This is a genomic window from Roseburia faecis, assembly GCF_001406815.1.
Classification (GTDB): Bacteria; Bacillota; Clostridia; order Lachnospirales; family Lachnospiraceae; genus Roseburia; species Roseburia faecis.
Map to the genome: position 1 here is coordinate 1 of NZ_CVRR01000019.1, position 115343 is coordinate 115343.

The window sequence follows — 115343 nt, forward strand, 5'->3', positions numbered from 1 at the left end:
TTGTGATTGAGACTACCACAGTAATATTTACATTCTGTATAAATATGCTCAATCATTCCATATTAAATCTAGTAGTCTGGGGAGTTTTGACGGGGATTATAGCATATGTTCTGTATTATGAGGATATAGATAAACCCTTAAGACGTATTATTGAATGTGAAGCATTAGTATTTTGTATGTCTGTCTGTGAATCATTAGGAGTTATTCTTTTACAATGTATTTTACAAGCCGCAGATATAAAAAATGTGAATGAAACTATGCTTTATTGCCTTGAGGTAACATTTTCAAAGGTGATACTTATTTTTTTGTATTACACATTCATAAACAGGTTTGTGAAAAAAAGTGATGTCCCTTATTCAAATACACGGTACATCATGTATGGAATTATACTTCTATACAGTCTGATTAACATGAGTGTAATTGTAGAGAATTTTAAAAATGGAGAAGAAAATTATTTGTGTGCAGTCAACATGGGATGTATTGTTCTGGCAGATTTATACCTTTTATATTTTGTAAAAATGGCAGATGAAAAGAACTATTACGAAAAGCAGTTGATCGCATTAGAGCAGCAGGCAAAGGTACAATACGAATACTATTTGACCCAGGCAAAAAAGTATGATCAAACCATTCAGATATTACATGATGTAAATAAGCATATTAAAGCAATCGAAGGGTTATATGGTGCAGAGCAGGAAAAAACGGCAGGAGAATATGCAACAAAGATCAGAGAGTTGTTGAAGCCGCTCATTCCGGTTCAATACACAGAAAATCCGATCTTGAATATACTTCTTACTGATAAAGAATCTGTTATGAGAGAAAAGGGGATTTCAGTAACAATAAAGATAGATAATGTGAATTTGAATTTCATTGAACCAATCGACATTACAACTATTTTTGGAAATTTATTAGATAATGCGATTGAAGCAACAGAAAAGCTGAAAGGCGAGAAATATATTTGCATTAAGATTGGCTCATATCATAAGATGATAGTTGTCAGCATTGAAAATAATTGTAATGAAGTAAAGTGGAAAAATGGTTTTCCAGTATCAAATAAAGGAAAAAATGGTGGAATAGGACTGCTGAATGTTCAGAGCAGTATAAAAAAATATGATGGAGATTTAACATTGAAGAATGATGGAAATAAATTTGCTGCTGAGTTATTCCTTAATTCATAAAAGAGCATTTTTGGCTATTTTTTTGTAAAAAGTCTTACTTCGTGCAAAAAAATCGTACTTGGTGCAGAAAAGGTAAAATATCAGAAGGGGTGTGTCGATAGAAAAAAATAAAGTGGATGATACATATAAAAAATTTAATGATGGGAGGTTTCGCTTATGTCAAGAATTACGGACTACGGTTTACACACTTGACAATATTCCTTTGAGGCGAACAATGATCCGAATGTTGCTGCAAAGGGAAGATAAAATAGCAGAAAATTGTAATGGATAAAAAAGGACACCTATAAAAATGGAGGAAAAATACATGAAGAAAATATTTAAAATAATATCATTAGTTATGATGATGGTAATGTGCTTTTCAGTAACGGCATTTGCCGCAGAAACAGATGAAACAAGTAATTTAAAGGTTTCTTTTACGGATGAAGGAATGATAAATACAGTTGATGAAGATGTGACACCTGGAATTTCAGTTCGAGCTCCTGCACCAGCAGTGTCGAGCGTAAAGGTAGTTGCAGCGCAAATAAAAAGTGATGGATATGTGTATGTTACAGTGCAGGTAGCTGGATATGGGAAAAATATTTATGCGACATATGATGGATCGCAATGCTATGTATCTTCAACAACTTCTGTTGGAAAGCCGATTGTGACAGGATATCTATATGAAGTAAAATGTGCTAAGGCAGTTGTTGGTTCACATAATTTTACATTTAGAATTACATCTGTAAACTCACCGTGGAATACAATGTCTACAAGTTCAATAATAACAGTAAAATAAAAAACGAAAGTGTGTATAATAGGTGTCCTTTTATAAAAAGCAATAAATCACTTGGACCGTTATGGAGAGTGAGTAGATTCCGAATGACAGAGGAATGAAAATAATTGGAGGAAACGAAAATGAGTATAGCAGGAATTAACGGTTATAATTATTCAAATTATTATACAGGAACAAAAAGAAACACTGCGAAAGCGAACGGTATGAATTCCGGTTTGTTATCAAATGTAAGCAGTACATCTTCTAATATTACATTACATATGTCGGGAACAGAAGATAGTGGAAATGCATTAACAGCAGTAGGATTTCCGGATGGCAGTAGTGCATCTGTATATAAATCAGATGCATATGATTCGGCAAACCCAGAATACAGGGTAAGATATTGGGACAAAGAAGGAAATTACACAGATACAAATGTACAGATAAATGATGTTGATCCAAGAAATGCAAGTTATTTGGAAATGCTTGCATATACAACATATAGTGATGTAGAAGGCTTTACGAAAAATGCTTTTGGAGATTTCATGAATGCGGCTGGTGGTGTGAATGGCAACATCACTTATGATTCTGACAGCATAAATGAAAAGAAAGACTATATGAGCATGATTAAAGAATTTATGCAGTTACAATATGATTCGAACAACTTATCAGGTTATCTGTCATATAAGGAATTGTATGATTACATAAATGACAGAACAGAGAGGTGATTCAATTAAATGGAAATATCAAATAATTATAGCACAGCAAAAGTGTGGAACACATCGAATAAAAATGTTTCTAAATCTTCTAAAAAAAACAAATGGAAATTAACGGATTCTTTAAAAGAGAAGATTGTTGATCTGGCAAAAAAAGATGCACAGGACAATGTATATATGGGAAATGCATTTATGAATTTGAGAAAGACGGAAGTAAGCAAAGTAGCCCCGAATAGAGCTGCTTTAATTGGAAAGTTTAGTCAATCAATGAATTCAGGTAATATGTCAGCAGTGAAAGAAGTTGAGGAAGCAGACAAAAAATGGCTCTGTATGCTGTTTGGAATACCTTATGAGGCAAAATATCAGGGAACAGGGACAGGCTCGGCAATTCATGTATACAATGAAGAGGGCGAAGAAGTTTTGACCTATACAGGGGGAGTAGGCTGGCAGGAAAAAGAAACAAAAGCAGAGTCACAGGTTCATTCAGCATTAAAAATGACATATTATGAGGCATTTAGTGAGGCGAGAAAAGCATTAAATAGTGAAGAAAAGACTGGTAGTGTAGGTGAAAACATAATATTGCAAGATAATTTTGATATGAAGGCATGAAGTATGCAATTAAAATAAGGTCTATAATTTGGAGGAAAATATCTATGTTTAATTTAAGCAAAAAGAAAATAAATAAAATAATGGCATTTGCTATAGCATTTACGATGCTGTTTGCATCTCAGGTAACAGCTTTTGCAGCAACTACATCATCAAAAACTGTTACATCATCAAAGGCAATGTCTGTTGCATTGTTACCAGGAGTTACTGGAAATTCTAATACCATCACATTTAATTTTAACAGCTTACCAGATAAAGCGATAGTAAAAGAAGTTGAAATTGACTGTTCAAATGCATCTGTTATTGGAGGAAAAGGAGCAATATTGGCAAAGAGCCTTACAATTACAAGTCCTAGTGGTGAAACACATACAGTTAGTTGGGGAAAAGGAAATGTAACGACAACCAACTTGTTCATTGCAGAAAAAGCAGCAGGTACATGGTCTGTGTATATGACGGGAACTAATATTGCGTCGCCAAATCTTGGCTCGGCATTTATTGGAGGTACAAAATATTCATCTGTAAAAATGAAAGTATCTTATATTTTAGAAGATTAAAATTATAAAGTACATTGGATATTTATAAGTTGCTTATGGAGAATACCAAATAATGTAAAAATATTGGATTCCAGAATATGTTTGACATTGTGACAGGGAGATTAGGAGTTGTTCTGATTTCCCTGTTATTTTATGTCTTGCTGAGAAATTGTAATAAAAAAATTCGTAGTAAGTGCAAAATTGTTGTTTTATTAAGTTAAATGGAATTTTTGTTTATTCTGTTTTGTATATGAGTTGTGAGTTTGTAATGAATATATTTAAAAAAGTAGAAAAAACTGGTATAATATAATAAAAAATTGGTTGTTGTTGAATGAAATCTCAGAATTTAAAAAAGTAGGCAGTGTTGTATTATGGTAATAATTATAGTAGTCTGCTGTACTAAATAAAACGCAAAGGGGGAAAAGTTATGTTTAAGAAGATGCCGGTATGTAGATTAATGATTTCCTGTCCTTCCGATGTGAAAACAGAGATAGAGATTATCAACAGAGTTGTGGATAATATAAATGATTCCATTGGTTTTTCTATGAATATTTTTGTTAAGACATTGTATTGGTCAAAGAATGTTATGCCAGAAGCAGGAGAGTATCCACAAAGCATTATTAATAAACAGATTTTAGATAAATCGGATGCAATTATTGCTATATTTGGTAATAGAATAGGAAGTCCTACACAACATTATGAATCAGGGACAATAGAAGAAATTGAATTGATGATACAGAAGGGAAAACAGGTATTTGTATATTTTTCTGATAAGCCAGTACGAAAAAGTGAAATTGATATGGAAGCGGAGACAAAGATACAGGCATTTAAGGAGAAATACAAGGACAGAGGAATATATGTTGTTTATGCTTCTGATGAGGAATTTAATGATTATGTCAGTATGCACCTTACACGCTATCTTACAACGGAACTTGCAAATGAAGTAAATCGTGTGAATGAGCATACAAGATTTGACGATTCTATATCACAGAGAAAAGAAGTTGATTTAATTTACGATTATACTAAGTTTTATGATATAAAACAGGTTAGTTCTTATACTGATTCAAATATTATGAAAATAAGAACACATAAAGATAGTTTTGAAATGGATATTGACATAATCAATGTAAATAAAATAGAAAATAAGGAATTTGCAATGGCATTATTTGAATATGCTCCATGTGATAACTGGTCAGCTTTTTTTGAAGCAGGATATTTTTTTGAATTTGATGCGGCAAGTAGTGGCGATATAAGAGCTTTTCAATTGGAAATAAAAGATGATATACGAAATAAGGTAATTGATAGAACATTACAGGTTAGCTGCGAGGAAGAACATTTCCGAATATGGATTCCTTCTACAACAAGAGATTCAACTGCGTGGAAAAAAATATCGCAGGTTTGTTTTGTTGTATTTTTCAATAGTACATATATTGATGGAGAAAAAGGTCTGTTGACAATCAGAAATCTTAAAATGGTGCCCCGATAGGATAATACTTTGAAAGTATGCAGAAAAGTCTGAAAGATATCGAGGAAAATCATGTAAGAGGTAATGATAGACTTATTTAGGTAGGTAAGCAATTTTCGGATTTAAAGCAGTAACAGAAAATTAAAATTGTAGATAAGCAAATAAAATAATAGAAAAAATTATATGCATCTAATCCATTTGTGGTTTAGGTGCTATTTTTTTGACAATATGAATGCGATCGCTCGTAATATCAATATGTTTATCAATAAAAATATATGAAGTAACAAAACAGATGATATTATATTCATCAGCATTTTGGCTTTTTAATAAGTGAAAAGTCTTACTTCGTGCAAAAAAATCGTACTTGGTGCAAAAAAGGTAAAATTTTATAAGATGCTTGTCGATAGAAAAAGAAAAAATAAGGAGGTTTTCAAGCATGAAAAAACTTAATGATGTAGCATTGAAATTACTTGCAAAAGCAGCATATGCAAACGCAGAGAAAGAGGCAAATTCAGCGTGCCTGTTTATTGGCTATCAGCCTAAAATGCCACAGAAAGTAAAAGAACTGAAAGAAAGAAAATAATATTTTCCTATGGACAAATTGCTGAAAAATGTTCTATCTTGCATGAGGACAAAAGGACTTCTGGATGAAAATGAGGAAGATGTATATCGCTTTGGCTTAGAATGCTTATTGTTAGAGGTGGTACATTACTTGTCATACATAGTAATTGGTTTTGCTATGCGAATGATAATGCCCATGATTGTAACTGCAATGGTGTTAATACCATTGCGTAGAAAATCGGGTGGCTTTCATGCGAGAACAAGGAGTGGATGCTATTTATTTTCATGTTCCATAGTTGTTGCGGTATGTTTATTGGATAAAATCATTTTTCCACTATGGTTATGTACTATAACTACATTTGGGGCAAATGCAATTATATTTGCATTTGCTCCAATAGAAAATGAAAATCGAACATTAGATCAAGAGGAACAGAAAAAATTTAGAAAACAGGCGTTAATAATTTTAGTATTGGCAGATATGGCAATTATTATATCACACAAAATTCATATTGAAGTATGCCAGTGGTTATTAAACGGTATGATAGTTGCTGCACTACTGAATTTGTGTGGAAAAATTCAGACAAAATGCAAATTAGAAAAAATATGGTAGGAACTATTGCTAAAGAGTGGAAAAAGGTAACAAAAAATTGTTTCCAATAAAAAATTATCGTTGTGTTGGAACAAACATACTTGTATAGACGAGAAGTTTTGAAATCGCTTTACAGGAGGGGCATAATACTTGGTTGTGTTATGTTAGAGACAGATAGGGTTTACATTAGTTACATGGCAATAGCTGTTATATTATGTGCAGCTTTGCTGTGTATAGCAAAAATTTTTAAACAGGAGGTGAGAGAGAATGAAGCAGGTTAATAAGAAAGTGTTGAAGGTTGTAGAACGTGTCATGAGAAAAGAAGCTGTATATGGGATAGATGGATTTCCACCTGCGTGTTTAGGAATATGGCATCAGCCGAAACGTCCGAACATTAAAAAAAGGTAAAAGGTTATTGAAAATAATGTTCAAATTGTTGTACAAAATAAGCTTAGAAAGGCGGGAATTGATATGAAAAATAAATTTATAACAACAGTGGTTGCGACAGCATTGGCATTAACAATGACATTTTCATTGGCTAATGGAATGGATGTTAAAGCAGCAGAAATCACAGAGGATTCTTTAGTCGCAGCAGAAGATACTAATGTTGGAAATGAATCGGTGGATATCCAGCAACAGGAACCTGTAGAAATTTCAGAATTGGAAACAACCGAAAATAATGACTTATCGAAATCGTCAGAAAGTATTACAGTAGATGAAAGTATTGCAGAGGATATTTTGGCTACACAAGCTGATACTGCGGTTGTAGTCGGTACGGTTAGTGACTATTTGACAGCAAAGGGCGATGCAAAACTTTATAATATTAATTTGCCAGCAGGGGTATATTTGCAAGCACAGTTAACAACGCCTGCTAATGCAGATTTGGATTACGATTTGTATTTATTGGATGCAGAAGGCAATATTTTAACGGGCTCAGATTATTATACTTATATTAATGGCACCGCAGGTACATTGCCGGAAGCGTTAGGCTATATAACATCAGGTGATACAGCAACATATTATTTGTATGTATTAGCATCTGAGGGCGGAAGTGTAAGTGAATCATTCACATTGGATTATTCAGTAAGTACAGCGTGTGATTCTTATGAGATTGACGAGTCTGTAAGACAGGCATTAGCATTTACATATGGAGCAGGAGGGGCTTATATTGAATCAAGAAATTTAAGTTCTCCGATTGATAATGATTGGTATGTAATTACAGTGCCAAGCAGTAGAATTTATGACAAATTAAAAATTTCTGCTACTACAGCTTCAACAAATACCTGTTCTGTAGAAGTATATCAGAATGTTGCATCAGAAGGGTATCAAATGAAACGAGTAGGCAGCGGAAACACTATTTCTGTTTCGTCAGGAAAATATTATATTAGAGTTTCCAATGCAAAAACTATGGAGAATTTTGATGATTTGGACATTCAGAATTATAAATTGTCTATTACTCCTATTTTGAAGGCTACAGGTATTGTTATAACTGATCTTAAAGGTTCAGAAGGGTTAAATAAGGTTGTTAATTATCCTGGATATGGAGCACATTTCAGAACGCAGGGATCTGGAACATTAACTGTTTATGGAGTGCTGACAGCAACAGACAGTTCGACGGGTGTAACGTATGCAGTTGGGGGAGAGCAGATTAACGGATTATATTATAGTCCGGCATGGGAGGCTAATAATACCTCTGCGAATGCAATAAGGCGAGGTACAGGTACTACAGACTCAAGTGGTAAATTTGAAATTGATATTTCTTTACCACCTGGAATTGGTGTATATTCGTATTATGGTTCAACATCCACTCATTATTTTGATATATGTGGAGTTTCTGTATCGCCAAGTGATGATAGTAGCATAAGTGCTTCAGAGACTATTTTCCATTTGGCATATACTATGTATCATCCGTTTTAATGTGTAAATTGTAACTAAGAAAATATAAAAATAGGTTGTCACACGATTTGGTGTGTCAACCTATTATGCAAAATACAGGAGGGTTAAAATGAAGATAGCTACCCAACATTATCAGGACAGCGTGATCACTCCGTATGGTAATAATCACTGGAATGGAAAAGAGAAAATTGATATTTCTAAGGAAAAAGATGATGCGGTTATTCTGGAAATAAGTGCAAAAGGTAAAAGAGCAATACAGCTAAAAGAGAAAAACGAATTTGAGCAGAATATTGTTCAAGTGGATAAAAGTGCAGATGATTTACCAGCATATTCAGGAATGTATGATGTTGACAAGACGATATCGTCTTCTCTTGAAAATTGTAGCAAAGAGGAACAGGGATTTGTATATGATATTATCCGCGAAAATTTTCTTATTGGAAATGGCAGCTCTGTGAGTGAGGAGGAGCGTCAGGCTAATATATCATTAGGAATGAAAAAAGCGGAATATGCTGCAAATAATTTTATATCAGAAGATAAAAAAAGTTCCTTTTTGGATGCAATGGAATCTATAGCAAAGCTGGCAAGTGCCGGAAAGATGAATGCAGATGGAAATATGGATTACGGGGTAAAAAAAGGAAATTATTTAGGACATGGTAGTAATCTTGTTTACACTACAGATGGTCTTGATATGATGAGGTCAATGGATTCAGGTGCATATGATGAATATCAAAGGATCAGTAGAGAAAGTAGTAATTCTGATAGACAGCTTAACACTTTAAAATACTTGACAAATTGGTATTCTAATGCTGTAACGAAAAATCCGCATATGGTAGAGAAATATGAAGCTAAATCGGATGAGTATATTGAAAAAAATGTAAAAAATCAAAAAGTAGATTCAATTTTTTCGGATTTGAAAACAGAAAGTAAGTCTGCTTTTATTGAAAGTTTGAAAGCATTTCAAGCACAGAATCCTAATTTCTTATCCAATATCGTTAATAAGGAATTGTCAAGAAAGTATTGGGCATATGGTATTATCGCCTAAGGGTGAGGATAAATATGAGATGAAGTATGTTCCGGAAGATTTTGACAGGTATGATCAAGGATTTTTTGGAAGAGCGAAACCAGAATATATTATTGTTAAGGGAGAGTGTTTGGAAAAATTAAAACAGCAAGGGTATGAAATGGACTGTTGGCAAAAAGGTATTCCGTTGGCGATAAATAATAAACATCCTGATAGCATAAAATTAAAGGGATTTTGACAGAATATGCAAAGTATTACATGAAAATGTCAAAGGATTACAGTTTCCTAAAACCCATAATAATTTCTGATATAATGCGATAAGTCAGAAAGGATGATGGGGCTATGGGGAAAAGAGAGCACATATACAAAATTATTGCAGAGAATATCAGAAAAGAACGAAGAAGGCTTGGAATTACGCAGGCAGAGCTTGCAGAACGGGCGGATGTATCATTGGATACTATCAAAAGTGTTGAAAATGGCAGAAGGGCAATGAGTCTTGATACATATTTGAATATTGTTCATGCATTGGAGTCATCGCCTACGGTTCTGATGAGCCAGCAGCACCCAGAAAAACACATTGAGCGTTTTGCATTTATGATGAATCAGTGTGACGAAAGAGAAATAGAATTTGCATTACATATGATTGAACAAATATTAAGAGGACAGGAAGATTATCTGAGTGAATAGACGGGTAGTTATCCTGTCCTTTGTCTATGACTCTTTTGCAAATTTTTCAGCGAGATGGTATATGATTTCTTCAATGGTGGGAGTTTCATTTTCACATGGAAAGTCTGTCCAGAAGCGTTGCATTTGTGGATCAGGGCTTTTTAAAGCAATAGAAACTGCCCACCCAATTTCCTGTTGGACTTCTTCTTTTGTGATTCCTTCTTTTTCGGCAATGATTTTCAAATATTTATCAACAGAGTATGTGTTTTTATCATTCATAGTGTTGTTGTGAATCCTTTCTGAAAAGGGTATCTGCGGGCAAATTGTCAGGTGATTGAATTGTCCCGGTTGAATACCATAAAAGTAAAACAGATAATCCGTTCTATATTACATAATAACCTTGAGAGCTGTTTTCTATGCAGATTATGGCTATTTTCTATTCTATCATATACATACAGTATGGTGCATACACACACCATATCATTATAGGACACTCTTGCGTAGAATACAAGGAGGAGGTCTTTGTAATGATAGTATATGACAGGTTATGGATTACACTCAAGAAGAAAAATATTAGCCAGTATGCACTAATTAAAGATTATGGAATAGATAAAGCACAGTTACAGCGATTGCGAAAGAATATGGTCGTAAAAACGGTAATCCTAAACAGATTATGTTCCATACTTGATTGTAAGATAGAGGACATCATGGAGTTTGTGCCGGATGAGGATATTAAGTAAAGAGATATTTCCAAAATGTAATGGTTTGGAAATATCTCTTTTTTTAATCCGCAAATATTTATATTCTTGGTATTAAGGTGTACAATATTCCACCTGAAATAGCTGGTTTAGTCACTCTTACAAAAGATTCGCTTACGGTACAATGAATACAGCTTAAGCAAATATATAAGGTGCCGGAAAAGAGTGGAAGGTGTACTACGATATTGTTAATAGTGGAGAAAGAATAAAAGAGTTGCGTGCGGCAAGAAGAATGACAAGACAGCAGCTTGCCGAGCAGATTGGATTGTCAGTGGATGCTCTGCGGAAAATTGAAGCTGGTGTAAATGGAGCAAAAATAGATACGCTGATTAGTATTGCTGAATTGTTTCATATAACGTTGGATTATCTTGTGTGTGGGTGTGAAAGAAAGGCAGAAGTCGATGATCTGCTGGTTGGTCTGAAGGAGAAGGAAGTACAGTTTATCCGGAATATGGTATTAAATGCCGTTGACAATATGAAACTTCTGACAGAATAAAAAAGTCGGATTGCATTTTGGATGATGCAGTCCGGCTTTTTTTATAAGGATTTGGAACAGGTGGGAGTGTTACTCTTAGTTCAAAAGAGTGTCGGTTACTGTAGAAGATGCGTGGTGTCAGTTATACTCTGTTCAGGTTCTGAGAAAAGAACCGTTGAATATTGAAAACAGAATAGGACACGCATATCCCACGAGCTTATATCGCCTTGTCTATGACAGGGTGGCAGAATCCCATTTCGTGCGATGACTATCCTCAGAGCTGTAGCCGATTATGAGAAACGTAACAGCAGGAGCCTTTAAGGATAAGAGCAGAGGGTTGTGCCTACCGGGTTAGCAGCCGGAGGTAATGAGATAATAAGTGCACCTGAATTTCAGCAAAACGCATTTTCAGAGAGTGGCTACTTTCGTAAGTCCAGATGGGCAGGAAACTACGAAGTGTTTGTGGCTGGCAAAGGATATGTTACCCGATACGGGGATGGTTAAGAAACCGGGAAGATAGTATTTTATCTTCCCACACAAACTGATTTATGGTCACCGACAGAAAAGAAATGTTTAGGTGTGATGGTGTGGAGAGTACAGATAAGTCAGCTTATGTGAGGAGATAAAGTGCGCACAGTATCAAATCAATATTATTTATAAGGAGATTTTAAGATGGAAAGAGCAATTATATATTATGCAAAAACAGGATTAGAGGCTACAGATCATTTTGTGCCGAAGTTGCTTGAAAAGTATTGTCAGGATAATGGCTATGAAATTGTAGCTATGCTTTCAGAGCCTGCTTCTACAGAAGGAGTTTCATTTCCGATGAAATATGCCATTATTGGTTTAAATATGGAAGAAGATGTTAATACAATCATAACACTTTCAAAGGATATGATTGGTGCAACAGATGAGACCGTTATTGATACACTTGGAAAACTCAGCGAATATGATATCTATGTGGAGGATATTAATGGAGAACTTGAAGAGTGTTATGAGATGATGTACAAAGAGCCTGTTCAGGAAAGTGATATAAGAGGGCTGGTGCTTGATACGGTATCAAAGTTCTATCATAACATCAGGGACGGCAGATAGGAGGCAATATGCAGGATTCCAAAGAAAAGCAGTGTCTGATATTTGTAAGGAATAATGCAAATGATACAGCTGACCGTATCGAGGCATATGCAAAAAAGTCCGGCATGGAAGTTGTTGAGACAGTTTTCAATACAGATAAAAAAGCGGTTGAACGATTAAGATATTATATTGAAAGAGATGCCATTATCTGTGTGCTAGTAAGAGATGTGGTAGACATTTCAATGGAACTTAATGAGATTAAAGCTGTAATGACACTTGCAGCGGAACATGGAATCAGTATTAATGCAGAGAGCAGGGGCTATGAACCTGCTCTCATTTCTTTTGAATGATATGACAGAAGAAAATAGAAAATTAAAACTGATTATATTTCCGGGCGAAACAGTAGTGATTGATGAATATGGGAAACGGATTGTTGCCTGTCCGACAGAGGATGAGGCAGAAGAATATATCAGGGAACAGGAGGAATGACATAGATGAAACTGAACAGGGGCGATATTGTTATTGCAAATCTGGAGTCAGTAAGTAAAGGGAGCATTCAGAAGTATACAAGACCTTATATTATTATCTCAAATAACAAGGCAAATCAGTATTCACCGGTTGTCACAGCAGTAGCCATGTCCACAAAAACATGGAAAAAGAAATATCTGCCAACCCACTGTCCAATACCGGCTGCAAAGGTAAAGGTTACTGACACAGATTTTGAGGTATTTGACAGTATGGCATTATGTGAGCAGATTGTATCCATTGATGTAAATGTCCAGATTGAGAGGGTAGTTGCTTCAATTTCAGATACGGAACTACTTGATAAGATTACTGAATGTGTAAAAATCCAGATTGGGGCATATGAAAAGTACAATTAAATATTTCCGGGGCATTTGCTCCGGGTTACATAGCCACCTGTATTTTATGGGTGGCATTTTTACTGAAAGGGGGATAGATTTTATGACAGCAGAAGAATACAGAGCATTGCTTGATACTGATTTTAGTGATGTCAAGATTAATGAAATGCCCGATATGGCATCTTATCATGCTGATCTGAATGATACGATTGAAAAGAGACAGCAGAAGTTTATAAGAAAAGTTGGAAATCCCTATATGATGAGAGTGGGGAAGATGAAAGTTAAAGTAAGCTTTGCCAATAATGGAGTTTCCATAGAAGAAGCTTTCAAGAATATGCTGCTTACAGTTTAGAATCTTTTTTCAGAATCATATGGAAAATGAAAGGGAGTTGTGCTATGATATGTTCAAGGACTAAATGAATATGGCATAACTTCCTTTGATATTTTAGTTGGGTACATCTGACGTAGAATATTTAAAGGAGTGTTGCGATATGAGTAAACAAATCTCAAAAATCTATCATGCAGCCATCTACGTTAGATTATCTAAGGAGGATGGCGATGTTTCTACCAGCGCAAAAGCTGAGAGTAATAGTATTTCAAATCAAAAGGATTTCATCCGAAATTTCCTTGCAGACAAAAAAGACATTAGAATAGTTAAAGAATATGTGGATGATGGTTATTCCGGCTCTAATTTTGACCGTCCGTCTTTTCAGACGATGATGGAAGATATTAAGCGAGGAGTAATTGATTGTGTGGTGGTAAAGGATCTTTCACGTTTTGGACGTGAGTATATTGATTCAGGTCGATACATCGAAAGATTATTTCCGGCTCTTGGTGTAAGGTTTATTGCAATCAATGATAACTATGACAGTGTGACTGGAAAGTCACAGGGTGATGAGATTATTATTCCGTTTAAAAACCTGATCAATGATGCATATTGCAGGGATATCAGTATAAAGATACGAAGCCATTTGGATGTAAAGAGAAAAAATGGTGAGTATATCGGTGCATTTGTTCCCTATGGGTATGAAAAATCGGATGATGATAAACATAAGCTGGTTATTGATATTTATGCAGCCGGTATTGTGAAGGAAATTTTTCGGCTAAAGCTTCACGGAATGAGTCAGGATGCAATAGCAACACAGTTGAATAATGAGGGTGTGCTTGCACCTATGGAATATAAGCAGAGCACAGGGAGCGGTTATCAGACCGGATTTTTACAGAATGAAAAATCGGTATGGAGTTCAGTCACGGTCCGCAGGATTCTTGAAAATGAGATTTACATTGGAAATCTTGTTCAAGGCAAAAGAACGACACCAAATCATAAAGTGAAGCAGGAGGTTGTTAAGCCGGAATCTGACTGGATAAGAATCGAAAAAAATCATGAGCCGATTATTAGTGACAGGGATTTTGAGATTGTTCAAAGGTTGTTGGGAATGGATACGAGAATATCTCCGGATTCAGATATGGTCTATAATCTTTCAGGTATTGCAGTATGTGCAGACTGTGGTTCACCAATGACAAGAAAAATTACAACAGCAGGTGATAAGAAATACGCTTACTATATCTGCTCTAATCATAAATTGACAAAGCAGTGTTCACAGCACTCAATATCAGTATCGTTATTAGAGGATACGGTGCTTGAAATGTTAAAGCTTCATATCAAAAACGTAATGAATCTGGAAGAAATACTTGATTATATTGGAACAATTCCTTTCCAGCAGCTTGATGTAAAAAGTCTTGAAGCAAGAAAACAGAAAAAACTTGAGGAAGTTGAGAAGTGTAAAAGACTGAAAACTTCACTGTATGAAGATATGAAGGACGGAATTCTTACTAAAGAAGAATATCTTGAACTTCATGAGGCATATCTGAAAAAAGCAAAAGAGGGAGAAGAAATAATTCGCCAGATTGAGAGAGACATTGCTTTAATTTTTGAGGAGAAGGATGATAAGCATCTCTGGATGAATTATTTTACCGAATACAAGGATATTAAGGAACTGACCAGGGACGTGGTTGTAAAACTGATTTCTGAGGTAAGGGTTTCAGAGAATAAAGAGATTGAAATCGTATTTGACTTTGATGATTGTTATAAGAAGTTATTAGAATCAGTCGAAAAACTTGGTTATCAAGTAGATAAAGAACCGGGTGGACAATTAAATATCAGCAGAAGGGAGGCTGTGTAATATGGCAAGAAAAAGCAGAAAAAATATGATGCTACAGGAAAACACAGCCTTACCGGATAAAGAGAAGAAGGTACTTTTTAAGGCTGGATTATATGCAAGACTGTCCCATGAAAAGGAAGAGAACATTGAGAGAGGGACAATCGAAACACAGATGGAACTTATGAAGAATTATGTCAAAGATCACGAAGATATTGTAATTGAAGAGGAATATTATGATGCTTCCTTTACCGGTACTAATTTTGAAAGACCGGATTTTAAGCGAATGCTTGAGGATGCAAAAACAGGAAGAATTAACTGTATTATTGTTAAGGATTTATCGAGACTTGGAAGAAATTATGTGGAGATGGGGAACTACATTGAAAGAGTGTTTCCTTTTCTCAATGTAAGATTCATTGCTGTTACGGATGATTTTGACTCGTTCAGACCGGTCACAGACCTTATGATGCCTTTGAAAAATATCGTAAATGAGTTTTATACAAAGGATATTTCCAAGAAAGTTTCAACTGCACATCGTAGAAAATGGACTACTGATGAATATATGTGCGGTTTTGCTCCATATGGATATCTGAAATCCAAGACGGAGAAGAACAGAATTGTTGTGGATGAAGCAACTGCTGGAAATGTCAGGCTTATTTATAAATTGTTTTTAGATGGCAAAGGTTACACACCAATTGCAAAATATCTGAATGAGCAGGGAATAATGTCACCATTGATGTATTTAAAATCTCTTGGTTATCAGCAGAATGTAAGAACCAATGGTGTATGGACCAAAACAACAGTCAAGTCAATACTGACAAATCAGGCTTATATTGGTTCGGCGGTGCATGGGAAAGTAGTAATTGAGAAATACAATAATATTCCACTCCATGCAACAGATCCAAGTGAATGGGTCGTTGTTGAAAATACGCATGAGCCGCTTATCGACAAAAAGACATTTGAAAAGGCACAGGAAAGAGTAAAGGAAATCTCGGATGCTTATTTTGCAAAAGAGTTTACAAAACACCCACCTAATGAAATGAATCTGCTAAAGGGAAAAATCGTATGCGGAGACTGTGGCAAGGGAATGAGACTTTCTCCAAGAACAACAAAATCGTATGTATATTTTTGTGGAACTTTTTCAGATGGTATTAATCCGGCATGTTCAAGACACAAAATTGATCAGGAGGAAGTCAACAAAGCTGTCTTTGCTCAGATTTCAAATCATATGCGTTGCTGTATTGACGCATTAAAAGTGATACGGGAATTAAATGCAAGAAGCAGCGGACTGAAAAAATACGATGTGTATGAAAAAGCCATTACCAGACAGCGCAGGGAACTGGAGAAAGTAAACCGCAAGTTCTCTGAGTTATATGGAGATTACTCAGAACATTTGATTAATGAGAGCGAATATCTGACATTAAAACAGCAGTATCTTCTAAAAAGCGAAGCTTTGAAGAAGGAGATTGATAATCTTTTAGTATCTCAGAACTTGTATTCAAAGAATTATAAGATTGATGCGGACTGGGAAAATCTTATCAATAAATATCTGAAATGCAGAAAACTCAACAAAGAGCTGGCAGATGCATTTGTTGACAAGGTACAGGTGTTTGAAGGTGGCAGAATTTCCGTAAATCTGGTTTATGATGATTGTCTGGAAGAACTGTTACAGGTAAAAAATAAGAGAGAAGGTGATTTGAATGAGTAAGATAACTGCTATGTATATTCGCCTTTCTATGGAAGATGAAGATGTATCATTAAATCGGAAAGAGGAGAGTAACAGTATATCCAGCCAGCGGGAATTGTTAAAAGCATATATTGAAAATCATTCGGAGCTTAAGGATACGAAGGTACAGGAATACTGTGATGATGGATTTACCGGAACAAAATTTGAAAGACCAGGCTATATGAAGCTTATGGAGGATATCCGGGCTGAAAAAATATCATGCATTGTTGTAAAGGATTTATCCAGACTCGGAAGGGATTATATTGAAGTTGGAAGTCTTTTGGAGCAGATACTTCCACTTTATCAGGTGCGGGTTATTGCAGTTAATGACAATTATGACAGCGATAACTATGATGGTTCCACCGGTGGTATGAATATTGCGTTTAAGAATTTAATCTATATGCTTTATAGCAGGGACTTGTCCAATAAAATATGTTCTGCAAAGCACACAAGGATACTGAAGGGGGAGAACATTAGTGGTCAGTTAAGGTATGGATATGTCAAAGATCCAAATGATAAGCATAAGATTATTGTAGATCCGGAAGCAGCAGAAGTGGTTAAGCTGATATTTGAACTGACCGCACAGGGCAAAAGAAAAACGGAAGTGGCAAATTACTTAAATGCTCACGGTATTGATACACCATCCGCATATAAGAAGAGAAAAGGAAGCAAAAATTTTTTCCATGCAGTTGAAGTGAAAAGCTTGTGGAGTACTTCTTCTATCCACGATATATTAAACGATGAAGTTTATCTTGGAAAACTGATATGGAATAAAACAAAGAAGAGGGTAGGCAGCAATAACACTTCAACCTATGTGCCTAAAGACGAATGGATTGTGATAGAGAATTGTCATGAACCTATTATTACTCAGAAATTATTTGATACGGCACATGCTAATTCAAAAAAATATATTCGTCCAAAGCGTGGTAAGAGAAACTATAATCCGTTTTATTATTGTGGGGTATGTGGCAGAGCCTTGGTACCCAGCAAAAGGGTAAAAGGTGACATTCTTCTTTGTTCCTCGTCCAGAATTGAGGAAAATTCTCCATGCAAAAGCAACAGGGTGGAAATTGCCAAGGTCGAAGATACAATCATGAAAATTGTAAATATGTATGCAACAGCTTATCTGGATGAGAAAGGAATAAAGAAAGCTGGTAAATCGAAAGAAGTATCTCCGGAAGAAAAGATTGCAACACTTGAAAAGAAGGTGAAGAGCCTCAGCAGTAAAAAGATGATGTTGTATTCTGATTATAAGGATGACAAGCTCTCAAGAGAAGAGTATGTCAAGCGTTCAAAGGCGATGGTGGAGCAGATTGATGAATTGCATCAGGAAATCGAACAGCTTAAAACAGAAATACCGCCAGAAGATAATTCTTCTAGTAAGTTTGAGACACAGTTAGAAAGTATCATCAATATGGAATCTTTTGACAGAGAGAAAATCCAGAAGATAATCAAAAAAGTGATTATCAATGGAGAGGACAATATAGAGATTGTATGGAATACAGATGATCCATTTTTCAAGTAAGATGGATGGTTACAGAGTTTGGAGTGCCGAGAAAATGTGGCACTCCTTTCTTCTGCAAGCATAAATATTGCTTTCAATATACTGCAATAGCAGGTATAATGGGAAGTGATATTTGAGGGTACAAAAAAATCAATTTTTTTTTGGTCTGGGGTTGACACGAGCAGGGCAGCCGTTATGGGTTGCAGTTTTTACAAGGGGAATATCCGTCTTTGATCAATTTCTTGCGGAGCCCCTTGTATTTTTTTCGGTTTTTACTGCTCATCTGCTTTACCGAATAACAGTCCGGTTTGTGGAATTTTTTGGTGTTAGTATTTAAAATATAGACCGCGGATGCGTGTTCCTTTGCAGAACTATTATGGGAATTCTGGTCATTTTTTCCATTCAGATGACTGTCACCGGTGGCATAATCTATGGCAACACCCGGCTGTACATTGTAGCAGTAGGTACAAAAACAAATGCCCTTTCCCTGATCCTCCACAGAATAAGCTTCCATCAGGACACCGGAAGCGACCAGGTTACTGCCCTCAAAAACCGGTGTCACGCGGTATAAGACATGGTTATTGGTTTTGTCTATATATCGTGCGGTTTTTTCCTCAAAAGGAAGCATACCTTCATTGTTCATGTAGCGGGTGCCGGTGATCAGGTTCTTTTTATTGGCATTTTCCGCAGTAAGGCAGTAGGCGATGAGGTGGCAGCGGTTATACAGATAGTTGCCGTCCACGACACCGGTGTATTTGACGGTGTGCCAGCCGGATGGCCGGATCTGACCGATTTCCCCGCGCGCTTCGGTTGGCATGGTGTCTTTGCTCACATTGGCATAGGCCACACCGCATCGTCCGAGCTTGTCGAGTTTGTGGTAGGATTCAAAAGTATTGGTGTTTTTCTTTTCCCGGCTGGTGAAATATGGTTTATTTCCATGTACAGCCACAGAAGATTTTCCATTGTATTTTGGAATTTCTTTGATGGAAAAACGGTCTTTTGTGTTCTTTTGGGCAGCCTGTGCAGTCGTGATAAGCGCAGCAGAATCGGAACTTGTATCAGAAATGGGTGGTACAGGTACGAAAGCTACGGAAAAGGCAAGTAAAACAGCAAGCAAAGAAGTCCTGCATTTTGTGAAGTGTAATCGTTTCATGGGATTTCCTCCTTATTCCGTTATGATTTGTTTCCTATAGTATAACATAAAGTAAAGAATTTTTGGAAAAAAAGGAAAAAATCCCATAGATTGGAAACGTCAGTTTCGTATATTCTGATGTTGTAAGCGGAACTGTTTCGGTGTCATCTGATAGCGTTTTTTAAAGGTACGGATCAGATGGCTGCAATCGGCAAAGCCTGTTTCTCCCGCAATATAACTTAAATCATGCCCGGTAAATAAAAGGAGATTTTCCACTTTGCTCAGCCGCACAAATTCGATATACTGCTTGCAGCTTTGTCCATAGTATTTACGGAACTGCCGGGCAAAGTAAGAATAACTCATATGATATGTGCGCGCCAGAGATTCAATATTGATATTTTCCTGGGAATGATCATCGATATACATCAAAACATTCTGCATCGCTTCTTCCTCCACTTTCGGGATCTGATCCGTATCAAAAGAAATTCCCTGTTCCAGCCAGAAACGCAGCAGCTGTACGATCAGCCGGGCGAACTGGGCATAAACACAGGCATCATATCCGTAGCGTTTTTCCTGAACCTCTTTTAAGATATCCGTGAAAAACAGTTCAGCAGGAAAATCGGGCAGGTTGTCCGAATCAAAAACCAGCGGAGGGTTTGTGCTGTTTAAAATCTGGTGAAAGGCAAAGTTTAAATTTGGAAGATAATTCTCGGAAAGTTTTATGCGGTTGAGATTGAATTTACAGCAGATGTAAACATAGGGCTTATCATCGGTATGATAGATGGAGTGCATTGCCTGCGGAGGAAATACAATAAAGGCTCCTTTTTTCAGGAGACAGGTATTGTCATTACAGCTGACCGTTACAGATCCTTCCTGCACATAGACAAGTTCCAGAAAATAGTGCCAGTGGGAGGAAACGGGACCTTCCCAGTATCCGGTGCCACAGCAAAAAGCTTCAATAGGAGAGCGCAGCATATCACTGTATTCAAATAAATTTTCGTTCATATGACCCCCTGGTACTAAGACAAAAATCATAAAAATAGAATAGATTTGTTCTATTTTTATGTGATTGTATTATATCATAATTCAAAAATAATTGATACAATAACAGAAATTTGACAAGAAAGACAGTGGGGGCTTGTGATGAAAGTGAAAAAAGAAACATTGTTTCCAAAGACAAAAATACAGTGGCTGTGGGAAAATATGAAAGGCAGACGTGTATTATATGTGATCGGCATGCTGGGAACCGTTGTCTATAATATATTGCAACTGACGGTTCCGTATTATTCCGGAAGAATTGTGGATCTGTTTTTAAGTGGGGCAGATGCGTGGAAAAATATGAGAACGAATAGCGGTTTGTTCTATCATCTGCTCATCCTGATGATTGTATTTACCGTACTTCGCGGTGTGATTGTCTATGGAGACTGCATGATTTACGAGCATGTGTCACAGACGGTACTGTACCGTGTGCGCAATTTTTTGTATGACAAAATCCAGAGGCAGGATATGACCTTTTACAGCACATATCGTACCGGCGATCTGATGACGCGTGTTACGGGCGATCTGGATGCGGTGCGCCACATGGTTGCATGGGTGATCCGCATGGTGATCGAATCATTTTCCCTGTTTGGTGTGGTGGCAATATACTTCTTTTATATGAACTGGAAAATGGCTCTGAGCCTGTTAATTATTTCGCCGTTTGTGTTTTTTATCATTTATCTGTTCAAAAACAAGGTGGCACCGATGCATGCGAAACTGCGTGAAAAACTGGCACAGATGAACACCTATGCGCAGGAAAATATTTCCGGAAACCGTGTGGTAAAAGCGTTTGCCAGGGAAGCGTATGAAATTGAAAAATTTGACCGGGCAAACAAAGATTATGCAGAGACGAACAAAGAAACCAGCATGGTATGGCTGAAATTTTTCCCATATGTGGAAAGCATTGCAAACCTTATGCCGGTAGTGATGCTGGCCGTGGGCGGTGTCTTTTTGATCCGGGGCGAACTGACGATGGGAGATTATGTGGCATTTTCCGGACTGATCTGGGCAATTGCCAACCCAATGCGCCAGATGGGAAATATCATGAATGAATTTCAGCGGTTCTCGGCCGCATCCAAAAAGGTGATGGAGATCTATTATTCCGAACCACAGATCAAAGATGCTTTGGATGCAGCTGCACACCCGAACCGCTTTGACGGGAAAATCGAATTCCGGGAGGTATCCTTTCAGTATGAAGATGGGGATCTTCCGGTGCTGCATGATATCTCTTTTACCGTAAAACCGGGGGAGACCATTGCAATCATGGGAGAAACCGGCTGCGGAAAGACTTCCCTGATCAACCTGATCCCGCGGTTTTATGAGCCGACGAAAGGGGAAGTGCGGATCGATGATATACCGGTGCAGAATTTCAGACTGTCCGACCTGCGCAAACAGATCGGACTTGCCACACAGGATGTGCTGTTGTATTCCGATACGATCGAGGGAAACATTGCCTACGGAGACAGCAGCATTGATCTCGAAGAAGTGGAAAAATTTGCAAAATATTCTGCGGCATCTGATTTTATCTCAAAGATGCCGGAAGGATATGATACAGTGGTCGGAGAGCGTGGCGCAGGCCTTTCCGGCGGACAGAAACAGCGAATTTCCCTGGCAAGAGCACTGGCGGTGCGGCCTTCGATTCTGATTCTGGACGATACGACCTCTGCGGTGGATATGGAAACGGAAAAACAGATTCAGGAAGCACTGCGGCATCTGGATTTTTCGTGTACGAAGGTAATTATCGCACAGCGGATTTCCACTACGATGATGGCGGATAAGATTCTGGTGATGCAGCATGGACGGATCACGGAGATGGGAAATCATGAGGAACTTATGGCAAAAAAAGGATATTATTACGAACTGGTACAGCTGCAGACCGGCGAAGACCTGGTATAGGGGGTGAGACAATGGCAAAGAATACATATAAGCAGGATGAAATCTTGGAAGAACCGTTTGATATCCGGCATCTGCTCCGGGCGTCATCCTATATCAAAAAATATCGCAGGGGTATGATCCTTGCGATCGTCCTCAGCGGAATCGGAGGAGCGTTCGGGTACGTGGCACCGATGATTATTCAGCGGGCACTTGATATTGCGGTGCCTGATAAAAATATGAGACTGTTATTTTCCCTGGTGGCGGCGCTGATTGCCATCTATGTGGTCAGCGTGATTTTTACCACGATCCGCAGTCGCATCATGGTGGATGTCAGTCAGAATATTATTTATGATATCCGCAAGGACCTGTTTGAACATCTGCAGGAACTTCCGTTTCAGTATTACGACGACAGACCGCATGGAAAGATTCTGATCCGGGTGGTCAATTATGTCAATTCGGTATCGGATATGTTGTCAAACGGACTGATCAATATCGTGCTGGAAGCATTTAATCTGCTGTTTATTATTATTTTTATGTTTATGGTAGATGTGCAGATGGCACTGGTCGTGTTGTGTGGAGTTCCCGTGCTTGCCGTCTTTATGTTCTGGATCAAAAATAAGCAGAGAAAGGCGTGGCAGGCCGTATCCAACAAGAACTCAAACTTAAATGCGTATCTGCAGGAAAATATTGTAGGTGCCCGGATTACACAGATTTTTGCACGTGAGGATGAAAATGCAAAAATCTTTAATGGACTTTCCAAAGAATGCAGACGGACCTGGAATACCGCTGTGCGCTACTCAAACCTTGTATGGCCGGGCATTGATACCATTTCGGTGTTTGTCCGTGCTGCCATCTTTTTGTTTGGCCTTGTCATTTTCGGGCAGGAAAATAAGTCGCTGGGAACGATCGTGGCGATTTCCAGTTATGCTTCGTATTTCTGGCAGCCGATCATGAACCTTGGAAATATATTCAACAATTTTATCAATAATATCGCTTATCTGGAACGGATCTTTGAAACCATCGATGAGCCGGTTACCGTAAAAGATGCAGAGCATGCGATCAAGATGCCAAAGATCCGGGGGAAAGTTACGTTTGACCATGTGACCTTTGCATATGATGAGACAAAAACGATATTAAAAGACGTATCCTTTACGGTAAATCCCGGGGAGAGTGTTGCACTTGTAGGACCGACCGGGGCCGGAAAGAGTACCATCGTCAATCTGATTTCACGGTTCTACAATGTCAATGACGGAAAGGTACTGATCGATGATCAGGATATCGCAGATGTGACCATTCATTCTCTCCGTGCGCAGATGGGGATTATGATGCAGGACAGTTTTATTTTTTCGGGAACAATTGCAGATAATATCCGGTACGGAAAATTGGATGCCACACAGGAGGAAATTGAAAAAGCGGGAAAAATTGTCTGTGCCGATCCGTTTATCCGGGAAATGTCGAAAGGATATGAAACACAGGTGCGCGAGCGTGGGTCCATGCTTTCCCAGGGACAGAAACAGCTGATTTCTTTTGCGAGAACACTGCTTTGTGACCCGGCAATTCTGATTTTGGATGAGGCAACTTCCAGCATTGATGTGCAGACGGAAAAAGCATTACAGACCGGATTAAACCGTATGCTTAAGGGCAGGACGTCCTTTATTATTGCGCACCGGCTCTCCACGATCCGTGGCTGTGACAAGATCATGTATATTGATGACGGAGGAATCGCAGAGGCGGGAACGCATGAAGAACTGATGAAAAAGAAAGGCAGATATTACAAACTGTATACGGCACAGAAATCTTTGCACTAAAATAAACGAAAAGAGCCAAAAGTACTAGGAATTATCCCCCTTTTATGTTACCATAATAAGTGTAATTATTATGAACAGAAGGGGGATACTTATATGGCAAAAGAACTAGTTGCGATGTTGCTTGCCGGAGGCCAGGGGTCCAGATTATATGCACTGACACAGAAGCTTGCAAAGCCTGCAGTTCCGTTTGGGGGAAAGTACCGTATCATTGATTTTCCACTGTCGAACTGCGTAAATTCAGGAATTGATACGGTGGGGATTCTGACCCAGTATCAGCCGTTTGTATTAAACGAGTATATTGGAAATGGCCAGCCGTGGGATCTGGATCGTCTTTACGGAGGCGTGCATGTACTTCCACCGTACCAGAAAGCATCGGGGTCTGACTGGTATAAGGGTACGGCAAATGCCATTTATCAGAATATTGCTTTTATTGAGCGCTATGATCCGCAGTATGTGATTATTCTTTCCGGAGACCAGATCTGCAAACAGGATTACAGTGATTTTCTTGAGTTCCACAAGCAGAAGGGGGCAGAATTTTCTGTCGCAGTCATGGAAGTGCCGTGGGAGGATGCTTCCCGTTTCGGCCTGATGGTAGCAGACGAGGATGACAAGATTACCGAGTTCCAGGAGAAGCCAAAGGAACCGAAGTCCAATCTTGCATCCATGGGAATTTACATATTTAACTGGGATATTTTAAAGAAATATCTGATCGAGGATGAGGCTGACCCGACTTCCGAGAATGATTTTGGAAACAATATCATTCCAAATCTTCTGCGTGACGGAAGAAAGATGTATGCCTATCATTTCAACGGATACTGGAAGGATGTAGGAACGATTCCGTCTCTGTGGGAAGCAAACATGGAAGTGCTTGATCCGGAACATAGCGGCATCAACCTGTTTGATGAAAACTGGAAAATTTACAGTAGAAACAGTGGTATGACCGGTCACCGGATCGGAGAGAATGCCGTGCTGGATAACTGTCTGATTACCGATGGATGTAACATCAAGGGTACCGTCAGACATTCCATCCTGTTTTCTGGTGTCACGGTGGAAGAAGGCGCCATTGTAGAAGATGCCGTTGTCATGGGACACTCCATGATCAAGGCAGGTGCGGTTGTCAGACACTGTATCATTGCAGAAAATGCGACCATCGAAGAAGATGCGGTTGTGGGAGCAAAACCAAAAGGGGAAGGAATTGGAGAAGTTGCCACAATTGCAGCGGATGTAACGATCGGAAAAGGAGCAAAAATTGGTCCGAGCGCTATGATTTATGAAGATGTGAAGGAGGGTGAGGAGCAATGTTAAATTCAAAGACAGAGGCATTGGGAATTATTTTCCCGAACAGCTATGATGCAATGGTGCCGGATCTGGTTTCGGAGCGCCTCATGGCATCCATTCCATTTGCCAGCAGATATCGCATGTGCGATTTTATTCTTTCCAGCATGGTACATAGCGGAATTGACAATATTTCCATTATCGTAAGAAAAAATTACCATTCCCTGCTGGATCATCTCGGCGCCGGCCGTGAGTGGGATCTGGTCCGCAAAAACGGAGGCCTGAATATTGTTCCTCCGTTCGCACAGAAACAGGTAAAGGTATTCGAGGGACGCATCGAGGCACTTGAGAGTCTGCGCGGATATCTGTTAAAGCAGCCACAGAAATATGTCATTATGACCGATGCAAATATTGCCATCAATTTTGATTTTAATGAACTTTTAGATGCGCATATCAAGAGTGGTGCGGATGTGACCATGATGTACCGCAAGCAGGAAATTCCGAAGGCATTTATCCGTCAGAGCAGGGACCGCATGGATCTGTACTATGCACTCGGCATGAACGGAGACCGCGTCAGCAAGATTTACATCAACCCGACCGAAGAGGGGGAGATGAATTTCAGCATGAATATTTATGTGGTAGAACGCGAGTTTTTGATCCATATGATAGATGATGCGTATGTACATGGGCATACTTACTTTGTACGTGATCTTTTGGACAAGCAGATTGACCGGCTGGATATCCGCGGGTTCTGCTACGATGGCTATGTGGTCAATATCCATGATACCCAGAGTTATTTTGAAGAAAATATGCGTCTGTTACAGGAAGAAAACTTAAATGCACTGTTTTCTCCAAATCAGATTTACACCAAGATCCGTGACGATAACCCGACCCGTTATATCAACGGTTCCAAAGCAAAGAATGTTATGGTTGCCGATGGCTGTGTGATCGAGGGAGAAGTCGAAAACAGCGTCCTGTTTCGAGGCGTTCACGTCGGAAAAGGCGCAAAAGTGAAAAACTGTGTGCTGATGCAGGATACCGTAGTGGAAGATAATGCAAGCGTGGAATACGTGATTACCGACAAGAATGTACGTGTCACAGAGGGCAAGTCACTGACCGGAAATGAGTCGTATCAGGTATATGTATCCAAGGGGCAGGTTGTATAATTTTATGCTTTCCAAATAATACAGAGTCTGTTATAATAAGCAAAGATAAAATACTGAGGAGGCAATTGTATTATGGCTGATAGCAGAAAAACAGTTCAGATAAAATCAGATCCTGTCGGGGATGTCCGTATCGCAGATGAAGTCGTTGCGATCATTGCAGGACTTGCAGCAACAGAAGTAGATGGTGTCAGTTCCATGGCGGGAAACATCACAAACGAAATTGTCAGCAAGCTCGGCATGAAGAACCTTTCTAAGGGAATCATGATTGAAATTATAGACAACGAAGTAAAGGTTGATGTTGCCATCAACATTGCATATGGTTACAGCATTCCGGAAGTCTCTGCCAAGGTACAGGATAAAGTAAAGGCTGCCATTGAGAATATGACAGGCCTGACAGTCGCTGTTGTCAATGTCCGTATCGCAAGTGTTGATATGGGAACTGATAATTAAATCTTTGTATTCGAAACAGAATATGGTATAATAAAGGATGTCTGAACGAAAGACATCCTTTATTTTTGAGCGAGGAGAGAAGATGACAAGAAGAGAGTTAAGAGAAAATGTATTTAAGATGCTTTTCCGCGTAGAATTTTTTGATGCGGGAGAATTGTCAGAACAGCTGGTATTGTTTGGAGAGGAAGTCGATCATGTAACGGATCAGGATTTCAAATATATCGCTGATCGTTATCGTGATATCTACAATCATCTGACGGAAATCGATGGGGCAATCAACGAAGTCGCAAAAGGCTGGAAGACAACCCGTATGGGCAAAGTAGATCTGGCACTGATCCGTCTGGCGGTATATGAGATCCGCTACGATGATGAGATTCCGTTTAAGGTTGCGGTCAATGAGGCTGTGGAACTGGCAAAACAATACGGAACCAATGATTCACCGGCATTTGTCAATGGAATTCTTGCAAAGTTTGCAGAATGATGAAACATGTATATTCGGTAGGGCAGGTAAATAAATACATTAAAAATATGTTCGCTCAGGACTTTATGCTGCACCATATCAGCATCAAGGGAGAGGTATCTAACTGTAAGTATCACTCCAGCGGGCATATTTATTTTACAATGAAAGATGCAGACGGAACGGTAAACGCGATCATGTTTGCGGGAAACCGCAGGGAAGGATTAAAATTCCAGATGAAAGAGGGCGACCGCGTGGTTGTGACCGGTTCCGTGGAAGTGTATGAAAGAGATGGCAGATACCAGATCTATGCACGGACGATTGAACGGGACGGAGAGGGAAATCTGTATCTGAAATTTGAAGCGTTAAAGCGGGAGCTTGAAGAGATGGGAATGTTTGCGGAGGAATACAAACAGCCCATTCCTACCTATGCAAAAACCGTGGGGATTGTTACGGCAGAGACCGGGGCAGCGATTCAGGATATCCGCAATATTGCAGGGCGCAGGAACCCGTATGTGCAGCTGATTCTCTGCCCGGCCCTGGTGCAGGGAGAGGGTGCGGCAGCATCAATTGTCCATGGAATTCATGCACTTGAACAGATCGGCGTGGATGTAATCATTGTCGGACGGGGCGGTGGATCTATAGAGGATCTGTGGGCATTTAACGAAGAAATGGTGGCACGGGCCATTTTTGACTGCCGGATTCCGGTGATCTCCGCTGTCGGTCATCAGACGGACTTTACGATTGCAGATTATGTCGCAGACCTGCGGGCACCGACCCCGTCTGCGGCAGCGGAGCTGGCGGTGTTTGATTACCGGCAGGCAATGCAGGAACTGCTTGGCATGCGGCAGCAGATGGACAAAGAACTCCAAAGGAAAGTAACCGTGGCAAGAAACCATCTGGAGCACCAGAGGATGCGCCTGCACTATCTCAGCCCACAGCAGCGGATGAATGAAAACCGGCGAAGAGTGGCAGAGTATGAAGAGAAACTGACCGGACGCATGGAGGAACTGCTGCGTGAGCGCAGACACCGCCTGGCACTTCTGGCAGGCACGCTGGAGAGTTATTCCCCAGTAAAGAAACTCAGTGGCGGGTATGCATTCGTGGAGGATGGGAATCATCAGGCACTGCGGAGCATCCACCAGATCAGGGAAAAAGATACCGTGCAGATCCATTTGCTGGATGGCACACTGACGGCAGCAGTGACAGAAATTCAGGCAGCCGAAGGAGTAAAAAATGAGTGATGAATTAGAAAAAAAAGAACCGGGACTGGAGGAACGGTTTGCAAAGATCGATGCCATACTTGATGCGATGGAAGACGAAAACGTAACGTTAGACCGTTCGTTTGCCCTATACAAAGAGGGACTGGAACAGATCAAAGCAGCCGGCCAGTCTTTGGATACGATAGAAAAGGCAATGCTTGTACTGAACCAGGATGGAAAATTGGAGGAATTCTGATGGAGATCAGACAGGAAATAAAACGCAGGGCGGCAGACATTGAAGCACGGATCGCACCGTTTCTGCCACAGGAAAAGGGGTTTCAGCAGACCGTGCTCGATGCCATGGAATACAGTGTTTTTGCAGGCGGAAAGCGTCTGCGGCCGATGCTGATGGAAGCATCTTACCAGATGTTTGACGGAACGAATCCGGCAATTGATGATTTTATGGCGGCGATTGAGATGATCCACACCTATTCACTGATCCATGATGATCTCCCGGCGATGGATAACGACGAATACCGGCGTGGGAAAAAGACAACCCACGCGGTATACGGGGAAGCAATGGCAATCCTTGCGGGGGATGCGCTTTTAAATTATGCGTTTGAGACCGTGGCAGCAGCACTGACCAGAAACGAAGGAGACTGGAGAATTGTCAGGGCTTTTTCCGTGCTGGCACAAAAAGCGGGTATATACGGAATGATCGGCGGCCAGGTGGTGGATGTGGAGAGCGAGAAAACCGGACAGACCATTGACCGCAACCGGCTGGACTTTATCTACCGGTTAAAAACCGGAGCGCTGATTGAAGCATCGCTTATGATCGGAGCCATTTTGGCAGGCGCGGATGAAGTGTCGGTTGCGCGTATGCAGGAAGCCGGAGCAAAGCTGGGACTTGCCTTTCAGATTCAGGATGATATTCTCGATGTCACGGGATCTTTTGAAAAACTCGGTAAACCGATCGGCAGTGATGCGGAAAATGAGAAGGCAACCTATGTGACATTTGAGGGGCTGGAGCAGGCAAAAAAGGATGTAGAGCGGCTTTCCGGGGAAGCAATAAAGATACTGGATGAATTTGAAGGAGAGCATACGTTTCTGCATGACCTGTTTTTCTATTTGATCAACAGGGATCATTAATTTTTCGAGGGCAACATGGTTTTAGATCGGATAAAAAAAGTAAATGATATCAAACAACTAAACGAGGAAGAACTGGAGGAGCTACAGGAAGAAATCCGTGATTTTCTGGTGGAAAATATTGCAAAAACCGGAGGACATCTGGCATCGAATCTGGGTGTGATTGAACTGACGATGGCGCTTCATCTGTCATTTGACCTGACGAGAGACCGGATTATCTGGGATGTCGGACATCAGTCCTACACGCACAAGATTTTAACCGGGCGTAAGTTGGGGTTTGTCACTTTACGGCAGTATGGCGGGATGAGCGGATTCCCAAAGACGCAGGAAGACCCGGCGGATGCATTCAATACCGGGCACAGCTCCACTTCCATTTCCGCAGGACTTGGCATGGCGCAGGCGAGGGAACTGACCGGTGACAATTATTATGTGGTCTCTGTGATCGGAGACGGGGCACTGACCGGCGGTATGGCATACGAAGCAATGAACAATGCCTCCCGCATGAAAACCAATTTTATTATTGTGTTAAATGATAACCAGATGTCGATCTCCGAAAATGTGGGAGGAATGAACCAGTATCTGAATTCCTTCCGCACCTCGGATGCCTATCTGGATTTAAAAGACGGTGTGACCAATTCCCTAAACCGGATTCCGGTTGTGGGGGAACGGATGGTCAAACGGATCCGGAACGCCAAAAGCGGTATCAAACAGCTGTTTGTTCCGGGAATGTTTTTTGAAAATATGGGTATCACCTATTTAGGACCGGTGGATGGCACCAACATAAAAGAAATCCGAAAAGTGCTTGCGGAGGCAAAGCGTGTGCGCGGTCCGGTGCTGGTTCATGTACGCACGATCAAGGGAGAGGGATATCTTCCTGCCGAGCGTCATCCGGCGCGCTTCCATGGAACGGGACCGTTTGACATTGACACCGGTGTTCCGCTGTATCATCAGGAAAAAGCGCATTACACGGATGTGTTTTCCACCGTCATGCGCAAAATGGGGGAGCGGGAGCCGAAGGTGGTTGCGATTACCGCAGCGATGGCAGACGGAACCGGTTTAAAGAGATTTAAAAATCTTTTCCCGGAACGTTTTTTTGATGTGGGAATTGCAGAGGAGCATGCAGTGACGTTTGCGGCCGGTATGGCAAAGGCGGGACTCAAACCGGTATTTGCGGTGTATTCTTCCTTTTTACAGCGTGCCTATGACCAGGTATTACATGATGTGTGTGCACAGAATCTCCCGGTTGTGTTTGCCGTAGACCGTGCAGGATTAGTCGGAAAGGATGGCGCCACGCATCAGGGAATTTTTGACCTGTCGTATCTGTCAAGTATTCCGAACCTGACGGTTATGGCTCCGAAAAACAAATGGGAGCTTTCCGATATGCTCAAGTTTGCGATTGCTGCAGAGGAACCGGTGGCGATCCGTTATCCGCGCGGAGAAGCCTGCGATCTCTGGAAAGATCAGCGGGCACCGATTCAAAAAGGCTGTGCGGAAGTACTCGCCGAGGGTACATACGCTGCACTTTTTGCAATCGGTTCGATGGTGGAAACCGCCTGGCAGGTAAGAAAAAAACTGGCAGAAAAAGGAATCCCGACAACGGTGGTAAATGCAAGATTTGCCATGCCACTGGATAAAAACTGCCTGCGGAAACTGGCAGAATCCCATCCGCTTCTTGTGACGATGGAAGAGAACGTGGCAAGCGGGGGATTTGGAGAGCATGTGGCTGCATTTCTGGAGGAAGAAGCACTGCATACAAAGGTCCTCAGGATTGCAATTCCTGACTGCTTTGTGGAACATGGAAGTGTTGGCGAATTAAAAAAAGCACTGGGACTGGATGCAGATTCCGTGACGGAAAAAATATTAGCAGAATTACCGGAGGAATTATGAAAGAACGATTGGATGTACTTCTTGTAAAACGTGGTCTGGCACCATCGCGGGAAAAGGCAAAGACCATGATTATGGAAGGCAATGTATTTGTCAACAATAACCGGGAGGATAAGGCGGGAAGCACTTTTGCAGAGGATGCTCCGATTGAGATCCACGGAAATACATTGAAATATGTCAGCCGCGGCGGTCTGAAACTGGAAAAAGCGATGACACATTTTTCCATTTCCTTAGATGGCATGGTGTGCATGGACATCGGTGCTTCGACGGGCGGGTTTACCGACTGCATGCTGCAGAACGGGGCAAAGAAAGTGTATTCCGTCGATGTGGGATATGGTCAGTTTGCATGGAAACTGCGCCAGGACCCAAGGGTTGTCTGTATGGAAAAAACAAACATCCGCTATGTCACACCGGAAGATATCGATGATGTGCTCGATTTTGCTTCGGTGGATGTCTCATTTATTTCCCTGACCAAAGTGCTCCCGGCGGCATATGCACTGTTAAAGGACGGCGGACAGATGGTGTGTCTGATCAAACCACAGTTTGAAGCCGGACGGGAAAAAGTGGGAAAGAAAGGCGTGGTACGTGATAAGGCCGTTCACGAGGAAGTGATCGAGAGGATCATTACCTTTGCACTGGAAAACGGATTTTCGGTACACCATCTGGAATACTCACCGATCAAGGGACCGGAGGGAAACATCGAGTATCTCGTGCATATTGAAAAATCGGACGAAGCAATAAAGGAGGAATCCGTGGATATTCACGCAGTTGTGGAAGCAGCACACGGAGAATTGGATAAGTAGATGCGTAAATTTATGCTGATCACGAACCGGTACAAAGATCGTGATCTGACACTCTCAAACGAAATTGTCTCGTACATACAACAAAAGGGCGGCAGTGCTGCAATCTGTGTCAGCAATGTGGAGGATGATAACCAGAAAGATTTTGCACTTTCCGAGATTCCGGCAGACACGGAATGTATCCTTGTTCTCGGCGGAGACGGCACGTTAATCCGCGCAGCAACCAAGGTGGAGGCGCTGCAGATTCCGCTGATCGGTGTCAACCTTGGGACACTGGGGTATCTGTGTGAGCTTGAGGAAGCTACCGTATTTCATGCCATCGACTGTCTGATGCAGGATGATTGCATCATGGAAGAGCGGATTGTTCTGACCGGCGAAAAAATTGGCGGAAACGGCGCACATATGGCATTGAATGATGTCGTGATCCACTGGTCCGGGGATCTGTCCATGCTGCTTTTAAATGTGTATGTCAATGGGGAATATCTGACAACTTACCACGCAGATGGCGTGATTGTTGCGACACCGACCGGTTCCACGGGGTATAATCTTTCCACCGGAGGTCCGATCGTGGACCCGAAAGCAAGGGTACTTCTTCTGACACCGATCAATGCACATGACTTAAACTCCAAAAGCATTGTGTTTGGAGCGGAGGATGTTGTGGAGATTAAGATGGGAAGCAGACGGTTTCAAAAGGACGAGACGGCATGTGTCAGCTTTGACGGGGACACACCGGAGCATCTGCACGTGGGAGACCGTGTGCGGATTGCACAGGCACAAAGTACCATCTGGATCTGCAAAATCAGTAACCAGAGTTTCCTGGAAATACTGAGGAAAAAGATGAGACCGTAGGACGCAAAGGAGGACATATGAAAACAACACGACAGGCAAAGATACTCGAATTGATTCAGAAAAAAGATGTGGAAACACAGGAAGAATTGTCCGCATATCTCGAAAAAGAAGGGTTTCAGGTTACCCAGGCAACCGTATCCCGTGATATCCGTGAACTGAAGCTGACAAAGATTTCGACCGACAACGGCAGACAAAAATATGCGGTGATTACGGACGCGGATTCCAATATGATGGAAAAATATGCAAGGGTTCTCAGGGAAGGATTTTTGTCCGTGGATGCTGCGGAAAATATTGTTGTGATCAAAACCGTGTCCGGTATGGCGGGAGCCGTTGCGGCTGCAGTAGATGCCATGCGTATGCAGGAGATTGTCGGCTCACTTGCGGGAGATGACACGATTCTGTGTGTGATCCGTACGTCCGATGACGCGGTGCACATCATGAAAAAGCTTCGGAAAATTGTAGAACAGTAATAAAAATGCTTCGGAAAAGTAGAAGGAGAATGTATGTTACAAAATCTACATGTGAAGAACCTTGCCCTTATCACAGAGACAGAGGTAGAATTTAAAGAAGGACTTAATATTTTGACAGGAGAGACCGGTGCCGGTAAATCCATCATCATTGGTTCGGTTGCACTGGCACTCGGAGAGAAGGTTCCAAAGGAACTGCTCCGGGATAACGAAGAGACCGCACTTGTGGAGCTGGTCTTTTCAGTTGAAAACCCAAAGGTTCTGGATGCGATCCGGCAACTGGGCATAGAAACAGAGGATGAAACAGTAATATTAAGTCGTAAGATAACTTCCGGAAGGGCAATTGCGCGGATCAATGGAGAAGCAGTGTCTGCTTCCCGGTTAAAAGAGGTGGCGTCTCTGCTCATCGATATTCACGGACAGCATGAGCACCAGTCCCTTCTTTCCAAAAAGAAACATCTGGAAATCCTCGATGCCTATGCAAAAGACGCGCTGGGAGAAAAAAAAGAGCGTCTTGCCGCCTGTTATCAGGAATACCGGAAACTGAAAAAAGAGTGGGAGTCCTCGTCTTTGGATACCGAGGAGCGCGCCAGAGAGTTGTCGTTTCTTGCGTATGAAGTAAAGGAAATCGAAGAGGCACAGCTTTCCGTCGGGGAGGATACCCGGCTGGAAGAACAGTATCGCAGATTTGCAAATGCAAAAAAGATCATGGATGCCATATCGGCTGCCGGTGCAGCTACCGGGGGAGACGGCGGTACCGGAGAGAATGCATCGGAACTTATCAGCCGTGCCCTGCGGGAAGTCAGTTCGGTTTCGGCATATGAGGAGCGCATTGCGCAGATGGAACAGATGCTTACCGATATTGATAATCTGCTGAGCGATTTCAATCATGAGATTTCTTCCTACCTGTCGGGGGAGGAATTTGATGACGAAGTCTTTTATCAGACCGAAAAGAGGCTTGATGAGATCAATCACCTGAAATCCAAGTATGGAAATACGATGGAAGAGATTCTGCAGTCAGCGGAAGAAAAAACAAAGCGTATTGCCGTATTACAGGATTATGATAAATACTTAAATGATCTTTTAACTTCCATGAACCGGAAGAAAGAAGAATTGGACGGGCTGTGTGCAGAGGTTTCCGGAATCCGGAAGAAAGCGGCAAAGGGATTGACGAAAGCGATTGCACAGGCACTTGAAGATCTGAATTTTTTAGATGTGCAGTTTACGATGGAATTCCGGAAGACGGAGTACAGTGCCGGAGGCTGGGATGAGGCAGAATTTATGATCTCCACCAATCCGGGAGAACCGTTAAAGCCTCTGGGAAAGGTCGCTTCCGGCGGAGAACTTTCCCGTATTGCGCTCGCGGTCAAGACCGTCATGGCGGATACGGATGAGATTCCGACGTTGATCTTTGATGAGATTGACAGTGGAATCAGCGGGCGTACGGCACAGATGGTATCGCAGAAGATGAAACTGCTGGCAAAGACGCACCAGATCATCTGCATCACTCATCTGCCGCAGATTGCTGCCATGGCAGATGCCCATTTCCTGATTGAAAAATCGGTGGAGCATGCGTCCACGGTTTCCCGGATTCATCCGCTGCGGGAAGAGGAAAGTATCGAGGAACTGGCGCGGATGCTTGGCGGCGTGGAGATCACGGATACGGTTTTACAAAACGCACGCGAGATGAAACGTCTGGCAGAAAAATACGAATAGATAAAACCAAAGTCCGCATACTAAAGGTATCCGAGAAGATAGGAGAACCTTTGGCATGCGGTCTTTTTATATGCGTATATTCAAAAATATTATCTGTATTTATGTTCTGGCGCTGTGCTGCTTTGCCTATGCCACCATGATACATGCCATTCCCGATCATGTATACGTGCAGGAGGGGCAGAAACTGGAACTGGACAAAAAAATTCCGGTCACACTGGCAATGTCCACAAAACCGCAATCCGTTATGGCACAGATCGGGGAGCGGACGTTTCAGGCAATGAAGCAGGAACGGGCAGTGGAAACGTGCAGCCAGCTGAAGCAGGGGGAATATACACTGACCTGCTATCTGTTTGGCATCCTTCCCATGAAAGAGGTGCAGGTTTCCGTGGTGAACGGAAAATCTTTATACGTGAGCGGACAGGTGGTGGGCATTTACGGGGCTGCCCAGGGAGTACTGGTGCTGGGATCCGGCCCGGTGGAAACTGTGGACGGAAGCAGCCGGCAGCCGGCAGAACACATTGTATTTCCGGGGGATTATATTACTGCTGTAAATGGAAAAGCGGTCACGAAAAAAGAAGAACTGATGGAGCGGATCAATCAGTACGGGGAACAACCGGTGGTGCTGACCCTGTGGCGCGGAGCCGAGCAGATTCAGGTATCGGTGGAGCCGGTTGAGGCAGCAGAACACAAAGGCTATCGTCTGGGACTCTGGGTGAAAGATGACATGGCAGGAATCGGCACGCTGACCTATTTTGATCAGGACGGAAACTTCGGGGCACTGGGACACGGAATCGGAAACGGACAGACCAAAGACCTGCTCCGTCTGTCAGACGGCCGGCTGTACAAAGCACAGGTGCTCGGTATCAAAAAAGGTGTCCGGGGAACACCGGGAGAGCTGGAGGGAGTTGTCTATTATGGGAAAGACAACCAGATCGGAGAAGTGTCCAGCAATACACAAATCGGTATCTATGGCACGTTGACGAAAAACTTCCGGGAAGAAAAGAAAAACGAAAGTCTGTTGTGTCCGGTCGGTTACAAACAGGAGATTCAGACAAAGGATGCGGTAATTCTGTCGGATGCGTCCGGGGAACTGCAGTCATATCGCATCGTAATTGATGATCTTGATTATACACCGGGAGATAAAAATAAGGGAATCCGTTTTCATGTGGAGGATGAGAACCTGCTGAAGCTGACCGGCGGAATCGTGCAGGGACTGTCCGGAAGCCCGATCCTGCAGGATGGAAAACTGATCGGTGCCGTGACCCATGTGCTTGTTAACGATCCAACGAAAGGATATGGCATTTTTGTGGAGGAAATGACGGCAAATAAAATAGGACAAAAGACCTAGATGTGAAATTTGCACAAAAAAAGAAACGGTAAAATGCAATAAAGTTATATTTTATACATGAAAAAGGATTGCAATAGAGAACAAAAAAGGTTATAATAATCATTAATTGCTCGAAATTATTCGAAAATAATAAATGTTTAACGTAGTGGGAGTATTACATGGATAAGTTGGTAGGGTTTGCCCGGAAGAAGCGACTGGGCGATCTGCTTGTGGATGCAGGAGTCATTTCGCAGGATCAGCTGGTAAAAGCGTTACAGGTCCAGAAAACAGAAAAACAGGGAGAGCGTCTCGGAGTGGTACTGATAGATCTGGGGTTTACAGACGAAAAACAGATCGTAGAGGCACTGAAGGCACAGCTGAAAATACAGAGTGTCGATCTGTCAACCCTGCGCATCCCGGAGGAAATCATCCGGCTTTTGGACGAGGCAGTGCTGCGGAAGTATAATCTGATTCCGTTTAAGTTCAATGAGAAAAATCCCAATCTTTTGTGCGTGGCAATGAGCGATCCGCTGGATATCCGGGCGATGGACGATGTTTCCATCATTACCGGGTGTCAGGTGGAGCGTTTTGCTGCAACCCCGAGTGATATTGCGGCAGCCATCGACCGCTACTATGGAAATGCAGAAGCCCTGCGTGTGGCAGAACAGTATACAAGGGAAAAGCAGGAACAGGCAAAAGCCAGGGCGGCCTTAGAAACCGGGAGTGGAAACGATGAGAACAATGTCCAGCAGGCACCGATTGTCAAACTGTTAGGACAGATCATCGAGCAGGCGGTCCACAGGAGAGCCAGCGATATCCATATCGAGCCGATGGAAAACCAGGTGCGGATCCGGTTCCGTGTGGATGGCGTGCTGCACGAAGCCATGCGGCACGACATCAGCCTGCATGCCGCACTGATCGCAAGAATTAAAATTGTCAGCGGACTTGACATTTCCGAAAAGCGCCGCCCGCAGGACGGTCGTGCGACCAGCATTGTGGACCGGCAGGAATACGACATCCGTGTGTCCGTGCTTCCGACCGTCTATGGGGAAAAGGTCGTTATGCGTCTCGCACAGAAAAAAGCACTGACATTGGACAAGCGGGATCTGGGATTCCCGGAGGACGAATTAAAAAAGTTTGACCACATCCTAAGCCATCCGAACGGGCTTATTCTCGTCACGGGACCAACCGGAAGCGGTAAGTCCACGACATTATATACCGCATTAAATGAATTAAACGTAGAAGGCGTCAATATCATCACGGTAGAAGATCCGGTTGAGGCGAACTTAAACGGGGTCAACCAGGTACAGGTAAACGAAAAGGCGGGACTTACCTTTTCCTCGGCACTGCGTTCCATCCTGCGTCAGGACCCGGACATCATCATGATCGGGGAGATCCGTGACCAGGAGACCGCAGAGATTGCGGTAAAGGCATCCATCACCGGACATCTGGTGGTCAGCACCTTACATACAAACAGTTCGGCAAATACCATCACCCGTCTGGCAGATATGGGAGTGGAAAACTACCTGATTGCGGATTCCGTGGTCGGAGTAATCGCCCAGCGTCTGGTGCGCCGGGTCTGTCCGGCATGCGGAATTGTCCGGGAGGCAACCGCAGGGGAGAAAAAAATACTCGGCATAAAGGATCCCGCCAGACGGATCAATGTCCGCACACCGGGGCACAAAGAATGTGTCCGCTGCGGCGGAACCGGATACTATGGAAGAATCGGTATTTATGAGATCATGCCGGTCACGGCAGACCTGCGGCAGGCGATCAACCGCGGGGAGAATGCGGATGTGCTTGAGGAGATCGCACTCACACATGGCATGAAAACGCTTCGCATGAGTGCCATTGATTACGCACTGCGCGGAATCACCACCGTCGAGGAAGTGCAGCGTGTGGCATACGATGACGAAGAGGATTAAATAAAACAGGGAAGGGAAGGCAGCAAAACAGATGGAATTGTCAATGTATACGCTTCTTTCGATAGCAAAAGCGCATCATGCGTCCGACTTACATATTACAGTTGGGGTTCGCCCAAAATGCCGTATTAGCGGAACACTTTACGAGATGGATGGTTTTGATAAGCTGACACCTGCGATGACAAAAGAATTGGTGGAATCTATGTTTGGACCGAAACAGAAGGCAACCATGGAGGCCACAGGGGAAGTGGATTTTGCCTACACGGATACGCGTGTGGGACGGTTCCGTGTCAACGCTTTCCACCAGAGAGGTTCCTATGCGGCTGTACTGCGTATCGTGGCAAGCGATATCCCGACACCGGAGGACCTCGGGGTGCCGGAAGCTGTCCTTGGGCTGACAAAGAAAAAGCGTGGGCTTGTCCTTGTCACGGGACCGACCGGAAGCGGTAAATCCACCACACTGGCATCTTTGATCGATGTCATCAATAAAGAACGGAACGAACATATCATTACACTCGAAGATCCGATCGAGTATTTACATAAGCATAACCGGTCCATCGTAAACCAAAGGGAGATCGGGCTGGATACCGATTCCTATGGAAATGCGCTCCGTGCGGCGCTCCGTGAGGATCCGGACATCATCCTTGTGGGGGAGATGCGTGACTTTGATACGATTTCCACTGCCATCACAGCAGCAGAAACCGGGCATCTGGTATTCTCCACCCTGCATACCATCGGTGCGGCACCTACCATTGAGCGTATTATCGATGTGTTCCCACCGCACCAGCAGAACCAGATCCGCTCGCAGCTGGCATCGGTTCTTGAGGCGGTAATTTCCCAGCAGCTTCTGCCGACGATCGACGGAAAATCCCGTGTGGCGGCATTTGAAGTCATGCTCGGTACCCCGGCGATCAAAAACCTGATCCGGGAGGATAAGGCACACCAGATTCCATCCATCATGCAGACAAGTAAGAAGATTGGCATGCAGACGATGGATGATTCCTTATTCAGCCTGTATCTGAAACACAAAATCGATGCGGCAAATGCCGTAGAGTATGCACAGGATACAGGAAACATGCAGCAGAAGCTGTTTTAAAAAGGAGTTAAGACATGGCAAGTTATAAATACGAAGTGGTCGGGGCCGATGGAAAACCAAAAACCGGCACCATCGAGGCCATGAACATGGAAGTCGCTTCGGCAGAACTCAAATCCGGCGGCAACACCATCGTTTCCATCACAAGAGCCAACGCATTTAACAAAGATCTCGAAATCCATATCGGAAAAGCCGTCAGCGTCCGCGAAATGAGCGTATTCTGCCGCCAGTTTGAGAGCGTATTAAATGCCGGCGTGACCGTTGTCGAGGCACTCGACATGCTATCCGAGCAGACCGAGAACAAACCGTTTGCCAACGCAATCGCAGAAGTGCGGGATTCCGTACAGCGTGGGGAGACCCTCGCCGTTGCGATGGCGGAGCACCCGAAGATTTTTCCAAACCTCATGGTGCAGATGGTTGCCGCCGGGGAATCCTCCGGTGGTCTGGATAAAGCATTCAGCCGTGTGGGAAGCCAGTTTGAAAAAGAAGCCCACCTGAAGGGGCTGATCATCAAGTCGGCGATTTATCCGGTCATCCTGATTCTTGTTATTATCGTTGTTGTAGCCATCATGATGATTAAGATTGTGCCTACCTTTACTGCCCAGTTTGACGAAGTCGGCGGAAAACTGCCGGGCATCACGCTTGCAGTCATGGCAGTCAGTGATTTCTTTGTGCACAGCTGGTATTTTATTGTTGCCATCATCGCAGGGATTGCTATATTTATCCATGCGTGGAAAAAGACAGAGGGTGGGGCACATATGTTGGGAAAATTTATTCTAAAGGTACCGCTGGTCGGTCCGCTCAGCATTAAGACGGCATCCTCGCGCATGACGCGAACCCTGTCCACACTGATGGGCTCCGGTGTCCAGCTGGTGGATGCACTCGGGCTTGTGACAGAGATGATGGGGAATGCCGTGGTTAAGCAGGCATTAAAAGATGCGACCGAAGAGGTCAGCCGTGGAATCCCGCTCTCGAAGCCACTGGCAGATTCCGGGGTCTTCCCACCGATGGTCTACCACATGATAGAGATCGGGGAGGAAACCGGTAATATGGAAGACATGCTCGACAAAGTCGCAGCATATTATGATGAAGAGGTGGAGTCGGCGACCGAGGCACTGCTTGCCGCAATGGAACCGCTCATCATCATCGTGATGGCAGTTATTGTGGTGCCGATCGTCCTTGCGATCATGATGCCGATGTACAGTCTGTACGACAGCATCGGAGCCTGACCGCAGGCAGAAGAAGGGTTGTTACATGTCTGCCATGAGACATGTGATGATAGATACATAAAAATATATTTAAAAAAGGAGAACAAAGGGTATGAAGAAAATTATGGAACTGCTTCAGAACATGAAAGCAAAGAATGAAAAGAAGGATAACAAAGGTTTCTCTCTCGTAGAGTTGATTATCGTTATCGCTATTATGGCAATTTTGGTAGGTATTGTTGGTACACAGGTAATTCCGTATATTAGCAAATCAAAAGTCGCAAAAGATCAGCAGGTATTAAATAGTATTTCAACAGCAGCAGTTACAGCATATTCAGAAAATGGTGCAACAGCTGATATGACAATTGATGTATTTGGTGCAGTGCCAGCGGCTGATATCGAGAAACAGATTCAGGCTGATATTCAATCAATATCGAATTTTAAGGATTTGGGCACATTCAAAAAGGCACTTACTTCAGATGCAGGCTCAAAAGTAAAAGCTGTAAAAGTAGAGTTTAATGCTTCTACTCATAAAGCAGTAACAAAAGTAGAGTATGATGGTGATGACCCAACATATAAAATTAAAGATGTTGAAGCAACATTATAGTTCTTAATATTTATAAATAGGAGAAACAAATGCTAACCCAACTTACGATTTTTCTTTATATTGTTATATTTTTATACGGAATCGTCATTGGCAGTTTCTTAAATGTGCTGATCTTCCGTATCCCGAAAAAAGAGAATATCGTGCAGTCCTCGCACTGTATGAACTGCGGGCGTAAGCTGGGCTGGCGGGACATGGTTCCTGTATTTTCCTACATAATTCTTCGGGGCAGATGCCGGCAATGTGGTGCTAGAATTTCCATACAGTACCCATTAATCGAGGCTTTAAATGGTGTGCTGTATGTGGTCGTTTTCATGGCGGGCGGTTTCACGTTCAGCAGTGTGCTGTATTGTCTCATGACATCTGCCCTGATTGTCATTGCGGTCATCGATGAGAGAACCTATCAGATACCGGTTTCCCAGAACCTGTTTCTGGGACTGCTCGGTATCATCATGACCGTGTATGATTTCCGGCATATCCTGTCCCATATCATCGGGGCAGTCATTGTCAGCCTGTTTTTGTATGGCCTGTATTATTTCTCCTCCGGCAAAGCAATCGGTGGGGGAGACATCAAACTCATGGCATATGCAGGCCTGCTTTTAGGCGCAAAAAACATTATTTTTGCATTTATTCTTGCATGCATTCTTGGCTCCGTCATCCATACCATCCGTATGAAAGTAAGCAAGCGAAACAACCTGCTTGCACTCGGTCCGTACCTTTCGGCAGGCATATTCATCGCCGCACTCTGGGGCAGCCGTTTCTGGACCTGGTATCTCGGCATGATGGGCATTTATTAAAACATGGCATGAACTGCTACGTATGGCATAATTAAAAAAAGTAAAGTTTTTCTTATTCCTGTGGCGAATTTTAAACATCTGTCATTTTCACCGCACAATTTTTTATGCCACAACGTTACGATGGAAAATGTAGAAAAATAATTAGGATTTGTGATTTTTCAGAGAACATGAACAAAGCATAATTATTTTTGTACATTTTCCAATGAAAACCTTTCGGAAAATATAAAGGAGAAAATGAAAATGGTCAAAAGAGTAGTAAGTATTGAGGCCGGTGTATGGTGGACAAAAGTCGCACTGGCCGATTACCGCAAGAAAAATCCGCCAGTACATAAAGCCTTTGCGTTCCGCACCCCGGAACATGCGGTGGAAGATGGCTATATCCGTGACAAGGAAGCTTTTGCGTCTGCACTGAAAGTCGAACTCAGCAAGCGCGATATCCATGAGAAAGAAGTCGTATTTACCCTTTCTTCCTCAAAAGTCGTGACCCGTGAAGTCATGATCCCATTTGTCAAAGACAATAAGATCATGGGAATCATTGAATCCCAGATCCGTGATTATTTCCCGATGGATGTGAGCAATTACACCATCAGCTACAGCAAGATGGATGTGGAGGAAGAAGATGGGAAGAAAATGCTCAAGCTGCTTTTAGTGGCAATTCCCGATAATCTTCTGAATAACTATGTGACGTTCTCAGAACTGGCAGGACTGAAGGTAGAAACGTTTGATTATATCGGAAACGGAACGGTACAGCTTCTGTGTGACAGTTTTCTGGAAAATGCTGTGGTTGTGCAGCTGGAAGAGCAGGCAACGGTGATCAGTATTCTGGAAAATAAAAAACTGGTCTTTCAGCGTGTGACACCGTACGGCTATGGCGCTACGATTACGGCGGTGATTGACCATCCGGTGCTTGGGATTGATGATGAGGAGAAAGCACTTGATTTTCTTTTAGACCACAATGTCATATACAATCGCCCGACCGTTCCGGAGATGGGAAACCAGGAGGAGATGAAGCGTCAGCAGGCTCTGGCAGAAGAGGCATATGAGGATCTGGCGGAGTCCCTGCGGTATCATCTGCGCATTGCAAACACGGCGGTTGAGTATTATCAGAACCAGGTCAAACAGGAATTTGTCGGGAATGTCTATCTGGTTGGCGATGGTTCCCGTTTTGCAGGCATGCACAAACTGTTTGCACAGGAACTTCCGCTTCCGCTGCAGGAAATTGATTTCACGAAGGTCATCGATTTACGGAGCGGAAAAAACAAGGCGGCTGAGGGGACGGTAACACTGGATGCGGCATCTTCCGGGACGAGACCGAAGGCGGCAACGGCTGTCGGTTTCCTTTCGGTCATCGGTGCGGCGGTGCATCCGATTGATGCCAAACCGAAGGACATGCTTGTGGCAGATTCCAAAAAGAATGACCTTCACACGGCTTATGTCATTTTTGTGGGAGCGGTATTAGTCAGTGTATTGTTGATTCTTGGATCGAGTGTGCGTCAGCTGGTGGCATATACGCAGCATCGCAATTTGACGAAACGGATCAATGATCTTTCGTATGTGCAGGAAACCTATGATGATTATGCGCGGGTACAGGCAGAGGAACAGGTATATGAGAAGCTGGATCTTGCCACCGTTACGAAAAATGAGCAGTTGTATCCGCTGATTGAGCAGCTGGAAAATGCGCTGCCAAACGATGTCAAGGTAGAGAGTATTCAGACAGATGCAGACTTAGTCAGTATCAATCTGAAAACAGATAAAGAAATTGCCGTTGGACAGATGCTTTTGAATTTTGCGGATGTGACCCTGCTTCAGGATCTTTCCATTCCATCCATGTCGGAGGAAAAAGACGACGAAAGCGGTGTGAGCACATGGACATACACGTTAAATGGCTATTACACCCAGGCAGATATCGGTGAGGACGGACATCTGATCGAGGAGGCGGTTCCGACATCGGAGGACACAGACACGGATACCAATAACGCAGAGGGAGAGGAGCAGACAAATGAATAAATTAAAAATTTCAGATTCAGATAAGCGGCTGTTGCTCATTTTCTTTGCAATTGTGATTGTAGCATGTTCCTATTTCTTTATTTTTAATAAGGGAATGAGCAAGGCGGCGAAGATCGAAGAGCAGAATACGACCGACCGGGCGAAAGTGCAGCAGATGGAACAGATGGAGGCCGGACTTCCAAAAGTAAAAGAAAATATCCAGACGATGCAGAAAAAGCAAAAGGATATTATTGCGGCTTATCCGGCAGATATGAAAACCGAAAAAGTAATTGAAACTTTGCAGGAGTTCGAGGATAAGAGCAGCAATTTTCATATTACAGATGTGACATTTGCCATGAATATGCCGATTGGGGCAGATAACAGTACAGCCGCTGCAGACGGAAGTGCTGCTGCATCTACGGATACTACGGAAGATACAACGACAACACAGGAAACACAGACCACGGAGTCTGCGGATACACAGAGCACAGAGAGTACTGAAAGCACACCGGAAAACACGACAGGTCCGACCGGAAATGTGGAAGGGTATTATGCATCGATTGGCATCCGCTATGAGGCAAGTTATGAAGGATTAAAGGATATGATTGCCTATGTCAACAAGTTTAAGGATCGTACAACGATTGCCCAGTTTTCCGCCAGCTTCGACAATTCTACGGGAAAATTAACGGGCGATATGACACTCAATATGTATTATCTTGAAAACACCGGAAAAGATTATGTTCCTCCGGTATTTGAGAATATGCCAAAAGGGGTAAACAATATTTTTGGCGGTTCTTCTTCTGGAACCGCAGAGCAATAGAAAAAGCTGACATGGGGAAGGAGGCTTCCGGATGAAAAAACAACAGAATAATGGAGGATTTTCTTTGCTGGAAGTGATTCTTGCCATGGCGATTCTGGCGATTCTTTCCATTCCGCTGTTGTCGTATTTTACGCAGTCGATGAAATACAATGCAATGATGGCAGATAAACAGCATGCGACCAATCTGGCGCAGGAAGTGATGGAGGACTTAAAAAAACAGCCGCAACTGGTGGAGCCTGTGTCAGCTGGGGGATTTACCGTGCCGTATCTGACCGGTTATGTGCAGACGGGATATACCCCTGCAGCTGCGGGAGGAAGTACGACCGCCGGAGAAGTATCTTATTACGGTGCGGCAGATGCGATTGGTCAAAAATATGATGTTGAAGTAAAAGTCAGCACGGATGTGCCGGAAAATACAGCGCTGATGCCTCAAATGGATGGAATTGATGACACAAAAGATGTTGTGGCGGCAGAAGGTGGACAGTTACAGGAAGCACTTACTTATTTTTCCGCAGAAAATGCACAGTATGCAGGTGCAAACAATGTCCCGGCACAGAGTGAAAGTGAAATAGAAAAAAATTTAAAGCGGACGATTTCCATTACGGTGGAACCTACGCATGTGCTTGTCGCATGCAGTTACGCCTGTGAAAATATCGATGGAGTGGACCCGGCAGAAGTCTATACCTGTAATGATTTTGCAGAGGAGGACATGCAGAATATTGAACACATTTATCTGATGTACAATGTCAAGCAGGACAGGGATGCACTTGAAATCCGTTGTGCGGCTGGAGTGGCGGTTCCGAAACTGATCGTTGTCTGTCAGAATATCAGTGAGGTCAACGCAAAGCATCTCTCTTATCAGCTGGTGGTGTCACCGAAAGACGGCTGTAAGATGCCGGCGGTTGCGTCCAATCTTGGCAACAAATCGTACCCGGATGACCCGGCGGCAACAACCAATGCGGGAAACATCTATCAGGATAGCTATTTGCTGAGTGTCGCACCTTTGGTGGAGAGCAAAGAAGGTGTCCGGAAGGTGAATCTGCAGGTTAGTGTATACAAAAAGGGAAAAGGCAACAGCTCCGATAAGGAAACGTATCGGTATATTACGGTGAATTCGGCGAAAGGAGAGTAGCGATGAAAAAGATTTCTTTGAAACGGGATAATCGCGGAGCCTCTCTGCTTGCCGTTTTGATTCTGATGGTGGTTGTGAGTGCGATCGCGGTTGTGATTACAAAAATCACGATTGTCAATATCCAGATGAAAGAAGTGGAGCGCGGTACGAAGAAAAATTTCTACAGTGCAGATGCAGTTATGGATGATCTGCGTACCGGTGCAAGAGAACTTGCAGAAAAATCGCTCGAGAAAGCATATACGGATGTCCTTGAAAATTATCTGACGTATACCGCATCGGGAGCAAATGCACAGGATGTTTTTTCCCGAAAATATATGGAAGATCTGGAGGGACAGTTTGCAAAGGCATCTGCGGGAAAGACAAATACGACAGATGCATCCGGCAATGTCGTGTATACGGTTTCGGATTATAACACCGATACAGTCAAAGGATGTATCAAAGAAACTGCCGAACAGGGATGTTATGTTGCTGCAGCGGATCCGAAGTATGAACTGGATTACGGTGCGGGTACCTTTACATTAAAAGGGGTGCAGGTGAAATATAAGGATGCGCAGGATTATGAGACAAAGATCACAACGGATCTTATTTTTTCTACTCCGCAGATGAATTTTTCCGGGCAGGGACAGATCCAGGAGTTTATGAAATATGCTCTGATTGCGGACCGGCAGATTCATGTAAATGCATCGAATGTGCAGGTGGATGGAAGTGTGTACGCCGGAGCGGATGGTATTTTGGCCGACAGCAGCGGAAGCGGAACTTTAAAGGGAAAGTCGATTCTCACACGCGGCGATATCGTGACGGACAGTGGCTCTACGCTTACGGTCGGAAACGGAAATTCTTCGATCTGGGCGGAAAATATAAAGACCTCGGGAAGTGGATCTTCCACGATGGAGATCAACGGAAATACGTATGTGGCAGATGATCTTGAGTTACGTGGAGTTGGAAGTAAGGTGACTTTGAAAGGAAATTATTATGGTTATAATTTCCAGAAAAATTACGGAACTTCCGATAAGGTATCTTCGGATGCGGATTTCAGCAGTGCTATGATGGTAAACGGCAGAACGTGTAATTTGAATCTCAAAGATTTAAATTATCTGATGCTGGCGGGACGTACATTTATTTCCCGCAAGACAGGTGTTGCAAAAAATCAGGATGTTCTGATGGGAGAATCCATCTCTGCGAGAACCAATCAGCTGGCTTATTATGTGCCGGCAGAGTATGTCAAAAATGGAACGTTTGACAGAAGTGGGTATGCTGCGCATATTGGTATTTCTGACGATACGTTACAAGGGTATCTAAACAGCAGTCAGCCGCTTGTGGCATACTATTTCCCGGAGGGAATGTATTATTACCTGAATTTTAAGACGGAACAGGATGCAAATGATTTCTTTGCAAATTATTACAATAACAATCAGGGAAAGGTAGCACAGTATGCCAATCTCTATCTGGATGAAAATGCTTTGATTATTGACAAGAAAACCATTATGACGTTGAAGGGAGATATTCTTTCGCGTGCTTCTGCTTCGGATGCCCTGAATGTCAAGAAGGTGACGATTCAGCCGGATAACTGGAAAGACGCTAACGGTCTGTTTTGGGATTATTGTTCTAAGTTGGCGGTCCGCTATAAGTCTTTAGAACTGGGACTTACCGATTCCGGGCAGGGTGTGACGCCGGATCAGGTGCGTCTGACAAGTACAGATGCCAGTGGTCATGAAGTGATTGATAAAACGGTCAATCCGCTGTTTGACAAACTGATTGACCGGAAAGCATTCGAACAGGAACTGGAAAAACATAAAACATCGACTACCGAAAGTGTGACCGTTTATTCACCAACCACAGATGTGTATCTGGTGAAAAATACCGGGACCTATGCGCTTCCAAATACGGTTACGCGGGGACTTGTGGTTGCAACCGGGGATGTCAAAGTGTCCGGTGATTTTGAGGGACTGATTATTTCTGGCGGAGTGATTTCGTTTGATTCGAATGCAGGCGCTGCGGGAACCGGTCATATAAAGGGAAATAAACTTCTGGTATCGCAATTGTTCGCGGAAGACCAGAAACGGGATACGCCTTTGTTTTCGCAGTTTTTCCGTGACTGTTCTTCAACGGCGGTATCGAATATTTCCGGAAATCTGGATCTGGATTCGTATCTGAATTACGATAACTGGAAAAAGAATTAAGAGGTGTGCCAATGAAAAAACGAAAACATCTGGGACAAAACGGAATTACATTGGTAGAAATCATTATTGTCATTGCAATTATGGGAATTCTGGCGAGTACATCGGTGATGATGATCGGGCATCTGCATTATGCCAACACGCAGAAGGTGGTAAAGACCCTTGATTCTTCGCTCAGTGCGCTTCAGGTGAAAACGATGAGCAAAACCGGTGATTACTATATGTATGTTTATAAACTGGACAATGGCTATTATATGCGGATTCTTCCGGATAATTTAAGCAGTTTTGATGATACGAAGCTGACGGATGACGGTACGCGGTTGTGTAACAATACCATCAAAATCCGGATGGACAGCAGCACGGGCAATGAGGTGACGGAAAAAGGTGCCGGTGGAAATTATATCAAGATTGCTTACACGAAAACGGCGTGCTTTGATACGGCAAATACGAATGTAAGTGCCATCTATATTGATGGAGTACCGGCATATACGGTAAAGCTGGTAAGTGATACCGGAAAACATTTTATTGAGAAATAACTTTGGAAAGGAGTGGCAGTGTGCGAAAAGATCATAGTGGAATTACGTTTGTGGAGCTGATTATTGCGATTGCAATTTCAACGATTATTTTTGGCGCTGCAATTCTTTTTCTGGGGATGGCGCACAAAAATTATAACCATGCATCCGCACAGATTGATTTACAGTCGGAGTCACAGATTCTGATGGAACAGATTGGTATGTGGGTGATGGAGGGAAACCGGGTGGAAAAGCTTGATCCTTCGGTATCCGGTGTAGAAGGAATCGTCATATATAAGATTCCGGGGACACCTTCGATAACAAATCCGGCAGGTGCCGCAGCCCCGGAGGCTGCAAGCAAGCGGGTGATCTGGATCTCTGCAGGTGGAAAGAAATTATATACAAAGAAAATGGCTGTGGCAGATCCAAAAACCGATACAACGGTGATTTCCGCAGCTACGGATGAGGTGCAGGAACATCTGATCGGCGAATATGTTACGGCATTTGCCGGCACGGTAAATGCTTCCGCGGAAAAGGCATCCGTTTCGGTTTCTTTTGATATGCAATATCTGGAACAGAAGTATACGATACAAAATGAATTCAAGCTGAGAAATGTACTCAGGTAAGGAAGGGGCGTTCGTATTGAAGATGGTAAGATGGCATCGGCAGAAAAAAAATAACGGAAACAGGAAAAAGAGAATTGCATCCGCAGTCTGTATGCTGGGGGTGCTTGTTGTCTGTCTTGGGGTTGTCGGGTACCGGAATAAATTAAAGGCGGATGAGAAACTTCCGGTGATGACAAGAGGGGTCGTTGACCAGATAGAGCAGATTCCGGAGTCGAAGCGCAACATTTACGATGCGAATGCCGCAGCGGCAAAGCTTGGAACCAGGGAAAATCCGTTTCTGATTCTTGAAATTGTGCCTTATGAAGAATACGCAGAGTTTGGATACCAGATCAGTGGATGTGAACCGGTAAATGTCGAAGATATGCGTTATGGAAATGCTGATATTAATACGGTTAAAACAATAACCGGTGCAAAATGTGAAATGGAAACGGCTTATTTTTTCCCGGATGAGCCAGAAGGGGACATTTCAAAATATTCTGGAAATATGCGTGTCTGTGAGGATGGCATGAAAGATGCAGAATATACCGGATACTATGAGCGCGTCAAAGATGGAGAAGGAACGTTTGTCCAAAAAATTGTAAAAGGGGAAGACGGAAATGAAAGCTTATCGTTTGTCAGACAGGATCATGGAAATATTATCTGGCATACAGTAAATGATTTCGAAAAATCGGATTATAAAGATCAGACATTTGATGAAAGGACGGATCGTGAACTTACCAATGAGGGCGACCGGATTTATACAAAAAGAAAAAGTACCGGTGATAAATCAAAGGATAATATCAATGTAACAGAGAATTACTATCTATATAAAAACAATGATTATTTTTTAAAGGACAGTATCGGCTGTAAAACACAGGAGGAAGCAGACAATTATTCGGTGATTATTAAAACGATTACACCGGAAGAGCTGAATGCACAGCCGAAATGGGCAGATTATGCGGATCTGTATGTGGTTTCCCCAAAGGTACATTCTGGGGGTGATAATATCAGAGAGATCTGGAAAAAACACAACAGGTACGGAAAGCATTCGTCTGTTTCTTCGTATACGGATGGATTTAATGGATCGAAAGATATCAGCTGGGATGTTGTCAAGAAAATGTATAAGAAGATCAATCAGGAGGAGAACTATGCCCCGATTTTTATGGATTCCGGGGTGTATATAGCTACACAGGGATCTTTAAGTGGGGGAAAATCGGTTACGTTTCATATTTTGGACTGGAATATGAATCCAACCATTTATACTTATACCGATACGGGCTATAACAATAATATGTATAAACTGGCAGTCATGCTGTTTTCCATGGATTCTGAACTGTTTCAGCGGTTGTATCTGGATGGAGAAGATGCCTTGATTCAAAAGAAAGAAATTAATGGAGTTGAGACTGGTGTGTTTACTGCACAGACGGGCGATGCGCAGACATACTGGTCTATGTTTACATTTCTTCCGTCCGATGTGGATGGACGTGTGATCGGCGAGAACTGGTACCATTACTGGACGAAGCAGGATAAATGGGAGAAGTATATGACTGCCGGAAATATTTCTACCGATGAAAATCAGGGATATTTAAATGGCAGACTGTTTGTGTTTAAAGGGGATACAACTTCCACACAGGCATTTGGCACGGGGACGGTTCCAGCATCGGATCCGAATTCTAAGTTTACGGATTTTAAGGAATTTACGGGAAATGATCCCAAAGCGACACCGGCAGATGCAGTCCGTTATATTCTCGGATATAAAACATCAAAGGATCATGTGGATGGAGAACTGCGGATATTGGATATTGAGCCATGCTATGACCGAAAGAACGGATACTCTCTGAAAAAGAGTTATATCCAGCTTATGATTCCGAATTTTATCGGGGATATTAAGATTACCCATATGACTACGGCAGAGTTTATTGGTTCCACGGAGGATCTAAACAGCAAGTACAACATGATTTATCTTGGGCTGGATCAGGGCGCTTACAATCTGGTAGAAAAGGATGTAACCTATAAAGATGCAGATGGCAACGTGAAATGGATCAAAGAGAATCAGACGGTGTGGAATGATACTTCCATGAATGGAAAAATATATTTCCATACCGGAGATAAAATGACCAGTGCAGAGTATAGCAGGTCAGACGGCATAAGCCGTTCGGTCAAGTTCCTGTGGGCTGGAAGCGGAAATAATGTTATAGAGGATACGACACTCCGTTTCCCGGGAAATGACATTACAAAGATTAAGAAAGCGGAACTGGAGAACTTTTTACATGCCGGTTATCCGGTTGTTGCGGTTGATGACCTTTATCGCCTGTCCGATAAAATAGATGCCGGTTCAAACCTTGCAGATCTGGTCAGGGAGAGTAAGAAGGAAAAGAAAACCATTTACCAGACGTCAGATAGCAATGGGCTGATTGCAAAGGTAAAAGAGGTCTGTCCGAAAATTACGTTTACAAAACTGCCAAATGAATATCAGGGAACGACTTCGTCTGAGGGGAAAAATGATACGTCTGTTTCCGTAGATGACAGTCAGGCAAATTATCTGGATGTGGACGGTTTTGGCAGATCAAAACTTGATTTTGGTTTTCAGGTGACGGATGTGCCATCCGCACAGTATCAGTGTAAAGTTTATATTGACCAGAATCAGGATGGTAAATTTGAAGAGGGGCTGGCAGATGTGGATGGCTCCGGGGATGCGGATGATTCGGATGATACAGGGGAAGTTTATTATGAGGGAGATGTTTTTACGGCAGGAGACGGGGAACAGAACATTACACCGGTAAAACTTTCCAAACTGTACTTCGGGCTGATCCAGTGGAAGATTGTTGTATACCGCAAGGATAATCCGGACATTCATTTTACACGTACCGGCTGCTCGGTTGCAAAAAACCAGACCGGACAGAAACGGGAGATTAAGGTGCTTCAGATTATGCCGGATACGCATACTGAAAATAAGGGGTATCTGAATCTGGAAGAAAATACGCTGTTTACGAAATATTATAATGCATTGAATGATTATAAAATTTCCGTGGTAACGACTACGGTTTCTGATTTTCAGAAGAATTATTTCGGGGAGAAATTTGTGTATGATTATTCCAGGGATATTTCAGCCCAAAAAGGAAACGAAAATCCAGCTAAAATGTCAAAAAAACAAAAGGAACTGTATAATACGTACAATATGTTTATTCTGGGATTTGGCGATACGTTCCATAAGGTAAATATGTCGAATAAAAACGGTGCGATTGATTTCCTGAAATATTTTATCGCCTCTGGAAAAAGTGTTTTGTTTACGCATGATTTTACTTCTATGCATAATGTGAACAGTGGGGATTTCGGATATTCTGCCAATACATATCTGCGTGATGTCATGGGAATGAACCGGTATAAAGCTGTGAGTGGGAAGCTGACCGAGAGCGAACGAAAGGAACTGCTGGCTTATCAGGCGAAACATAAGTATGATACAATGACCCAGACAACAGTTGGCAGCGACGGTACACTTTCTACAACGGCACTTGGTAATACCCAGGGATTTACTTACTATGCCATGAAACGTCTGGGATGGGAAAAGAAAAATACGGATCAAATAATTCCATACCGGTATATGATCAGAAGTTATAAAAATGATGAATATATCTGTGGCGTGAATAACAATAACGTGAAATTGACAGGATTTAACAATAATAATGACCTGACAACGCGTGCAACGAAGACAAATACGGGACAGATTACGGAATATCCGTTTAAAATTGACGAAACACTTAAAATTGCATCAACGCATGGGCAGTGGTATCAGCTGGACATGGAAGATCCGGAAGTTACGGTCTGGTACTGTCTTTCGGATAATGAGAACGGAGATCCATGTGCATGGGCGGGTACGGCTTCAAACGGAGATGGAACCGGTGCCACCTATGGGGCTTCCCCGAATGATGCCGCCAATAATTACTATATTTACAGTAAGGGAAATGTTTTTTATTCCGGAGTAGGTCATTCTACGGTAGATGGAGATATGGAGGCAAAACTTTTCATTAATACGATGATTGCCGCATACCGTACCACATATGAGCCACCAATGGTCGAGATCCTGAATGAAGAGGCGGAGCTTTTAAAAGAGGAGTCCGGAAATGGAAGTGATCCGAATCTGGTGTATAAGATGAACTGGATGAAAGAATATGGAAATAACCTTGACGGCACTAAGGAAAAAATTCGCTTCAGCCCGGTCGAACTGAATACCGTCAGAACGAAGCTGACCTGTTCGATCCAATACAAAGATGGAACTTACGTAGATAAAATTTACAAAAAAGACGGAACGTTGATTGAGGGAAAAGCAACGAAGGAGAATCCTAAAAAATATGTGTTTGAAAACCTGAAAAATATGGGTGAGTATTATTTTATTTATGATACGACAGGGGAAAACAAAAAGAAGGAAGGGGATATTGTTTTTGAAATTTATAACAATAAGTCCAAAAATCCGGATGGAACACCAAGGGTGGGAAAAACTACTGTGAAAATGGAATCTCAGAATTTGTTTTTGCTTGATTAGTATGGGGATTTAAGAAAAGACACACAATGTGAGAGAGTATCGCATTGTGTGTCTTTTTTATGATGGTCATAGGTAGAATACATTTTGCAATTACATATATGCAGTATACGTAAAGTTTTCCTTGCCAGGAAGGTGGGGGATATGCTATGGTAAACATATCTTTTTTCAGTGGCAGTTCCTGCCAGAAATCCCATTTGTTTTGTTGTATAAGTGAAAGATGTGAACTTTAATGTGCCTTTGACGGTCAGGTTTTGACAGTCAGGTTTTGACGGTCTGAGTTTGACGGTCAGGGTTTAACAGTCTGCAATTTTTGTGCGTTGAAATAAAAGCAAAAACCACATATAATATAAGGAGAACATTTGGAAAAAGAACAAACGAAAAATCAACAGGAGAAGAATCAACAGGAGAATCAGAAAAAGTCCCAAAAGCTGCAGTGGCATCCGGCATTCTGTTCAGCCTTGCGCCTGGAACTGCTGGAGGATGCAGAAAATCTGGAATTTACCGATGAGTTCCAGCTTACGGAGAAACCTTTGCAGATTGACTGTACGGTTGTAAAAGTAAAGAAGGACTGCAAAATAAAAAATGAAATTGGGAAGATCTTCCGGAAACACAACATTTTTGAATATAAATCCCCGAAGGATGAGCTGAACATTGATACTTTTTACAAGGCGGTTGCGTATGCATGCCTGTATAAAGTATTACCAAATCATGTGGATGAGATTCCGGCAGAGGAGATTACCATTACACTGATTCGAGACCGCAAGCCAGTGAAGCTTCTTCAGAAATTAAGTAGTGATGGGTATGAATGCAGGAAAGAAACAGCCGGAATCTATTATGTCAGTGGTGTGATGTTCCCGGTGCAGATCATTGCATCATCGGAACTGGATATGGATTTGCATGTACAGCTCAAGGCACTGACTGACAATTTGGATGAACCGCTGATGTGGAAGTATCTGCAGGAAGTTAGCGTTTTTACAGAGAGGGAAAAGAATCTTGCGGATGTTGTGCTTCAGGTTATTGTAAACAGTAACATGGAGAAAGTGCAAAAATGGAAAGGAAGTGAACAGACAATGTGTGAGGCATTACGTGTTTTAATGGCAGATGAATTGAATGAAGAACGCGTGGAAGGTCAGCGTGAAGGCCAGATTCGTGCATATGCAACTTTGGTAAAGGATGGAATCATTACAGTGGAAGTTGGTGCAGAAAAAGCAGGAATGTCTGTCGATGATTTTACAAGAGAAATGAAACAGGCTGGTTATGTAATCCCTGCGGTATAAAATCATTTTGTAAAGCCATGTAGTATGTATGGGTAAAAACATCTATAATTTCAATTATTCTGCGGATTCTTGAGAAACAGAGTCTTTCTTTTTCCTGGATTTTGCAGAAAGCATTTTATGACCAGAGTAGATAGCCATAATCATGCAGAGAAGAGAACTGCAGGCAAAATATTTGTGAGCTGATTTCATATTTTTATAGCCGGTATAGATAGTTCCGATCATGGTTGCCAATGCACCAAGGGACCAATATTTATGTGCTTTCATTTGAATACCTCCTGTGTTTTTCTATATAATACCTCTTTTTGGAGAGTATGCAAACAGGAAATTTTATTTTATTTGCTCTGAACTGTTTTTCTGATGAGGCAATATTTGTTAGAGGTCGGTGCATTTGCAGAGAGGGAAAAGGATCTTGCGGATGTTGTGTTGCAGGTTATTGTAAACAGTAACATGGAGAAAGTGCAAAAATGGAAAGGAAGTGAAAGGATTATGTGTGAGGCATTACGCGTTTTGATGGCAGATGAATTGAATGAGGAACGTATGGAAGGGCAGCGAGAGGGCAGAATTGAAGGCCAGCGAGAAGGAAGAATCGAAGGGCAGCGAGAGGGCAGAATCGAAGGCCAGCGAGAAGGCCAGATTCGTGCATATGCATCTCTGGTGCAGGATGGGATCATCACCGTGGAAACGGGTGCAGAAAAAACGGGAATGTCTGTCGGAGATTTCACAAAGGAAATGAAGCAGGCAGGTTATGTAATCCCTGCGGTATAAAATTAATTTTGTAAAGCCATGCAGTATTGGATTTTTCATTGCATGGCTTTTTGTTTTCCTACTTGAAATGTTTTTTCTTGTAGCGGGCATACACATATGATATAGTAATCATATCTTTTTTCAGAGGCAGTTTCTGCCAGAAATTCCATTTGTTTAAATTTTATGAGTTTATTAATACGTGATTTTTGTGCGTTGAAAAGAGTATAACAGTTTTGTATAATAAAAGGAGAACAATTGAAAAATAAAAAAGAAAAACAAAAGAAGCTACAGTGGCATCCGGCATTCTGTTCAGCCTTGCGCCTGGAACTGCTGGAGGATGCAGAAAATCTGGAATTTACCGATGAGTTCCAGCTTACGGAGAAACCCTTGCAGATTGACTGTACGGTTGTAAAAGTAAAGAAGAACTGCAAAATAAAAAATGAAATCGGGAAGATCTTCCGGAAACACAACATTTTTGAATATAAATCCCCGAAGGATGAGCTGAACATTGATACTTTTTACAAGGCGGTTGCGTATGCATGCCTGTATAAAGTATTACCAAATCATGTGGATGAGATTCTGGCAGAGGAGATTACCATTACACTGATTCGAGACCGCAAGCCGGTGAAGCTGCTGGGGGAACTGGAAAAATCTGGGTATGAATGCCAAAAAGAAACAGCCGGGATTTACTATGTCTATGATGTGATGTTTCCGGTGCAGATCATTGCATCATCGGAACTGGACACGGATATGCATGTACAGCTAAAAGCATTGACGAATCATCTGGAGGAATCGTTGATGCGTCAGTATTTATTGCAGGTGAGTACCTTTGAGGGAAGGGAGAAGAATCTTGCAGATATCGTGCTGCAGGTCATTGTAAACAGTAACATGGAGAAAGTACTGGAATGGAAAGGAAGTGAAAGGATCATGTGTGAGGCATTACGTGTTTTGATGGCAGATGAATTGAATGAGGAGCGTATGGAAGGTCAGCGCGAAGGAAGAGTGGAAGGTCAGCGCGAAGGACAGATTCGTGCATATGCATCTCTGGTGCAGGATGGGATCATCACCGTGGAAACAGGTGCAGAAAAAGCGGGAATGTCTGTCGATGATTTCACAAAGGAAATGAAGCTGGCAGGTTATGTAATCCCTGCGGTATAAAATTAATTTTGTAAAGCCATGCAGTATTGGATTTTTCCATTGCATGGCTTTTTGTTTTTCCTATTGTTTTTCCAGCTCGGGATGTTTTTTCTTGCAGCGGTCATAAACATATGGTATAGTAATCATATCTTTTTTCAGTGGCAGTTTCTGCCAGAAATCCCATTTGTTTTGTTGTATAAGTGAAAGATGTGAACTTTAATGTGCCTTTGACGGTCGGGTTTTGACAGTCAGGTTTTGACGGTCTGAGTTTGACGGTCAGGGTTTAACAGTCTGCAATTTTTATGCGTTGAAATAAAAGCAAAAACCACATATAATATAAGGAGAACATTTGGAAAAAGAACAAACGAAAAATCAACAGGAGAAGAATCAACAGGAGAATCAGAAAAAGTCCCAAAAGCTGCAGTGGCATCCGGCATTCTGTTCAGCCTTGCGCCTGGAACTATTGGAGGATGCAGAAAATTTGGAATTTACCGATGAGTTCCAGCTTACGGAGAAACCTTTGCAGATTGACTGTACGGTTGTAAAAGTAAAGAGGGACTGCAAAATAAAAAATGAAATCGGGAAGATTTTCCGGAAACACAATATTTTTGAATATAAATCCCCGATGGATGAGTTGAACATTGATACTTTTTACAAGGCGGTTGCGTATGCGTGCCTGTATAAAGTATTGCCAAATCATGTAAATGAGATTCCGGCAGAGGAGATTACCATTACACTGATTCGAGACCGCAAGCCGGTGAAGCTGCTGGGGGAACTGGAAAAATCCGGGTATGGATATAAAAAAGAAGCAGCAGGAATCTACTATGTCAATGGCGCGATGTTCCCGATGCAGATCATAGAGTCATCGGAACTGGATGTGGATATGCATGTACAGCTAAAAGCATTGACGAATCATCTGGAGGAATCGTTGATGCGTCAGTATTTATTGCAGGTGAGTACCTTTGAGGGAAGGGAGAAGAATCTTGCAGATATCGTGCTGCAGGTCATTGTAAACAGTAACATGGAGAAAGTACGGGAATGGAAAGGAAGTGAACAGACAATGTGTGAAGCATTAAGAGTACTGATGAAAGAGGAACTGAAAGAGGAGCGAGTGGCGGGCTTGCGCGAGGGTCGTCTTGAAGGTCAGCGCGAAGGTCAGCGAGAAGGACAGATTCGTGCATATGCATCCCTGGTGCAAGATGGGATCATCCCCGTGGAAATAGGTGCGGAAAAAGCGGGAATGTCTGTCGATGATTTTACAAAAGAAATGAAGCTGGCAGGTTATGTAACCCCTGCGGTATAAAATCAGAACATAAAATGTGTGGTGCCCGTGGTTGCACCACACATTTCATTTTAATTTAAGAAAAGTTTTATATAATAGGAATTGTTCTGGAAATCAGTTCGTGATAGTATAAAAGCTATGCATATGAAAAGGAGTTAAATCATGGGAAAAATATTTAAAAACATGCTCCCATACTGGAAATGGATTCTGGTTATTGTGGCTTTTCTTGTGATGCAGGCATTTTGTGATCTGTCCCTGCCACAGTATACATCAGATATTATCGATGTCGGAATCATGAGCAGCGGAGTGGAGCATATTCTTCCGGAAGAAATGACACAGGAAGATTTTGTGTCAGCACAGCTTTTTATGACCAGCAGGGAAAAGAAAACATTTGCCGCCTGTTATAAGGAGCCGAAAAAAGATGGAAACTATGTGAGAAATTGTGAAGAGGATACGCTTGACGATATGGATGAGTCTCTGTTGGAGCCGATCGTCATGGTATATCAGATGTCCCAGATGAAGGAGTCCGATATTGACGAGAAGGCTCTCACGGGGAAAATGGGAACGGATGGGACGCAGGTAGATATGAAGCAGCTGATGCAGGCACTGGCAGCCGGCCAGGTACCGGATCAGCAGATTCTTGAGATGCGAAAGCAGGTGTCCGGACAGATTGATGCGATCGGATCTTCTACATTGAAATCCATGGGTGTGACCTATGCGATCTCCTGTGATAAAAATGCAGGTGTGGATGTAGATGCCATTCAGAAACATTACTTATGGACCACCGGAGCCAAGATGCTTGGTTTTGCGCTGCTGATGGTTATGGCGGCAGTGGTTGTCGGATATTGTGCTTCCCGTGTGGGAGCATCCATCGGACGAGATCTGCGTGATAAGACATTCCGCAATGTCGTACAGTACTCCAATGCAGAGATGGATCATTTTTCAACGGCATCCCTGATTACGAGAAGTACCAATGATGTACAGCAGATTCAGATGGTGACTGCAGTATTTCTGCGAATGATTCTTTATGCTCCGATCATTGGAATCGGTGGTGTGATTAAGGTTGCACAGACCCATGCAGGAATGGAATGGGCGATCGCGCTTGCGGTGCTTGTTATTCTTGGGTTTGTAATGCTTCTTACCTCCCTTGCCATGCCAAAGTTTAAGATTATGCAGAATCTCGTGGACCGGCTGAATCTGGTTTCGAGAGAGATTCTGACAGGATTAAATGTCATTCGTGCATTTGGACGGGAAAAACGGGAAGAAGAGCGGTTTGATGAGGCCAACCGCAATCTGACAAAGACGCAGTTGTTTACCAACCGTGTTATGACATTTATGATGCCGGGAATGATGATGATCATGTACTGCATCACGCTTCTGATCGTGTGGGTTGCCGCAAAACGGATCGATGGCGGATATATGCAGGTAGGTTCCATGACGGCATTTATTACTTATACAATGATGATCGTTATGGCATTTCTGATGCTGACCATGATGTCTATCATGATGCCGAGAGCCGGTGTAGCTGCAGAGCGTATAGATGAGGTTGTAGGCACAAAAAGTACGATTACAGATCCGAAAGAGCCGGTTGCCATGGAACAGTGTGAGGGTGTGATTGCCTTTCATCATGTAAATTTCCGGTATCCGGGAGCCACGGAAGATGTGCTTTCGGATATTGATTTTGTTGCAGAGCCGGGAAAGACCACTGCAATTATCGGAAGTACCGGATGTGGTAAATCTACGCTGGTCAACCTGCTTCCGCGTTTTTATGATGTGACAGGTGGAGAGATCACGCTTGACGGAACGGATATCCGCAAGTATACATTGCAGGATCTGCGGGAACATATCGGATTTGTACCACAGAAGGGAGTTCTTTTCTCTGGTACAATTGCAAGCAATCTGCGCTTCGGGGCAGAGGATGCGTCAGATGAGCAGATCCGGGAAGCAGCGGAGATTGCGCAGGCAACAGAGTTTATTGACAGCAAACAGGATGGGTATGAGAGTGCGATTGCACAGGGCGGAAGCAATGTTTCCGGCGGACAGAAGCAGCGGCTTGCCATTGCCAGAGCAATTGCAAAAAATCCAAAGATTTATGTGTTTGATGACAGTTTTTCCGCTCTGGATATGAAGACCGATGCGGCACTCCGCAGAGCACTTGAGACAAAGACGGAACATACGACCGTGATCATTGTCGCACAGCGAATCAGTACAATTCTGCATGCGGACCAGATACTGGTACTCGACGATGGAAAGATTGTCGGAAAAGGCACGCATGAGGAATTACTGCACAATTGCGAAGTTTACGAGCAGATTGCCAGAAGTCAGCTGTCTGCCAAAGAACTGGGACTTTCTGAGGAGGTGAAATAAGATGGCAGAACAACGTACAAAAAGACCTCGCGGTCCGATGGGAGGTCCGGGCAGAGGAATGATGCCGGGAGAAAAGCCGAAAGATTTCAAAAACTCTATCGGAAAACTGGTTCGTTATCTCGGAAGATACTGGTATGCGATTGTTGCCGTTATGATTTTTGCAGCGGTGTCTACCGTCTTTTCCGTTGCCGGACCAAAGGTTATGGCACGTGCAACGAATGCATTGGTGGAAGGTCTCGGAAAAAAGATCGCGGGAACCGGATCTATTGATTTTACCTATATTGCCAAAGTGTTATTGTTTACACTTGGCCTGTATATCTGTTCTGCAGTATTCAGTTTTATACAGGGAATGATCATGACAGGAATCACGCAGAAAACCTGTTACCGCATGCGTAAGGAAATTTCAGAGAAAATCAACCGCATGCCAATGAAATATTTCGAGAGCCGCACGTACGGAGAGGTGCTATCCCGCATCACAAATGATGTGGATACACTTGGACAGAGTTTAAATCAGAGTGTGACGCAGATCATTACGAGTGTGGCGACACTGGTCGGAACACTTGTGATGATGATTTCAATTTCCGGAATTATGACATTGATTTCACTTGTGATTCTTCCGGTATCTGCCATCCTGATTTCGTTTATTATCAAACATTCGCAGAAATATTTCCGCCAGCAGCAGGAATATCTGGGACATATCAACGGACAGGTGGAAGAGGTCTATGGCGGACATCTGGTGGTGCAGGCATATAATAAGCAGGAGAGCACCATCAAAAAATTTGAAGATACCAATCAGATTCTGTTTCAATCGGCATGGAAGTCCCAGTTTTTATCCGGACTGATGCAGCCGATCATGCAGTTTGTCGGAAACCTCGGTTATGTCGGAGTGGCAATTTCCGGAGGACTTCTGGCAATCCGCGGAACCATCGGGGTTGGTGAAATTCAGGCATTTATTCAGTATGTCCGGAATTTTACTCAGCCGATCCAGCAGATTGCGCAGGTGGCAAATATGCTGCAGTCGATGGCTGCAGCCTCCGAGCGCGTATTTGAATTTCTGGACGAAGAGGAAGAAGAACTGACGGTTGAACATGCTGTGCATCTCGACCATGTGGATGGTTACGTGGATTTTTCCCATGTAAGTTTCGGATACAATCCGGATCAGATCATTATCAGGGATTTTTCCGCTCATGTAACACCTGGACAGAAAATTGCAATTGTCGGACCAACGGGAGCAGGAAAAACCACAATGGTCAAACTGCTTATGCGTTTCTATGATGTGACAGGCGGAGCCATTCAGGTGGATGGGCATGATATCCGCGACTTTAACCGTCAGGAGCTTCGGGATGCATTTGGTATGGTATTGCAGGATACCTGGCTGTTTAAGGGATCTATCATGGAAAACATCCGGTATGGCCGTTTAGATGCCACGGATGAGGAAGTGATTGAGGCGGCAAAAGCCGCACATGCCCACCATTTTATCCAGACACTTCCGGGTGGCTACCAGATGGAGTTAAACGAGGATGCAAGTAATGTTTCCCAGGGACAGAAACAGCTTCTTACAATTGCACGTGCTATCCTTGCGGATAACCCGATTCTGATTCTGGATGAGGCAACCTCTTCGGTAGATACCCGTACCGAAGTGCGGATTCAGAAGGCATTGGATAATCTGATGCGTGGACGGACCAGCTTTATCATTGCGCATCGACTCTCTACGATAAGAAATGCGGATCTGATTCTGGTGATGAAAGATGGCGATATCATAGAGCAGGGGACACACGAACAGCTTCTGGCACAAAAGGGATTTTATGCAGATCTGTATAATTCCCAGTTCGAAGAGAATGCATAAGACATTGAAATAAATTGGCAGTTGTGATATAGTTTAACTGTATTTATCGACAAATTTTGACAAAATCGGACAGTGCTTTCTGGTATGCTTATTTTTGACTGAATTTGACATTCTAGGAGGCCTACATGGGAAAACTAAATGTCGCAATTGCAGATGATAACGAGGTTATGCGTGACTTATTGGAAGAAATGGTAACCAGTGATGATGAACTGCACCTGATCGGGATGGCAAAGGATGGAGAAGAAGCCTGTCATCTGATCAGGGAAAAAGAACCGGATGTTGTATTATTGGATATTATTATGCCGAAACTGGACGGTCTGGCAGTCCTTGACAGGATCAGGGCAGACCATACACTAAAGAATCGGCCAACATTTCTGATGATCAGTGGGATCAGCAATGAAAAGATTACCGAAGACGCGTTTGAGCGGGGAGCGGATTATTACATTATGAAGCCGTTTGACCGGAATATTGTTTTGGACCGGATCAAGACACTCAACCGTCGAAAAAACAAAGTACGAAAAGAAATTGGCAGACCGGTTGAGATGGAAAAGAAACCGGAAAAGTACTCGTTACAGACACTGGAAGAGGATGTCACAGAGATAATTCATGAGGTTGGTGTTCCGGCACATATCAAGGGATACCAGTATTTGCGGGAGGCAATCATCATGTCTGTGACGAATATGGACATGTTAAATTCTATTACGAAAATTTTATATCCGGGGATTGCAAAGAAATTTGATACGACACCAAGCCGTGTCGAGCGTGCCATCCGTCATGCAATTGAAGTAGCATGGAGCCGTGGCAAGATGGATACGCTGGATGATCTGTTCGGATATACGATCAGCAATGGAAAAGGAAAACCGACCAACTCGGAATTTATCGCTCTTATTACGGACAAAATACGATTACAGATGAAGAGTAAGTAAAGGAGTGTTATGTATGAAGAAGATTCTGTTTGTTTCATCAGAGGCAGTGCCATATGTGAAAACCGGAGGTCTTGCCGATGTTGTCGGATCACTTCCGAAATATTTTGACAAAAAAGAGTATGATGTGCGGGTAGTTATTCCGAAATACGCCTGCATGGATCGCTCATTTCTTCCAAATTTAAAATTTTTGTGCCATTTTTATGTAAATCTGAACTGGCGCAGGCAGTATGTTGGAATTTTCGAGTCGGAATATCATGGTGTTCACTTTTATTTTGTGGACAATGAATTTTATTTTGCAGGAGAATCTCCATACAACAATATCTATGAAGATGTGGAAAAGTTTGCATATTTTTCCAAGGCAGTACTTGCTAGTCTGCCGTATATTGATTTTGCCCCGGATATTATCCATTGCAATGACTGGCAGACAGGACTTATTCCGGTGTTTCTGCATACGGTATTTGGAGATGATAATTTTTATGCGGGAATCAAAACCGTGTTTACGATTCATAACCTGCAGTTTCAGGGACGCTGGCGAATTCAGGAGATTATGGATATTACAGGACTCCCGGCACACATTTTCAATGCATATGAACTGGAATCTTATGGCGAAGCAAACTACTTAAAGGGTGGCGTGGTATATGCGGATTATATTACTACCGTCAGCCCGACGTATGCAAATGAGATTACGACCGTAGAAGGGGGAGAGGGCTTAAGTGGCCTGATGACTGCCCGAAAGGATCGCCTTTATGGTATTTTAAACGGAATTGATTATGAAGAATATAATCCACAGACAGATCCTTATATTTCGGTAAATTATTCGAAAAAAGATGCAGTGAGTGGGAAAAAAGAAAACAAAGTTGCATTACAGAAAGAACTTGGGCTTCCAGTCAGGGAGGATGCTTTCCTGATCGGAATCGTATCGCGTATGACCAGCCAGAAAGGATTTGACCTGATTGGCTGCGTATTGGATGAACTTTTAACCGAAATGGATATACAGCTGGTGGTTCTTGGTTCCGGAGAGAGCCAGTATGAAAATATGTTCCACCATTATCAGAGTAAGTATCCGGACAAGGTAAGCGTACATATCGGATTTACCGAGGAGCGTTCGCACCATATATATGCGGCAAGTGATGTGCTGCTGATGCCGTCCATGTTTGAACCATGCGGGCTGGCACAGATGATTGCCATGCGTTACGGAACACTTCCGATCGTACGTGAAACCGGAGGACTCCGGGATACGGTAGAACCATACAATGAATATGAAAATACAGGATGTGGTTTTTCATTTGCGAATTTTAATGCACAGGAAATGGCAGATATTGTCCGGTATGCGTATCGTGTGGAGCATGAACAAAAGGCCGCATGGAAAGAACTGATCTATCGTGCGATGGATCGCAATTTTTCCTGGAATGTTTCGGCACATGCATATGAGAAGCTATATGATAAACTGGTAGAAATGTAATAGATGTTCCCCGCAGAATTTTTTCTGCGGGGATTTTGTGTCTGGAAATATAATCTATGAAGTGCAGACCGGCTGCGGCATGGTCAGCAGATGGCTGTGCCGGCAGTAATAGTAGGCATGGTCGGACAGAATTTCTTCATCCTGAAGCTGTGAGGCATTCACTTCTTTTACCATTGCGGTGTAATGGTCGAGATTCTGCCTGTCGTTTTCATCGGTGGCAAGAATCAGTACTTCGTGAATACTGCTTGGCAGAATGATCAGATCCTTTTCAAACAAATCGGACAGTTCTTTTAAGATGTCATCGTAGAGGAGAACGGTTGCACCGTTGGTCCGGTACGTATTGGTCAGAACATACAGTGGCGGGGCTGCTTCCGGGAGTGGAGTTTCCGCGACGAGCTGCATTTCTTTGAGAAGACTGCTCATCGGGGTAAGCTGTGGGGGAAGAAGCTGTGGCGTGTTTTTCTTCGCAAGTCGGTAAAGCGTTTCTTTGTCGGTTTTCCAAAGGTTTAAGTGATGATTGTGGATCAGAATATTTGCCTGGTTTTCGGCACTTGCATGGAGCAGACAGTAAAAGATTACGGCCAGATCCTGGTAGCGGAAAAACGGAACCTCTTTTAACAGTTCCTGATTTTTTTCAAAGCTTACAAGACGCATGACGATGTGCTCGCTGGCACGGGAAAAATCGGTAAAGTAGGACGTGTCAAAATTTTCTTCCGGGGCATGCGCCTGATAGGTATGAAGAATATCTTCACAGATTTCTTCAAGGCATACCCCTTCCAGATAGCGATGATAGTATGGCATCAGATAGATCGCAGGTGACACGTTTTTCTTCGGATGGAGAAGTACCAGACCATCGTAATGTGTTCCGTTATTTTTGGTAAAGGAACGAATGTCTAAAGTGACACCTGTCTCGATACGCAGAGAAAGCTGTGTACGGATCGTTGTTAAAAATTCCTGATAGTTCATATGTAATTGAAAACAAATGTATATATGGGAAATTTCGGAATGACCGTTTCCGAAGATGAAAAATCCACGGTGTTAACCAGACACCGTGGATTTACTTTAGCATGTTTTGACTGAAATTGCAATCATTTTTCTCGGTTTTTTAATAAGAGAGAAGTTCCTGCCACAGCTTTGTGTACTTGGCGGAATCATCATCACTTAATGCTTTATAGATTTCACATCTTTTTATCGTGTCACTGGAAGGATTGATAGCTTCGTTATTTTTTACGTCAGCGTCCTGATTTTCTACCACAGATGTAATCGGAGAGGCATACTGCACATATTCGAAATTCTTTTCTGCGATATCATCCTTGCACAGGAAATTTAAGAATTTTAAAGCGTTGGTCTGGTTAGTGCAGGACTTTGGAATGAACCAGGAATCGATCCAGAGGTTTGATCCCTCTTTTGGAACCGAATAATCCAGATTGTCGTTCTCTGCCATGGCCAGTGCAGCCTCGCCGGAGTAGCACAGTGCGATGGAGGCTTCTTCTCCGATCATGGCATCGGCTGTCTCGTCTACATAGTAGGCATATACGATTTTATCATCTTTTTGCTTTTTTAATATGTCGAGGGCTTCCCGCAGATGATTTTCATCGGTATCGTTTAAGGAATACCCTTTGGAGATCAGTGCAGGGGCAAACGTATCACGGACGGAATTTTCCATGATGATTTCATCCTCATAGGTAGGATCCCACAGGCAGTTCCAGCTTGATACGGTTTTGGCATCAATGGTTGTTTTGTTGTAGAGAAGGCCAAGAGTCCCGTAAAAATATGGAACGGAATAGGTGTGATTCTTGTCATAGGAAGCAGACATATCAAGGATCGTTGGATCCAGATTTTTGTAGTTGTCCATGGCATCGTAATCTTCTTCGAGAACTTCGCCCTCGTTGATCAGACGCTCAACCATATATTCGGAAGAGCAGATTACATCATAGTTGATGGAACCGGCTTTGTATTTGGTATACATTTCTTCCGGACTTTCATATTCTTCGTATTTGACGGTGATACCGGTTTCTTTTTCAAACTGTTTGACTACGGACTCATCGATATATTTTCCGTAATTTAAAACGGTTAAGGTCTGTCCGCTTTTTTTCGCAGAGGAAGATCCCCCACAGGCAGTGAGTGCACTGACTGCCAGAGCAGAAATTAAGAGGGCAGAGAAAATTCTTTTTTTCATAATAGGACTCCTTTCGGCTGGAATAAAATTCCAATGGAAAATTTATTTGGCTGCAACACGCTTCTTCCCCGGATAAACATTTCCGGCAAGAAGAATGAGCAGAACGGCAAAGAACAGAATCGTGGAAAGTGCATACAATTCCGGTTTGATTCCTTTGCGAAGTTCTGTGTAGAGCATGGTGGAGAGGGTATTGACCCCGGCTCCTTTGGTAAAATAGGTGATGGAAAAATCATCCAGTGACATGGTGACTGCCATCATAAATCCGGAGAACACACCGGGACGGATTTCCGGCCAGGTGACTTTGTAAAATGCATACAGCGGCGTTGCTCCGAGATCAAGTGCCGCCTCATAGGTGCTGCGGTTTGTCTGTTTCATTTTCGGAAGCACATTTAAAATAACATAAGGAATACTAAAAGTAATGTGCGCCAGAAGAACCGTCACAAATCCGAGGTCGATAAATTTCACAAACAAAAGCATCATGGAGATACCGGTTACGATATCCGCATTCAGAAGCGGAATATTGGTCGCGCCGAGATAAATGGTCTGGTGCCGTTTTTTCATGGCGGCTATGCCGAGCGCGGCAAGTGTTCCGATCAGTGTGGAAATAATTGCGGACAGGAAAGTGACCTGCAAAGTTGTGACAAATGCAGTCATAATCTTTTCGTCCTGAAAACAGCCGGTATACCACCGGAGCGTGAAGCCACCCCATTTTACCTTGGAACGGGAATCGTTGAAAGACAAAGCAATCAACACAATAATCGGAAGGTAAAGGAAGGCAAAAATCAGGACCATATAGATCCGGGATGCACATTTTTTTAACATATGGATGTTCCCTCCCCTTCTTTATCAAATATATTTACAATAGTCATACTTGCAATCACAAAAATCATAAGAACAAAGGAAAGACCGCTTCCGGCATTCCATTGCATACCCTGCATAAAATCCTGTTCGATCACATTTCCGATTAAAAGAACATGACCACCGCCTAATACCTGCGAGATTGCAAACGAGGTAAGTGACGGGACAAATACCATGACGATTCCGCTGATGATTCCGGATACGGTAAGCGGAAGGATAATCTTTAAAAAGATGGTTACATTTCCGGCACCCAGATCACGGGCCGCCTCAATCCAGTCTTTACGGATTCGTGTCATGGAGTTGTAGATTGGCAGCAGCATAAATGGCAGGAAGTCGTATACCATGCCAAGGACAACTGCTGTTGGTGTATTTATGATATTGATGCGGGAAAGCCCGAAACCTGTGAGAATGGAGTTGATTACACCATTTTTGGAAAGCAGAAGTTTCCATGCCAGAATACGGAGCATAAAGTTCATCCACATCGGAAGCATAAAGATAAAAACAACCAGTCCCTGATTTTTGATTTTCATATTATTTAAAATCATTGCCAGCGGATAGGAAAGAACCAGGCACACGATGGTGCATATAATTCCAAGTCTCAGGGAAAGTCCCATGGCTTTGCGGTTGGTTTCATCTGCTATCGCTGTGATATAGGATAACGTAAAACTGCCATCGCCGTTTGTAAATGCATAGTAAAGAATCATGATAAGCGGCAGGAGGATAAAACCAATGATCCATATGAGGTATGGACCGGCAAGAAATTGCTGTTTGAATTTACGCATCGATCTCCACCGCCTTTTCATCGGAAGATTCCGGCTTATGCATAATCTGGATATTGAACGGGATTACTTTGATGCCGACTTTGGTGCCGACCGGAACAAATCTGGTGGTGTGAACCAGCCATTCATAGCCGCCGGCCATGACATCAAGTTCATAGTGAACGCCTTTAAAAATCAGGGAGGTTACTTCGCCCTGCAGCGTTCCCTCCGAAGGATCGACCAGTTCTACATCTTCCGGACGGATGACAACGTCGACCGGCTTGTTATTGCCGAATCCCTTGTCGACACATGCCCAACGGGCACCGAGAATCTCTACAAGTTCATCTTTTATCATGGTTCCGTCAATGATATTGCTGTGTCCGATAAAATCGGCAACAAATGCGTTTTCCGGTTCGTTGTAAATGTTTTCCGGAGTACCGATCTGTTGGATATATCCCTGATTCATGACAACGATGGTATCGGACATGGTCAGAGCCTCTTCCTGGTCATGGGTGACGTATACAAAAGTAATTCCCAGTTCTTCCTTCAGACGGATGAGCTCATACTGCATGTTCTGACGCAGTTTTAAATCAAGTGCACCGAGAGGTTCATCTAAAAGAAGGACTTTTGGCTCGTTTACAATCGCACGGGCGATGGCGATACGCTGCTGCTGACCACCGGAGAGAGAATCGACCGAACGGTTTTCAAAGCCTTCCAGATTGACCAGTTTTAAGGCATATTTGATTTTATCCTGAATATATGCTTTGCTTTTCTTACTTATTTTAAGGCCGAATGCAATGTTTTCGGCGATGGACATATGCGGGAAAAGAGAATACTTCTGAAAAACGGTATTCAGTTTCCGTTCATTGGCTGCAAGAGCTGTGATATCCTGTCCGTCAAACAGAATCTGTCCCTTGTCCGGGCTTTCAAAGCCTCCCAGCAGACGCAGGGTTGTAGTTTTTCCGCATCCGGACGGACCTAAAAGGGTCAGAAATTCATTCTCCCGGATATACAGATTTAAATCATCCAACACAAGATTGGAATCGTAGGATTTGGAAATTCCAATAAAATCAATTAAATGTTTACTCATACGTTTGTCCTCTTAAAAATTTGGTGGGGTAGTAACCCAGATGATGACGGCATCTTTTGCACCGGTGTTTTCCAGATAATGCTTTTTTCCTGCTTTAAAATAGAAAGATTCCCCGGCATGTACCGTCTGGTTTTGTCCGGCATAGTGGATACGGACGTTTCCTTTGATTACATAACCGAAATCCTCCCCCTCATGGGGCTGATAAACTTCTGACCGTCCACCGGCGTGTAAAGTCAGACGAACCGGTTCCATCTGGTTTTTCTGTGCATTGGGAACGACCCATTCAATACAGCAGTGTTTTTCTTCGTCGGTTTTTTCAAAATAATCTTCCTGTTTGAAAACAATCTGTTCCGGCTCTTCATTTGTAAAAAATTCTGCTGGTGTCGTACCAAGGCACTGGATGATATCCAGAAGAGTTCCGATGGACGGAGAGTTCTGGTTTCGTTCCAACTGTGAGATAAAGCCCTTGGTCAGCTCGGCACGGTCCGCCAGCTCCTGTTGCGTCAGTCCGTACTGGATGCGCAGTTCTTTCATGCGGTGTCCAATGTCCATGGCATGCCTCCCGTAAATTTATGAAACATGATTGTTAGTTGATTTTTTGTTTACTGATTATAAACTCAACAGTTTCTATTCTACAGAATCCATGTGAAAAGTCAATCTTTTTTTAATATAAATTTTATGAAAAAACAGTTGATTTTCTGAATCGGTTTTGGTATTATATACAAGTACGTTTTGCCAATATGGCTCAGTTGGTAGAGCAACGCATTCGTAATGCGTGGGTCAGGGGTTCGAGTCCCCTTATTGGCTTCGTTTCAGACACGTTTTGTATCGGGTATCCGATGGAAGACGTGTCTTTTTTACTTTAAAAAGTGCTTGTTTCTTAGGCATGAAATTGGTATAATGGGCGCAGACAAAGAAAATAAGAATAAAGGTTGAGGTAAAAAATGGACAAGAACAAAAAGACGTTTCAGGTACCGACATTACTGGCCTTTGCAGCAATTGTTGCAATTATGGTGATTGTAGGGGTGAGAGTCCTTAACGTTCCGGTAGTTCCTATGTGTCTGCTTGTTATCATTGAGGCAGTTATTGCAGTGATGCTGCATCATGCGGAACTCTGGGTGCATGGACTTCTTATTCTGGCAGAACTTTGTGCCGGTGTTGCCGGGGAAAAAACAGTATTGATTATTTTATGTGCAGTTGTTTACATTGCAGCGACGTTTGCACTGCAGATGTTAGATAAAGGAGAAACACACAATGGACAGTAGTGACAGTAGTTATTACAGCAGGCAACAGCTGGATGAGCTGTTTTTACAGATGATCGCCTTTTTTTCCGGAGATCCGAAACGGATTCAGCATTTCATGAAAGTGCATAGTTTCGCAAGAATCATCGGAACAAAAGAAGGGCTTGACGAGACATCCCTTTTTATATTGGAAGCAGCCGCTTATACCCATGACATTGGAATCCGTCCGGCAGAAGAAAAGTATGGACGGTGTGACGGAAAGCTGCAGGAGCAGGAAGGACCGATTGTGGCACAGAGAATGCTTTCCGATGTGGGAATTGAAAATTATCTGATCGACCGTATCTGCTATCTGATCGGACATCATCATACATATGATAATATCGAAGGACTGGATTATCAGATTCTGGTGGAGGCAGATTTTCTGGTCAATTTATATGAAGATGACGTCAATCGTCACGGAATTGAACAGGCATATCAGCAAATTTTCCGGACGCAGACCGGAAAAGAAATTTTTAATCAGATGTATACAGATGAAAGATGAATAAAAAAAATTATCAGAAAATAATGGAAGATCTGATCCGTGAAAACTGTACGGCAGGGGAGGCTCCAAGCCTCCTTTTGCACAGCTGTTGTGCACCGTGCAGTTCTTATTGTATTGCATGTCTTGCAGAACATTTCCATGTAACGGTATTTTATTACAATCCCAATATTTATCCGCCGGAAGAATATCATATGCGGGCAAAGGAGCAGGAACGTTTTATTGCTGAGTTTCCTACAAAATATCCGGTTTCTTTTGTGGAAGGTGCATACGATACACAGCGGTTTTATGATATGGCAAAGGGCATGGAAGAGATCCCGGAAGGGGGAGAGCGCTGTTTTGCCTGTTACCGGCTGCGGCTTTCCGAGGCTGCGTCCTATGCAAAAGCGCACGGATTTGATTTCTTTACGACAACATTATCCATCAGTCCGCTGAAAAATGCGGAAAAGTTAAATCAGATCGGAGCAGAACTGGCAGATACCTTTGATGTCCGTTATCTGTTTTCGGATTTTAAAAAGAAGGAAGGCTATAAAAAGTCGACCGAAATTTCTAAGGAGTATCACATGTACCGGCAGTACTACTGTGGGTGTGTGTATTCCAAGCGTGACCGCGACCGTGAAATCGTACTGCGCAGACAGCAGGAAGAACAGATTTTATAAAAAACAAAGAATTTAAGAAAGAGAGGAATTTAGATATGGCACAGTTATGGGGCGGAAGATTTACGAAGGAGACAGACCAGCTGGTTTACAATTTTAATGCATCCATTTCGTTTGATCAGAAATTTTACAAGCAGGATATTGAGGGTTCCATTGCACATGTGCGTATGCTTGGAAAGCAGGGCATTCTGACACAGGAAGAGATGCAGACGATTGTTTCCTGTTTACAGGAAATTCTTGCGGATGTGGAGAGCGGAAAGCTTGCCATCACTTCGGAATATGAGGATATTCACAGTTTTGTGGAAGCAAACCTTATTGACCGTCTGGGAGATACCGGAAAGAAACTGCATACCGGACGAAGCAGAAATGATCAGGTGGCACTGGACATGCGTCTGTATACCCGGCAGCAGGTTCTTGAGACGGATGAACTGCTGGAACAGCTGCTGCAGGTACTGCTTCGCATTATGAAAGAAAATACGCAGACGATTATGCCAGGATTTACCCATTTGCAGAAAGCGCAGCCGATCACACTCGCACATCATATGGGGGCGTACTTTGAAATGTTTAAGCGTGACCGTTCCCGTATGCACGATATTTACGAGCGCATGAATTACTGCCCGCTCGGTTCCGGCGCACTGGCAGGAACAACCTATCCGCTTGACCGCGAATATACTGCAGAGCTTCTTGGCTTTTACGGACCGACCTTAAACAGTATGGACGGTGTTTCCGACCGCGATTACCTGATCGAATATCTGTCTGCCATGGCAACCATTATGATGCATTTAAGCCGCTTCTCCGAGGAAATCATCATCTGGAATTCCAACGAATACAAATTTGTAGAGATTGATGATGCATACAGTACCGGAAGCAGTATCATGCCACAGAAGAAAAATCCGGATATTGCAGAACTTGTCCGAGGCAAGACCGGGCGTGTGTATGGCGCGCTCATGTCGCTTCTGACCACAATGAAGGGGATTCCGCTTGCTTACAATAAAGACATGCAGGAAGACAAGGAACTTTCCTTTGATGCCATCGACACAACGAAAGGCTGTATTGCGTTATTCACGGGCATGCTTGATACCATGAAATTCAATAAGGATGTTATGAGAAAGAGTGCCGCACACGGCTTTACCAACGCGACGGATGCTGCCGATTATCTTGTAAATCACGGGGTTCCGTTCCGCGATGCGCATGGAATTATCGGACGTATTGTTTTGTACTGTCTGGACAAACAGATGCCGATTGACGATATGAGTCTGGAAGAATTAAAACAGTTTTCTCCGGTATTTGAGGAGGATGTCTATGATGCAATCTCCATGGAAACCTGTGTCAACAAGCGTCTGACGATCGGTGCACCAGGGGAAGAGGCGATGAAGAAAGTGATCGCAATCGAAGAGGCATATCTGGAGAAAAAATGAGACAAAAGGAGCACATCGCATGCAGAGTCGCTTGTCGATGCGATGTATGTAATTGCGGTACATCTCTGATATATTGCCTGAAATACCGCTTAGTCGGTATTTCAGATTGTGCAAGTCCTACATATATTTGAGGAATATTTTATTTATTTAGGACAATTTGTTCCTTGTAATTTTACCTGGTTTCAAGTAATATATTTCCTATAAAGACACATGTTCGTGTAACGCGGACAAAAAACAAAAATGTTTTTCTGTAAAAGACAGGTGTCCGCGTATAAAGAAAAGAACAGAGGAGATTGGAAAAATGAGTGAGAAGTTAAAAGTTGGTATCCTTGGCGGAACAGGTATGGTAGGACAGAGATTTATCTCTTTGCTGGAGAATCATCCATGGTTTGAGGTTACCACGATTGCAGCAAGCCCAAGAAGTGCAGGAAAGACTTATGAGCAGGCAGTAGGAGATCGTTGGAAAATGGATACTCCAATGCCGGAAGCTGTAAAGAATATTGTAGTAATGAATGTAAATGAGGTAGAGCAGGTAGCTTCTCAGGTCGACTTTGTATTTTCTGCTGTAGACATGACCAAAGAAGAGATCAAAAAGATCGAGGAAGATTACGCAAAGACAGAGACACCGGTTGTTTCCAACAACAGTGCCCACCGCTGGACACCGGATGTGCCGATGGTAGTTCCAGAAATCAATCCACAGCACATGGAAGTTATCAAGTATCAGAAAGAGCGTCTTGGTACAAAGCGCGGTTTCGTAGCAGTAAAGCCAAACTGCTCCATCCAGAGTTATGCGCCGGTTCTGACTGCATGGAAAGAGTTTGAGCCGTATGAAGTAGTTGCCACTACCTATCAGGCTATTTCCGGAGCAGGAAAGACGTTCAAGGACTGGCCAGAGATGCTTGGAAACATTATTCCATACATCGGTGGTGAGGAAGAAAAGTCTGAGAAAGAGCCTCTGCGTATCTGGGGGCATGTAGATGATGAGAAGAAGCAGATTGTTCCTGCAACTTCACCAGTCATTACCTGCCAGTGTATCCGTGTGCCGGTATTAAACGGACATACAGCAGCTGTATTTGTTAAATTCAAGAAGAAACCTACCAAAGAGCAGCTGATCGAAGCACTGAAGAATTACAGTGGTGTGCCACAGGAACTGAAGCTTCCGAGTGCACCGGAACATTTCATCCAGTACTTAGAAGAGGACAACCGTCCGCAGGTCAGCCTGGATGTAAACTTTGAGCATGGCATGGGAATCTCTGTCGGACGTCTGAGAGAGGATACCGTATATGACTGGAAATTCGTTGGATTATCTCACAATACCGTTCGTGGTGCAGCCGGTGGTGCAGTTTTATGTGCAGAGCTGTTAAAGGCACAGGGATATATCACAAAGAAATAAGTATTAAATTGAAATACGGATTTTGGAGAGAAGTGCAAAAACTGCACTTCTTTCTTTTTGCCGAAAACCTTGTGAGAGATATTAATCAGTGATATAATTTCTTTTAGCAGAAGGAATTTTGTACGGAGGAATCGGGATGAACGCAAAAAAAACAGATCTCAAAGAACTGGAAGGCTGGTATGAAAAATCAGGAAACCAGCTGATGCTTTTGTATGGCGGAATGGACTGCCGAAAAGAACAGCTGATCAAAGAATTCTGTGTGGGGAAAAAGTATTTTTATTATCGATGCAGACAGCTTTCCGCACAGGAACAGATGCAGAAAATGGGAGAAGAAATTCAAAATACTTTTCAGATGAAGCTGAGCAGATATTCCTATGATGAATTTTTTAACCGGGTAAAAAGCGGAGATGCATCAAAACTGGTGATTGTGATTGATGAGGCACAGTATGCAATTAAAAGAGATCCGGAATTTGTCAAAAGTATTTTAAAATTAAAGATGAAACGGCTTTATCCGGGACCGGTGATGATCATTCTGGCGTCTTCTTCCATTGTATGGGCCACACAGGATGCAAAAGATGCGTTCGGGGACGGATTCCGTCGTATTGATGTGCTGCATAAAGTCGAAGATCTGAATTTTCTGGAGGTTGTCCGGACATTTCCGGCACTTTCGGTCAGCGACTGTATCCGTATTTATGGAACCATCGGTGGGGTGCCAGGATTTATGGAAGCATGGAATCCGGAAATTTCATACAGGGAGAATATTTACCGGCTTGTGCTGACGGAGGGGGGATATCTGTTTCATATGGCAGAACAGAAAATTTCTGCAGAACTGCGTGAACTTTCCGTCTATAACACAATTTTATCTGCAATTGCACAGGGAAACAATAAACTGAATGACCTGTATGCAAAAACCGGATATTCCCGTGCAAAGATCAGTGTTTATATGAAAAATCTCAGCCATTTTGATATTGTAGAGAAAGTGCAGTCATTTCAGACCGGCGGCTGGGAGAATGCTAAGAAAGGGGTATACCAGATCAAAGATACATTTATTAATTTCTGGTTTAAATTTGTATTTCCGCATATGTCAGATCTTTATCTACTGAAACCGCATGAATTTTACGACCGCTACATTGCGCCGGAACTTGGCACGTATCTGAAACGTTATTTCCGGAATGTCTGCATGGAGTATATGATGCTTTTGAATCAGATGGGACGCATGCCGTTTCCAGTTCATAAGATCGGAACCTGGGTTGGAAAGACAGGAAACATTGATATTATTGCCCAGAGCACAGACCGCAGAAATATTGTGGGACTATGTAACTGGGATCAGCCACAGCTGACATCGCAGATGTGCGAGGAACTGTATCAGAACATGGAAAAGGCAAAAATCCGTTCGGAACATATCTTTTTATTCTCTGCAACCCGGTTTGAACCGATGCTGGCGGAGCATGCCAAAACGGATGACCGGTTTGAGCTGATTGATATGAACGAATTATAGAAAAAGTTTGCCAATAGGGGATAGAAGATGGGAAAGTCACTGATCATAACGGAGAAACCGTCGGTTGCCCAGGAATTTGCAAAAGTTCTCGGGGTAAGCGGGGGCCGCAGAGATGGCTATCTGGAAAACCAGAAATATGTGATCACCTGGTGCGTGGGACATCTGGTAGCCATGGTATATCCGGAAAGTTATGATATAAAATACAAAAAGTGGAAACTGGAAGATCTGCCATTTCTTCCAAAAGAATATAAATATGATGTGATCAAAGATGTCAGCCGGCAGTATGATGTGGTTCACGGAATGTTGATGCGCGAGGATATCGACCGTGTCTACTGGGCAGGAGATGCCGGAAAAGAAGGACAGACGATTGAGGAAAATATCCGCAATTTCGGCGGTGTGCGAGATGGCATGGAGGAACTCCGGGTCTGGATTGATTCCCAGACAGAGGAAGAGATCCAACGGGGAATCCGGGAAGCAAAACCGATGTCTGCCTATGAAAATCTCGGAAAATCCGGTATTATGCGTACCATTGAAGATTATGCCATGGGCATTAATTTTTCCCGTGTAATGTCGGTAAAATATGGAGGGTTGTTAAACAATGCGGCGGGAACACGTTCCTACACCGCTATTGCGGTCGGGCGCGTGATGACCTGTGTGCTTGGGATGGTCGTGATCCGTGAGCGCGAGATCCGCAATTTTAAGGAGACACCGTTTTACCGTGTTGTCGGAAATTTTACAGATGCACATGTCCAGGGCGAGTGGAAAGCCGTCGAGGGATCAGGGTACTTTGCATCGCCGCTCTTGTATAAGGAAAACGGATTTCGGGAAAAGAAGGATGCACTGGCATTGATTGACCGCGTGCAGGGACATCCTGCGATTGTGGAATCCATCGAAAAAAATATTTCCAGAAAACGGGCACCGTTACTATTTAATCTGGCAGAGCTGCAGGCAGAATGTGCAAAACGATTCAAGATCAGCCCGGATGAAACCTTACAGGTGGCGCAGGATCTGTATGAACGGAAACTGACAACGTATCCGCGTACCGATGCGCGTGTGCTTTCCACTCCGGTGGCAAAGGAAATCCATAAAAATATCAGCCGTCTGCGGGGATATGAGCCGACTTCGGATTTTGTGGAGCAGATTCTCGACAGAAAGCTGTATGGAAATATTGCAGGAACGCAGTATACCGATGATGCTAAAGTGACAGACCACTATGCGATCATTCCGACCGGTCAGCTCACGGAGCTTGGGAAACTGAATACTCTGCAGAAATCGGTATTTGATCTGATCGTGCGGAGATTTCTCAGTGTGTTTTATCCGGCGGCAGAATATCAGAATGTAAAAATGACGGCTGTTGTGGATGTGGGGGAAAAGAAGGAACGTTTTTATGCGTCCGCACGTGTATTAAAGACACCCGGTTATTTGGAAATTGCAGGAATTCCAAAGAAAGAGGAAGAAGATTCGGATCCGAAGGAACTGCTACATCTGGCAGACCGGCTGAAAAAGGGCGATGAGATTTCCGTGGATGGATATGAGGTGAAAGAGGGAAAAACTTCACCGCCGAAGCGATACACCTCCGGTTCCATGGTGCTTGCCATGGAAAATGCAGGACAGCTGATTGAGGATGAGGAGCTTCGGGAACAGATCAAAGGTTCGGGAATCGGTACCTCGGCCACCCGTGCGGAAATTATCAAGAAACTGGTCCGTATCCATTACCTCAATCTGAATAAACGGACGCAGGTGCTCACACCGGAAAATCTCGGGGAGATGGTATTTGAAGTGGTGAGCATGACCGTCCCGGCACTTTTGAACCCGAAGATGACAGCTTCCTGGGAAAAGGGACTTGATGGAATTACACAGGGAACCGTGGATTTCTGGGATTACCGGACGAAACTGGAAGATTTCATCCGGACCGAAACGGAAAAGATGATCGGACAGGATCTGCGGGAACCGCTTGCGGAACGTATCAGTAATTTTGCTGGGAAAAATGCAAGAGGTGCCGGTGCGAGAAGAAAGATCGGTGTCAGATGTCCGGCATGCGGTGGAGAACTTGTAACCACGCCATTTGGCTATGGATGTGCAAATTACAAGAATGATAAATCAGGATGTAATTTTAATATTGGCGAAATTGCAGGTGTTCAGCTGAGTGAGGAACAGGTAAAAGAACTTATCGAACAGGGGCATACCCAGACCATTCGCGGGTTTAAATCCAAGGCAGGCAAACGGTTTGATGCAAAACTTAAGGTAGATAAAGATGAAAACGGAAAAGTTAATATTGCATTTGATTTTTCGGACGTAGAGCCGGAAATCATTCCGGAGGTAAAGTGCCCGGTATGTGGCGGACAGATTAAAAAGACATCTTTCGGCTATGGATGTGTAAACTTTTCACCGGACGATGAGAACAGCTGCCGGTTTTCCATTGGAACAATCGCCGGAAAAACCCTGCCGGTTACTGCGGTAAAGCAGCTCCTGACGGATGGTCACACAGATACCCTGCGCGGTTTTAAATCAAAAACCGGTAAAAAATTTGATGCCTGTCTGAAACTGGAGAAAACCGAAGAGGGAAAGACGAATATTGTATTTGATTTTGACAGCGTGGAACAGAAAGTGATCCGCGATGTGAAGTGTCCACTCTGCGGGGGTGAGATCATTGCGACCTCTTTTGGTTATGGATGTGCTAACTATAAGCCGGGCGATGAAAACAGCTGCAGGTTTTCTATTGGGAAGATGGCAGAGAAATCTTTTACGGAAGCACAGGTCCGGCAGCTTTTAAACGATGGCATTACGGAAACCATGCGTGGGTTTAAGTCAAAAACAGGGAAGAAATTTGATGCGCGCGTAGCTCTCGCAAAAGATGAAAACGGGAAAGTAACCGGGCTGAAATTTGATTTTGACAATGTAGAGCCAAAGAAAGTCAAAGATGTGAAGTGCCCGAAGTGTGGTGGGGATATTGTAGTGGCACCGTTTGGATTTATGTGTGCCAATCATAAAAAAGATGATAAGGAAAGCTGCAGCTTTATGATTGGAAGTATCGCAAGTGTCCGGCTGAAAGAAGCGCAGGTGAAAGAGCTTCTGACGAAAAAGAAGACAGAGGTAATTTCGGGATTTGTGGCAAAGACCGGTATGAAATTTGATGCACCGCTGAAACTGACGGAAGAAGGGGAGATCGCATTTGATTTTCCGGAGAAACCGAGACCGGAAGAGACAACCGTGCCGTGCCCGAAATGCGGCAAAATGCTGATGAAGACGCAGTGGAGGTATGAATGTGCGTGCGGATTTAAGATCTGGCATACCGTTGCTAAGGTGGAACTTTCCGAAGAAGTGATGAAAGAACTGTTGACGACCGGAAAGACGAAGCAGAAGATTGCCGGATTTACCTCAAAGGCAGGCAATACATTTGACACCTGCCTGAAATATGAAAATGATCAGATTTCGTTTGATTTTGATAATCCGGGGGAGGCACCGCCGGAGAAAACAGCAGCCGCAGAGGAAACGACGGCTTTGAAGGAAACGGAAGAGTCCGAAAGAAAAACGATCAGTAATCATGAAAATTAAAATGTAAGGAGATTAAAAAATGGAAAACGCAAAAATCAAAAACATGTATGATTTGTCACAGTCTATTGCAGGAGAGTATCTTTCACAGTTTACATATCCGTGGGAAGCATTAAAAGGAATCAGCGATTTTATCAAAAAGCTCGGCCCGACACTCGATCCGGAAATTTATGAGAAACGTGGAGAAAATATCTGGGTGGCAAAGAGTGCAACCGTTGCGCCTACGGCATGTCTGAACGGACCGCTGATTATTGATGAAGATGCCGAGATCCGTCACTGTGCATTTATCCGCGGGAGTGCGATCATTGGAAAAGGATCGGTTGTCGGAAATTCCACGGAGATCAAAAATGATATCATTTTTAACACGGTACAGGTACCACATTACAATTACGTCGGGGATTCCATTCTCGGTTACAAGTCCCATATGGGAGCCGGTTCAATTACCTCCAATGTAAAATCGGATAAAACACTTGTGGTTGTAAAGGACAACAGAGATTCCGGAGAAGAAATTGAAACAGGACTTAAGAAATTTGGAGCTATGCTCGGAGATCACGTAGAGGTAGGATGCAACTCCGTTTTAAATCCGGGTACGGTTATCTGCCCGAATTGTAATGTCTATCCGCTTTCTTCTGTCCGCGGAGTGATTCCGGCAAACCATATCTACAAGGATGCAGACCATATTGTGGCAAAAAAAGAAAAATAGTAGTTGTATCTAAAAAAGTGCGAATTTGCACTAGACTTTAGGAAAAAAATATGCAAAAATATTAGCGGTATGTCGAATGATAACGAGTTTATCTACAATTAACATGCGAAAGGAGTCTTAAGATGATTTACACAAAGGAAGTTGAAAACATGTGTCCTGTAGCAAAGGGCGCAAAGCATGAGCCAGCTCCTATCCCGGAAGAGGGAAAGTGGGTTCATTCCAAGAAAATTGAGGACATTTCAGGATTTACACACGGTGTCGGCTGGTGTGCACCACAGCAGGGTGCCTGCAAGCTTTCTCTTAACGTAAAGAACGGTATCATTGAGGAAGCATTAGTTGAGACAATCGGTTGCTCTGGTATGACTCATTCAGCTGCTATGGCTGCAGAAGTTTTACAGGGTAAGACAATTCTGGAAGCTTTAAATACAGACTTAGTTTGTGATGCTATCAACACAGCTATGAGAGAGCTTTTCTTACAGATCGTATATGGACGTACACAGTCTGCATTCTCTGATGACGGACTTGCTGTAGGTGCTGGTCTGGAAGATTTAGGAAAGGGACTTCGTTCTCAGGTTGGTACTATGTATGCAACAAAGGAGAAGGGTGTTCGTTACCTTGAGATGGCTGAAGGATATGTTACAGGTATCGCTCTTGACGAGAATAACGAGGTAATTGGTTACCAGTTCGTTTCTCTTGGAAAGATGACTGACTTCATTAAGAAGGGTGATGATCCTAACACAGCTTGGGAGAAAGCTAAGGGTCAGTATGGCCGTGTGGACGATGCAGTTAAGATTATCGATCCACGTCAGGAATAATTGGAAAGGAGAACGATATAATGGCATCATTATTTGAAGGATATGAAAGAAGAATTGACCAGATTAACGCTGTTTTAAACAGCTATGGTATCAGCTCTATCGAAGAAGCTGAAAAGATTACAAAGGACGCTGGACTGAACGTTTACGATCAGGTTAAGAAGATTCAGCCAATTTGTTTCGAGAACGCTTGCTGGGCTTACACTGTAGGTGCTGCAATCGCAATCAAGAAGGGATGCAAGAGAGCTGCTGATGCTGCCGCAGCAATCGGTGAAGGACTTCAGGCATTCTGTATTCCTGGATCTGTTGCAGATCATCGTAAAGTAGGTTTAGGACATGGTAACCTTGGTAAGATGCTCCTTGAGGAGGAGACAGAGTGCTTCTGTTTCTTAGCTGGACATGAGTCATTTGCAGCTGCTGAGGGTGCAATCGGTATCGCTGAGAAGGCAAACAAGGTTCGTCAGAAACCTCTTCGTGTTATCTTAAACGGTCTTGGAAAAGACGCAGCGCAGATCATTTCCCGTATCAACGGATTTACATTCGTAGAGACAAAGTATGATTACAAGGCTGCAAAGCTTAACATTGAGTACGAAAAAGCATACTCTGACGGACTTCGCGCAACTGTAAAATGTTACGGTGCTGATGATGTTCAGGAAGGTGTTGCAATCATGCATCATGAGAACGTAGGTGTTTCCATCACTGGTAACTCTACAAACCCAACACGTTTCCAGCATCCGGTTGCAGGTACATACAAGAAGGAATGTATCGAGCAGGGCAAGAAGTACTTCTCCGTAGCATCCGGCGGTGGTACAGGACGTACACTTCACCCAGATAACATGGCAGCAGGTCCTGCTTCTTATGGTATGACAGATACTATGGGACGTATGCACTCTGATGCACAGTTTGCTGGATCTTCTTCCGTACCGGCTCACGTTGAGATGATGGGTCTGATCGGAATGGGTAATAACCCAATGGTTGGTGCTACTGTTGCTGTTGCAGTATCCGTTGAGGAAGCTGCAAAGGCTGGTAAGTTCTAAGAAACACAGTAAAATCAAGGGCTATCGTGGTTTACAATGTTCCACGGTAGCCTTAGATTTTGCCACGTAGGACACACGTAGCGCACAGGTAGCACACATGAGGTAGCACATAAATTGTTGGATGAATTTAGGGTATAAAAAGAGGGCGTCGAATATACCCGACACCCCCATACGCTTTTATGTAACGTTTGTGTTTTTGTTTGATTAGGAGTTTGCTTTTTGCGATTGCACACCTAAAAGATAACCGTACATGAATGCGTTTTCTGCGCCCTGCTGGTAATTGCATTTTGCACCTTTCTCATAAAGTCCAAATCCAATATCGAAGAGTTCTTTGATAATTTCTTTGTTCCGCTTCACAGTCCAGTGGATGCGCAAGCTCTTAGATTTCTTTAATTCTGCCAGGGCTGAATCATGCAATGCCTTTTTCATTTTTTCATGGCGCCAATCATGAAAGATTCCAATTAAAATAAACAAAATTATATTGATGCTTGAAATTCCATATGGAACGTGTTATAGTAAAACAAAAGAGGAACAATTGCCCACAAGTGGTTGTCCTCATAAACAATGGTTAGAAAAATCCACCCTAGTTACTCGGTCAAAGTTGGGGTGGTTTTTCTATGCTTTAAAACACTATCTGATAAACGTAAATACGAATGTCAGTAATGCAAGAATGAACAGACCAAAGGTCATGAGGTCTTTAAAATCAAATCTCTTGTTCATCAGCACCACCCCCATCCTATGTAAAATAAAATAGAGGTCAGCCACCCTGCAACACAATTGTTCCATGGTCTGTATTTTATCGTATCTTATATAGATATTTTAAACAGGACAAAACTGTCTCGAGAAGTTGGCAGTATTCCGTGATTGGTTTCTATTGATAAGTACAATTTTATTGTGAATCATTTGGTGGAAAATGTAGATATAATAGAAATCGTCTTGTTTTGATGGTATACTGTAGTTGATCGTAATAGTAAAAGAATTGTATCCATGTTCTTCAAAACTGCAGCAGAATCATACTAGAAGGTGTAAACATGCGTCTGATGAAAAATGATGAAGAGTATATTCGCAGAGCATTACAACTTGGTGCAAATGAAATCAGAGGGTATAAAGAGAAGGCAGAGTATATGAAGAAATTAAATGAATTAGAAGTTTGACCGCGTTAGCAAAATAAAAGCAAAAAACTGTAAATAACAATAAATAATTTTAAATTAAATACAATATAAGGAAAGCCCATAAAATCATTGGATAGTTGATACATCAGGTTATCCAGATGTCGAAACTAAAATTGGAAAAGATTATTTTGATTTTATTGTGCAGATAAGGAAATAGAACAAAGGTTGAATTTTAAAAAAAGTCTATGAATTATTAAAAATATAGGAAAGGTTGACATGTGATGACGGATGAAAAAATCAAAAATTCCAGAGAGTTGGAGTTTGCCGTATTTTGCATTGAAAATGTAGCGGCAAAGCTGGGCGTGGATGCAGAGCGTGTGTATCAGGCATTTACTGAAAAAAGCAACATTCTGAACGGTTATATCGTGCCGGAATATGAAGTGCTGCATACCCAGAGCCGGGAATATATCGTTAATGATCTTCTTGATGTGATGAAAGAAAGGGGCGTGGAAGTATGATTCTCTATCATGGTTCTTTCTTAGAGATTGCTAAGCCGGATTTGGTTCATTCCCGCCCTAACGTAGACTTCGGGCGTGGCTTTTATGTCACACCGTTGTATGAACAGGCAGCGAAGTGGTGCGGCAAGTTCAAACACCGTGGGAAAGACGGTATTATCTCTAGGTATGAATACGATGAAAGCCGGGAAGCTGAACTGAAAACGCTGAAATTCGATTCTTATTCCGAAGAATGGCTGGATTTTATTCTGAACTGCCGCAGTGGAAAAGATTTGACGGATTATGACCTTGTTGTAGGCGGTGTTGCCAATGATAAGGTGTTCAATACGGTGGAGCTGTTCTTTGACGGACTGATTGATAAAACGGAAGCTATCAGCCGCCTGCGTTATGAAAAGCCGAACCTGCAAATATGTTTCCGCACAGAGAAAGCACTGTCTCTGCTGCGTTTTGAAGGGAGTGAAACACTATGACAGCGAATCCGATTTTGCTTCAGAAAAAATATAGCCGTGTTATTGAATGCTTTGCTAAACAGCAGGGACTTTCACTGGATGCGGCTTTGGATTTCTTTTATCATTCACTGGTTTATCAGCTGATCCGTGATGGTGTTTCCGATATGCACTGCATGAGCGATGCGTATCTGGCGGAGGAACTGGAACAGGAATATGCCGAGAAAGTGCCTGTAAAGAAGAGAATAAAGTGAGACATAATATTTTTGATTCAATACCATTAAATATCGTTATCTGGATCATGGTACGATACAGGTTGTGGTATATGACAACCGATTGGAAATCACTTCTTCAGGAAAGCTGCCAATGGGGCAAACTATGGAGCGTATGAAAGAAGGCTATTCCAAAATCGGAAATTGAATCAAACAGGGTTGGCGATAAGTATTCAGACAAAATATTTGTCACAATAAATAACAATAGTAATACGGAAGTATGGAAAGCCTGTATACAATCCGGACATTCCAAACGACACCGCCCACCGGAGTTATGAGAGACAGGGCATTGACAGGGTATCAGAGATACATGAGGGGGATCGGCTGCCACCAGCAGGACGAAAGAGCCGGGAATAACAAGGCAATGCAGGAGCAGAGCACAGGGGAGAATAAACGGCAGTATCAAATAATGAACATAAATACGAAAAAAGGTGTGGAATTATTTTTGAATTGTGGTAAAATGTTTTAGAACCTAAAAGAAGATATAAAATAAAATAGGGGAATTTATTGATAAGGAGTATTTTTCGTGACAGAAGATAAACGTTCTATTATTCAAATGGTAGCAGGCCTGATCGAACAGGGCAAAAAGAATCAGGATAAGATCGCATACAGCAAAATCCTGGATACATTTTCAGGGGTAGAGATTTCCTCTGAGCAGTTTGACAACATTTTAAAAGTTTTAGAAGATAACAAGATCGAAGTCCTTCGCTCAAAAAATGACATGGAGCAGACGGTTTCTTTGTCTGCAAAGGAGAAAGAACCGGATGAGGTGGATGACGAAGAACTGGAAGAAAGTAAGATTCTTTTGGATATTGATGATGATATTGAGGAAGATTCCGAGGAAAATATCGAGGAAGATCTCTCGGTTATGGAGGGGGCGGATATCACGGATCCGGTACGTCAGTATTTAAAGACGATCGGACAGGTGCGTCTGCTTACCATGGAAGAAGAGCAAAAGATTGCCAAGCGGATCAGTGAGGGGGATCCGGAAGCCAAGAAGGAACTGATTGAAGCCAATCTCAGACTGGTAGTAAGTATTGCCAAGAAGTATGTCGGCAGGGGATTGCCGCTTCTGGATCTGATTCAGGAGGGGAATATCGGCCTGATGAAAGCAGTCGATAAGTTTGAGTACGAAAAAGGATTTAAGTTTTCCACATATGCGACATGGTGGATCCGTCAGGCAATTACCCGTGCAATTGCAGATCAGGCAAAGACGATCCGTGTTCCGGTACATATGGTGGAGACAATCAATAAGGTTGTCCGTGCACGCCGTACCCTGACACAGGAGCTGGGAAGAGAACCTTCCAATAAGGAAATTGCGGAGATGCTTGGCGAAGATGAAGATCGTGTAACGGAGATCATGAGTTTTAGTCAGGATCCGGTTTCCATGGAGGCTCCGGTAGGGGATGAGGACGATTCCCATCTGGGTGATTTTGTGCAGGATTCCAATGCGTTATCCCCGGAGGAGAATGCGATTGCGGAGATGCGTAATAAGCAGATTTCACTTGCCATGAAAGACCTGACGGATCGTGAGCAGGAAGTGATCACACTGCGGTTCGGTCTTGACGGAAATCAGCCGCACACGCTGGAAGAAGTGGGACAGATGTTTCATGTGACAAGAGAGCGTATCCGTCAGATTGAGGCAAAGGCACTGCGTAAACTTGGTGCACCGAGCAGAAAACGTATGCTGCGTGACTTTTTATAACAGGTATTTTGCCGGACAATTCTGAAATTACGGATGTGATTTATGATATGGTTTTTGGCAGGGAGTGAAACTATATGTTTTATTTTAAGCTATTGCATCCAGCCCAATACCTATCCGCAGTGTCAGATGGATTTGGCACTGGCTGTGATGCATGTACGTGCACATGCACGGCAGTATGGCATTGATGAAAACCGTATTCTTGTGGTGGGAGCTTCTGCAGGCGGGCATTTGTGCGCAAGCACGGCCATGCTGCACGAAGAGCTGAAAACAGAAATTTTTTGTGTGCATCCGGAGCTGGAAAAACTATATGGAAGGATTTCTGCGCGGCCGGACGGGGTAGGACTGTTGTACCCGGTGATCAGTTTTACCTCGGAATATCATGAGGGAAGCTGTCGCTGTAATACAGGCGGAAACCCGGATCTTCAGAAAAAACTGTCGGTAGAACTTCACGATCTGACCGGCTATCCGCCAACATACGCTTATGCGAATCTCGATGACGGCTGTGTTCCGGCCAGCAATACGACCCGGTTAGACGTGGCACTTACGAAAGCAGGGGTGAAGCATCTGTGTGAGACTTTTCCGACGGGAGATCACGGCATCGGGTTAGGATATGGTACTTCAGCCAAAGCATGGAGCGAGCATATGCTTCGGTTTTTTGATGAAACTTTATAAAAATCCGGTAAGTATTAAAAATATGATACATTACAATAGTCTGAAACCGAAAATCCGGACATGGTAACGTTGTATTTGTATATTAGCGTTACGTTTTACTCAGCAAGTGCCGTGCATCTGAAAAGATGCGCGGTTTTCTTTTTTCCTTTCTCGTGCTATGATGGAGACAGAAAAAAGAAAGAGAGAACAAAACATATGGGATATATATTGGAATTGAGAAAACAGGTAGGTCATCGGCCGTTGATTATGACTTGTGCAGGAGTGCTGCTTTTGAATGAAAAAAGGGAGCTGCTTCTGCAGAAACGTGCAGACAACGGGTTATGGGGATATCCCGGGGGTTCTATGGAACTCGGGGAGAGCTTCAAAGACTGTGCCAGACGGGAAGTACGGGAGGAAACAGGACTGATCTGCGGAAAACTCGAACACTTTATGAATGTCTCCGGAGAAGAAGTACATTATGTCTATCCAAACGGGGATGAAATTTATGCCGCAGAAGAGATCTTTTTATGCCGGGAATTTTCCGGGCAGATCATTTGCCAGCAGGAGGAAGTAGAAAAACTTTGTTTTTTCCGTATGGAAGAACTCCCACCGAAAGAGCAGATCAATCCCAATAATTATCCGGCAATCGAACGGTTAAGGAGAATGATGGATGAAAATCACAGGGAAACCATATAAATTTCCGGCTTTGTTACTTCTTGCCTTTTGCTACAGAGAATGGTAGGATAAGACATAGAATGAGTTACAGAGGATCAAAACACATACAAGTGGGGGAATTCTTATGAAAAAAGCAAAGAAATTAATAGCCGGAATCATGCTGGCATGTATGGTCATTGTGGGAGCCGGCGTGAAGTCGCCTGACGTATTTGCAGCAACAACAACGGCTGCTGCAGGTTCGCTGGAAATGAAGACTGCCAGTGACTCCATCAATTTAAATGCGGGACAGTCATTTGATGTGACATTTTCTGTCAATGCGGAGACTTCCGGATTCGGAGGATACCTGACTTATGACAATTCAGTATTTACTTCGGTTACGGTAGTTGTTGGCGGGGGCACCACATCCGGAAAGACAGACAATAACGGAGAGTGGAAGGCTTCCTATAATGGGTATACACATTTTCTGTCCGTGGATTATTATAAAAAGGATGCGGCAGGAAATACAACCGGGCAGATTGCAGACCCTGTGAAAGTGACAGGATCATCCATTGCCACACTGAAATTTACATCGGCAAAACCGGTGATTAAGACGGATATTACCTTTAGCCCGTCCTATCTTCGGACAAATGGAACGGATGTGGAATTGAAAACGCAGAAACTCACACTGACCAATTCCCAGGCAAAGGCCGTTACGCTATCTCTTGGAATTGTAAAGGGAAACGGACGGATTTCCGTACCGGTGTATTTTTCCCGAAATGACGGATTTAATAAAATTAAGCTTAGGATTACTTATAATAAAAATATTCTTGCTTTTCAGTCCATAACACTGGCACCGGAAGTGCAGTCGACACTTACACAGAGTGATTATAATATGTCTTCCTACGGAGGATATCTGACAACGGAATATACCGCAACAGCAGATGTCAATACTTCAGGAAATCTGATGTACATTGATTTTCAGCTTGCGAATGGGATGACAGCATACTCCAATAATGGAATCAGTACAGATGTTACGGTTGCCATAGAATCTGTAGAAGACCAGCAGGGAGATATCTTTTCCTATAATTCGGCGACCTCAAGTGTGACGATCACGGATCAGGTACATACGCTTGGAGATGTGAGTGGTGACGGGAAAATTAATCTGGTGGATGTGTTATATGTCATTCAGTATTATAACAACACGAAAACATTTACAAACGCGGAAAAGACTGCGGCAGATGTAAACCGTGACGGAAAAGTGGATCTGACGGATGCTTTAAAAATCCTTCAGTATTATAATGGAGCCATTAAGACATTGTATTAAACAAAGGAGAAATTATGTATTGCAGAAAATGTGGAAGAGAGATTCCCGATGATTCGATTATGTGCGGATATTGTGGAACACCTGTAAACCCGGATAATCCGTATACTTATGGTGGAACACCGCAGAATATGGATGAAGGTGCAAACGGGCTTGGAATTGCCTCCATGATCCTTGGGATTGTTGCCATTCTGCTGGCATGCTGTGCCGGAGGAAAATGGCTGACATTCTTTGTCGCTGCGGCAGGCCTGATTCTTGGAATTATCGCATTACAGAAGCCAAAGTACGGAAGCAGCAGAGGGATGGCTCTTGCGGGTGTGATCTGCAGTGTGATCGCGCTTCTTATGAAAATTATTGTGATCATTTTACTGGGGGTGGGAATCGGAACCTTTCTTTATTCCCATATGTTTCACTTTTAAAGTCCCATTCTGATAGATGGGAGTTATTCATAATATAACCGAAAGTTATAATAAAAATAGTGCTTGACAAACACAGATTATAGTATTATGATCTAAACAACACAAAGAAAGTAGAAGGTTTTCGAGATATGAGAAGACAGGCGTTATCGCTTTTAGTGGAAAATAACCCAGGTGTGACGAGCCGGATATCCGGATTGTTCAGTCGCCGCGGATATAATATTGACAGTTTTTCATCCGGTGTGACTGCAGATCCGAAATATACCAGAATTACAATTGTTGCCAGTGGTGATGAACTTATTCTGGATCAGATCGAGAAACAGTTACTGAAACTGGAAGATGTGTTGGATATCAAAAAACTGGAACCGGGATTTTCTGTTACCCGGGAGCTGATTCTTGTAAAGATCCGCGCAAAGGATACTGAGCGTCAGCCGATCATGAATGTGACAGAGATTTTTCATGGAAAGATCGTAGATGTCACAAACGATTCCATGGTAATTCAGCTGGTAGGACATCAGGATAAACTGGATGCCTTTTTAGATCTGCTGGATGGATATGAAATTCTGGAACTTGCGCGTACCGGAATTACGGGACTTACCCGTGGATCGTCGGATGTCCGTTTTTTGGATTAGTTACGGCTACTTATTAAAAATATTTTTTTATATAAGAGTATACATATTTAGGAGGACAATGATATGTCAGAAGCAAGAATTTTTTATCAGGAAGATTGTAACCTTTCATTACTGGATGGAAAGACAATCGCAATCATCGGCTATGGCAGCCAGGGACATGCACATGCATTAAACTTAAAGGAGTCCGGATGCAACGTCATTATCGGTCTTTATGAGGGAAGCAAGTCCTGGAAGAAAGCCGAAGAGCAGGGATTTAAGGTATACGTTGCAGCAGAAGCTGCTAAAAAAGCTGATATTATCATGATTCTGATTAACGATGAATTACAGGCTGATATGTACAAGAAAGATATCGAGCCAAACCTTGAGCCAGGTAACATGTTAATGTTCGCACATGGTTTCAATATCCATTTCGGATGCATCAAGCCACCAAAGGATGTCGATGTTACAATGATCGCACCTAAGGCACCAGGACATACAGTACGTTCTGAGTATCAGGCTGGTAAGGGAACTCCTTGTCTGATCGCTGTTGAGCAGGATGCTACCGGAAAGGCATGGGATCTTGCACTTGCATATGGTCTTGGAATCGGCGGAGCAAGAGCCGGACTTCTTGAGACAACATTCCGTACAGAGACAGAGACTGACCTCTTCGGTGAGCAGGCTGTACTTTGTGGTGGTGTTTGTGCACTTATGCAGGCTGGTTTCGAAACACTTTGTGAGGCTGGTTATGATCCGAGAAACGCATACTTCGAGTGTATCCATGAGATGAAACTGATTGTAGACTTAATTTACCAGTCAGGTTTCGCAGGAATGAGATATTCTATCTCTAATACAGCTGAGTATGGTGATTACATCACCGGACCAAAGATTGTTACCGCTGAGACAAAGAAGGCTATGAAGCAGATCCTTACTGATATTCAGGATGGTACATTTGCAAAAGAGTTCTTACTGGATATGTCTCCGGCAGGACGTCAGGTTCACTTCAAGGCTATGAGAAAGCTTGCTTCTGAGCATCCATCAGAGAAGGTTGGTGCTGAGATCCGTAAGCTGTACAGCTGGAACAACGAGAGCGACAAGCTCATCAACAACTAATCAGAAACTGATTTTAAAAACCCCGGTGAGTACCATCATCGGGGTTTTTGTTTTTGTGCCGGGGTGACATTTGACAAACTACCCCGGTATGTGTAAAATAAATGTATTGTGAAAAAATATGAAAAATGAAGAGGCGAAGACATGGCAGAAGTATACAACCACAAAGTGGTAGAGAAAAAGTGGCAGAAAGTCTGGGATGATGAAAAGGCTTTTGCTGCAACCAATGATTATTCCAAACCGAAATATTATGCGTTGGTTGAATTCCCATATCCATCCGGACAGGGACTTCACGTTGGTCATCCGAGACCATATACAGCATTGGATATTGTAGCCCGTAAGAGAAGAATGCAGGGATATAATGTATTATATCCGATGGGATGGGATGCATTTGGACTTCCGACAGAAAACTATGCAATTAAAAATAAAATTCATCCAAAAATCGTAACCGAAAATAATGTAAAGCATTTTAAGGATCAGTTACATTCTCTGGGATATTCTTTTGACTGGGATCGTGAGATTAATACAACAGATCCAAAGTACTATAAATGGACCCAGTGGATTTTCCTGAAATTGTTCAAGGCCGGTCTTGCATACAAAAAAGAGATGCCGATCAACTGGTGCACTTCCTGCAAGGTAGGTCTTGCAAACGAGGAAGTTGTAAACGGTGTATGTGAGCGGTGTGGTGCTCCGGTTGTCCGCAAGGTAAAGAGCGAATGGATGTTAAAGATTACCGATTATGCGGATAAGCTGATCGAAGGACTGAATGATGTAGACTACATTGAACGTGTCAAGGTTTCACAGAAAAACTGGATCGGACGTTCTACAGGTGCCGAGGTTGATTTCCAGATCAAAGATACAGAAGATAAGCTGCGTATTTACACCACACGCTGCGATACATTGTTTGGTGTTACCTATATGGTTGTTTCACCAGAGCATCCATATCTGGATAAGTACAAGGATCAGATTAAAAACTGGGAGGAAATCGTTGCATACCGCGAGCAGGCTTCCAGAAAGTCTGATTTTGAGCGGGCGGAGCTTGCAAAAGACAAGACTGGTGTGGCAATTGACGGTCTGACTGCAATCAATCCGGTCAACGGAAAAGAAGTTCCGATCTGGGTATCTGATTATGTACTGATGAGCTATGGTACCGGTGCTATCATGGCAGTTCCGGCACATGATGAGAGAGATTGGGAGTTTGCAAAGAAATTTCATCTTCCGATCATTCAGGTAGTTGCAAAGAACGGAGAAGAAGTGGATGTCAATGAGGCTGCTTTTACCGATGTAGCGACGGGTGTGCTGATCAACTCCGACTTCTTAAACGGCCTGGAAGTAAAAGATGCAAAGGAAAAGATGATCAAATTCCTGGAAGAAAAAGGAATTGGTCAGGCAAAGACAAATTATAAATTAAGAGACTGGGTATTCTCCCGTCAGCGTTACTGGGGGGAGCCGATTCCGATTGTTCACTGCGATAAATGTGGGTATGTGCCGATCGATGAGAGCGAGCTGCCGCTGCTTCTTCCGGAAGTAGAAAGTTATATGCCGACAGACAACGGAGAATCTCCGCTTGCAGCAATGACCGACTGGGTAAATACGACTTGTCCATGCTGTGGTGGTCCTGCAAAGCGTGAGACCGATACAATGCCGCAGTGGGCCGGATCTTCCTGGTATTTCCTGCGTTATACCGATCCACACAATGACAAGGCACTGGCAAGTCCGGAAGCACTCAAATACTGGCTGCCGGTTGACTGGTACAATGGTGGTATGGAGCACACGACCCTGCATCTGCTGTATTCCAGATTCTGGCATAAATTCCTGTATGATCAGGGCGTTGTTCCGACTCCGGAACCATACCAGAAGCGTACTTCCCATGGCATGATTCTCGGTGAGAACGGAGAGAAGATGTCAAAGTCCAGAGGAAATGTAGTCAATCCAGACGATATTGTGCAGGAGTATGGTGCAGATACCCTGCGTACGTATGAAATGTTCATCGGAGCATTTGATCTGGCTGCATCCTGGTCGGAAGATGGAGTAAAGGGATGCCGTAGATTCTTAGACCGTGTCTGGAAATTGCAGGATCTTATGACTGATGAGGAGGGATACTCCAAGGATCTTGAGACCAAGATGCATCAGACCATCAAGAAGGTTTCCAATGACTTTGAAAACCTCAAGTACAATACGGCGATTGCTGCCATGATGACACTTTTGAATGATTTTTATAAAAAAGGCTCTATCACCAGGGGAGAGTTAAAGACACTGATCATTCTGCTGAATCCGGTTGCTCCGCATATCACAGAAGAAATGTGGCAGATTATCGGATGCGAGGGAAGAGTATATCAGCAGACATGGCCGGAGTTCGATGAGGCAAAGACGGTGGAATCTTCCGTGGAGATTGCCGTTCAGATCAATGGTAAGGTAAAGGGAACGCTTGGTATCCAGAAAGATGATCCGAAGGATCAGGTAATTGCAAAGGCAAAAGAAGTCATTGCAGATAAACTGACCGGAAATATTGTCAAAGAGATTTATGTACCGGGAAGACTGGTAAACATTGTAATGAAATAAAATGTTTCCTGTCTGCCAGAAAACAGCAGACAGAAGATTTCTAAGGGAAAGGCACCCTGCGCAAAAGGCGCAGGGTGTTTTGCATAATAAAAAGGAAAAACACAGATACTGTAAAAAAGGAGGTCTTTGATGTGAAACTTTCATATCTTTCTTATTTTTTTACATATGAAACCCATATTCCGGATGGCATTGGATTTGCGTTGTTCGGTCCATGGCATCTGTTGTGGCTTTCGGTTATTTTTGCCATATGCGTCAGATATGTATGGATTTATAAAAAAGGGGATGAAAGAAAAAAACGCCGGATGGATGGTCTGACGGCATGTTCCCTTGTGGTGTGGATTGTCGTGAGAGCAATTTATATTGCGGTGATCCATGAAGCGTTTTTATATGAACTCCCGTTTCATCTGTGCAGCATGGCTGGAATTTTGTGTGCCGTTCATTGTCTGACGAAATGGAAATGGCTGGGGCAGGTGCTGTATACCATCTGTCTCCCGGGAACAGTGCTGGCACTTTTATTTCCAAACTGGAACTTTTATCCGGTCATTCATTTCATTACACTGGAAGGTTTTTTGTTTCATATGGGAATTGTACTGTATGTGGCAGGAAAACTTGCATCCCATGAAATCCGACCGGATTTTGCAAAACTCTGGCAGGTGGTGTTATTTCTGACTGCGGTTGTGATACCGATTTACTGTTTTGATAAAAGATATGATGTGAATTATATGTTTGTGAACTGGCCATCCGCCGGATCTCCGCTTGTCTGGCTGGTAGACAGGATGGGAAATCCGGGGTATCTTATTGGCTATGCGGCACTTGTATTTCTGTGCATGCTTTTGATGGATGCGGGCTATCTTATAGTTGCCGGAAGGAAAAACTAAAAGTTATTTTTTTAACACATGAGGAGGCAGGGACGGGTCGCTGCCACGCAATTTCTGCATGCCGCGCTGAATGGCATCTTTGGAATCTTTCCAGCTGGCATCTTTGTTTTTGTAATCATATTTTTCAATAAACCATGCAACGTCTTCATAGACGCGGTGGAAATTTTCCTTCATCAGAGGAAGGACGGTGGCATAGAATTCTTTTTTCTCTTCACCGGAAAGCTGTTCGTCGGCACCTTCGCAGAGAACTTTAAAGTGATCGAGGCAGAATCCTTTGGTATTTGCCACCTGTGCACGGAAATCCGCATCTTTTTTGTACATGGAAAAGAAGGTTTTCATGTAAGCCTGAAAGGTATTTTTTATACTGTTACAGATGAAACAGGTGGATTCCCGCCGGTTGATCCACTCGACAATGGAATTGGAAGAACCATCTGTTTTTTTGCCGAACAGACTGCTGCGTTTTGCAGCAGCGTCCGGACGGAAGGTTTTCCAGACATGATCCATTTCCTCTTCGTGACGTTTCATCAGTGTTTTTAAAATCCAGGCATTGCCGAGCGAATTTCCATAATCAAACATTTTTTTGAAATGTGCGCGGCAGAATCCTTCCCGGTCTGTCATGTCGCGGATATCGGCTTCCATGTAGGAGGCACCATGTCCGAGGACGAAATCCATCATGTGTTCTTCGGTTTTTTGTTCGATATAGCAGAACGGACATTCTCCGGCATTTGCCATGGCATCTGAAATTGGGATGGTGTGAAGCTGTTCTTTCATAGTGTTTCCTCCGGTCTGTAAGTACGGTAAAAGTCAATAAAGGTCTGTAAGGATTTGGATGGCTTTAAGTTTTCCTTGTATGCAAAGCCGATTTCCCGTTTGTGGATCGGGATGCCGAGCGGAATTTCCACGAGAGATCCCTCTTGGAGTTCCTTTGTGACAAAACTTTTGATGACACAGGCAACGCCGACACCGATCTTTGCGAAATCAATTAACAGATCCATGTTCGAGATATCAATGGATTCCGCTACGGAAATATGATTGTCCTGCAGATAATCGTCAATATACTGCCGCGTCATGTTATGCTTATCCAAAAGCATAAGTGTGGAATTGCCAAGGATGGAATCTCTGGTAATTCCTCTTTTTTTCAGATTTGAGAGATAGTCCGGATTGGCTACAAAAATGTCTTCAATGTTGTCCAGATAGTAAAAATTGATGTTTTTGAGATTATCCGGTTTTCCAATCAGACCGATGTCAATTTTATTTTCATCCAGCAGATCAAGCGTTTCGTTGGTCGACTGACAGTTGATGGAAATACTGATATGCGGATTCTGCCGTATGAATTCTTTCAGATAGGGCAGAAGCACAAATTTGCAGAGTGTGGAACTGACACCGATCTGCAGGTGACCGACACCAAGATCGATGGAGCGTTTTAATTTGTCTTCCCCAAGTGTCAGTGTTTCAAAGGCTTCCTTTACATGTCCATAAAGTAACTGGCCCTCGTCCGTCAGTACAACGCCGCGGGAACTGCGGGAAAACAGTTTGCATCCTAAATTTTCTTCCAGTTTCTGAATGGATTTGCTGATGGCAGGCTGGCTGATGTAGAGTTCTTTGGCTGCCTTGGAAATATTTCCGGCATTGGCAACCGTATAAAAAATCCAGTAAGAAGATAAATTCTGATTCATTATTGCCTCCGTTTATTATAATAAGTTATTATATCATAAAATATAGTTATGGTAAATATGTTTATTATGTATTAGGATTATGAAATAATCTGTGCTAAAATCATAGTAGTTTAAGATATTAAAGGAGGAATTATCCATGGGAATGACAATGACTCAGAAGATTCTTGCAGCACATGCAGGCCTGCCTTCTGTCAGCGCCGGACAGCTGATCGAGGCAGACCTGGATCTGGTTCTGGGCAATGATATTACTTCTCCGGTTGCAATTCATGAAATCGGAAAAATGAATGTAGAGGGTGTATTTCACAAAGATAAAATCGCACTTGTGATGGATCACTTTGCTCCAAATAAAGACATTAAATCCGCAGAGCATTGCAAATGCGTACGCGAGTTCGCCTGCAAAAATGATATTACAAACTATTTTGATGTAGGTGAGATGGGAATAGAGCATGCACTCCTTCCGGAAAAAGGACTTACGGTTGCGGGAGATGTGATTATCGGTGCAGATTCCCATACGTGTACATACGGTGCACTTGGTGCATTTTCTACTGGTGTGGGAAGTACAGATATGGCAGCCGGCATGGCTACCGGAAAAGCATGGTTTAAAGTACCGTCTGCAATCAAATTTAATATTGTAGGAAAGCCGGACAAATGGATCAGCGGAAAAGATGTGATTCTTCATATCATCGGAATGATCGGTGTGGATGGAGCCCTTTATAAATCCATGGAATTTGTTGGGGAAGGAATCAAATACCTTTCCATGGATGACCGTTTTACCATCGCAAACATGGCAATTGAGGCCGGTGGAAAGAACGGTATTTTCCCGGTAGACGATCTGACCCGTGCATACATGAAAGAACATTCCAAGAGACCGTTCGTGGAATATGAAGCAGATGCGGATGCAGAGTATGACGAAGAATATACGATTGATCTTTCAACTTTAAAGTCAACCGTTTCATTCCCACATCTGCCGGATAACACACGTACGATTGATGAAGTGGGCGATGTGAAAATTGATCAGGTTGTGATTGGTTCCTGCACAAACGGACGTATGGAAGATCTTCGTACAGCTGCAGAAATCTTAAAAGGAAAGAAAGTAGCCAAAGGACTCCGCGTGATTGTAATCCCGGCAACCCAGCAGATTTATCTGGATGCCATGGAAGAGGGACTTCTTAAGATCTTTATCGAAGCAGGTGCAATCGTAAGTACACCGACATGTGGACCGTGTCTTGGCGGATATATGGGAGTACTTGCAGAAGGCGAGCGCTGTGTATCCACAACAAACCGTAACTTTGTCGGACGTATGGGACATGTAGATTCGGAAGTATATCTTGCAAGCCCGGCGGTTGCAGCGGCAAGTGCCATCACCGGAAAGATTTCAGGCCCGGCGGAAGTAATGTAGAAGATGCCGGAGAAAAAGGAGGTCAGATAAGAAATGAAAGCAGCACATGGTAGTGTATTTAAATATGGCGATAACGTAGATACGGATGTTATCATTCCGGCAAGATATTTGAATTCTTCCGATCCGAAAGAACTTGCCACACACTGTATGGAAGATATCGATAAAGATTTCGTTAAAAATGTACATGTGGGAGATATTATTGTAGCCAATAAAAACTTTGGATGTGGTTCTTCCCGTGAACATGCACCGATTTCCATCAAGGCATCCGGTGTCAGCTGTGTCATTGCTGAGACATTTGCCAGAATCTTTTACCGGAATGCCATCAATATCGGTTTGCCGATCATTGAGTGCCCACAGGCCGCAAAGGAAATACAGGCAGGGGATGAGGTGGAAGTAGATTTTGATTCCGGAATCATCACAGATGTGACAACCGGAAAGAAATTCCAGGGACAGGCATTTCCACCATTTATGCAGAAGATTATTGACTGCGAAGGTCTTGTCAATTATATCAACCAGAAATAATAAAAAGATGTCAGAGAGGACTTCCCTTATTTGCGGGGAAGTCCTTTTAGGTAAGAAAGATATTTAGGAGAAAGAGAAATCTGCTGGTAAATATCGGCATAGGACGAAGCAGACAGCTCCTCGATATAGTTTTCCGGGAAATTTTTTGATATGCCGGCCTGATGCGCCAGATCTACGGCTTTGTTATAGGCAATTGCCGCATCAATCGCATTTGTGTAATTACCGACAGTGATGTTGCCGTGGATATGGATACGTACTTTATAGTGTTCGGTTCCGTTTTTGTCGATGCGTTCGACACCAAAATACGGATTGATGATTTTGAGGTTTGAGTAGCGGAAATCATTTTCATCGCCGTTGACAAAACAAAAATCCCTGCCGTTTACCGCATGGGTTTTGATGCCGTAGCGGCCGAGAAGCGTAAGCTGCATTCCATAGTGATTGACATACAGATGTCCCTGGCGCGTCAGAATCCGGTGGCTGCTGTAATAGAAGAGGTCATCAATGTCAAATTTTAACTCCCGGTGAATACTCAGATAATAACTGAAATAATTTTTGCGCAGATAGATGGGGGTAGGAATATACATATGATTATCCCGGAAATTGATCAGCGAAACAATTTTTTCAAAGGCAAGCTGGTTGGTCCGGTAAAATGCCTCATCGATGGTTTCTGTACCGGATAACAGCTCGCAGGCGGCAGTGTATGCCTGATGTGCCTGAACTTCCGTGGGGAAGCTTCCGAGGCTGATATGGCGGCCTTTGTGCGTAATATTGGAGCGATAGTATACGGTTTTGTCTTTTTTTGTCGCAAGATATACACCGGTTAACATAAATTCTCCTTTCGCCCTGACAGGTTATTTTAGTAGTATAACATAGGAAATTCATTGACACCACCCACTTTTTTACCTATAATGTACGAGAAACGTTATGATTAAATTTTTGTAAAATGAGGAAGAAAAAATGGAATTAATGTATTCAAGCACCAGAAATGATAAAGTAAAACTGACTGCATCCCAGGCAATTTTAAAGGGTCTGGCAGATGATGGAGGACTTTTTGTACCGGAGCGTATCCCGGCACTGGATGTCCCAATGGATACACTTGCAGATATGTCCTATCAGGAGACTGCTTATGAAGTCATGAGCCGTTTCTTTACGGATTTTACAGAAGATGAGTTAAAGGATTGTATCAAAAAAGCATACGACAGCAAATTTGATACGCCGGAGATTGCACCGCTGGTAGATGCGGACGGTGCTTATTATCTGGAACTGTTCCATGGCCCGACAATTGCATTTAAGGATATGGCACTTTCCATTCTGCCACATCTTTTGATTACCTCTGCAAGAAAAAATCAGGTGAAAAATGATATTGTTATTTTAACAGCGACATCCGGAGATACCGGAAAAGCTGCCCTTGCAGGATTTGCAGATGTGGAAGGCACAAAGATTGTTGTATTTTATCCGAAGAACGGTGTCAGCCCGATCCAGGAAAAGCAGATGATCACACAGAAAGGTGCAAATACCTGTGTGGTTGGAATCCACGGAAACTTTGATCAGGCACAGACCGGTGTGAAGAAGATGTTTAATGATACTGCACTTGAAGCAGAACTTGATGTTGCAGGTTATCAGTTCTCATCTGCAAATTCCATCAATATCGGACGTCTGATTCCTCAGGTGGCATATTATGTATATGCATATGCAAAATTATATAAAAATGGTGCAATTGCAAAAGATGAAAAGATCAACGTTGTTGTTCCAACCGGAAATTTCGGAAATATCCTTGCTGCTTTTTATGCAAAGAATATGGGACTTCCAATTGCAAAACTGATCTGTGCATCCAATGAGAACAAAGTATTGTATGATTTCTTCTCCACCGGAACATACGACAGAAACCGTGATTTCATTCTTACAAGTTCTCCATCCATGGATATTCTGATTTCTTCCAATCTGGAGCGTCTGATTTACCGTATTGCCGGAAATGACGCAGAAAAGAATACAAAGATGATGGAAGAACTTTCCACAGACGGAAAATATGCAATCACAGACGAGATGCGTGCGCAGCTTGCTGATTTCTACGGAAATTATACAAGCGAGGAAGAGACTGCAAAGACCATTAAAAAATTATATGAGGATACCGGATATATCATTGATACCCATACAGCAGTTGCGGCAGGGGTATACGATAAGTATAAGAAGGATACCGGGGATACCGAGACAAAGACCGTGATTGCCAGCACGGCAAGTCCGTTTAAGTTTACCCGAAGCGTTATGGATGCGATTGATCCGAAATACGATGCTATGGGTGACTTTGAGCTGGTAGATGAGCTTTCCAGAATCGGAAATGTCAAAGTCCCACAGGCGATCGAAGAGATCCGTACCGCACCGGTACTTCATGATACGGTATGTGAAGTGGAAGAAATGCCACAGGTTGTTAAAAAATTCCTTGGTGTTTAAAATACATATGAAAAGAGGACAAAGATTATGAAAAAGAAATTGATTTCGCTTTTACTTGTTTCTGCCATGGCAGCTGCAACAGCAGGCTGCGGTTCATCCGTACCTGCCAACAGTGTGAACTCCAGAGATGATCTTCCGGGTAAAAAAATCGGAGTACAGCTCGGTACAACCGGAGATTCGGATGCCACAGAGTATGAAAAGAATGATGGCAGTACGGTAGAACGTTACAATAAAGGCGCAGATGCCATTCAGGCATTAAAAACAGGAAAGATTGACTGTGTAATCATTGATCAGCAGCCGGCAGAAGCTTTTGTTGAAAAAAATGATGATTTAAAGATTTTATCCGATACGTTTGATCCGGAAGAGTATGCCATCTGTATTGCCAAAGGCAATTCGGATCTGACCGATAAATTTAACAGCGCGATTGAAGAACTGCAAAAGGATGGAACCATTGATTCCATCACCAGCAATTATATCGGAGATGAGGCTGGAAAGCATCCATATGAGACACCGGACGGAACCGAGTATCCAAACGGAACACTTACTATGGCAACCAATGCGCAGTTTGAGCCATACGAATATTATGACGGAGATCAGATTGTAGGAATTGATGCAGATATTGCAAAAGCAATCTGTGATAAACTCGGATATGAGCTGAAGATTGAAGATATGGAGTTTGATGCGATCATCGCAGCGGTATCTTCCGGAAAAGCTGATTTTGGTGCTGCCGGAATCACGGTAACTGAGGATCGTAAGAAAAATATTGACTTTACGGATACCTATACAAAGGCTTGTCAGGTAATCGTTGTAAGAAACAAATAATTTGTTTCGGAGGATAAACAGTGAGTGATTTTATTGCAAAATTTCAACAGGATTTTATAGAGAGCGACCGTTATCTGTATCTGCTGCGTGGGCTGGGGAATACATTGCTGATTGCAGCCCTTGCGGTTATTCTGGGAATTGTTCTTGGATTTCTGGTTGCAATCATCCGGTCTACACATGACAAGCATGGCGGACTGAATATCCTGAATTTTATCTGTAAAGTGTATCTGACCATATGGCGGGGAACCCCGACGATGGTGCAGCTGCTGATCATGTATTATATTATTCTCGTTGCACTGGATAATAAGATTCTGGTTGCAGTGATTGCGTTCGGATTGAATTCGGCGGCTTATGTGGCAGAGATTGTCCGTTCCGGAATTATGTCTGTGGATGAGGGACAGTTTGAGGCCGGACGAAGCCTTGGGTTGAATTACACCCAGACCATGCGGCTGATCATTCTTCCTCAGGCATTTAAAAATGTCCTTCCGGCGCTGGCAAATGAATTTATTACACTTTTGAAAGAGACATCCATCAGTGGATACATTGCAATTCCGGATCTGACAAAAGGCGGTGACATTATTCGAAGCCAGACATATGATGCGTTTCTTCCGTTATTCGGCGTTGCGGTCATTTATCTGGTACTGGTAATGATCCTTACGGCAGGAGTACACAAACTGGAAACGAGGTTGCGGACAAATGAGCGATAACAAAAATGTATTGATCGAAGTGAGAGATCTTTGTAAATCTTTTGATCATGTTAATGTATTAAACGGAATATCAACAACGATTTCGCAGGGAGAGGTTGTTGCAATTATCGGACCGTCGGGATGCGGAAAATCTACGTTTCTGCGCTCCATGAATCTTCTGGAAAAACCAACCTCCGGTTCCATTCTTTTTGAGGGAACGGATATTACGGATTCTTCCGTTGACATCAATAAAATGCGTCAGAAAATCGGAATGGTGTTTCAGCAGTTTAATCTCTTTCCCAACCATACCGTAAAAGGGAATATCATGCTTGCCCCGGTACAGACCGGGCTCATGACAAAAGAAGAGGCTTCGAAACGTGCAGATGAACTGCTGGTACGCGTAGGGCTTTCGGATAAAGCGGATGTCTATCCTGCAATGCTTTCCGGAGGACAAAAGCAGCGTATTGCGATTGCGCGTGCACTTGCTATGAATCCGGATGTGATGCTGTTTGATGAGCCGACTTCTGCACTTGATCCGGAAATGGTAGGAGAAGTACTTGAGATTATGAAAGAACTTGCCAGAGATGGAATGACGATGGTGGTTGTCACACATGAGATGGGATTTGCCAGGGAAGTGGCAAGCCGTGTAATGTTCATCAATGAAGGACAGATTCAGGAGGAGAATACACCGAAGGAATTTTTCTCCCACCCGGAAAATCCACGTTTGTGCGAGTTCCTTTCTAAAGTATTATAGTGGAAACATAAAAAAACGTCTGCCTTGTGGCAGACGTTTTTTATGGCATTTTACTTTAAGGAAAATCCTATTTTATTCTTTAATGGAAACACATTCCATATAAAAATCAATCGTTCCAAACGTATACAGAACCGGGATATGCAAGGTGCGTCCTGAAAACTGAATCGGGGAAACGGTAATATGCTCCGGAGCACCGAGTGTTAACTCTGTGTTAGAGGTGTTTGATACATTTACAATGAATAATCCGTTCTGCAGATTCAAAAAATCCTCCAGAGAAGCCTGAACGTATTCATCGTAAGAATGGAACTGCTCATGGACATAGCGGGTAGCAAAGGCAATCGCCGTGTCCAGATCCATGGAAATATAGGTGTTAATCGCATAGTCACCATGAATTTCCTGCTTTACACAACAGGCAATGGAAGCCTCAGTGACTTCTTCCACGGAAAGCGGTGTGTAATCGGAACCGATAAAACGGATAAAATCGTTAAATAAAAGCTCGATAAACATATGTCCTTTTTCCGAAAGAGCAGCGTCGGTTGATGAAAAAAAGTTTTCAAACAACTGCTGGATATTTTTCCGGCGCTCGATAAGGCTTTCTTCATCTTCCATGCCGTTTTTGGAACGGTAATCCTGTATGATCTGTTCGAAATCGGTGTTTGTCAGAACTCCTTCATCCAAAAGAACCTGTCCAAGAGAAAGGAAGGCAGGGGTCTGCTGTTTTAACAGTTCTTCCACCTGGGCTTCGGTCAGGTATCCGAGCTGAATCGCCAGCTCACCGAAACGATTGTCCTGGTGGGTCTGGTGAATGACAACATCATCTACCTGGGCTGCATTCATGTATCCGGCATGAATGGCAAGGGTACCGAGTTTCATATGCTGGTCTGCTTCCTGACGCATCGCTGAAAACAGCTGATCACGGGTCACATATCCGTTGGCAAGCAGATAATTTCCAAAAAATTGTGTATACATAACGATTATCTCCCTTCCAGGAAGCGCTTAACGACAGCAAGCACCTGTTCCTTGTCCAGTGGCTTTTGAATGAAATCTTTTGCGCCCGCTTCCAGTGCATTTTTCAGCTGGGACTGTGTTCCGACAGAAGAAGCGATGATGATTGTAGCTTCCGGATCAAATTCCATAATATCACGGATGGCATCATTGCCGTCTTTTTTTGGCATAACAATGTCAAGAAATACCAGATCCGGATGTACTTCTTTATATTTGTCAATCGCACTCTGTCCATCGGTGGCTTCCACGAATACCGGAGTGCCGAGAGTGGAAATGATGTCCTTTAACTGTTTACGTGCAAGAATCGAATCGTCAGTAATTAAAATTGTAGTGTCCTCAATGCGCATATACATTCTCCTTTTTGTTACATATTAAGTATATTTTACTATAAATGTATAAAATAATCAATGAAATTTGACTATTTTTGCCGATGGTAAAAAGTTTTTTCGTGTGTGATACTATAAAACAGGAGGAAAAATCATGAAAACAATTTTACTTATGGATATTGTGATCGTTTTTGTAGGCATTTATCTGGCTGTTTCTGCTGCAAAAATGAAAAAAAGCGGACAGATCAGTGACCTGGTTGTCCCGAAAGAAGAAATTAAGAAGTGTAAAGATCCCGAGGCGTATATCCGGGGAATAACACCGTGGCTGTATGGATTTGCGGCGGTAGCAGTCGTTGTGGGAGCAATCGGAATTTTATGTGATACTAAGGTGATTACGCTCGGACGCATCTGGACATATGTGGAACTTGGTGCATTTTTGGCAGCATTGTTTGCATTTGTAAGCGGAATGCGTAAAATAAAAGACAAATTTTTCCCTTAAAGCAGTATGCGGAAATGGAAAAAAGTACATAGAATCAGACCTTGAAATTCAGGTAAAAATAAAGTATAATAAATGCAGTACAAAAGAGAAAGTTGCCGGATGCGGTATCGCATAAAAGACGGCAGAAAGAGATGCCTGAAATGTACGACAACTCTTGCTATTTAGAACCTACATTTACTTTAAACGGGATTCCTATATGATTTTTCTGGATGTCAGGCCGCCACAGTCAGCGGAAGACAGAAGGGAAACTGCGGTCGCCCACCTAGCATTGGCTAGGAGTCTAAATTGCAGGAACCGGCATTTTGGGTAACTTACCAAAGAAAAAGTATTTAATATTAAGATACCAAAGAATTTATTATATACCAAAGAATGTTACAGCGTACAAAAGAGAAGGGGAGCTGCCGGAGAACGGTGGCTCCTTATTTTGTGTCAATGACAGATGAATTAATAAAAACGGAGAGTGCTTCATGAAAAAAAGAGACAAAATGAAGATGATGGGGATTCTGATTCTGCTGCTTGCGGTAATTACCGTTGCGATAACTTTAATTCTGGTATCCCGTCTTTCCAAAACGGCAGGGAAAGATCAAAAAGAAGAAACATTTGACCGTTCCGTTTCCGGGATGCTCAGCAATGCATATATCTTAAAGAGTGAAGAAAAGGATATCATTGTATTATATCGGGGAGAAACCTATTTTGCGGAGGGAAAGCCGGAGAAAAAATATACGGGGGTTGCGGATATTGAACTGACGAAGGGAAAGGTTACTAAAATTTATGCGAAACCTTCAACGATCAAGGGGGTTCTGACAAGTTACTCCTCAAAAAGTGTTCAGATAGAGGGATATGAACCGCTTTCGGCAGAAAAAGATCTGCCGGTGTATCTTGTGGCAAGTTCCGGACATGCAAAAATTCCTGTCCGTCAGGGAAAGATTTCAGATCTTGTTGTAGGAAATTCCAAAGTGGAACTGGTTGTTGCAGAGCAGAAAGCCTGTGCACTTGTAAGCTATCAGGAGGACATGGCAGAAAAGGTCCGTGTGCTGCTCAAAAACGGAAAAGAAAATACATATGCCAGTCTTTTTGTTTGCAGCGGGGATGCCTATACCGTGGATGGAAATAAAAGGAAGAAGGACACCGTAACAGATGCAGAAAAACTTCTGAAGGGGGAAAAAACGGGAAAAGAGATAAAAATTTCTCCGGATACCGGTGGTCTTTTGTATCGATGTGATAAAAACGGAAACCCGTATGGTTCCGGGTACGAGGGAGATCTGATTCTCCGGAAGGAAAAAAAGGGATATGTCCTGATCAATGAAATTCCGATGGAAGATTATATTCGTTATGTTCTGCCTTCTGAAATGCCATTATCTTTTTCCTATGAAGCCTTAAAAGCACAGGCGGTATGTGCGCGCACATTTACATACGGGCAGATGAAAAACGATACGTATGCCCGGTACGGAGCAAATCTGGATGATTCCATTGCCTATCAGGCCTATCATGCAACAACTTCCTATGAAGTGACGGATCAGGCTGTGGCGGATACCGCAGGCATGGTGATGACGTACAAAGGAAAACTTGCGGACTGTTATTATTATTCCACTTCCCCGGGATATTCTGAAAATCTGGAAGTATGGAATGCCGCATCTCCGGGATATCTGCTGGCGGAAAACCATACCAGGGAAAAGACAAAAGATCTGTATTCGGATAAAGCCTTTCATAAATTTATTACAGCAAAAGCGGATGCCTATGATGAAAATTCCCCGTATTTCCGATGGACGGCTACCCTGTCGGCAAAGCTGGGCATGGATGAAACATATGGAAAACTGAAAAAACTGAAAGTCAATAAACGAAGCACTTCCGGATATGTACTGTCTCTTACCATGGTTTTTGAAAAAGGAGAGCGGACGATCGAAAAGGAAAATGAAATCCGGTATGCACTCGGAAAGTATCTGCTGGATCTTGATCTTGCAGACGGAACCAATAAACATCGTGCCTCTTCCGTCCCGAGTGCGTGCTTTGAAATAAAAAGTCAGAAAAAAGGAACCATCGTGCTGACCGGAGGCGGATTCGGGCATGGAATCGGAATGAGTCAGTACGGTGCGGACGCCATGGGAAAAGAAGGAAAGAAATGGCAGGAAATTCTCGGATTTTATTTTAAGGATGTTACATTTACCAATGTCTTTGATCTTGACACATAAAAGGAGACTGTGGTAGAATGACAAATGTGTAAAAAGCAATGAATGTGTCAGTAGCATCTGAACGACATACAGAGAGAGGAAGTCATCGGCTGTAAGCTTCCTTATGATACGCCAGCATGTGAATTTTCCCACAGGAGCTGCGCAGGTGAACACAAGGATTTTTAGCCTGCGACGGTCACTGCACGTTAAGCAGAATGAGAGCCCATATAGATACAGGATATGGGAATCTGGGTGGTAACGCGGAATTTTTCGTCCCTGATATGCAATTATGCATAGCAGGGATTTTTTTATGCCAGAAAACACTTCCGGTTCCACAGTAGAAAATTGCGTAAAAACAATTATTATGAAAGAAAATATGTAAAAGGAGAGTACCATGAAAGAAAAATTGCAGAAAATCAGAGAAAATGCAATAGCACAGATTGAAAATTCTGACGGACTTGCAAAACTCAACGATGTGCGTGTCGCCGTTCTTGGAAAGAAAGGGGAACTCACCGCCGTATTAAAGAGTATGAAAGAGGTTGCACCGGAGGATCGCCCGAAGGTGGGACAGTGGGTAAATGAAACCCGTCAGGAAATTGAAAATAAACTCGATGAGATGAAGAAAAAACTCGAGGCTGCGGAGCTTGAACATCGTCTGGAAAATGAAGTGATCGACGTTACCCTTCCGGCAAAGAAAAACCGTGTGGGACACAGCCATCCGAATACCATGGTACTTGAAGAGGTAGAGCGTATTTTTACCGGTATGGGATATGAAGTTGTAGAAGGACCGGAAGTGGAATACGATTATTACAACTTTGAAGCATTAAACATTCCGGCAAACCATCCGGCAAAAGATGAGCAGGATACCTTCTACATCAATGATAAAATCCTGCTGCGTACACAGACTTCACCGGTTCAGGTGCGTGTGATGGAGCAGAAGAAACCTCCGATCCGTATGATTGCACCGGGACGTGTGTTCCGTGCGGATGAAGTGGATGCGACCCATTCGCCTTCTTTCCATCAGATTGAGGGGATGGTCATTGACAAGGGAATCACGTTTTCTAACTTAAAGGGAACACTGACCCAGTTTGTACAGAAGCTGTTTGGAAAAGAAACAAAAGTAAAATTCCGTCCGCATCATTTCCCATTTACGGAGCCATCGGCCGAGATGGATGTTTCCTGTTTTAAATGTGGCGGAAAAGGATGCCGTTTCTGCAAAGGTGAGGGATGGATCGAAATCCTTGGCTGTGGAATGGTACATCCAAGAGTGCTTCGTATGAGCGGTATTGATCCGGAAGAATATTCCGGCTTTGCATTTGGTATCGGTCTGGAGCGTATTACCCTGTTGAAATATGAGATTGACGATATGCGTCTGCTGTATGAGAATGACGATCGTTTCTTAAAACAGTTCTAGGAGGAGAAAAAGAATGAATACATCATTAAAATGGATCAAAGCTTTAGTTCCGGGACTTGACTGCGGCGTGCAGGAGTATGTCGATGCCATGACACTTTCCGGATCAAAAGTTGAGGGATATGAGCAGCTCGATGCAGATCTTGACAAGATCGTCGTCGGACAGGTTACAAAGATTGAAAAACACCCGGATGCCGACAAACTTGTCATCTGCCAGGTAAACGTTGGAAGCGAAACGCTGCAGATTGTGACTGGTGCACCAAACGTATTTGAAGGGGCAAAAGTTCCGGTTGTTTTAGATGGCGGACGTGTCGCAGGAGGACATGATGGAACAAAAACTCCTGGTGGAATCAAAATTAAAAAAGGAAAGCTTCGCGGGGTTGAGTCTTCTGGCATGATGTGCTCGATTGAGGAACTCGGTTCAAACCGTGAAATGTTCCCGGACGCACCGGAGAACGGACTGTATATCTTTGACGAGGATGCACCTGTCGGAGAAAATGCGGTTGCTTATTTAGGACTGGATGACAGCGTTGTTGAATATGAGATTACATCCAACCGTGTAGACTGTTTTTCCGTACTCGGCATTGCGCGTGAGGCAGCAGCCACGTTCCATAAGGAATTTGTACCTCCTGTCGTAACAGAAACCGGAAATAACGAAGATGTCAATGATTACATCAAAGTATCTGTAAAGGATCAGGATCTTTGCAGCCGTTACACGGCAAGAGTTGTAAAGAATATTAAGTTTGCCCCATCTCCGAAGTGGATGCAGGAACGTCTTCGTGCACATGGAATCCGTCCGATCAATAATCTTGTAGATATTACGAATTATGTGATGGAAGAATACGGACAGCCGATGCACGCCTATGATCTGGATACGATTGAAGGAAAAGAGATTATTGTCCGCCGTGCAGCTGCAGGTGAAAAATTTGTGACGCTGGACGGACAGGAACGTCAGCTGGATGAAAATGTACTGATGATCTGTGATGCAAAAAAAGCAGTAGGCATTGCCGGTATCATGGGTGGAGAAAATTCCATGATTACCGATCATGTAACAACCATGTTATTTGAGGCAGCATGCTTTGATGGAACCAATATCCGCAAATCCGGAAAGCGCATCGGACTTCGTACCGATGCTTCGGCTAAGTTTGAAAAAGGCTTAGATCCAAATCTTGCCATGGAAGCGATGAACCGTGCCTGCCAGCTGGTAGAAGAGTTAGGCGTCGGCGAGGTTGTAGGTGGAGCCGTTGACATTTATCCTGTGAAGCGTGAGGGCGTAAAGATTCCGTTCGAACCGGACAAGTACAATAAGCTTTTGGGAACGGATATTCCGGCCGGGGATATGATCGGATATTTCAAAAAAATAGATCTGGGATATGACGAAGCAACGAATGAGATTCTTGTTCCGTCCTGGAGACAGGATCTGCTTTGTGACGCAGATATGGCAGAGGAAGTAGCACGTTTCTACGGCTATGACAAGATCGGAACTTCTCTTCCGAGCGGAGAATCCACTGCCGGAGGAAAGAGCTTTAAGCTGCGTATGGAAGAAAAGGCACGTGAGATTGCAGAGTTCTGTGGTTTTTCACAGGCAATGACTTATTCTTTCGAGAGTCCGAAAGTATTTGACAAATTACTGATTCCGGAGGATTCCAAGTGGCGTAAAACGGTTGTGATTTCCAATCCGCTTGGGGAAGATTATTCCATTATGCGTACGCTGCCACTGAACGGAATGCTGACTTCCCTGTCTACGAACTTTGGACGCAGAAACAAAGATGTACGCCTGTACGAGATGGGAAATATCTATCTGCCGAAGCAGCTTCCGCTGACGGAACTTCCGGAAGAACGTATGCAGCTGACGTTTGGTATGTACGGAGACGGTGATTTCTTTACCATGAAGGGTGTGATCGAGGAACTCTTATACCAGACAGGTCTTCGCAAGAAGGCTCAGTATGATCCACATGCCGAGCTTCCGTTCCTGCACCCGGGACGCAAGGCGGCTATCGTATATGATGGAGCTGTGATCGGATATCTCGGAGAGGTACATCCAACGGTTGCTGCAAATTATGCCATCAAAGAGCGCGTATATATTGCAGTGATTGATATGCCGGAGATGGTATCCCGTGCATCCTTTGATTACAAATATGAGGGAATTACCAACTTCCCGGTTTCTTCCCGTGACTTGTCTATGGTTGTTCCAAAGAATATTCTGGTAGGTGATATCGAGAAAGTATTCGAGGAAAACGGTGGGAAGTATCTGGAAAATTATGAGTTATTTGATGTATACGAAGGAGAGCAGATTGAAAAAGGCTTTAAGTCTGTCGCATACTCTCTGAAGTTCCGCGGAAAAGATAAGAATCTGGAAGAGAGCGATATTACGAGTGCTATGGATAAAATCTTAAGCGGACTGAAAAATATCGGAATCCAGTTGAGAGGCTAATCATGACAGAAGGAATGAATGTAAAAGATTATGACTATGATCTGCCGGAGGAACTGATCGCTCAGGACCCTCTGGAGGATCGTTCCAGCTCCCGGCTGATGGTGCTTGACCGTCAGACCGGGGACGTGGAACACCGGCATTTTACGGATATTCTGGAATATCTTCACCCGGGTGATTGTCTGGTGATCAACAACACAAAGGTGATTCCGGCACGTCTGTTCGGAGTGAAAGAGGACACACAGGCAAAAATCGAAGTACTTTTGCTAAAACGCAAGGAAAATGATATCTGGGAGACACTCGTAAAACCGGGGAAAAAAGCAAAACCGGGCACAAAACTTGTGTTCGGAGACGGGCTTCTGACGGCAGAAGTCGTGGATGTAGTAGAAGAAGGAAACCGTCTGATTCAGTTCCATTATGACGGAATTTTTGAAGAGATTCTGGATCAGCTGGGACAGATGCCGCTGCCGCCATATATTACGCATCAGCTGAAAGATAAAAATCGCTATCAGACCGTATATGCAAAGTATGACGGATCTGCCGCTGCCCCGACAGCAGGGCTTCATTTTACGAAAGAACTGCTGCAGAAAGTAAAGGATATGGGAGTCGATATCGCAGAAGTAACCCTGCATGTCGGACTTGGCACGTTCCGTCCGGTAAAAGTAGAAAATGTACTGGATCACCATATGCACTCAGAGTTTTATATGGTGTCACAGGAAGCTGCGGATAAGATCAACCGCGCGAAGGAAAGCGGACACCGGGTGATTGCGGTCGGCACAACCAGTACGCGTACGCTGGAAGCCGCCGCAGATGAAAACGGACGGCTGCATGAGACCAGCGGCTGGACGGAAATCTTTATTTATCCGGGGTATCAGTTTAAAGTGATTGATGCCTTGATTACCAACTTCCATCTGCCACAGTCAACGCTTGTGATGCTGGTATCGGCACTCGCAGGACGGGAGCATGTGCTTCATGCGTATGAGATCGCTGTAAAAGAAAGATATCGTTTCTTTAGCTTTGGCGATGCTATGCTGATTAAATAAAGAATCACAAAAGAACTGTTACAAACAGGAAAAGAAAAATTCATTTCCTGCTTTGTGACAGTTCTTTTTATGAACATACGACCTGGTTTTTTCCGGAACGCTTTCCTTTATAGAGCTGTTTGTCTACAAAATCAAGCCACTCTTTTGCCGACTGACCGGAAGTGTATTTTCCGGCACCGATGGTTACGGTATAGCGGAAACTTTCTCTTGATGTCCGCACACAGTTGGAACTGATTGCGCTGCGGAGTTCTTCAAGGATATCTTTTGGAATTTCACACGAACGGCATTTCCCCAGAAGAAGAAATTCTTCACCGCCCCAGCGGCAGTATTTAAATCCATGTTTCTGTGCCTGCAGGATGATGGTTTTTGCAAGAATTTTTAATGCGTCATCCCCGGTGTTGTGTCCGTAGGTATCGTTGATGTTTTTGAAATTGTCGATATCGATCATGGCAAGATAGTAATCCTTTTGTCCATTTTCGATAAAAAGTTTCTGAATCTCGTCCATCATAAAAAAACGGTTCGGAATACCTGTCAGGGCATCGTATTCTGCTTTTTTAGTAAGTTTTTCTTCCTCATGAACCATATACCGGAGTAAGAAAAGCATGGAAGTAATGATCAGCAGGAGTACAAAAATTACGATTACGACTGCCAGGATACCTGTTTCCGTCAGGGAAAGGGGATAAAAAGGTGAAATCCGGTTTCCCGCCACGTATAAGGCAACGATGGCAACGGAGTAAAGACTGCTCAGAATCAACACGGGTGTTATGGATTTCTTCTTGTCCGGAAGGATACATTCTATAATAAAGAAAAACAAAATCACGCCGAACAGACATAACTGAAAATTGCAGCCAAGCCCCACACAAAGTGTTGCAGCCGACATATGTAGGAGAATTTCAATGGAAGCAAGGTAGACATACAAATGCATTTTGGATGTCTGTAGCAGAAAAAATGTCAGTGTGTAAAAAAGGATGCTTCCTAAATTAAAATAAACCATAAAGTTGATTTTTAAATTTGCAAATAAAAGAAGAAATCCAATATGTACAACCCAAAATACCTTGTTAATGAAAGAAAGATATTTATATTCAATTTTTTCTGAAATAGAATGATCTGTCATTGTATGTAACCCCATAATTTTTTATAAACGTTTTCGCATAATTCAACCCAAAGCTATTCTTTTATATTAGCATTTGTTTACATATATCGCAATAATTTTTCCTAAAAAACAATTGTTAACCTGTATAAATATAAAGTTGACAATAAAAAGACATGCGTGTATACTTAACACATTGAATTTACATGGAAAGGAAGATAAAAAATGAATGACACTGTAAGCGCGACACCAAAGAAAATGTCGGTAAAAACCATTGCTGTGATCGGTGTTCTCACAGCTGTAACCTGTATTTTAGCACCATTGTCTATCCCGATTGGAGATGTTCCGATTTCTCTTACCAATCTGGTGATTTATTTCGGACTTTATATTTTAGGCACCCGGAGGGAGACGGTCAGCTATATTGTTTACCTTCTGATCGGACTGGTTGGCGTTCCGGTATTTTCCGGTTTTACAGCAGGTCCGGCAAAAATGTTCGGACCGACAGGCGGCTATCTGATCGGGTTTATTCCGATGGCTGTGATCGCCGGAATTTTTATTGAAAAGTCCGGACGGAAACTGGTATTGGGCATGATCGGCATGATTCTCGGAACTGCTGTTTGCTATATCTTTGGAACGGTATGGTTTGTACTGGTAATGAAAACCTCTGTACAGGCGGCGTTGACAATGTGCGTCTATCCGTTTATTGTATTTGACATTATCAAAATGGTTCTTGCTGCATGGATCGGACCGCAGATTCACGGACGTCTGGTGCAGGCGGGACTTTTATAAAATCATTACTTTTTATCGGATATTCCGGGAAGGGGGCCCGGAATATCCCTTTTTTTACTTGTAATGTGTTTCTGAATGTAATAAAATAATATTTATATTATCGTTTGAAAAGGTATAAGGGGATGGAAAATGGAAGAAAAAAGGAAAAATAAAAGACTGGATCTGGATGTCAATGTACAGTTGGAGCGTCTGGATGAAGACGGGGTCACAACTTTAAAATTTGTGCATGTGGATGTAACAGATATTTCAAAAAGCGGAATTGGATTTGACTGTAAAAAGAAACTGGAAATGAATTCCTATTATGATGCAAAGATCCAGATATGGACAAAAGAAGTGGTGGATGCAGTCATCCAGATTGTCCGCAGCGAAGAAAAGCCGGACGGATTTCATTATGGCGGTGTGTTTATCGGAATGACGGATACCGATGCATTAAAGATTGATATCTATCAGATTTTTAACGAACTGTAAAATAAGGCGGGAAAAACTATGATCTTACAGGATACTTATGAGATAAAAAAAGCAGACATAATTCCGGTTGAGGTTTCGGTTCCAGGATCGAAGAGCATTACAAACCGGGCACTTCTGATTGCAGCACTTGCAAACGGAAAGAGTGTTCTTAAAGGGGTTCTTTTTTCGGATGACAGCAGGCATTTCCTGCAGGCTTTGCAGGACCTGGGCTTTGTGGTGGAAATTGATGAGCCGCATGCGGTTGTCTCCATTGAAGGAAAAG

The 115343-nt window shown here is 42.9% G+C and carries 110 protein-coding genes, 1 tRNA gene, 1 other RNA gene, 2 pseudogenes and 1 other annotated feature (1 of these 115 running past the window's edge); of the genes and pseudogenes, 98 read left to right on the forward strand and 16 right to left on the reverse strand.

Annotated features, from left to right (window positions below):
* Window positions 1-2 precede the first annotated feature (2 nt).
* The 13 genes from M72_RS07105 (at window position 3) to M72_RS07170 (ending at window position 10000) form a co-directional block, all read left to right on the forward strand.
* Window positions 3-1175 (forward strand): ATP-binding protein, encoded by a 1173-nt coding sequence (locus tag M72_RS07105; protein ID WP_261291801.1) that lies wholly within the window; start codon window positions 3-5, stop codon window positions 1173-1175.
* A gap of 289 nt (window positions 1176-1464) precedes the next feature.
* The gene (locus M72_RS07110; protein WP_006859568.1) at window positions 1465-1950 is read left to right on the forward strand and encodes a hypothetical protein; all 486 of its coding nucleotides are present in this window, start codon (window positions 1465-1467) and stop codon (window positions 1948-1950) included.
* A 119-nt stretch (window positions 1951-2069) separates the two neighbouring features.
* A complete protein-coding gene (locus M72_RS07115) occupies window positions 2070-2654 on the forward strand; it encodes a hypothetical protein (RefSeq protein WP_015517456.1) in 585 nt (194 codons plus the stop codon).
* Between the two features lie 9 nt (window positions 2655-2663).
* Window positions 2664-3251: a hypothetical protein gene (locus tag M72_RS07120; RefSeq protein WP_015567863.1), complete on the forward strand. Its 588-nt coding sequence runs from the start codon at window positions 2664-2666 to the stop codon at window positions 3249-3251.
* A gap of 44 nt (window positions 3252-3295) precedes the next feature.
* On the forward strand, window positions 3296-3802 hold the full coding sequence (locus M72_RS07125; RefSeq protein WP_015559315.1) for a hypothetical protein: 507 nt from the start codon (window positions 3296-3298) through the stop codon (window positions 3800-3802).
* Window positions 3803-4208: 406 nt separating this feature from the next.
* Window positions 4209-5267 carry a hypothetical protein gene (locus M72_RS07130; protein ID WP_006859574.1) on the forward strand — a complete coding sequence of 353 codons (1059 nt, stop codon included), beginning with the start codon at window positions 4209-4211 and terminating at the stop codon, window positions 5265-5267.
* A 415-nt stretch (window positions 5268-5682) separates the two neighbouring features.
* A complete protein-coding gene (locus M72_RS07140) occupies window positions 5683-5829 on the forward strand; it encodes a cyclic lactone autoinducer peptide (RefSeq protein ID WP_006859576.1) in 147 nt (48 codons plus the stop codon).
* A gap of 9 nt (window positions 5830-5838) precedes the next feature.
* The gene (locus M72_RS07145; RefSeq protein WP_006859577.1) at window positions 5839-6417 is read left to right on the forward strand and encodes an accessory gene regulator ArgB-like protein; all 579 of its coding nucleotides are present in this window, start codon (window positions 5839-5841) and stop codon (window positions 6415-6417) included.
* Between the two features lie 246 nt (window positions 6418-6663).
* Window positions 6664-6804: a cyclic lactone autoinducer peptide gene (locus M72_RS07150; RefSeq protein ID WP_006859579.1), complete on the forward strand. Its 141-nt coding sequence runs from the start codon at window positions 6664-6666 to the stop codon at window positions 6802-6804.
* 63 nt (window positions 6805-6867) lie between these two features.
* Window positions 6868-8313: a hypothetical protein gene (locus M72_RS07155; protein ID WP_006859580.1), complete on the forward strand. Its 1446-nt coding sequence runs from the start codon at window positions 6868-6870 to the stop codon at window positions 8311-8313.
* Window positions 8314-8401: 88 nt separating this feature from the next.
* Window positions 8402-9334, forward strand: a complete 933-nt coding sequence (locus tag M72_RS07160; protein WP_006859581.1) for a hypothetical protein — start codon at window positions 8402-8404, stop codon at window positions 9332-9334.
* A complete protein-coding gene (locus M72_RS07165; RefSeq protein ID WP_006859582.1) occupies window positions 9318-9551 on the forward strand; it encodes a hypothetical protein in 234 nt (77 codons plus the stop codon). Before M72_RS07160 ends, M72_RS07165 begins: the two co-directional genes overlap by 17 nt.
* Window positions 9552-9655: 104 nt before the next feature.
* Window positions 9656-10000 (forward strand): helix-turn-helix domain-containing protein, encoded by a 345-nt coding sequence (locus tag M72_RS07170; RefSeq protein ID WP_055067725.1) that lies wholly within the window; start codon window positions 9656-9658, stop codon window positions 9998-10000.
* Between the two features lie 24 nt (window positions 10001-10024).
* Here M72_RS07170 and M72_RS07175 read toward each other — a convergent pair whose 3' ends face one another.
* Entirely contained in the window at window positions 10025-10258 is a 234-nt protein-coding gene (locus M72_RS07175; protein ID WP_055067726.1) for a hypothetical protein, read from the reverse strand.
* Window positions 10259-10506: 248 nt separating this feature from the next.
* Here M72_RS07175 and M72_RS07180 point away from each other — a divergent pair, with 248 nt between their 5' ends.
* The 10 genes from M72_RS07180 to M72_RS07220 all read left to right on the forward strand — a co-directional run bounded on the left by M72_RS07180 (window position 10507) and on the right by M72_RS07220 (window position 18556).
* On the forward strand, window positions 10507-10719 hold the full coding sequence (locus M72_RS07180; RefSeq protein WP_014081251.1) for a helix-turn-helix domain-containing protein: 213 nt from the start codon (window positions 10507-10509) through the stop codon (window positions 10717-10719).
* Window positions 10720-10909: 190 nt separating this feature from the next.
* The gene (locus M72_RS07185; RefSeq protein WP_005602820.1) at window positions 10910-11233 is read left to right on the forward strand and encodes a helix-turn-helix domain-containing protein; all 324 of its coding nucleotides are present in this window, start codon (window positions 10910-10912) and stop codon (window positions 11231-11233) included.
* Between the two features lie 651 nt (window positions 11234-11884).
* A complete protein-coding gene (locus M72_RS07190) occupies window positions 11885-12307 on the forward strand; it encodes a hypothetical protein (RefSeq protein ID WP_007889575.1) in 423 nt (140 codons plus the stop codon).
* A gap of 8 nt (window positions 12308-12315) precedes the next feature.
* Window positions 12316-12636 (forward strand): hypothetical protein, encoded by a 321-nt coding sequence (locus M72_RS07195; RefSeq protein ID WP_055067727.1) that lies wholly within the window; start codon window positions 12316-12318, stop codon window positions 12634-12636.
* A 1-nt stretch (window position 12637) separates the two neighbouring features.
* Complete coding sequence (locus tag M72_RS17120; RefSeq protein WP_006859332.1) at window positions 12638-12775, forward strand: hypothetical protein; 138 nt, start codon at window positions 12638-12640, stop codon at window positions 12773-12775.
* 5 nt (window positions 12776-12780) lie between these two features.
* Entirely contained in the window at window positions 12781-13167 is a 387-nt protein-coding gene (locus M72_RS07200) for a type II toxin-antitoxin system PemK/MazF family toxin (protein ID WP_006859319.1), read from the forward strand.
* A gap of 82 nt (window positions 13168-13249) precedes the next feature.
* Window positions 13250-13498, forward strand: coding sequence for a DUF6870 family protein (locus M72_RS07205; protein ID WP_015559318.1), 249 nt, complete (start codon window positions 13250-13252; stop codon window positions 13496-13498).
* A 139-nt stretch (window positions 13499-13637) separates the two neighbouring features.
* Entirely contained in the window at window positions 13638-15329 is a 1692-nt protein-coding gene (locus M72_RS07210; RefSeq protein WP_055067728.1) for a recombinase family protein, read from the forward strand.
* 1 nt (window position 15330) lies between these two features.
* Window positions 15331-17013 carry a recombinase family protein gene (locus tag M72_RS07215; RefSeq protein ID WP_055067729.1) on the forward strand — a complete coding sequence of 561 codons (1683 nt, stop codon included), beginning with the start codon at window positions 15331-15333 and terminating at the stop codon, window positions 17011-17013.
* Window positions 17006-18556, forward strand: a complete 1551-nt coding sequence (locus M72_RS07220; RefSeq protein WP_055067730.1) for a recombinase family protein — start codon at window positions 17006-17008, stop codon at window positions 18554-18556. Before M72_RS07215 ends, M72_RS07220 begins: the two co-directional genes overlap by 8 nt.
* A 172-nt stretch (window positions 18557-18728) precedes the next feature.
* Here the strand turns inward: M72_RS07220 and M72_RS07225 are convergent, their stop codons facing one another.
* Window positions 18729-19688, reverse strand: coding sequence for a DNA/RNA non-specific endonuclease (locus M72_RS07225; protein WP_055067731.1), 960 nt, complete (start codon window positions 19686-19688; stop codon window positions 18729-18731).
* A gap of 99 nt (window positions 19689-19787) precedes the next feature.
* On the reverse strand, window positions 19788-20672 hold the full coding sequence (locus M72_RS07230) for a helix-turn-helix domain-containing protein (RefSeq protein WP_055067732.1): 885 nt from the start codon (window positions 20670-20672) through the stop codon (window positions 19788-19790).
* A 138-nt stretch (window positions 20673-20810) separates the two neighbouring features.
* Between M72_RS07230 and M72_RS07235 the strand changes: the two genes are divergently transcribed.
* From M72_RS07235 to M72_RS07370, 28 genes are all read left to right on the forward strand, one after another.
* Window positions 20811-22601, forward strand: a complete 1791-nt coding sequence (locus M72_RS07235; protein WP_055067733.1) for an ABC transporter ATP-binding protein — start codon at window positions 20811-20813, stop codon at window positions 22599-22601.
* An 11-nt stretch (window positions 22602-22612) separates the two neighbouring features.
* Window positions 22613-24388 carry an ABC transporter ATP-binding protein gene (locus tag M72_RS07240; protein WP_055067734.1) on the forward strand — a complete coding sequence of 592 codons (1776 nt, stop codon included), beginning with the start codon at window positions 22613-22615 and terminating at the stop codon, window positions 24386-24388.
* Between the two features lie 93 nt (window positions 24389-24481).
* Complete coding sequence (locus M72_RS07245) at window positions 24482-25693, forward strand: glucose-1-phosphate adenylyltransferase (protein ID WP_022046144.1); 1212 nt, start codon at window positions 24482-24484, stop codon at window positions 25691-25693.
* Complete coding sequence (glgD, locus tag M72_RS07250) at window positions 25687-26829, forward strand: glucose-1-phosphate adenylyltransferase subunit GlgD (protein ID WP_055067735.1); 1143 nt, start codon at window positions 25687-25689, stop codon at window positions 26827-26829. The genes M72_RS07245 and glgD overlap by 7 nt, the downstream gene beginning before the upstream one ends.
* 72 nt (window positions 26830-26901) lie before the next feature.
* Complete coding sequence (locus M72_RS07255) at window positions 26902-27279, forward strand: Asp23/Gls24 family envelope stress response protein (protein WP_055067736.1); 378 nt, start codon at window positions 26902-26904, stop codon at window positions 27277-27279.
* Between the two features lie 82 nt (window positions 27280-27361).
* On the forward strand, window positions 27362-27760 hold the full coding sequence (gene nusB, locus M72_RS07260; protein WP_055067737.1) for a transcription antitermination factor NusB: 399 nt from the start codon (window positions 27362-27364) through the stop codon (window positions 27758-27760).
* Window positions 27757-28980, forward strand: a complete 1224-nt coding sequence (gene xseA, locus M72_RS07265; protein ID WP_055067738.1) for an exodeoxyribonuclease VII large subunit — start codon at window positions 27757-27759, stop codon at window positions 28978-28980. Before nusB ends, xseA begins: the two co-directional genes overlap by 4 nt.
* Complete coding sequence (gene xseB, locus M72_RS07270) at window positions 28973-29194, forward strand: exodeoxyribonuclease VII small subunit (RefSeq protein WP_022046139.1); 222 nt, start codon at window positions 28973-28975, stop codon at window positions 29192-29194. Before xseA ends, xseB begins: the two co-directional genes overlap by 8 nt.
* The gene (locus M72_RS07275; RefSeq protein ID WP_055067739.1) at window positions 29194-30087 is read left to right on the forward strand and encodes a polyprenyl synthetase family protein; all 894 of its coding nucleotides are present in this window, start codon (window positions 29194-29196) and stop codon (window positions 30085-30087) included. Before xseB ends, M72_RS07275 begins: the two co-directional genes overlap by 1 nt.
* A 15-nt stretch (window positions 30088-30102) precedes the next feature.
* Window positions 30103-31971, forward strand: coding sequence for a 1-deoxy-D-xylulose-5-phosphate synthase (gene dxs / locus M72_RS07280; RefSeq protein ID WP_055067740.1), 1869 nt, complete (start codon window positions 30103-30105; stop codon window positions 31969-31971).
* Window positions 31968-32771, forward strand: coding sequence for a TlyA family RNA methyltransferase (locus tag M72_RS07285; RefSeq protein ID WP_022046136.1), 804 nt, complete (start codon window positions 31968-31970; stop codon window positions 32769-32771). The genes dxs and M72_RS07285 overlap by 4 nt, the downstream gene beginning before the upstream one ends.
* Window positions 32772-33617: an NAD(+)/NADH kinase gene (locus tag M72_RS07290; RefSeq protein ID WP_055067741.1), complete on the forward strand. Its 846-nt coding sequence runs from the start codon at window positions 32772-32774 to the stop codon at window positions 33615-33617.
* Window positions 33618-33634: 17 nt separating this feature from the next.
* Window positions 33635-34087: an arginine repressor gene (locus tag M72_RS07295; RefSeq protein ID WP_022046134.1), complete on the forward strand. Its 453-nt coding sequence runs from the start codon at window positions 33635-33637 to the stop codon at window positions 34085-34087.
* Between the two features lie 33 nt (window positions 34088-34120).
* Window positions 34121-35800: a DNA repair protein RecN gene (gene recN, locus M72_RS07300; RefSeq protein ID WP_022046133.1), complete on the forward strand. Its 1680-nt coding sequence runs from the start codon at window positions 34121-34123 to the stop codon at window positions 35798-35800.
* Between the two features lie 70 nt (window positions 35801-35870).
* Window positions 35871-37148, forward strand: coding sequence for a SpoIVB peptidase (spoIVB, locus tag M72_RS07305; protein WP_206541816.1), 1278 nt, complete (start codon window positions 35871-35873; stop codon window positions 37146-37148).
* A 158-nt stretch (window positions 37149-37306) separates the two neighbouring features.
* The gene (locus tag M72_RS07310; RefSeq protein WP_055067743.1) at window positions 37307-39052 is read left to right on the forward strand and encodes a GspE/PulE family protein; all 1746 of its coding nucleotides are present in this window, start codon (window positions 37307-37309) and stop codon (window positions 39050-39052) included.
* A gap of 31 nt (window positions 39053-39083) precedes the next feature.
* Window positions 39084-40145 (forward strand): type IV pilus twitching motility protein PilT, encoded by a 1062-nt coding sequence (locus M72_RS07315; RefSeq protein ID WP_172679141.1) that lies wholly within the window; start codon window positions 39084-39086, stop codon window positions 40143-40145.
* A 14-nt stretch (window positions 40146-40159) separates the two neighbouring features.
* The gene (locus tag M72_RS07320) at window positions 40160-41371 is read left to right on the forward strand and encodes a type II secretion system F family protein (RefSeq protein WP_055067744.1); all 1212 of its coding nucleotides are present in this window, start codon (window positions 40160-40162) and stop codon (window positions 41369-41371) included.
* Between the two features lie 91 nt (window positions 41372-41462).
* The gene (locus tag M72_RS07325; protein ID WP_055067745.1) at window positions 41463-41954 is read left to right on the forward strand and encodes a type II secretion system protein; all 492 of its coding nucleotides are present in this window, start codon (window positions 41463-41465) and stop codon (window positions 41952-41954) included.
* Between the two features lie 29 nt (window positions 41955-41983).
* Window positions 41984-42748 carry a prepilin peptidase gene (locus M72_RS07330; protein ID WP_022046080.1) on the forward strand — a complete coding sequence of 255 codons (765 nt, stop codon included), beginning with the start codon at window positions 41984-41986 and terminating at the stop codon, window positions 42746-42748.
* 240 nt (window positions 42749-42988) lie between these two features.
* A complete protein-coding gene (gene pilM / locus M72_RS07335; protein ID WP_055067746.1) occupies window positions 42989-44755 on the forward strand; it encodes a pilus assembly protein PilM in 1767 nt (588 codons plus the stop codon).
* Window positions 44748-45554 carry a hypothetical protein gene (locus M72_RS07340; protein WP_055067747.1) on the forward strand — a complete coding sequence of 269 codons (807 nt, stop codon included), beginning with the start codon at window positions 44748-44750 and terminating at the stop codon, window positions 45552-45554. The genes pilM and M72_RS07340 overlap by 8 nt, the downstream gene beginning before the upstream one ends.
* 31 nt (window positions 45555-45585) lie before the next feature.
* On the forward strand, window positions 45586-46686 hold the full coding sequence (locus M72_RS07345; RefSeq protein WP_055067748.1) for a type II secretion system protein: 1101 nt from the start codon (window positions 45586-45588) through the stop codon (window positions 46684-46686).
* Window positions 46687-46688: 2 nt separating this feature from the next.
* The gene (locus M72_RS07350; protein ID WP_055067749.1) at window positions 46689-48866 is read left to right on the forward strand and encodes a hypothetical protein; all 2178 of its coding nucleotides are present in this window, start codon (window positions 46689-46691) and stop codon (window positions 48864-48866) included.
* 11 nt (window positions 48867-48877) lie between these two features.
* Window positions 48878-49399, forward strand: coding sequence for a prepilin-type N-terminal cleavage/methylation domain-containing protein (locus M72_RS07355; protein WP_055067750.1), 522 nt, complete (start codon window positions 48878-48880; stop codon window positions 49397-49399).
* Window positions 49400-49419: 20 nt separating this feature from the next.
* Window positions 49420-50001 carry a prepilin-type N-terminal cleavage/methylation domain-containing protein gene (locus M72_RS07360; RefSeq protein WP_055067751.1) on the forward strand — a complete coding sequence of 194 codons (582 nt, stop codon included), beginning with the start codon at window positions 49420-49422 and terminating at the stop codon, window positions 49999-50001.
* Between the two features lie 16 nt (window positions 50002-50017).
* Window positions 50018-54520, forward strand: a complete 4503-nt coding sequence (locus tag M72_RS07365) for a DUF5057 domain-containing protein (protein WP_176694771.1) — start codon at window positions 50018-50020, stop codon at window positions 54518-54520.
* 359 nt (window positions 54521-54879) lie between these two features.
* Complete coding sequence (locus tag M72_RS07370) at window positions 54880-55797, forward strand: hypothetical protein (RefSeq protein ID WP_055067753.1); 918 nt, start codon at window positions 54880-54882, stop codon at window positions 55795-55797.
* Window positions 55798-55851: 54 nt separating this feature from the next.
* Here the strand turns inward: M72_RS07370 and M72_RS07375 are convergent, their stop codons facing one another.
* The gene (locus tag M72_RS07375) at window positions 55852-56061 is read right to left on the reverse strand and encodes a DUF6219 family protein (RefSeq protein ID WP_022044937.1); all 210 of its coding nucleotides are present in this window, start codon (window positions 56059-56061) and stop codon (window positions 55852-55854) included.
* Window positions 56062-56154: 93 nt separating this feature from the next.
* Between M72_RS07375 and M72_RS07380 the strand changes: the two genes are divergently transcribed.
* From M72_RS07380 to glgA, 7 genes are all read left to right on the forward strand, one after another.
* Window positions 56155-56562, forward strand: coding sequence for a FliH/SctL family protein (locus M72_RS07380; protein ID WP_206541817.1), 408 nt, complete (start codon window positions 56155-56157; stop codon window positions 56560-56562).
* Between the two features lie 234 nt (window positions 56563-56796).
* Complete coding sequence (locus tag M72_RS07385; protein ID WP_055067755.1) at window positions 56797-57699, forward strand: hypothetical protein; 903 nt, start codon at window positions 56797-56799, stop codon at window positions 57697-57699.
* 328 nt (window positions 57700-58027) lie between these two features.
* A complete protein-coding gene (locus M72_RS07390; protein WP_055067756.1) occupies window positions 58028-58981 on the forward strand; it encodes a hypothetical protein in 954 nt (317 codons plus the stop codon).
* 141 nt (window positions 58982-59122) lie between these two features.
* Entirely contained in the window at window positions 59123-61327 is a 2205-nt protein-coding gene (locus M72_RS07395) for an ABC transporter ATP-binding protein (protein WP_055067757.1), read from the forward strand.
* A 1-nt stretch (window position 61328) separates the two neighbouring features.
* Window positions 61329-63173: an ABC transporter ATP-binding protein gene (locus tag M72_RS07400; RefSeq protein ID WP_055067758.1), complete on the forward strand. Its 1845-nt coding sequence runs from the start codon at window positions 61329-61331 to the stop codon at window positions 63171-63173.
* A 125-nt stretch (window positions 63174-63298) separates the two neighbouring features.
* Window positions 63299-64099 (forward strand): sporulation transcription factor Spo0A, encoded by an 801-nt coding sequence (gene spo0A, locus M72_RS07405; RefSeq protein WP_055067759.1) that lies wholly within the window; start codon window positions 63299-63301, stop codon window positions 64097-64099.
* Between the two features lie 13 nt (window positions 64100-64112).
* Window positions 64113-65561, forward strand: a complete 1449-nt coding sequence (gene glgA, locus M72_RS07410; protein ID WP_055067760.1) for a glycogen synthase GlgA — start codon at window positions 64113-64115, stop codon at window positions 65559-65561.
* Window positions 65562-65615: 54 nt separating this feature from the next.
* Here glgA and M72_RS07415 read toward each other — a convergent pair whose 3' ends face one another.
* The 5 genes and pseudogenes from M72_RS07415 to M72_RS07440 form a co-directional block, all read right to left on the reverse strand.
* Complete coding sequence (locus tag M72_RS07415; protein WP_022045528.1) at window positions 65616-66527, reverse strand: DUF5688 family protein; 912 nt, start codon at window positions 66525-66527, stop codon at window positions 65616-65618.
* 139 nt (window positions 66528-66666) lie between these two features.
* Window positions 66667-68562 (reverse strand): annotated as a pseudogene (locus M72_RS18230) (extracellular solute-binding protein).
* Entirely contained in the window at window positions 68556-69380 is an 825-nt protein-coding gene (locus M72_RS07430) for an ABC transporter permease (protein WP_055067762.1), read from the reverse strand. Before M72_RS07430 ends, M72_RS18230 begins: the two are co-directional and overlap by 7 nt.
* Window positions 69373-70446, reverse strand: a complete 1074-nt coding sequence (locus M72_RS07435) for an ABC transporter ATP-binding protein (RefSeq protein ID WP_055067763.1) — start codon at window positions 70444-70446, stop codon at window positions 69373-69375. The genes M72_RS07430 and M72_RS07435 overlap by 8 nt, the downstream gene beginning before the upstream one ends.
* 12 nt (window positions 70447-70458) lie before the next feature.
* Entirely contained in the window at window positions 70459-70998 is a 540-nt protein-coding gene (locus M72_RS07440) for a cupin domain-containing protein (RefSeq protein ID WP_055067764.1), read from the reverse strand.
* Window positions 70999-71180: 182 nt separating this feature from the next.
* On the opposite strand from M72_RS07440, the gene M72_RS07445 reads away from it, so the two are divergent.
* The 11 genes from M72_RS07445 (at window position 71181) to M72_RS07495 (ending at window position 83294) form a co-directional block, all read left to right on the forward strand.
* Window positions 71181-71253, forward strand: a tRNA-Thr gene (locus M72_RS07445).
* Between the two features lie 137 nt (window positions 71254-71390).
* Window positions 71391-71711, forward strand: a complete 321-nt coding sequence (locus M72_RS07450; protein WP_055067765.1) for a hypothetical protein — start codon at window positions 71391-71393, stop codon at window positions 71709-71711.
* Window positions 71701-72228: an HD domain-containing protein gene (locus tag M72_RS07455; RefSeq protein WP_022045535.1), complete on the forward strand. Its 528-nt coding sequence runs from the start codon at window positions 71701-71703 to the stop codon at window positions 72226-72228. The genes M72_RS07450 and M72_RS07455 overlap by 11 nt, the downstream gene beginning before the upstream one ends.
* Complete coding sequence (locus tag M72_RS07460) at window positions 72225-72884, forward strand: epoxyqueuosine reductase QueH (protein WP_055067766.1); 660 nt, start codon at window positions 72225-72227, stop codon at window positions 72882-72884. Before M72_RS07455 ends, M72_RS07460 begins: the two co-directional genes overlap by 4 nt.
* Before the next feature lie 35 nt (window positions 72885-72919).
* Window positions 72920-74299: an argininosuccinate lyase gene (argH, locus tag M72_RS07465; protein ID WP_055067767.1), complete on the forward strand. Its 1380-nt coding sequence runs from the start codon at window positions 72920-72922 to the stop codon at window positions 74297-74299.
* A 301-nt stretch (window positions 74300-74600) separates the two neighbouring features.
* Entirely contained in the window at window positions 74601-75692 is a 1092-nt protein-coding gene (gene asd / locus M72_RS07470; protein ID WP_055067768.1) for an aspartate-semialdehyde dehydrogenase, read from the forward strand.
* 136 nt (window positions 75693-75828) lie between these two features.
* The gene (locus M72_RS07475; protein ID WP_055067769.1) at window positions 75829-77190 is read left to right on the forward strand and encodes an ATP-binding protein; all 1362 of its coding nucleotides are present in this window, start codon (window positions 75829-75831) and stop codon (window positions 77188-77190) included.
* Window positions 77191-77217: 27 nt separating this feature from the next.
* Window positions 77218-80745 carry a DNA topoisomerase III gene (locus M72_RS07480; protein ID WP_055067770.1) on the forward strand — a complete coding sequence of 1176 codons (3528 nt, stop codon included), beginning with the start codon at window positions 77218-77220 and terminating at the stop codon, window positions 80743-80745.
* A gap of 19 nt (window positions 80746-80764) precedes the next feature.
* Window positions 80765-81445: an LbetaH domain-containing protein gene (locus M72_RS07485; protein ID WP_055067771.1), complete on the forward strand. Its 681-nt coding sequence runs from the start codon at window positions 80765-80767 to the stop codon at window positions 81443-81445.
* Window positions 81446-81567: 122 nt separating this feature from the next.
* Window positions 81568-82260: an iron-sulfur cluster assembly scaffold protein gene (locus M72_RS07490; RefSeq protein ID WP_022045542.1), complete on the forward strand. Its 693-nt coding sequence runs from the start codon at window positions 81568-81570 to the stop codon at window positions 82258-82260.
* Between the two features lie 20 nt (window positions 82261-82280).
* On the forward strand, window positions 82281-83294 hold the full coding sequence (locus tag M72_RS07495; RefSeq protein WP_055067772.1) for a GGGtGRT protein: 1014 nt from the start codon (window positions 82281-82283) through the stop codon (window positions 83292-83294).
* A 204-nt stretch (window positions 83295-83498) separates the two neighbouring features.
* Here the strand turns inward: M72_RS07495 and M72_RS07500 are convergent, their stop codons facing one another.
* The gene (locus M72_RS07500) at window positions 83499-83768 is read right to left on the reverse strand and encodes a hypothetical protein (protein ID WP_206541818.1); all 270 of its coding nucleotides are present in this window, start codon (window positions 83766-83768) and stop codon (window positions 83499-83501) included.
* Between the two features lie 557 nt (window positions 83769-84325).
* Here M72_RS07500 and M72_RS17610 point away from each other — a divergent pair.
* The 14 genes and pseudogenes from M72_RS17610 (at window position 84326) to M72_RS07565 (ending at window position 95544) form a co-directional block, all read left to right on the forward strand.
* Window positions 84326-84448 carry a hypothetical protein gene (locus tag M72_RS17610; protein WP_261291802.1) on the forward strand — a complete coding sequence of 41 codons (123 nt, stop codon included), beginning with the start codon at window positions 84326-84328 and terminating at the stop codon, window positions 84446-84448.
* 236 nt (window positions 84449-84684) lie between these two features.
* Window positions 84685-84924 carry a DUF3791 domain-containing protein gene (locus M72_RS07505; protein WP_055067774.1) on the forward strand — a complete coding sequence of 80 codons (240 nt, stop codon included), beginning with the start codon at window positions 84685-84687 and terminating at the stop codon, window positions 84922-84924.
* The gene (locus M72_RS07510; RefSeq protein WP_055067775.1) at window positions 84921-85391 is read left to right on the forward strand and encodes a DUF3990 domain-containing protein; all 471 of its coding nucleotides are present in this window, start codon (window positions 84921-84923) and stop codon (window positions 85389-85391) included. The genes M72_RS07505 and M72_RS07510 overlap by 4 nt, the downstream gene beginning before the upstream one ends.
* Window positions 85388-85621, forward strand: a complete 234-nt coding sequence (locus M72_RS07515) for a DUF3791 domain-containing protein (protein ID WP_055067776.1) — start codon at window positions 85388-85390, stop codon at window positions 85619-85621. The genes M72_RS07510 and M72_RS07515 overlap by 4 nt, the downstream gene beginning before the upstream one ends.
* A 37-nt stretch (window positions 85622-85658) precedes the next feature.
* Window positions 85659-85784, forward strand: a pseudogene (locus M72_RS18100) (ATP-binding protein); the annotation flags it as partial.
* A gap of 411 nt (window positions 85785-86195) precedes the next feature.
* Window positions 86196-87344 (forward strand): RNA polymerase sigma factor RpoD, encoded by a 1149-nt coding sequence (gene rpoD, locus M72_RS07525; RefSeq protein WP_055067944.1) that lies wholly within the window; start codon window positions 86196-86198, stop codon window positions 87342-87344.
* Between the two features lie 42 nt (window positions 87345-87386).
* Complete coding sequence (locus M72_RS07530; protein ID WP_055067778.1) at window positions 87387-88016, forward strand: alpha/beta hydrolase; 630 nt, start codon at window positions 87387-87389, stop codon at window positions 88014-88016.
* A gap of 195 nt (window positions 88017-88211) precedes the next feature.
* Window positions 88212-88691, forward strand: a complete 480-nt coding sequence (locus tag M72_RS07535) for an NUDIX hydrolase (protein ID WP_055067779.1) — start codon at window positions 88212-88214, stop codon at window positions 88689-88691.
* Window positions 88692-88794: 103 nt separating this feature from the next.
* The gene (locus M72_RS07540; RefSeq protein WP_055067780.1) at window positions 88795-89973 is read left to right on the forward strand and encodes a dockerin type I repeat-containing protein; all 1179 of its coding nucleotides are present in this window, start codon (window positions 88795-88797) and stop codon (window positions 89971-89973) included.
* 14 nt (window positions 89974-89987) lie between these two features.
* Window positions 89988-90389 carry a zinc-ribbon domain-containing protein gene (locus M72_RS07545; protein WP_055067781.1) on the forward strand — a complete coding sequence of 134 codons (402 nt, stop codon included), beginning with the start codon at window positions 89988-89990 and terminating at the stop codon, window positions 90387-90389.
* Between the two features lie 128 nt (window positions 90390-90517).
* Window positions 90518-91018, forward strand: coding sequence for an acetolactate synthase small subunit (gene ilvN, locus M72_RS07550; RefSeq protein ID WP_055067782.1), 501 nt, complete (start codon window positions 90518-90520; stop codon window positions 91016-91018).
* A gap of 63 nt (window positions 91019-91081) precedes the next feature.
* Complete coding sequence (gene ilvC, locus M72_RS07555) at window positions 91082-92107, forward strand: ketol-acid reductoisomerase (protein ID WP_055067783.1); 1026 nt, start codon at window positions 91082-91084, stop codon at window positions 92105-92107.
* A 141-nt stretch (window positions 92108-92248) separates the two neighbouring features.
* Entirely contained in the window at window positions 92249-94666 is a 2418-nt protein-coding gene (leuS, locus tag M72_RS07560) for a leucine--tRNA ligase (RefSeq protein ID WP_055067784.1), read from the forward strand.
* Between the two features lie 131 nt (window positions 94667-94797).
* Window positions 94798-95544: a YwaF family protein gene (locus tag M72_RS07565; protein WP_055067785.1), complete on the forward strand. Its 747-nt coding sequence runs from the start codon at window positions 94798-94800 to the stop codon at window positions 95542-95544.
* A gap of 3 nt (window positions 95545-95547) precedes the next feature.
* Here M72_RS07565 and M72_RS07570 read toward each other — a convergent pair whose 3' ends face one another.
* Together M72_RS07570 and M72_RS07575 are read right to left on the reverse strand one after the other, a co-directional pair.
* Entirely contained in the window at window positions 95548-96315 is a 768-nt protein-coding gene (locus M72_RS07570; RefSeq protein ID WP_222149854.1) for a DUF6062 family protein, read from the reverse strand.
* Window positions 96312-97220, reverse strand: coding sequence for a LysR family transcriptional regulator (locus tag M72_RS07575; protein WP_022047097.1), 909 nt, complete (start codon window positions 97218-97220; stop codon window positions 96312-96314). The genes M72_RS07570 and M72_RS07575 overlap by 4 nt, the downstream gene beginning before the upstream one ends.
* A gap of 136 nt (window positions 97221-97356) precedes the next feature.
* On the opposite strand from M72_RS07575, the gene leuC reads away from it, so the two are divergent.
* Together leuC and leuD are read left to right on the forward strand one after the other, a co-directional pair.
* Window positions 97357-98619, forward strand: a complete 1263-nt coding sequence (gene leuC / locus M72_RS07580; RefSeq protein ID WP_055067786.1) for a 3-isopropylmalate dehydratase large subunit — start codon at window positions 97357-97359, stop codon at window positions 98617-98619.
* Window positions 98620-98652: 33 nt separating this feature from the next.
* The gene (leuD, locus tag M72_RS07585; protein ID WP_022047095.1) at window positions 98653-99141 is read left to right on the forward strand and encodes a 3-isopropylmalate dehydratase small subunit; all 489 of its coding nucleotides are present in this window, start codon (window positions 98653-98655) and stop codon (window positions 99139-99141) included.
* A 26-nt stretch (window positions 99142-99167) separates the two neighbouring features.
* On the opposite strand, the gene M72_RS07590 is transcribed toward leuD, so the two are convergent.
* On the reverse strand, window positions 99168-99968 hold the full coding sequence (locus tag M72_RS07590) for a hypothetical protein (RefSeq protein WP_055067787.1): 801 nt from the start codon (window positions 99966-99968) through the stop codon (window positions 99168-99170).
* Between the two features lie 130 nt (window positions 99969-100098).
* On the opposite strand from M72_RS07590, the gene thrC reads away from it, so the two are divergent.
* Genes thrC through M72_RS07610 form a run of 4 tightly spaced genes read left to right on the forward strand, consistent with a single transcriptional unit; the run spans window position 100099 to window position 103851 of the window.
* The gene (thrC, locus tag M72_RS07595; RefSeq protein WP_055067788.1) at window positions 100099-101589 is read left to right on the forward strand and encodes a threonine synthase; all 1491 of its coding nucleotides are present in this window, start codon (window positions 100099-100101) and stop codon (window positions 101587-101589) included.
* Window positions 101590-101616: 27 nt separating this feature from the next.
* Window positions 101617-102411, forward strand: a complete 795-nt coding sequence (locus tag M72_RS07600) for a transporter substrate-binding domain-containing protein (protein WP_055067789.1) — start codon at window positions 101617-101619, stop codon at window positions 102409-102411.
* A gap of 20 nt (window positions 102412-102431) precedes the next feature.
* A complete protein-coding gene (locus tag M72_RS07605) occupies window positions 102432-103118 on the forward strand; it encodes an amino acid ABC transporter permease (RefSeq protein WP_022047091.1) in 687 nt (228 codons plus the stop codon).
* Window positions 103108-103851, forward strand: a complete 744-nt coding sequence (locus M72_RS07610) for an amino acid ABC transporter ATP-binding protein (protein ID WP_055067790.1) — start codon at window positions 103108-103110, stop codon at window positions 103849-103851. Before M72_RS07605 ends, M72_RS07610 begins: the two co-directional genes overlap by 11 nt.
* A 72-nt stretch (window positions 103852-103923) precedes the next feature.
* Here M72_RS07610 and M72_RS07615 read toward each other — a convergent pair whose 3' ends face one another.
* Complete coding sequence (locus M72_RS07615; protein ID WP_055067791.1) at window positions 103924-104820, reverse strand: hypothetical protein; 897 nt, start codon at window positions 104818-104820, stop codon at window positions 103924-103926.
* A 5-nt stretch (window positions 104821-104825) separates the two neighbouring features.
* Window positions 104826-105203 (reverse strand): response regulator, encoded by a 378-nt coding sequence (locus tag M72_RS07620; protein ID WP_022047088.1) that lies wholly within the window; start codon window positions 105201-105203, stop codon window positions 104826-104828.
* 133 nt (window positions 105204-105336) lie between these two features.
* On the opposite strand from M72_RS07620, the gene M72_RS07625 reads away from it, so the two are divergent.
* The 6 genes from M72_RS07625 (at window position 105337) to queA (ending at window position 112734) form a co-directional block, all read left to right on the forward strand.
* Window positions 105337-105681 (forward strand): hypothetical protein, encoded by a 345-nt coding sequence (locus M72_RS07625; protein ID WP_022047087.1) that lies wholly within the window; start codon window positions 105337-105339, stop codon window positions 105679-105681.
* Window positions 105682-105810: 129 nt separating this feature from the next.
* Window positions 105811-105994, forward strand: a non-coding RNA gene (gene ssrS, locus M72_RS16370) — 6S RNA.
* Window positions 105995-106148: 154 nt separating this feature from the next.
* The gene (locus M72_RS07630) at window positions 106149-107870 is read left to right on the forward strand and encodes a SpoIID/LytB domain-containing protein (RefSeq protein WP_055067792.1); all 1722 of its coding nucleotides are present in this window, start codon (window positions 106149-106151) and stop codon (window positions 107868-107870) included.
* Between the two features lie 29 nt (window positions 107871-107899).
* Window positions 107900-108130, forward strand: a binding site (T-box leader).
* A 113-nt stretch (window positions 108131-108243) separates the two neighbouring features.
* Complete coding sequence (gene pheS, locus M72_RS07635; RefSeq protein WP_022047085.1) at window positions 108244-109263, forward strand: phenylalanine--tRNA ligase subunit alpha; 1020 nt, start codon at window positions 108244-108246, stop codon at window positions 109261-109263.
* 13 nt (window positions 109264-109276) lie between these two features.
* Complete coding sequence (gene pheT, locus M72_RS07640) at window positions 109277-111694, forward strand: phenylalanine--tRNA ligase subunit beta (protein WP_055067793.1); 2418 nt, start codon at window positions 109277-109279, stop codon at window positions 111692-111694.
* A 14-nt stretch (window positions 111695-111708) separates the two neighbouring features.
* Window positions 111709-112734: a tRNA preQ1(34) S-adenosylmethionine ribosyltransferase-isomerase QueA gene (gene queA / locus M72_RS07645; protein WP_055067946.1), complete on the forward strand. Its 1026-nt coding sequence runs from the start codon at window positions 111709-111711 to the stop codon at window positions 112732-112734.
* Between the two features lie 67 nt (window positions 112735-112801).
* On the opposite strand, the gene M72_RS07650 is transcribed toward queA, so the two are convergent.
* Window positions 112802-113614: a GGDEF domain-containing protein gene (locus M72_RS07650; protein ID WP_176694772.1), complete on the reverse strand. Its 813-nt coding sequence runs from the start codon at window positions 113612-113614 to the stop codon at window positions 112802-112804.
* 435 nt (window positions 113615-114049) lie between these two features.
* On the opposite strand from M72_RS07650, the gene M72_RS07655 reads away from it, so the two are divergent.
* The 3 genes from M72_RS07655 to aroA all read left to right on the forward strand — a co-directional run.
* Window positions 114050-114613, forward strand: coding sequence for a biotin transporter BioY (locus M72_RS07655; protein WP_055067795.1), 564 nt, complete (start codon window positions 114050-114052; stop codon window positions 114611-114613).
* Window positions 114614-114742: 129 nt separating this feature from the next.
* A complete protein-coding gene (locus M72_RS07660; protein WP_022047081.1) occupies window positions 114743-115081 on the forward strand; it encodes a PilZ domain-containing protein in 339 nt (112 codons plus the stop codon).
* Window positions 115082-115099: 18 nt separating this feature from the next.
* Window positions 115100-115343, forward strand: the 5' end (the start) of a protein-coding gene (gene aroA / locus M72_RS07665) for a 3-phosphoshikimate 1-carboxyvinyltransferase (protein ID WP_055067796.1). The gene runs 1043 nt beyond the window's last position; 244 of the gene's 1287 nt are visible here — the first part of the coding sequence; it begins with the start codon at window positions 115100-115102; its stop codon lies off the right edge, out of view.

Coding starts and splice junctions, on each gene's coding strand:
- M72_RS07110 (WP_006859568.1), top strand. CDS start 1,465: ATGGAGGAAAAATACATGAAGAAAATATTTAAAATAATATCATTAGTT.
- M72_RS07115 (WP_015517456.1), top strand. CDS start 2,070: ATGAGTATAGCAGGAATTAACGGTTATAATTATTCAAATTATTATACA.
- M72_RS07120 (WP_015567863.1), top strand. CDS start 2,664: ATGGAAATATCAAATAATTATAGCACAGCAAAAGTGTGGAACACATCG.
- M72_RS07125 (WP_015559315.1), top strand. CDS start 3,296: ATGTTTAATTTAAGCAAAAAGAAAATAAATAAAATAATGGCATTTGCT.
- M72_RS07130 (WP_006859574.1), top strand. CDS start 4,209: ATGTTTAAGAAGATGCCGGTATGTAGATTAATGATTTCCTGTCCTTCC.
- M72_RS07140 (WP_006859576.1), top strand. CDS start 5,683: ATGAAAAAACTTAATGATGTAGCATTGAAATTACTTGCAAAAGCAGCA.
- M72_RS07145 (WP_006859577.1), top strand. CDS start 5,839: ATGGACAAATTGCTGAAAAATGTTCTATCTTGCATGAGGACAAAAGGA.
- M72_RS07150 (WP_006859579.1), top strand. CDS start 6,664: ATGAAGCAGGTTAATAAGAAAGTGTTGAAGGTTGTAGAACGTGTCATG.
- M72_RS07155 (WP_006859580.1), top strand. CDS start 6,868: ATGAAAAATAAATTTATAACAACAGTGGTTGCGACAGCATTGGCATTA.
- M72_RS07160 (WP_006859581.1), top strand. CDS start 8,402: ATGAAGATAGCTACCCAACATTATCAGGACAGCGTGATCACTCCGTAT.
- M72_RS07165 (WP_006859582.1), top strand. CDS start 9,318: ATGGTATTATCGCCTAAGGGTGAGGATAAATATGAGATGAAGTATGTT.
- M72_RS07170 (WP_055067725.1), top strand. CDS start 9,656: ATGGGGAAAAGAGAGCACATATACAAAATTATTGCAGAGAATATCAGA.
- M72_RS07175 (WP_055067726.1), bottom strand. CDS start 10,258: ATGAATGATAAAAACACATACTCTGTTGATAAATATTTGAAAATCATT.
- M72_RS07180 (WP_014081251.1), top strand. CDS start 10,507: ATGATAGTATATGACAGGTTATGGATTACACTCAAGAAGAAAAATATT.
- M72_RS07190 (WP_007889575.1), top strand. CDS start 11,885: ATGGAAAGAGCAATTATATATTATGCAAAAACAGGATTAGAGGCTACA.
- M72_RS07195 (WP_055067727.1), top strand. CDS start 12,316: ATGCAGGATTCCAAAGAAAAGCAGTGTCTGATATTTGTAAGGAATAAT.
- M72_RS17120 (WP_006859332.1), top strand. CDS start 12,638: ATGACAGAAGAAAATAGAAAATTAAAACTGATTATATTTCCGGGCGAA.
- M72_RS07200 (WP_006859319.1), top strand. CDS start 12,781: ATGAAACTGAACAGGGGCGATATTGTTATTGCAAATCTGGAGTCAGTA.
- M72_RS07205 (WP_015559318.1), top strand. CDS start 13,250: ATGACAGCAGAAGAATACAGAGCATTGCTTGATACTGATTTTAGTGAT.
- M72_RS07210 (WP_055067728.1), top strand. CDS start 13,638: ATGAGTAAACAAATCTCAAAAATCTATCATGCAGCCATCTACGTTAGA.
- M72_RS07215 (WP_055067729.1), top strand. CDS start 15,331: ATGGCAAGAAAAAGCAGAAAAAATATGATGCTACAGGAAAACACAGCC.
- M72_RS07220 (WP_055067730.1), top strand. CDS start 17,006: ATGAGTAAGATAACTGCTATGTATATTCGCCTTTCTATGGAAGATGAA.
- M72_RS07225 (WP_055067731.1), bottom strand. CDS start 19,688: ATGAAACGATTACACTTCACAAAATGCAGGACTTCTTTGCTTGCTGTT.
- M72_RS07230 (WP_055067732.1), bottom strand. CDS start 20,672: ATGAACGAAAATTTATTTGAATACAGTGATATGCTGCGCTCTCCTATT.
- M72_RS07235 (WP_055067733.1), top strand. CDS start 20,811: ATGAAAGTGAAAAAAGAAACATTGTTTCCAAAGACAAAAATACAGTGG.
- M72_RS07240 (WP_055067734.1), top strand. CDS start 22,613: ATGGCAAAGAATACATATAAGCAGGATGAAATCTTGGAAGAACCGTTT.
- M72_RS07245 (WP_022046144.1), top strand. CDS start 24,482: ATGGCAAAAGAACTAGTTGCGATGTTGCTTGCCGGAGGCCAGGGGTCC.
- glgD (WP_055067735.1), top strand. CDS start 25,687: ATGTTAAATTCAAAGACAGAGGCATTGGGAATTATTTTCCCGAACAGC.
- M72_RS07255 (WP_055067736.1), top strand. CDS start 26,902: ATGGCTGATAGCAGAAAAACAGTTCAGATAAAATCAGATCCTGTCGGG.
- nusB (WP_055067737.1), top strand. CDS start 27,362: ATGACAAGAAGAGAGTTAAGAGAAAATGTATTTAAGATGCTTTTCCGC.
- xseA (WP_055067738.1), top strand. CDS start 27,757: ATGATGAAACATGTATATTCGGTAGGGCAGGTAAATAAATACATTAAA.
- xseB (WP_022046139.1), top strand. CDS start 28,973: ATGAGTGATGAATTAGAAAAAAAAGAACCGGGACTGGAGGAACGGTTT.
- M72_RS07275 (WP_055067739.1), top strand. CDS start 29,194: ATGGAGATCAGACAGGAAATAAAACGCAGGGCGGCAGACATTGAAGCA.
- dxs (WP_055067740.1), top strand. CDS start 30,103: ATGGTTTTAGATCGGATAAAAAAAGTAAATGATATCAAACAACTAAAC.
- M72_RS07285 (WP_022046136.1), top strand. CDS start 31,968: ATGAAAGAACGATTGGATGTACTTCTTGTAAAACGTGGTCTGGCACCA.
- M72_RS07290 (WP_055067741.1), top strand. CDS start 32,772: ATGCGTAAATTTATGCTGATCACGAACCGGTACAAAGATCGTGATCTG.
- M72_RS07295 (WP_022046134.1), top strand. CDS start 33,635: ATGAAAACAACACGACAGGCAAAGATACTCGAATTGATTCAGAAAAAA.
- recN (WP_022046133.1), top strand. CDS start 34,121: ATGTTACAAAATCTACATGTGAAGAACCTTGCCCTTATCACAGAGACA.
- spoIVB (WP_206541816.1), top strand. CDS start 35,871: ATGCGTATATTCAAAAATATTATCTGTATTTATGTTCTGGCGCTGTGC.
- M72_RS07310 (WP_055067743.1), top strand. CDS start 37,307: ATGGATAAGTTGGTAGGGTTTGCCCGGAAGAAGCGACTGGGCGATCTG.
- M72_RS07315 (WP_172679141.1), top strand. CDS start 39,084: ATGGAATTGTCAATGTATACGCTTCTTTCGATAGCAAAAGCGCATCAT.
- M72_RS07320 (WP_055067744.1), top strand. CDS start 40,160: ATGGCAAGTTATAAATACGAAGTGGTCGGGGCCGATGGAAAACCAAAA.
- M72_RS07325 (WP_055067745.1), top strand. CDS start 41,463: ATGAAGAAAATTATGGAACTGCTTCAGAACATGAAAGCAAAGAATGAA.
- M72_RS07330 (WP_022046080.1), top strand. CDS start 41,984: ATGCTAACCCAACTTACGATTTTTCTTTATATTGTTATATTTTTATAC.
- pilM (WP_055067746.1), top strand. CDS start 42,989: ATGGTCAAAAGAGTAGTAAGTATTGAGGCCGGTGTATGGTGGACAAAA.
- M72_RS07340 (WP_055067747.1), top strand. CDS start 44,748: ATGAATAAATTAAAAATTTCAGATTCAGATAAGCGGCTGTTGCTCATT.
- M72_RS07345 (WP_055067748.1), top strand. CDS start 45,586: ATGAAAAAACAACAGAATAATGGAGGATTTTCTTTGCTGGAAGTGATT.
- M72_RS07350 (WP_055067749.1), top strand. CDS start 46,689: ATGAAAAAGATTTCTTTGAAACGGGATAATCGCGGAGCCTCTCTGCTT.
- M72_RS07355 (WP_055067750.1), top strand. CDS start 48,878: ATGAAAAAACGAAAACATCTGGGACAAAACGGAATTACATTGGTAGAA.
- M72_RS07375 (WP_022044937.1), bottom strand. CDS start 56,061: ATGAAAGCACATAAATATTGGTCCCTTGGTGCATTGGCAACCATGATC.
- M72_RS07380 (WP_206541817.1), top strand. CDS start 56,155: ATGAGGCAATATTTGTTAGAGGTCGGTGCATTTGCAGAGAGGGAAAAG.
- M72_RS07395 (WP_055067757.1), top strand. CDS start 59,123: ATGGGAAAAATATTTAAAAACATGCTCCCATACTGGAAATGGATTCTG.
- M72_RS07400 (WP_055067758.1), top strand. CDS start 61,329: ATGGCAGAACAACGTACAAAAAGACCTCGCGGTCCGATGGGAGGTCCG.
- spo0A (WP_055067759.1), top strand. CDS start 63,299: ATGGGAAAACTAAATGTCGCAATTGCAGATGATAACGAGGTTATGCGT.
- glgA (WP_055067760.1), top strand. CDS start 64,113: ATGAAGAAGATTCTGTTTGTTTCATCAGAGGCAGTGCCATATGTGAAA.
- M72_RS07415 (WP_022045528.1), bottom strand. CDS start 66,527: ATGAACTATCAGGAATTTTTAACAACGATCCGTACACAGCTTTCTCTG.
- M72_RS07430 (WP_055067762.1), bottom strand. CDS start 69,380: ATGCGTAAATTCAAACAGCAATTTCTTGCCGGTCCATACCTCATATGG.
- M72_RS07435 (WP_055067763.1), bottom strand. CDS start 70,446: ATGAGTAAACATTTAATTGATTTTATTGGAATTTCCAAATCCTACGAT.
- M72_RS07440 (WP_055067764.1), bottom strand. CDS start 70,998: ATGGACATTGGACACCGCATGAAAGAACTGCGCATCCAGTACGGACTG.
- M72_RS07450 (WP_055067765.1), top strand. CDS start 71,391: ATGGACAAGAACAAAAAGACGTTTCAGGTACCGACATTACTGGCCTTT.
- M72_RS07455 (WP_022045535.1), top strand. CDS start 71,701: ATGGACAGTAGTGACAGTAGTTATTACAGCAGGCAACAGCTGGATGAG.
- M72_RS07460 (WP_055067766.1), top strand. CDS start 72,225: ATGAATAAAAAAAATTATCAGAAAATAATGGAAGATCTGATCCGTGAA.
- argH (WP_055067767.1), top strand. CDS start 72,920: ATGGCACAGTTATGGGGCGGAAGATTTACGAAGGAGACAGACCAGCTG.
- asd (WP_055067768.1), top strand. CDS start 74,601: ATGAGTGAGAAGTTAAAAGTTGGTATCCTTGGCGGAACAGGTATGGTA.
- M72_RS07475 (WP_055067769.1), top strand. CDS start 75,829: ATGAACGCAAAAAAAACAGATCTCAAAGAACTGGAAGGCTGGTATGAA.
- M72_RS07480 (WP_055067770.1), top strand. CDS start 77,218: ATGGGAAAGTCACTGATCATAACGGAGAAACCGTCGGTTGCCCAGGAA.
- M72_RS07485 (WP_055067771.1), top strand. CDS start 80,765: ATGGAAAACGCAAAAATCAAAAACATGTATGATTTGTCACAGTCTATT.
- M72_RS07490 (WP_022045542.1), top strand. CDS start 81,568: ATGATTTACACAAAGGAAGTTGAAAACATGTGTCCTGTAGCAAAGGGC.
- M72_RS07495 (WP_055067772.1), top strand. CDS start 82,281: ATGGCATCATTATTTGAAGGATATGAAAGAAGAATTGACCAGATTAAC.
- M72_RS17610 (WP_261291802.1), top strand. CDS start 84,326: ATGCGTCTGATGAAAAATGATGAAGAGTATATTCGCAGAGCATTACAA.
- M72_RS07510 (WP_055067775.1), top strand. CDS start 84,921: ATGATTCTCTATCATGGTTCTTTCTTAGAGATTGCTAAGCCGGATTTG.
- M72_RS07515 (WP_055067776.1), top strand. CDS start 85,388: ATGACAGCGAATCCGATTTTGCTTCAGAAAAAATATAGCCGTGTTATT.
- rpoD (WP_055067944.1), top strand. CDS start 86,196: ATGGTAGCAGGCCTGATCGAACAGGGCAAAAAGAATCAGGATAAGATC.
- M72_RS07530 (WP_055067778.1), top strand. CDS start 87,387: ATGATATGGTTTTTGGCAGGGAGTGAAACTATATGTTTTATTTTAAGC.
- M72_RS07535 (WP_055067779.1), top strand. CDS start 88,212: ATGGGATATATATTGGAATTGAGAAAACAGGTAGGTCATCGGCCGTTG.
- M72_RS07540 (WP_055067780.1), top strand. CDS start 88,795: ATGAAAAAAGCAAAGAAATTAATAGCCGGAATCATGCTGGCATGTATG.
- M72_RS07545 (WP_055067781.1), top strand. CDS start 89,988: ATGTATTGCAGAAAATGTGGAAGAGAGATTCCCGATGATTCGATTATG.
- ilvN (WP_055067782.1), top strand. CDS start 90,518: ATGAGAAGACAGGCGTTATCGCTTTTAGTGGAAAATAACCCAGGTGTG.
- ilvC (WP_055067783.1), top strand. CDS start 91,082: ATGTCAGAAGCAAGAATTTTTTATCAGGAAGATTGTAACCTTTCATTA.
- leuS (WP_055067784.1), top strand. CDS start 92,249: ATGGCAGAAGTATACAACCACAAAGTGGTAGAGAAAAAGTGGCAGAAA.
- M72_RS07570 (WP_222149854.1), bottom strand. CDS start 96,315: ATGAAAGAACAGCTTCACACCATCCCAATTTCAGATGCCATGGCAAAT.
- M72_RS07575 (WP_022047097.1), bottom strand. CDS start 97,220: ATGAATCAGAATTTATCTTCTTACTGGATTTTTTATACGGTTGCCAAT.
- leuC (WP_055067786.1), top strand. CDS start 97,357: ATGGGAATGACAATGACTCAGAAGATTCTTGCAGCACATGCAGGCCTG.
- leuD (WP_022047095.1), top strand. CDS start 98,653: ATGAAAGCAGCACATGGTAGTGTATTTAAATATGGCGATAACGTAGAT.
- M72_RS07590 (WP_055067787.1), bottom strand. CDS start 99,968: ATGTTAACCGGTGTATATCTTGCGACAAAAAAAGACAAAACCGTATAC.
- thrC (WP_055067788.1), top strand. CDS start 100,099: ATGGAATTAATGTATTCAAGCACCAGAAATGATAAAGTAAAACTGACT.
- M72_RS07600 (WP_055067789.1), top strand. CDS start 101,617: ATGAAAAAGAAATTGATTTCGCTTTTACTTGTTTCTGCCATGGCAGCT.
- M72_RS07610 (WP_055067790.1), top strand. CDS start 103,108: ATGAGCGATAACAAAAATGTATTGATCGAAGTGAGAGATCTTTGTAAA.
- M72_RS07615 (WP_055067791.1), bottom strand. CDS start 104,820: ATGTATACACAATTTTTTGGAAATTATCTGCTTGCCAACGGATATGTG.
- M72_RS07620 (WP_022047088.1), bottom strand. CDS start 105,203: ATGCGCATTGAGGACACTACAATTTTAATTACTGACGATTCGATTCTT.
- M72_RS07625 (WP_022047087.1), top strand. CDS start 105,337: ATGAAAACAATTTTACTTATGGATATTGTGATCGTTTTTGTAGGCATT.
- M72_RS07630 (WP_055067792.1), top strand. CDS start 106,149: ATGAAAAAAAGAGACAAAATGAAGATGATGGGGATTCTGATTCTGCTG.
- pheS (WP_022047085.1), top strand. CDS start 108,244: ATGAAAGAAAAATTGCAGAAAATCAGAGAAAATGCAATAGCACAGATT.
- pheT (WP_055067793.1), top strand. CDS start 109,277: ATGAATACATCATTAAAATGGATCAAAGCTTTAGTTCCGGGACTTGAC.
- queA (WP_055067946.1), top strand. CDS start 111,709: ATGAATGTAAAAGATTATGACTATGATCTGCCGGAGGAACTGATCGCT.
- M72_RS07650 (WP_176694772.1), bottom strand. CDS start 113,614: ATGTCGGCTGCAACACTTTGTGTGGGGCTTGGCTGCAATTTTCAGTTA.
- M72_RS07655 (WP_055067795.1), top strand. CDS start 114,050: ATGAATGACACTGTAAGCGCGACACCAAAGAAAATGTCGGTAAAAACC.
- M72_RS07660 (WP_022047081.1), top strand. CDS start 114,743: ATGGAAGAAAAAAGGAAAAATAAAAGACTGGATCTGGATGTCAATGTA.